The following is a 113,281-nucleotide window of genomic DNA, read 5'->3' as shown; positions in this document are numbered from 1 at the left end:
GGCAGCGGCAAGACGACCCTGCTCAACGTGCTGTCCGGCTTCATTCCCGGCAGCGAACGCATCGTCACCATCGAGGATGCGGCCGAACTGGCGTTGCGCCAGCCGCACGTGGTGCGCCTGGAAACGCGTCCGCCGAATATCGAGGGCAAGGGCGAAGTGAGCCAGCGCGCGCTGGTGCGCAATGCGCTGCGCATGCGGCCCGACCGCATCATCCTGGGCGAGGTGCGCGGCGCCGAGGCGCTCGACATGCTACAGGCGATGAACACGGGCCATGAAGGTTCGCTGGCGACCATCCACTCGAACACGGCGCGCGACGCGCTGGCGCGGCTGGAAAACATGGTCGGCATGGCCAGCGTGAACCTGACGCCACGCGCCACGCGCCAGCAGATCTGTTCGGCCGTGACGGTGGTGATGCAGGTGTCGCGCCTGACGGACGGCGCGCGCAAGCTGGTCAGCCTGCAGGAGGTGACGGGCATGGAAGGCGACATCATCGCCATGCATGAAATCTTCCGCTTCGAGCAGACGGGCGTGGATGCCGAGGGCAAGGTGCAGGGCCACTTCTGCGCCACGGGCGTGCGGCCCCGCTTCACGGAGCGCTTGCGCATGTTTGGCGCACCCGTGCCGGACAGCGTGTTCGACCCGGATCGCATCTACGAGTAAGGGAGGGCGCATCATGGACCTGGTGTTCTACGGCTTTGCCGTGCTGCTGTTTGCCGCCTGCATCCTGATGGTGGAAGGCGCCTGGCTGTGGTGGTCGGGCACGCACGGCAGCGCGGCGCGGCGCATCAACCGGCGCTTGCGGCTGATGGCGGCGCGCGGCGAGGCGGGCGGCGAGCGGGTCTCCATCCTCAAGCAGCGCCGCTATGCGCGTGCGCCCGGGCTGGAGCGCTTGCTGCGGCGCGCGCCGCGGGCGGCGCAGTTGGACCACCTGCTGCTGCAATCGGGCCTGTCCTGGTCGGTGGCGCAATTCCTCGGCGTCACGGGTGCCCTGTTGCTGGCGGCCTTGCTGCTGCTGGCGGCCTGGTCCATGCCTTTTCCCGGTGCCTTGCTGCTGCTGGCCAGCGCCGTGAGCGGACCGTGCCTGTTCGTGCTGCGCGCGCGCGCGGCGCGGTTGAAAAAGATCGAGGCGCAACTGCCGGAAGCGGCCGATTTCCTGGCCCGCGCGCTGCGCGCCGGGCACTCGTTTTCGAATGTGCTGCAGATGGTGGGCGATGAACTCAATGAACCGATCAGCGGCGAATTCAAAATGGCGCACGAGGAAATCAATTACGGCGTGCCGATGAACGAGGCGCTGCAAAACCTGGCCGCGCGCATTCCGCTGACGGACTTGCGCTACCTCGTCATCGCCGTGCTGGTGCAGCGCGAATCGGGGGGGAACTTGGCCGAAGTGCTGGTCAGCATCGCGCGCATCATCCGCGCCCGTTTGAAACTGCTGGGGCAGGTGCGCGTGCTGTCGGCCGAGGGGCGCATGTCGGCCTGGGTGCTGGGACTGATGCCGGTGGTGATGATCGGCGTCATGGCGCTGGTCAACCCGCAATACATCCGCCTGCTGTGGACCGATCCCAGCGGCATCAAATTGCTGTGGTACGCGGCCGGCATGGTGGCCTTGGGTGTCGTCTGGATGCGCAATGTGATCCGCATCCGTATCTAACGTGGAGAAAACGCCATGACTGGCCCGCAACTGCTGTTCCTGTTGATCGTCTTTGCCGTGGTGGTGGCACTGGCCCTGCTGGCGTGGCTGATCTTCTTTCCCGGCACCTTGCGCCAGCGCCTGTTCGGCGCCACGGCGCCTGCGGCCAGCGATGCGGTGGCCGACTCTGGCTGGGTGGAGCGCGTGGCGCGCGTGGCGCAGCCGTTCAGCAAGCTGTCGCTGCCGGAAGAGGGCTGGGAGCGCTCGCCGCTGCGCACGCGCTTCATGAATGCGGGCTGGCGGCAAGCGAGCGCGCCCGCCCTGTACTTTGCGGCGAAAACCGTGCTGGCCCTGCTGTTTCCCACCGTGCTGGGGCTGTACGCGGCCAGCGCCATGGCGGCGCAGCTGCGCAGCGTGCTGCTGTTGCTGCTGTGCGTCAGCGCCACCATCGGCTATTACCTGCCTAACCTGGTGCTGGCCAGCACGGCCAAGCGGCGCCAGCGCGACATCTTTGAAAATATCCCCGATGCGCTCGACTTGCTGACCGTGTGCGTGGAAGCGGGCCTGAGCCTGGAGCGCGCGCTGGTCAAGGTATCGGGCGAGATCCACATCAAAAGCGTGGTGCTGGCGCAGGAATTGCAACTGGTGCTGATGGAAATGCGCGCCGGCTTTTCCAAGGAAAAGGCGCTGCGCAACCTGGCCCTGCGCAGCGGCGTGGAAGATGTCGACACCCTGGTCGCCATGCTGATCCAATCGGAACGTTTCGGCACCAGCATGGGCGATTCACTGCGCGTGCATTCGGAAAACCTGCGCGGCAAGCGCAGCCTGCTGGCCGAGGAGGCGGCGGCGAAGATCGCGTTAAAACTGCTGTTCCCGCTGATATTTTGCGTCTTTCCCACCCTGATGCTGGTGCTCATGGGGCCGGCCGTGATCGAAGTCTATCGCGTGCTCGTGCCGGCCATGGCCAGCCGCTGAAAGGAGTCACCATGCGCTTGACGCTCTCCCGCCTGGCCGCCGCCTGTGCCTGCCTTGGACTGGCCGCCTGTACCACGCAACTGGCCCAGACACCTGTGCCGGCGTGGCCTGACGCCGATGCCGCTTATGTCGCGGGGCGCCAGCATTTCGAGCGGGGCGACCTGCCCGCCGCGCAGGCGGCCTATGAACAGGCGCTGCGCCATGCGCCGCGCCACGTGAATGCGCGCAACGGCCTGGCCGTGCTGCATGCGCAGCGGGGCGAGCACGCCGCCGCCATCGCCCAGTGGCAGGCGCTGACGCAGGAAACGGGCATGGCGCTGCCGCAGCAGGCCTATCTGTTCAGCAATCTGGGCCATGCCTATTATCTGAGCGGGCGCGACGCGCAAGCGTTGACTGTGCTGGAACAGGCATGCCTGCTCGATCCGCTCAATGCGCTGGCCTGGCAGCACCTGGCGCAGGTGCTGGAGCGCCTGGGACAGCGCGAGCGCGCGGCCCTCATGCGGCGCCAGGCGCAGAGCCTGCAGGAACATGACTTGCGGCGCGACCTGGCGGTCTTGCGCGGCGAGGCGGCGCCGAAGGTTGTGCCCGTGCCCGCGCCGCTGCCGGAGGCGCCCGTCATGGCGCGCGTGGAGATCACGCAGAGCGATGGCATGGCCCAGCTGCAGCGTGTGCCAGCGACGGCGACGGCGCGCAGCGTACCCGCCGCAGTGCCCGAGCGGCCCATGCCGGCGGCGGTCGCGCCGCGCCCGCGCCTGGAAATTGTGAATGGCAACGGCGTGCCGGGCATGGCCGCCGCGCTGGCGCGCAGCCTGGCCGTCGCTCCCGTGCAAGTGGTGCGCCTGGCCAATGAAACCAGCTTCCAGGTGGCGCGCACGCGCGTCGAATACCGGCCCGCGCAAGAGCAGGCGGCGCGTCAGCTGGCCCGCCAGCTTGGGACGCAGGTGCAGACCCAGGCCGCCGACTGCCCGGCCAGCGAGCTGCGCCTGGTACTGGGGCGCGACCTGAGCGATCCGGCCATGCTGCACCGCTATTATCTGCAGCAGTTGCAACTGGCGCGCCAGGCACTGGCGCGGCTCGGTTAAAACGCCGCTGTGGAGGCAAAAAAAACGGCGCCCATGAGGCGCCGCGTGTTTTGCATGCTGCTGATTACTTCGACTGGCGCCGGCGCGTGAACGCCAGGGCCGCCAGTCCCGTGCCCAACAGGAACAGCGTGCCTGGCTCAGGGACGACCAGGGGATCGATGACGACGATATCGGTGCGCGTGGACTTGGAGAAATTCAAGGTATAGCTGCCGGCGGGCATGGCGAAATTCGAGGTCAGGGAAAACATCGCAAAGCCATTCGTGAAGGCGCGCCCGGTGGCCGGGTCGTTGGTGCCGGCCGTCATGTTCAGGCTGAACGGGTCGAGGCTGCCGGCGCCATGGTTGCCGTTGATATCGCTGCCATTGTTCGGGTTGCCGTCGGGAGCGAACTGGAAGATCACGCCATCGGCGTTCGCGTTCGACAGGCAGCCGGCGGGGCTGGCGGCATTGCACGAGATATTGAAAATATCCATGATCGACACGTTCGACTTGTCGCCCATGGTCGTCACGCTGGTGCGCAAGTCGCGCCGTCCCATGAAGCTGAAGGTGATGAAGCCGGCGCTCGACAGGGTCAGATTGATGGAACCGGTGAGCGTGTCGCCGGCCGTGGCCGTGGCGGCACCGACCGTGTTGCGCTGTGCTTCCGCAACAGCGCTCACGGTGGAGCCGGTGGCCGTGAGCATATTGCCGAAGGAGTGCGCATCGCCGCGCGCGAATTCCAGGGTGGAGCTGGGACTGGGTGCGTAGCGGTTTTGCGGCAAGCCGCTGCAGCCGCTCCCCGAACACACTTGCAGTACGTCGGCGTTGGCGGCCGGCCCCGTATTGACGGCGCGCGGATTGACGGCCGCGCCACCTTCGAAGAAGGCGCTGTCGCTGGCATTGCGGTTGGCGCCGGCCAGCGACAAGCTGCCGGCACTGGTGGTGATGCGGAAATTGTTCAACTCATTGACGGCCAGGCCGTACGCGCCGGCCTGCGCCTGGCCGCTGGCCAGCAGGCTTGCCGCCGCCAGTGCGCCCAGCCAGCCCAGGGTCTTGCTTCGTGTGTGATCGACGTTCATCGCAGCCTCTTATCGTAGTCAGTCTCGGAAAATCCGGGGGACAAAGAATCCAGAATGACTTGCCTGGATTCATCTCGTAGACAGGGATAAGCAGCTTGCGTGCCATATAAAAAAAGCTTATTGAATCAAATACTTGCCTGAAGCGGACTGAACTGGAAGAGGTCAACTGTAAGAAAGGCCGACGCCGCTTGATGGGCGGCGTCGGCCAGCCTCAGGTACCACGGTGATAGCCCAGGTGGCCACCCGAATTGCTTGCGCAACCGCAACCGATGCGCGCCACTTCCTCGCCTTCCGTCAATTTCCAGTTGGTAATGGTCGTGTGCTGCCAATCGATGTCGCTTTTCTTGACAGGTTTGACCGTCAAGGTGCGTTGCGCCACATCCGTGTATTCCATCAGCTCTTCGTCGTCGGCGATGTCGAAATGGCGGTGGATCAGGGAAATGCCGAAGCGGTCGAGTGCGCCATAGCGCTGCAGCACGTCGCGCAATTCACGAAAGCAGGCCAGATCCGCGGGCAGCAGCGGGTCGACGGCGGAAATATCGGCAACGGGTTGCCATTGCATGGCATGGATGTTCAGGCTGTGCATGATAGGCTCCTGTGCCCCGTGATGAGTGGCCCAGGCTGCCGGAGGGGCGCCGGCACGCCTGGCGAAATACCCATCGTGGCCGCAAAGCCGGTGCGGCGCTTGCGCCAGATCAAAGGTGCGGCACATCGCGCCACGCCCGGTAAAATAGGCCATGGCAAACAAAACTCCCACTTTCCCCGGCGCGCGCACGGGCCGCGGCCAGGTCCTGGCCGTGCTGCTGTCGAACCGCGACCAGTCCGGCGCCGAGCCGCTGCAAGGCCGCGTCTCCCTGGCCGCCATCGTGAAAGCGCTGAAACGCAAGTACCACTGGCCCATCGAGACGCACAGTTTCCCCGCGAATACGCAGGATGGCCGCGCCAGTTGGGCAACGGTATATAGCTTGCCGGAAAAGGTGATCGAGGCCGCGCTGGAGGCCGGCGGCCGTGAGTGGCTGGAGAGCCGGGTGGTGGCCGGGCGGCGGTGATGAACGCGCCGCTTTGCGTTATTCCAGCCGGAAGCCGACCTTCAGCGTGACCTGGAAGTGCGCCACCTTGCCATCGACGATATGGCCGCGCGATTCCGTCACTTCATACCAGTCCATATGCTTGACCGTCAGCGCCGCCTTGGCAATGGCATCGCGTATCGCCTGATCACTGCTTTCGGTCGATGTTCCCACCAGTTCGATGAGCTTGTAAGTGTGTGCGGACATGATGTTTCCCCAGGTAGGCAAGCCAGACATCGGGAGCCTGCATTGCGCAAGCACGTGCTCATCTTGCGCCTAAACGTGCTGATAGTCATTGCGCGGTGCAGCAAGGCGATTGCGAATCTGGCGAAGGCTGCCATCATGCTGGCAACATTGCTGTCGGTTAAAACCGGGACTTCAGTTGGTCTTGTCGGCGTGTGGGTGGAGATAGTCCGCGTTGCGTCCCACGCTATGCGCTCACTTCGGGTCGCGATGAGCGTCAATGGCGCCAGGAGCATCCTGCAGGCGCCTGGGAAGAAAAAAGGTTAGCTACACAACTAAATTGGTAGTCGTTTGAAGGCACCCTTCGTGAACTTCGATGCATTCAGCCCGGCTTTGATCTCTGAAAAAGGCGGGTCTCCGCAAGGACGGTGCACACGAAACACCCCGCTCTCCACCAATTGCGACAATGTTGCCGCAGGCTCCAGTCGAGTATGCTTGTAGGCGATGTGACTGCGATGCTCTACGAAAGGATGGCTTCCGACCTGAAGCTCACAAGTTGCATCGAACGGGACGTTCGGATAGGTCGAACAAACGCATACCAGCGCACACATGTTGTCAGGATAGCCATTGATGAGCGCCGGGTCATTTAGTACTATAAATAAATGAAACATACCACCAGGACCAGATGGTATGAGGAGTGTTTCCTTGGCTCGCGGTAACCAACCGGACATCATGCCGCCGATATAAAAGCGGCGTTGATCGCCTGCTGCTCGCGCAATTGTTTTTTCAGTAACCGTGTCTGTTCATTATTAAATTTAAGTACTTCGAACAATTTTTCTAACGTGATGGGTACTGATGAGCCTTCAGGATCTTCCCACTCAGGGCAAATTTTGTGAGTGAGGTCGCGAATCTGATATTTGCTCAAGTGACCAAAATCTTTCCAAGTTTCTGCGAGAACTTCAAACTCGGCTTCAGATAATTCCAGAAGGTCTTGCTCTGGCGAGCGAATCCGACTTCCGTCACGCAAAGCCACAGCATGATCCTCACGATCCGCGATCCACGCATCCCACCCATTATCTTCAGATGAGGACATTCCGTTAATGCGATTCAATGTTTGAGACAGAACAGGTCCGTGATCCATAGAAACAAGCTTGTCGCCAATGATCGGATCGCCGTACATCTCATATGAGCGCCGCTCTGCTAGATAAAGCAACTTCATCAGCTTAAGTACAGGAAGGCGGCCTTGGGCTTGAAATAGGAAGTAAGCGGCAACCTGCGCGGCTTTCTTTTCGGAATATAAGTTTTGCATAATTTTGAGCCTCCATCGCATCAATTTTGAGCAATTTGGATAGCTATTCGAGATCAATCTACGCACAAAGTACATCGCTGTCAACATATTGCCGTGCATGATGCTCTGGCCCATGCAACATGTGCGGAAAGTGGATGAAATCAGTTTAACTGTATAAATGTACAGTAGTTTTGATAATTGTCAAACGAAATCGATAAGCGCCAGTATATCGGCTGGATGGCTTTGCCGCTAGACGGCGAGGTCGGCCAACGTGCTTCTGTATGTCGTCATGCGGCAAAAAGGGTTCCACCGTGCACCAGCCTGGAAACCACACTGATTTATGCCTATCTTTGCCGGGAACGTCGACAAGAAGCCACGCTGGAAAGTAGTACGTGAGGTGTGATTGCTTGTAATCAAGAGAGGCGCAACTATAAGTTGGCGTTGTCACTTGCTTGCTACTGATCCAAAAGAAAAGGGCTTACATTTCTGTAAGCCCTTGATATTCTGGTGCCGACTGCCGGTTTCGAACTGGCCACCTGATGATTACAAATCATCAAGTAATGGCATTCCGAGGTGTTGATTGGAATTCATAAAAACTAATGAATTCATATAAATCAAATACTTATCTTCAAATTTGGCTCTTCTTGTGTTGATAGATATTGATGGGTATACTTCAAATCGGGTTACATGGTGGTTACATGGCTTCATGGAGAGCGGAAAATCGATGGCAAAGGTAAATTTCACGGCGGGCAGAGTTGACGCTTTCAAGTGCGAGTCCGGCAAGAGTCAATCTTTCTTGTGGGACTCCGCAGCGCCTGGCCTTGCACTACGCGCGACCGCGAATGAGGCAAAGTCATACATCTTCCAGGCAAAGCTGCACGGCAAGGCCATACGGGTGACTATCGGCGCGCCGGGCACCTGGACAATACCGGCCGCGCAGGCGGAAGCGCGCAGGCTGAAGGTCATCATTGACAACGGCCAAGACCCGCGCTTGGTCAAGGCTGATACGCTGGCGGCTGAACAGGCCGTGCGGGATGCCGAGGCGGCAGCCCGGCAAGCGGAGTCGCTGCGGCTGCGAAGCGAGTCTGTGACACTCGGAGAAGTCTGGCCGGTCTACGTCGCGGAGCGTGCACCTCATTGGGGCGAACACCAGATATCGGCCCACCGGAAAATAATCCAGGCCGGCGGCGAAGCGCGAAAACGCAGCCCCAAGGAAACTAAGGCCGGCCCGCTTGCCGTCCTGGCCAATGAGCGCCTGATTACCCTGACCGATGCGAGGATAGAGGAATGGGCCAAAGTGGAGACGCTGACACGCCCGTCCAGTGCGCGGCTGGCCATGAGGCTGCTTAAAGCATTTCTGAACTGGAGCGCCGCCCATCCTGACTACTCCGCTATCGTGACAAGGAATGTCGCCAAGAGCGCCAAAGCCCGTGAAATCCTTGGCAAGGCGAAGGTGAAACATGACTTGCTGCAGCGAGAGCAACTAGCTGCATGGTTTGGCGAAGTCCGCAAGATAGGCAACACCGTTATCTCTGCATACCTGCAGACCCTTTTGCTGATAGGTGCGCGCCGCGAAGAGGTGGCGGCGCTTCGCTGGGTTGACGTCGATTTTCAGTGGGCCAGCATGAAGCTGGGCGACAAGGTTGAGGACTTCCGCATGGTGCCGCTGACGCCCTACATTGCCCACCTGTTGGCCGCGCTTCCGCGTCGGAACGAATGGGTTTTCAGCAGCCTGGCCGCCGAATCTGGCAAACTAGCTGAGCCGCGCATAGCTCACAACGAAGCGGTGGCCGCTGCCGGTTTGCCGCATCTCACCTTGCATGGCCTGCGGCGAAGTTTCGCCACACTCAGTGAGTGGGTGGAGACGCCGGCCGGCATTGCCGCTCAGATTCAAGGTCACGCCCCACAAGGCGTGCGCGAGCAAAATTACATCCGCCGCCCCCTGGACTTACTGAGAAAATGGCACCTGAAAATCGAGAAGTTTATTTTGGACGAGGCAGGTATCGTCTTCACCGCTGCGCCGGCCGGTCTGCGTGTGGTCGGCAACTGATGGCCGGCACCGCACCTGACTTCACCACGCTGACGGACACTCAGCTGGCACAGTTCGCGGTGGCGCACCAGGATGCGCTAGACATTGGCGGCCTGGTTGAAGCCGATATCGTAACTGCTGTTGCCGCCGGCCGCGCCAGCCTGGAGCGGCGCCCGTACGGCTTCGCCATCATCGAGCAGCGGCCGGCCACCGGCGGGACCATTCCCCACCTCTGGCTGCTGTTCGTCGCCCCCGAGCACCAGGGCAAAGGCTTGGGGCACCGCTTTATGCGGGAGCTGCTGCGCCAGCACGCCACCGTGTACCATATGTCCCTGTACTGCCATGGCGCGCGGCGCCGTGCTTTCTTCGGCCGGCTCGGCTTCCGCATCGAAAGCAAAGATGGCGAGATGCGGCGCATGACAACGAACACGCTGCGATAGCACCACGGCCGCCTGGCCGCATCAGGCAAGATTTAACGCTGCAGCCTACCTTTAGCGGGGGAACGTCGGCACCTTCACCGACCGGCTGCAGCACCTCATTTATGAAGGCGCTTGAAGGAGCGCATATGACATCAAAAGACGACGGGACGCCGGACGACGACATGCCCGGCAATGACTATTTGACCGATGGGCTCATCCATCTCGAAGATACGAGTTTCGATTTCGAAGACTATTTTAAGCGGCTCAAGGCTGACGAATTATCAGAAGATGAGCTCGCAGAATATCCAGCACGAGTAATGGGCCTCTATTGCCAAAAGATTTCAGCGAACAAAGTGCCGCCCGATTGGGCGCTGAAATACTTTGCAAGGGAGTTCTATAAAATCTTGGCTGGCGGTGCGTGGAACGACTCCTTTCCACTGCCATGGAACCCTGCGAGCCCCGTTGAGTTCCTTAGCCGCACAGAACAAGAAGCGTTCGATATCTTCGCTGACGTTTCGTGGTGCATCAAAGACAATCCAGGCGCAAAGGTTACCGAAGTGATTCAGGTCGTCGCGGATAAGCGTCATATTTCCTACGAAAAGGCGAGGGCGGCGTGGTACAAGCACAAGGCGAAGATGAAAGCTTTCTAAATATTTTTTCTAAATTTTAGAAAGTAGATTGAGAAAGCTTTTTTTTCTCCTGAAATTTAAGCTGCATTCGTCACCTGTCAACGAAAGGACACGACGATGCAAGCCAATAATCAGTATCCCGCTTTGGTGTGTGAAAATCGCACCGTCATCGACACCAACGAAGCCGCATTTCACCTGGGCCGAAAACCTCAGACACTCAGAAAGTGGGCCTGTCATGAAGACGGCCCGCTGCGCCCTATCCGCATTTACGGCCGCTTGGCGTGGTCCGTGGCGGACATCAAGCGCATCGTTTCGGGAGAAGGCGGCGTCCAATGAAAAACGCCCCCACCACGAATGATGAGAGCGCCCCAGACAAGCGCGATTATACTCCCGGAACCCTGCCAGTACGCCACAACACAGTGCGTGCCGCCGTCCTCGCAGCTATGCTTGAAGGCGCCGCGATGACCGGTATGGAAAGCGTTTTCGCGCAAAGCACAACTCGTCTTGCTGCTGTCATTTGCGAAGTCGCCAAGCGTTACGGCTGGAACTTTTACCGCGGAGATGTGGCTGTTGGCACAAAGGACGGCCGCATCACATCGGTGACGACGTACTGGCTCCCGCAGGAAACTATCGCCCGTGCGTTCGCACTCGGCGCCCGGCTCTGGGTTGACCAGGTGAAAGCCGCGCGCGCTGACAGTCGCAAGAAGGCGAACAAGTGCAAGGCTGACGCGGCGCGTATCAACGCCCTGCGCCGCAAGAGCGACCCGCGACAAGGGGCGTTTTGGGGCGACCTGTGACCGCCACCGGCACAGCGCTGCTCCGTGCACTGGACCTGCTGCCATTTCTGGTGCCGGTTCCGCCTGCACTGGCTGCGCTGATGGGCGCCACGGCACGGGGATGTGCATGACAGAGGGCGCGCACTTCCTGGCAGTCAAGCCGCTGAGCGTGAAGACCACGCGCGCGAGCTGCGCGGATGCCGTCATCCTGAACGTGATGCGTCACAACGCGCGCGAACTGCAGGCGGAAATCGGTGTTGGCGCCGAAAGCGGGATAGACGCAAGCCGCATCCACCTGAACGTGACCTTGCATGGCCCAGCTACCGCTGACGGCGTGGCCAGCGCCGCGCGCGATGCGATGCGCGAGCACGGCATTGTGGCGCCACGCAAAAATGCGACGCTCGGCATCGAGATTGTCGCCAGTCTGCCGGCCGGCCTGCTCATCGACCACCTTGCGTACTTCCGCGACACGGCGGCCTGGGCCCAGCAGCACTACCGCGTGCCGCTGCTGAGCGCCATCGTGCACAACGACGAAAGCAGCCCACATCTGCACCTGGTCCTGCTCCCGGTCCGCGACGGCAAACTGGTAGGCTCCGAGCTGCTGGGCAACCGTGCGACCATGAAGGCGATGCAAAAGGATTTCCACGAACAGGTGGCCAAGCAATACGGCCTGCGCATGCCGGCAGCGAAGAAGCGCCACAGTACCTCCCAGCGCGCCGCCGGCATTGCGCTGCTGCGTGAGACCCTGCAGGCGAACAGTGGACTGACCGAGCGCGCCATCGATGCGCTGCTGGTCCCGCACGCCAAGAACCCGGAGCCTCTGCTCGTGGCGCTGGGCCTGGCCATGCCGGCGCCGGTGGTCAAGGGTTCGTTCGTTGCGACGATGACCCGCAAGGTGCGGCCGGAAAGCCCCGACAGGATTTACAAAAAATCTCCTATAGGACATTTGCGCGCGCAAACGGCAGGTGTTTTTTTGCCTGAAAATGAAAACTCCTATGCTCTGTTAGGACTTCCAATTTCCGCGCCCAATTTCCCACCATCGTCCAACCCAACAAGCGCCAGCAATTCCGCCCCCGGCCAGCAAGCCAGCTCCAGCCCAGCGGCCCAGCCATCGACCAGCGGCATGCAGCGGGAGCGCAGCACCACCAGCATCGAGCAGTGCAGCACCGATACCGGAAATCCTGCATCGCCTGCGCCGGCCACCCGAGCGATGGGAAATCAAACTGCAACGCTGTCGCATGATGCAACCGAGCCAGGCAAGGCCGGCATGGCACTGTCGACGGTATGCTCGACAGTCGAGGCAATTGCAGTGGAGCGCAGCCAGCAGCACGCCCATCAGCAGGTCGGCCAGCAATCGGACCACGACGCAGGCCTGGCCAGCGCTGCACCGACGAAGCGCCCCGCCACCAAGCGCCAGGCCAAGACCGTGACGGCTGCACCGGCCAGGCCGACCAGCGCGACGCCGAAGCGAAAGCGCAACGCGCCAAAGGTGGCCAGCACGACGTCGACCACCAGCGCACCGGCGACCGCTCACCACCGGGCCGCTGGCATCGAACAGAGCACCGCCAGCCCGGCCGGCCAGGTGGCCACCGCCAATACGCGGAAGCGCACGAGCAAGATGGCCGCCAGCACCAGCCCATCACCACTCACGAGCACCGCCGGTATTGCGCCAGCTGTTGACCAGGTCGACACACAGACGGCAAAGGCTGGAATACAGCAGGCCTGCCACCAGCAGGACCAGCAGCACCGCGCGCACACCATCGAGGAACAAGCGGCGCCAGGTGGCCGCCCGCAGACTGGTGATTCTGGTATCGAGCCTACCGTCGACACCCCGGCCAAGCGCTCGGCCGCCAAGGGTATCGTTCCTGCCGACGACACCCGGGCCGCACAGCCTGCCGTCGCCGCCGCGGTGCCCGCTCACCAGCATGCGCCCAGTATCGAGCATGTAACGCCATGTAACGCCAAGGTCGGCCATGCAGCACCGGCCAGGCGCGCCAAGACATCGACCGCCACGCCTGCCTGCGCGCCAGCAGCACCGCGCGCCGGTAAGCTTAGCTCGACCGCCAGCAGGCCGGCCGCCACTCCATCGACGCCCAGCACCAGCACCAGGTCGACCAGCAGCACGGCCGCGCCCAGCAGCACGGCCGCGCCCAGCACCAGCACGCCAAAGCCCAAGCGCACCGCGACGCTGCAGCAGGCCAGCAGTACGCCAGCGCAGGACACCTTGCCCGGCAAAGCTGCGCCGGTACCTGACACACCGACCGGACGCAGGACCACCAGCAGGAAGGCCAGCGGCACGCCCGCCTATGCCACCGTGTGCCATGCCACCAGCAGCAAGCCCGCCCTGGGGAAAGGCCAGTACGATGCCGGTGCTGACCAGCCCGACGAAATTTGTCGCCTTGCCGATGACGAGCAGGCTGCTGCGCGATGCGCGCGGTCGACCAGCAGTGCGGCGCCAGTTAGCGTAAAACAGGGAAATTCCCGGAATTACAGGAACGCCAACCAGCCGGACGAAATTCGTACGCTTGGCCTGGCAGCATGCAGCATGCAGCATGCAGCATGCAGCAGCATCAGCAGCGCCAGTCACTCGGCTGAAATCTCGGCCCAGTGCAGCTGGCCTAAATTTTCAGGGCAGCAGCACTCGCCAGAATATTCTGGCCAGCTGCAGGTCGACCAGCAAGCCAACCCGCGCGCCGACGACTACGACCGCCACCGCGACGACGACCACCCGGCCGAACATTGGAACGTCGACGTTGGCGAGTTCGTCACGGCGCCGGCCACGCCAGGCAAGCACAACGCCCCGCACACCAGTTGGCCCGGCGCTGATGGCTTGGGCGACGGGTGGCATGAGGCCCGGCCCGCAACGCTAGAGGCGGCGAATGCATCCATTCGGGTTACGCACAGCCGGAGGTGATTACCTAACCGAAGCAGGCGGACGCGCAGTTAAAAATTCAGCCGACCGGAGCCGGTCTCCTGTCCGGTCGCTGAATATTCGGTGTAACTCACACTTCGTCCGAAAGGCGGATACATGGATGTCGAGTCTCGGATTTCATACTGCGTAACTAATTCTCCGCTTGGGTCCCTCACCTCATATTGGGCGGTGTCTGTATCTTGGCCCTTGCTGGCCTTCCATTTGTCAGAGACGGTGGTAACCGTGAATGATTGGTCAATCCCAAGTTGAAGCCTGTATTCTGGTTGCATGGTTATCTTTCTTTGAGTACTCCTCGGCTACCGAATGTAGCGCGATGAAGGCATTTTCAATATGGCAACGATTAGTTATTATTCAATACTGTTCGCATATACAGACTCGTTCTTCGCGACCGTCACCCTGTCGCAGACCCAAGGCCACACCAAAGCCCCCCATAGGTGGCCGGGGATGATGGGGATGCTCGAGCGCTGCCCCGGTGGTGGCGCTGCAACCCTATAGGGATAGGGCGGGTCAAAAGTCCAGGCCCTTACCGACAAAAGACCGTCTGGTTCCTCGAATTTTTACACCCGCGAAATATGCAGTTAAAACGGATACGCGGCCAAGGCTGGGAGCTGGCGCCAAGCCGCGCGACTGAAGGGGGATAAACGGTTTAATGCCCTTGGCAAACAGGCCGGCCAGCGTTGAGACGGGCGGCGCGCAGCTTGGTAGGGTACGGGGGCGCATGGAATCTCAAAGGGGCCATATGTGCAGGACCGCTTCATCCCTCCGCTGTCATAAACGTGGACAAAAAAAGGTAAAACGGATGGCGTCCAACTGCTGGACGGCATCGGTCGCAGCGCCAAGCACGGCAGCGCCGCGTCAAACCCGACGGGCTGTAGGCTTTGCCAGCTTGGGCGGTCTGCCATTGTCGGCGCTTCGTTCCGCTGGAAAATCGCTCGTTTCCGCCGGAAAGTCGCCTGTTTCCGCTGGAATTCCGGTGGAAGACTGTCGGAAGCGAGGGCGATTACGGCGCTGTGGCATCGGACTGCACCCTGATGGGCCAGGCCAAGGCGTGACGTGCGGCGAAGGCATGGCGGGCCGCCTGGTGCGCGCCAGCGGGGCCGACAGACACCATAGGCGGGGCGGGGGCGAATCTCTGGAGCCTTTCCGACCTAGACCTCTTACTTCCTCACGCGCAGAAAATTTCCCCCATTTCAAACGGAATTCAAATGGCAGACATCCCGGCCAGGCTGTAGGCCGCGCCAATGCTTGCTTTGCGCCGCTGCGAAATCAAATGCCGGGCTTTCTTCAGGCGCCGATGGCGAAGCACAATAAAGTTGCACACGAGCCAATAAAGCTTGACACAAGGTGCTCTCGCGGCGATGCTTCCTGGAAAGGCCGCTATCGGCTAAAAGCAGACCCGTCATTTTTATTCCTAAAAATTTAAATAAATGAAGAAATCAATAGGTATTGCAATCGTTGCGGGTATTTTTGGTTTGAGTAGCGCTAGCCTCTGCCTTGGCCATCAATATGGCGTTGCAGCCGGGATGGCCGGAGTCGCTTTTTTGTATGCTGCCATTGCATACCGAATGAAAAAGACTGGACAGTAGCTTTGAGACTTTAACGCCAGATACTGAGTTTTCGGCTCACTTGTACTTCCGCTTTGGGGCGACGGCGGTCGGTCGCAACAGTCAGTAAATGCCCTGGCCACAATCCTGCGTCAGCAAGTGCCGACCGCGAACGAATTTCGTGCGCGGTGAAGCCCCTTGTAAGCCCCGTCAAAGGGGCATCGAAGCCCAAGCGCCACAGCGTGTTTCTACATACCGTCCAGGCTGGTATGTAAGGTCCATCGCCTGAAATAGCTGGCCAGCCTCGTCCTGAGATTTGAAACCCCATGTTTCATCGCTCTCATGGTTGCAGGCCTGCGCACCCACCCGCGAAAATTTCCGTTCGTCTTCGCCGACACTGGCCCGCCTGCAGGTGACCGGGCTCGCGCTCCCAATTTTTCGGGACCGTCGCCAGTGGGCGGGCCAAGCCGGGCGCCGCGACGCTGGACAGAATTAGCCGGGGCGGCCTGACGCCGGAAAAATTCCCGGCGTCTTTGCAGCAAGCCGCTGAGGCCAAAGGGGGTGGCGAATCACCACTCCCTTTATGCTGCTGGTCGCCGCGGTGTGATTGCGACAGGGTGTGCGTAATCAAATGCCGCTGGCCCAAATTTTCGGGCAAGTACTCAGCGCGCCGCCTGGCGCAAGGGTGCGCGTTTCAAACGCGACCCTATGCCGGCGCCGTCGACCAGCGCCAGCTACAGGCCGGCCGGAGTTCGTGGTCAGCACGAGCGGTCCGCAATCCTGACTCGCGCCACCCTGGATACGGTTGGAATACGATGGCGGCACGGCCATATGGCCGCCATTTTGAGGAGCGAGTCATGGGCAAGAGCGGAACGAGCGGAAATACAGGCAAGGGTGGCGTCACCATCCCCGGCACACGTCAAAGCACGACCGGTGGCAGTTCCAGCGGCGGCGGTGCGCGCCCTGGTGCGGGCGCCGGCCAAGGTCCAGGCAATGCGGGCGGTTGGCCGAGCACTACCGGCGGTACGTCCGGCGGCGGCCGAAGCAATGGCAAGCCGAGATAGCCGTCTCAAATACCGGCCAAAACGGGAATTGACCGGCGCGGTGCTGCAGGTTTGGCTTTGTGCAACACCTGCGGGGCTACGCCTGCCAAGCCGGATTTGAAATCTGACTTCACTGCGGCGCCCTCTTCATGGACGTTACATCCGGGGAAATCCCGTATGTACCACTCAGGCGGAGCCAAACCGAGTAGCCGGAAAATCTTCCCGCCACCAGTTCAGGCCGCCGCGATTTGCGACCCACTTAAAGTTGGTCGCAAGGGCATCGAATTTCGCTACCCCCTTAGCCTGGCACGGCGTCGGCCGAACTTGCCCGCATTTCAAATGTGACCAAGGAACCATCGCAAGGGGGCGCTATTCCTGCACCCCCTTTTCCCGGTCCCCCGTTCTGGGGACCGGCATCAACCTGTGCTGCCAGCCCGAAACAAACTCTTCACGTGAGCAGATTAAAGCCGCAGCCACGCCCGGCGCTAACCGCTGGGCCAAAACCTACGCCGAGTAGGCTTTACCCTGGCGCCGAGCTGCTGGCTGGCCAATACCGGCGATGTGCCGGTTTTGCTTCCCTGGATGGGTTGCGCTAGGCCTTGCCTCGATTTCAAATCCGAGCAAGCACCCGCTGGTTTGCGAGGGACTTAAAGTTCCTCGCAAATTTTCAACCCTCTTAGAGAAGGTCGCAAATCCGCAAGGGCATAACGAATCGTTACCCCCTCCTTGCCTTCGCCGTGCCCTGCCGCCGGTAGAGTGCTGGTGCTGTGCCTCATGCGGTACAGGCCAGCGCGCAGGCCTGAGCTTGCTACCTAAGCGCGGTCGAGCAATACATCCAAATTTGGATGTATCTCTTCACGGTGAAGAGATGCGCTCAAATTAGAGCGCATCTCGGATTAACGTCCCGGCCATGTACAGCCTTGGGGCTGTACGCTTCCTGAACCCTTCCTGCACCCTTCCGAAACGGTTTCGTTACCGTAGCGTGACTGTAACGTTACACTTCCGTTACCGCCGGCGCGCCCAGCGTTATCCGGCACCACCACGGCCGCGCCAATCTCCTAAATTTTCAGGAGGTTGCGGCCCAGTGCGCTCGGGGGAGTCGATACCCTGCAAATGGCGCATCTCTTCACGGTAAAGAGATGCGACCCGCAATCGGCTAAATTTTCAGCCCATTGCAGAATAGCTGCAGCGGGCGGCCGTGCCCGTCACTCAGCGGAATTCTTCGCTCAGTGCCCACCAGGGCGCGCACCAGGTCGAAGCCGGCACCGCGCAGGGGTTACCGATTCAGCAACCCGTTACCGAATCATTAACCGTTACCGAATCATTAACCGTTACCGAATCGGTAATCCTGCCTGGGCATGCTGCCCACGGCCAAAAACTTGTGGCCGTCGTGCACGGGACACCACTGGCAGGCGGTCGGCGTTTTCACTGCGGACGGATGGAGCTGGTATTTGCTGAGCAAGTCGTCGACAAGAATCCGGAAGAATCAGAAGAATCCGCAGAAAAAAGTACGGATTGTTCTGATTCTTCCGGATTATTGAGCGAAGACCGCCAAAATTGCGAAGGCCGCCACGCAAATACTGTGGCGGTCTTCCGGGAAAGTGGCGGCGCTTCGAGCGCCGACCTTTTCCCCGGAACGGGGGAGAACCCCAGCCAGGCTTTTCCCAGCACCGGAAACAACCAGCCACTCTGGCGGCGGGGTCTCCTCAAATCTGAGGACACCCCCCTGTCCCAAATCGGGACTAGTCCCGAAACAGGACACCTGTCCCGAATCGGGACTACCTCGCGCCCACGACATGCCGGGCTCAAAGGCGAGCGGCACAGCGGGCCGACGTGGGCTGCATATTTAGCTGACGTTGCATACCTCGCCAGCCGCGCGCCGCCGCGCGACGATGGCTCAAAAGTGAGCCGTCGTCGTCCTAAGCCAGACGGTGCGTTGGTGGGTGGCAACAGTCGTTGAACGTCCGTTGAACAGTCGTTGAGCGGCCGTGGCCGAGCCAGGCCGCTGGCGGGTAATGGAGATGCGGCAAGATTTGACCGCCTTCTTGATGCGGTGGGGAATTTCGCACCCGGGACGTGAGGTTGCGCTCACACGCAGGCTCAGGCTCAGGAAGCCAACGCCGAGCGTGAGCGCAAGTGAAGCAGGAAATATTGCCCTCTACAGTGTTGGCAATATGTTGGTGGCAATTAAGGAGTTGGTGGCAAGGATGGTGGGTCATACGGGTCAGGTTGATGCATCCTATCCCCTAAATAATAAAGACCCCATAAAGTCACTACAACAAGTTGAAATAAAAAAAGCAGATATGCACCTAATGCCAGTAACGATAAAACGTCAACGAACATGGGAATAAATAGCTTACGTGCTGGCGCTGCGACTGCGCGGCAATAGTAAGCCAGGAGACTTAAGACGATACTTACTGCTGTCAAATAGGCGAACATTAAACATAAAAATCTTCTTCGTGTAAGTTTCATTTCCACCCATGTACCTGAATAACTTGTATGTAGTGTCGGTGTGGGAGATGGTATAACCTTATCAAGAGTTGTTTGTTGGCCAAAAGTGGCAATGGCAGCAAGAGCGGCAATATAAAATCCAGGCAGTCCCTGCACAAAACCCTGTGTGGATGAAATAAGTCCATCCGCGCCCCAAATATTTATTGACTGTTTAAACGGCAGTATCAAAATTAATGCAGCAACAGTTAGTATTGCAGGGACGAGCCAATTCACCCTCTTTATTACAGGGTGCTGGATTAATATATAACTGAAGGGTCTTAATAATTGATACCAGAGCATTTTATTCAATCATAGAAGAGCACACATTTTCCCGGAAATCTCGCCATGCACGGTCTCAAAGCCGGTATCGAGACGAACGGTAAAATTTTCCAACCGAGCTTTCTTTACAAATCGGTCTTCGTTTACAAGTTGCAAAGTTCTTGCATCGAGCTCGACCTTTCTGGCGAAGTTAGCATCATCAGTGTAGACCACTCGTACGCTAGAAAACTGATTTGCGTCAGCAGTTTTGCAGACAGATTTAACAGTGTCCCATACCGGATGCTTCTTGTCTCTTGGTTTTAAGTAAATAACTTTCTTTTGTTCTATCGCAGTTGCGGCTGCATCAAAAGCGACAGCAGCTTTAGTAAAGTCAGATATTTCCAACCCGCTTAAAACGCCAGCATTTAATTCTTTTTCAAAGCTTGCGGATAAGTGTCCTCGGAATAAGAATTTATATTTTGCAAATCTTCTTAGTGCAGGGTCTCCACTCGCATCATTGACATAAAAAAACGTCCTATTCGCGATTGCCGAGCTTCGCAAAACCATTCCTATCAGCATGCAAACATCTTTACTGCTTATTCCAATTGAGTCTTCAATAAGGGTGACGTATGTATTACCGCGAACTGGAATTAAATTAATCGCTACGTGCGCGGATGAGGCATTTCCCTCATTGCCTTGTTTTGGCGAAACATTAAAGTGTGCCGAACTTGGGTCTGATATTGCTTGGTCCGCAGCAAGCGTATCCGAACGATTTATAAGAATAATAGCTTTATTCCTAGCTGTATCTATTTGAATATCTGCAATATGAAAAGTTTCAGTTTTTGTCCTATTTCTACGGTGGCATGGGTCTACTGTGAGATGCGCCTTCATATTAGCCAGCAAATCCGCCATAGAGCGCGGCGGCAAATCGACTGCGCCTAAATTTTTGTCATTAGCATGGGCGCTAACTTGGCAATCAAAATATTTCACTGTACGAGTATTCGATTTCATGTATTCGTGTCTTGGACAAAATAGTTATATGTATGTCAGATTATAAACATGTTGCCCTCAACAAAACACTCCAATTGTCACACATCCCAAGTGCCAAGACAGAATGAGGTCAAAATATCAATAATGCAATTTTATCTAATGGATGCTAAAATGGCGGTCGACGAAAAGCCTTGACGCCTGCCTGTTGCCGGTCTATTCTAAAAACGTCCCCGATAAAGAGGGGCACGGGTTTGGCGACTCGGAATACACCGGCGGACGACCGCCACCAGGCGGCTTTTTTTCGTCCGTTGCACCATGACGTCCTCTATGAGCGGCAGTGGTGGGGATACCTTCGGGTATGCCGGTTTCCGTGTGTACCGGTTCGCCAACCCCACCATTTGCTGCTCACCCCGTTTGGCGACGGGATGTGCGGTTCTAGACCACACACCGGAGGCAACTATGCCAGGCACCACCACACCCCAACATATCCCATCAGCAGCTACGGCCCTGTCCGTCGACCAGCTCTATCAAACCGCGTTCTACAACGGCCGCACTCCGCGCAGCCAGGAATACAAGGCCGGCGCACGCATGGCGCTTGAGCACCGCATCGAGCGCAAGGACTTCGACATTCCGTATCAGGTGGGCACGGCCGCCGCTGATGCTTTCTTTGCTGGCATCGAGGAAGGCAAGACCATCTGGCGTACTGCTGTAGCAAAGATTGGCGGTGCAGCATGAACGCCGTGAATAGCCAGGCGGTGGCCATCACCGTCGACCAGCTCTTTTCCGCCGCGTTCAGCGCCAGCCGCGACCCGCGCTCAGGCGAATACATGGACGGCGCCCGGGCAGCGCTTGCCTACCGCATCGAAGGCGCGCGCATCGGCCAGCCGTACCAGGTCGGCACCGCGGCGGCTGACGCCTTCGCATCTGGCATCGCAGAGGGGCACGCCATCTGGCGCCGCGCCAGCGGCCAGCCGGTGACAGCGGACGGCGACTATGTGGGCGGCCTGCGTATCATCGGCCAGCTCGCCGCCGACATCGAGGCGCAAGCAGACGACATCGAGATACTGCTGGCAGCACTGTTCGACAAGCTGGACGCGCTGACCGACCTGGCGCCGACCGCCGCTGATGCCGTCGCCGCCATCAACTGCTTCGCCACCTGTGCGCCGCGCAATGCCGCCCTCATCGGTGAGGGCCAAGCCAACATTGCCGCCCTGGTCGCGGAAGGCGGTGCAGCATGAGCTCCCGTAAATCACACAACCCAGCGCCAGCCGACGCAGGCCCGACGCCTGAGCAGCTGCTGGCCGCCGGCAGCGCCACCGCCACCGACTGGCTGCTGCACAACGCTGGCCGCGCCCGGCCGATATCGGCGGCGGTATGCCGCGCGCTGCGGCTGGCCGACATGGTGCTGACGCACGAAGCATCGCCGGCCTTTCCTGACATGCTGGCCGCGTGGGAGCAGGGTTTCGACTCGACCCTGCGCGCGGCGGCGCCAGCAAGCGCCAGCCACGGCCACACGGCGGCGCCCACCACCTCAGTATTCGAAGACCGGTTTGAGCAATTCACCGACCGGCTCATGGCCGCCCACGTCGGCGCCGCGCCGCTGATGCGCGACCTCAACAGGGTGGCGACCATCAGCGCCGGCTTGGGCACGGTGCTGCGCATCGTCGCCGGTAACGTGGTGGCGCAGGACAATTTCAATCCGGACGACCCCGACAGCGCGCCGCCGCTCAGCCAGGGCGCCGTATGCAACCTGGTGGCGATGGTTGCTGCCGTGTGCGAGCAGATGAGCGATAGCGTATGCGACCGTGCTGACTGGTACAAAGAGCAGGTGCCAGCATGAGCGCCACGCCACCGAAACCACCACGGACACGCAAGGTCGCCAGGCCCGTGCTATTGCGGCCGCCGGTTACGCTGGTGCCAGCGACGCTCAGCCGCGAAGAGCAACTGATGATTGACCGCTACCGCGCGACGGCCCCGAAGTGGCGCGACGATATCGTGGACTTTGCCAACATGGTCGCCAAAATGTACCCGCTGGAAAAGCCAACCACCGCGCCGGCCAGCATCCGCCTGGTTGCTGACAACGAAGACCGGGGACCAAAATGAGCGCCGCATACATGCCGCCAAACGGCGATACCGCAGAACCACTGTACGACGTTCTCACCGAAAGCGGCGAAGTCCTGGCCATGGACCTGACGCTTGATGCCGCGCACCAGCTGGCCGGCGAGCATCGGGCCTCGGCGGATTGCCCCGCCTACCGCGAGATATCCATCCGCTCGGTGCGTATTCGCCACCAGAGCGAGCGGCAAGCAGCCAGCCGGTACCAGCTCCCCGAGCCGCCGGAAGTCGGGCCGCCGCCGGCACTGGTTTATGGTGGTGGAACTCTTGGCCTTGAGGATGCCAGCAAGGTAACGATTCAAGCGCGCGCGCCTGCCGGCCTGGTGAGCATGAAGCTTGAGCAGGCGCTGCGCTACATTGACCACTTCGCCGAACCTGGCCGCACTCGCATCCTGCTAGTGCTGCCCAATCACTTTGACATGCCCGGCGGTGCAGCATGAGCACCTTGGCGGAATTGGCGCGCATCCGCGCCGAGTATGGCCTGGCGCCGGTAGGCGGCGTGCTGTGGCTTGGCATGGGCATGCTGCCGCCCAAGCGCAACGCCATCGAAATCGACCCGGCCAACTTGCCGACGCCGCTGGAATGCCGCGCGGTGGCGGGCCTGGACGTGGTGCTGCTGTTTCCTGGCACGCTGACCAGGTACGGCGCGCTGCGCACGCTGGCCGACCGGCTGTATCAAGCCCGGCCTCAGCGTTTGCTCTTGGTCGACAGTGACCACCATCGCACGGCGTTTTTGAAGTTGGCGAAAGCATGATGGCGGACAATCATATCGGCGACCAGATGGGCGGCTTTACCTTGAGCAAGGAGGACGAGGCGGCACGCTTGGCGCGCATCCAGTTGGCGCAGGCCGGCGAGACCGCGCGACCCTTCGACCGGTCCATGCAGCGCGGCGAACGTGTGGTGAAAATCCGGTGCGGCGCCGACATCAAGCCATTGCCCATCACCTGGCTGTGGCCCGGCTGGGTGCCGGCCGGGAAGTTGACCATCCTGGCTGGCGCCGCCGGTACCGGCAAAACTACGCTCGCCCTGGCGCTGGCCGCCGTGCTGACCGCTGGCGGACGCTGGCCAGATGGCAGCCAGTGCAAGCAGCTGGGAAACGTGCTGATTTGGTCGAGCGAGGACGTGGCCGACGATACGCTGGTGCCGCGCCTGATTGCCTCCGGTGCCGACCTGGCGCGCTGCCACTTCATTGAGGGTATTGCTCAGGACGGGGAAAGCGCGCCGTTCGACCCGTCACAAGATATCGCCGACCTGCGCCGCGCGGTCGACGCCATCGGCGGCGTGAGCCTGCTGCTGATAGACCCGATTGTGTCAGTCGTCGCCGGTGACATGCACCGGGCCAACGACGTGCGCCGCAGCCTGCAGGCGGTGGTGGACTTCGCCGACGCCCACGGCTGCGCGGTCATCGGCATCACGCACTTTGCCAAGGGCGGCGCCGGGAAAGCACCGCAGGACCGCGTTATCGGCTCGCAGGCATTCGGCGCCCTGGCGCGCATGGTGCTGGTGACGGCCAAGGAGGAGGGCAGCAACCGGCGTGTGATGGCCAGGGCGAAGTCGAACATCGCGCCGGACGATGGCGGCGTGGCGTACTCGCTCGACCTGGTGACCATTGCTGGCGGCATCGAGGCGACGCATGCGGTATGGGAGGGTGTCATTGAGGGCACGGCGCGGGAAATCTTGGGCGACGTTGAGCACGACGACAACGGGGAAGCTGGCGAAGGCCGCCGCGACCTGGAGCGGATGCTGGTGGACCTGCTGACCGAGAACGGCGGCCAGATGCCGGCCAAGCAGGTCAAGGCGGAAGTGAGTGACGCAGGGTATTCATGGACGGCCGCAAACAATGCGAAGGCCAAGGCCGGTATCGAATCTGCGAAGGAGCCGGGCAGCAAGTCGGGCGGATGGAACTGGTATTTGCCGAGCAAGTCGCCGACAACAATCCACAAGAATCCGGAAGAATCAGAAGAATCCGCAGAAAAAAGTACGGATTCTTCTGATTCTTGTACGGATTCTTGAGCGAAGACCGCCAAAAGTCACGAAGACGGCCACGTAAATAGTGTGGCGGTCTTCGGCGAAAGTGGCGGTCTTCGTGGTGGTGTTCCGGGGAAGGCTCGCAGCGTCGCAGATTAAGGGGCCTGCACCAGTGGCGTGCTTCGCCGAGTGCCAGGTGCAGCATTCGTATCTGATGCCCTAATTCTTCGGCGGAGGAATTTGTCCCTCTATCATTATTTCGTTCACGACCTTATCAAAGTCGGATGTGAACTCTTTGTCTTGTATCGTGCGGAATTTAGCAAATTCAGCCTCGGCAAGCTTCTTAGCTGCATCGGCCGAGACGTGGCCGGCGCCATCCAAGACCTCGTACTCATTGAATTTCAGAAAGTCGTCGAGCTTTTTTGTCCAAGCCTCCATCGTCATCGCCTTTTGACGTTCCGCCATGCCTTCTGCGAAATCGAGATATTGCGACACCAAGCGGTTCATGTTTCTCAGTTCGGACTCGCTAAGGTAGTTTTTGGCGACTGAAATATCCGTCTTAAGAATTTTCCCACCGGTTTTCTCATTCTTCCAAGCGGTCAGTCCCATGTTGGGCTTGTCAGCATCAGAACGCAACTTGACCAATTCGGAAGCGGTGTGCCCATGGATGGCAAAATGGAACTTGTTTTGCACCGTTGCATAGAATACTTGGGTGATTTGCGCATGCTTGTCATAGTCGATGCTGCATTGCGCATATAGGTCCGTGATTTTCTGGTAGAAGCGGCGCTCTGATGCCCGAATCTCCCTGATGCGTTCAAGCAGTTCGTCGAAGTAGTCTTTGCCGAACAACTTGCTACCTTGCTTTAATCTATCGTCATTTAGCGCGAAGCCTTTGACCAAATATTCCTTGAGGACGGCCGTTGCCCATATTCTGAAGGTAGTTGCTTGAACAGAATTTACTCGATATCCGACAGAAATTATCATGTCGAGATTGTAAAAATCGAGCTCTCTATTTACCTGCCGAGTCCCCTCTTGACGAACTACTCGAATTTTTCGAGTAGTTCGAATCTCCGCAAGCTCATTGCTTTCATACACATTTTTGACGTGGTAGCCAATGGTGTTCTCTTCTACACCGAAAATTTCAGCCATCCCTTTGAGCGTTGTCCAGACCGTTTCATCACCCAAGATGACTTGCACTTTTACATTGCCATCAGACGCAGCGTAGAACAAAAATTGAGATGTGTTTTCGACATCGTTGTCCATGGTATCTGTTCCCGGTTGATTTTTTTACATGGTACGGCAAGCTTGCCTTGGATGCGCTCACGTTTTGACGGCCAACCGCGATTTTCCAAATCGGGTTACACAGTGGTTACATGGCGACCCGGTATCGAGTGCGTATGAAAAAAGGGTTACAAGCTGAAAGCCGTAACCCTTTGATTTTTATACTAAATTCTGGTGCCGACTGCCGGTTTCGAACTGGCCACCTGATGATTACAAATCAACTGCTCTACCAAATGAGCTAAGTCGGCAAAAACTGTGCGTTGCGAATTATACGCTATTTAATTCGTGTCAGGGTCGGGCGGCCGCCTTTTTTTGGTGGCTCGTCGTCGCCGGGCGTGGCGTTGTCGCGTTGTTCGGGGGAACTGGTCGGCACGGACGACAGGGTCGGGGCGCTGGAGACCGGGGCCAGCGCTGGCGGTGGCAGGTCGGCCGAGGCCGGGCTGTCCGTCGGTTGCGCGTCCGGGTCATCGTTGCCCAGCACGGGCTCGAAGGCCATGCCCTGGCCGTTTTCGTTGGCGTAGATGGCCATCACGTTGTCGACAGGCACGTAGATTTCGCGCGAGACTCCGCCAAAGCGGGCGTGGAAGCGGACGGCGTCGTTGTCCATCTTCAGGCCGCTGGTGGCGCCGAAGCTGATGTTGAGCACGATTTCGCCCTTTTTCACGTATTCCATCGGTACCGTGGTGCGCGAATCGACTTTGACCGCGAGATAAGGCGTGTAGCCGCTATCGGTGCACCACTCATAGATGGCGCGCAGCATATAAGGTTTGGTTGAGATTTCAGACATGGTAGGCACTGTGAGGCGGGAGCGCCCCCATCAAGCATGAGGCGGGCGCACCGGTAGTTCAAAAGACTGGGACAGCGCAAAAAACAACTTTAACACATGGCCCAAGATGCCCCAGAAAGCGTAGCGAGCAAGTCCGATATCGGCTTCAGTAACGCAGCCGTACTTTAAGTACGGCGAGTAACGCCAAGTCGAGAGCGGGCTGCGCAGTAGCTTTATGGGGATATCTTTTAGCGGCGCATCACTTTCTCGGATGGCGTCAGCGCTTCGATGTACGCAGGACGCGAGAAGATGCGTTCGGCGTATTTCATCAGCGGCGCGGCCGTCTTCGACAGTTCGATGCCGTAGTGGTCCAGGCGCCACAGCAGCGGCGCGACAGCCACGTCGAGCATCGAGAATTCGTCGCCCAGCATGTACTTGTTTTTCAGGAACAGCGGCGCCAGGGTCGTCAGGCGGTCGCGGATTTCCGCGCGTGCCTTGTCGTGGGCCTTGTCGTTGCTCTTGGCGCGTTCGCTTTCCAGCACGTGCACGTGCACGAACAGTTCTTTTTCGAAATTGAACAGCATCAGGCGCGCGCGGGCACGCATCAGCGGATCGGCCGGCATCAGTTGCGGATGCGGGAAGCGCTCATCGATGTACTCGTTGATGATGTTCGATTCATACAGGATCAGTTCGCGCTCGACCAGGATAGGCACCTGGCCATACGGGTTCATGGTCGAAATGTCTTCCGGTTTGTTGAACAGGTCGACGTCGCGCACTTCGAAGTCCATGCCTTTTTCAAACAGGACCAGGCGGCAGCGTTGCGAAAATGGGCAGGTTGTACCCGAATAGAGAACCATCATTTTTTATAGTTCCTTAGAAACAAAGGGGGTGAAGCCGCGAACGGCTCACCCCAGGTCGCTTGTCCACTCATGCGGACAACGCAGAAACAGGCATAAACCGGCCTATGGCCGGCGCCTCACTTATTTGACTTCCTTCCAGAACGACGCGTTAAGGCGCCATGCCAGCAGAGCGAAGACCGACAGGAACAGCAGCACCCATACGCCCAGGCGTTTGCGTGTTTGCTGTGCCGGTTCGGCCATCCACTCCATGTAGCCGACCAGGTCGGCTACCGCATTGTCATACTCGATCTTGTTCAACGTGCCGGGCTTGACCTGCTCGAAGCCTGCAAATTTGTGGATCTTCTTGCTGGGCTCGTGGGGATCTGTCTCTTCCACGAACTTGGCAGTCTGGACACCTTGCAATTCCCATAATACATGCGGCATGGCAACATTCGGCACGACCATGTTGTTCCAGCCGGTCGGCCGAGTGTCGTCTTTATAGAACGTACGCAGGTAAGTATACAGGTAGTCGCCGCCAGTGCCAGCGGAAGATGATTTCGCACGCGAAATTACCGACAAATCCGGCGGTACGACGCCAAAGAAGGCCTTGGCGTCCTGCGGTGCCAGGCTGGTCGTCATCAAGTCGCCGACTTTATCGCCTGAGAACAACAGATTCTGCTTGATCTGGTCTTCCGTCAAACCCAGGTCGCGCAGGCGGTTGTAGCGCATCGACACGGCGGCGTGGCAATTCAAGCAATAGTTGACGAACAATTTGGCGCCGTGTTGCAGCGCCGCCATGTTGGTCTGGCGGTCAGGTGCCTTGTCCAGCGGAAAGCCGCCTTCGCTGGCGAGAGCCATGGCGGGCACGAGTGCCAGGATGGCGAGCAGTTTTTTTGCAATCTTCATATGATGTATGTCCTTTGAGCGTGGCGTGAGAGCGGCTTAGTGCGGGTGAAACGTCACACGCGACGGCACGGTCTTGAACTTGCCCATGGCACTCCACCATGGCATCAGCAGGAAGAAGCTGAAGTAAATCAGGGTGCACACTTGCGACACGATGGTTTTCGCATCCGTTGGCGCCTGGGTACCGAGGTAGCCGAGGATCAGGAACGACAGGCCGAAGATGGCGTACACATATTTGTGCCAGCTCGGACGGTAGCGGATCGATTTCACGGGCGAATGGTCGAGCCATGGCAGGAAGGCCAGGATCACGACGGAACCGCCGAAGAACACCACGCCCCAGAATTTCGCATCGAGCACCTGCGGCAGCATGCCGATGATGGCGACGATGGCGATGCCGGCGATGGCCGACTTGACGGTCGTCGACAGGCGCGATTTGAGCCAGATGAACACCACGTAGGCCGCCACGGCACCCATCAGCACGTACATGAAGTCGGCCGTGGTGGCACGCAGCACCGAGTAGAACGGCGTGAAGTACCAGGTTGGCGCGATGTGCAGCGGGGTCTTCAGCGAATCGCCGGGCAGGAAGTTGTTGTATTCCAGGAAGTAACCGCCCATTTCCGGCGCGAAGAACACAACGGCGCTGAAAATGACGAGGAAGATCGATACGCCGAACAGGTCGTGCACGGTGTAGTATGGATGCGAAGGGATCGAATCGACCGGGTGGCCGTCGGCGCCCAGGTTTTCCTTCACTTCGATGCCGTCCGGATTGCTCGAACCGACTTCATGCAGGGCGATCAAGTGCGCTGCAACCAAGCCCAGCAGTACCAGCGGGATGGCGATCACGTGGAAGGCGAAGAAGCGGTTCAGGGTCGCGTCGGAGACGACATAGTCGCCGCGGATCCACAACGACAGGTCAGGGCCGATGAACGGGATGGCGCCAAACAGGTTGACGATCACTTGCGCGCCCCAGTACGACATCTGGCCCCATGGCAGCAGGTAGCCGAAGAACGCTTCGGCCATCAGGCACAGGAAGATGGCGAAACCGAACAGCCAGATCAGCTCACGCGGCTTGCGGTACGAACCGTACAGCAGGGCGCGCGTCATGTGCAGGTAGACGATGATGAAGAAGGCCGAGGCGCCCGTCGAGTGCATGTAGCGCACCAGCCAGCCCCACGGTACTTCGCGCATGATGTACTCGACGGAATTGAAGGCCAGGGCCGCATCCGGTTTGTAATGCATGGTCAGGAAGATGCCGGTGACGATCTGCAAGACCAGCACCAGCATGGCCAGCGAGCCGAAGATGTACCAGAAATTGAAGTTTTTCGGGGCGTAGTATTTGCCCCATTGGTCGTTCCACAGCTTGGTCAGGGGAAAGCGGTCATCGACCCAGCCCAGCGCTTTTTCGGCGACGGGAGCGTCTGCCGGGAACTTCGTTTCTTTGAAAGCAGCCATGATCAAGCCTCGCCTTTCTCGTCTTTACCTATCAGCAATTTGGTGTCGCTCAGGTACATATGGCGCGGCACTTGCAGGTTGTCCGGCGCCGGCTTGTTCTTGAACACGCGGCCGGCCATGTCGAAGGTGGAGCCGTGGCAAGGGCACAGGAAGCCGCCTTCCCAGTCATCGGGCAGCGACGGTTGCGGGCCGGGGGTAAATTTCGAGGAAGGGGAGCAGCCCAGGTGGGTGCAGATGCCGACGGCGACGAGAATTTCAGGCTTGATCGAGCGTGCTTCGTTCATGCAGTATTCGGGTGTGAATTCGGCGGGATTGCGTTGTGAATTGGCATCGGCGACTTTGCCGTCGGTCTTTTTCAGGGACGCGATCATTTCCGGCGTGCGCTTCAGAATCCAGACCGGCTTGCCGCGCCATTCGACGGTGCGCATTTCGCCGGGTTGCAAGGTGGTGATGTCTACTTCGACGGGCGCGCCAGCCGCTTTCGCGCGCTCCGACGGCTGGAAGGTGCTTACCAAGGCTCCCGCGGTTGCCAATCCAACTACACTGCCCGCCGCGCACGTGGCGACGAGCAAGCCGCGACGGCCTGAATCGACCTGCTTTTCGTTACTCATGCAAACCCCAATCAGTCAAAATGCGAATCTTTATTATGAGTGGCAGCCGCGAAAAACCCGTCGCCGAAGCTCTTTCCCACTGATTGCCGCAACCCGCGTCTTTGCGCGGTAAAGTGGCAACATCCCTGCGGAACTTCGGCCAATGGCGCAGCCCGTGCCAGTTTCTTGTTGATTATCCGGAAGTGAAAAATCCACTTCTGGCAACCGCAAATTATAAGTGAAGCAAACAACGAATAGAACAAAAACGTTGCTTGTACCATAATTTATATACTTTTGCAGGAGGTGGCTAGTTCTTTCGAACTAGATGCGCCCGGCTGTGCACGAATTGGTCTCGCCAACAACCACAAGTTGGTGGCACTGGGAATCAATAGTATGATCGGCATGTTTTTATATCTATCCGAAGGAGAAATTCATGGCAATGATGAAGGAATTTAAAGAATTTGCAATGAAAGGCAACGTCGTCGATCTGGCGGTCGGTGTCATCATCGGCGGCGCCTTCGGCAAGATTGTCGATTCCCTGGTGCAAGACGTGATCATGCCGCCCATCGGCCGCATTTTCGGCGGCCTCGATTTCGCCAATTACTACCTGCCCCTGAATGGCCAGGCCACGACAATGACGCTGGTGGAAGCCAAAAAGGCGGGCGCCGTGCTGGCCTACGGTAACTTTCTGACCATTTTGCTTAACTTTATCATTCTTGCCTTTATCATCTTCCAGATGGTGCGCCTGATGAACAAGGCCCGCCGCAGCGAACCGGTCGCGCCGGCACCGGCGCCGGCCACGCCGGAAGACATCGTGCTGCTGCGCGAAATCCGCGACTCCCTGCAGCAGAACGCACGCAACAGCAACAATCTGGCAAAATAAGTCGTTCCGGCACCGGCCGGCTGACCTGGGCAGAGAACTATGCGACGATTCTGGTTATTGTTTGCGCAAACCGTGACGATCGCGTTGGCGCTGTACTTTGTGTACGGTGCGCTGCGCCCGGCCAGCCGGGTACAGCAACTAGGCTCCCCCGCCAAGCCGGTGCCCGTGGTGGAAACGGCGTCGAGCAGCCTGGCGCCCGGTTCCTACCGCGACGCGGCGGCGCGCGCCATGCCCGCCGTCGTCAACATCCTCACCCTGCAAGTGCCCAAGCGCGGCGCCCATCCGCTGGCGCGCGATCCCTTCTTCAAACGTTTCTTCGGCGACCGCGACCCGGACGGCGAGGATGGCGAGGACTTGAAAAACAGCCTCGGCTCGGGCGTCATCGTCAGCCATGAAGGCTATGTGCTGACCAACAACCATGTGGTCGAAGGCGCCGACGAAATCGAAGTGGTGCTCACCGATGGCCGCAAGGCGCCGGCCAAGGTGGTGGGCCTGGACCCGGAAACGGACCTGGCCGTTATCAAGATCAACCTCGACAAGTTGCCCGTCATCGTGCTGGGCCAGTCGGAGCTGGCACGCGTGGGCGATGTGGTGCTGGCCATCGGCAACCCGTTCGGCGTGGGCCAGACGGTGACCATGGGCATCATCTCCGCCCTGGGCCGCAACAACCTGCACATCAACAGCTTTGAAAACTTCATCCAGACGGATGCGGCCATCAACTTCGGCAACTCGGGCGGCGCCCTGGTCGATACGCGCGGCAACTTGATCGGCATCAATACGGCGATTTACTCGCAAAGTGGCGGTTCCGTCGGCATCGGCTTCGCCATTCCCGTCTCGACGGCCAAGACGGTGATGGAAGCCATCATCAAGGACGGCCACGTGGTGCGCGGCTGGATCGGCGTGGAAACGCAGGACATCACGCCCGAGCTGGCGCAAAGCTTCAACCTGCAGCGCACCAGCGGCGCCATCATCGCCGGCGTGGTGCGCAACGGCCCGGCCGACAAGGCGGGCATCGTGCCCGGCGACATCCTGCTGACGGTGGAAGGCAAGCCCGTCGGCGACACGACGGAAATGCTGAACCTGATCGCCCAACTGCCGCCCGGCGGAAAAGCTAAAATGACGGTGCTGCGCAAGAATCGCGAAGCGGCGCTCGACGTGCTGGTGGGCAAGCGCCCCCTCCCGAAAGAGCTTTCCAAATAGTTGCTGATCGGAATTTGACACATGCATGTGCGTGATTTGACCCAATTTTTACGTGAACTGAGCGACAACAACAACCGTCCCTGGTTTGTCATGAACAAGCCCCGCTACGACATCCTGCGCGAGGAATTCCTCGCCGTGGTGACGTCGCTGATCGGCGAGCTGGGCAAGTTCGATCCGGCCGTGAAGTACTGCAATCCGAAGAAGGCCTTGTTCCGCATCAACCGCGACGTGCGTTTCGCGCACGACAAGAGCCCGTATAAAACGCGTTTTTCGGCCGCCATCGCGCCGAACGACATGCGCCGCCCCAGCAAGGCGGGCGGTCCCACGTATTATCTGCAGATCGATGGCCAGGGCAAGCTGCTGTTCGGCGCCGGCGAATACATGCCGCCGCCGGGTCGCCTGAAGGCGCTGCGCGAGCATATGCTCAACGACGCGCCAGGTTTTTCCAAAGTGCTGAAAAATAAGCGTTTAAAGGCCCGTTTCGGCACGATTCAGAACGAGGGCAAGTTGCAGCGCCCGCCCAAGGGGTTTGACGCGGATGCCGAACATATCGAATTCATCAAGCTGAAGAGCTTTTTTGTCTGGACCGAAATACCGCTGCCCGTCAACGAACCGGAAAAACTGCTGCCGACCCTGGCGGAAGGCTTGAAGGATGCGTGGCCGCTGGTCGAGTGGATGCGCGGCGCGAAAGAGCCGGAGGAAGTCACCGAGTAATTGCCGAAGGAGCACATGATGGCGCTGGAGCACGCAAGTTCAGGACAGGTGATCGAGGTACTGCGCAGGGACGGCGACGACCTCTCGCAGTTTTCCGCCATCGCGCTGGCCAAAACGGATGAGCTGGAATTGATCCGCATGTGCATGCCCAAGGGCAAGACCATGCCCGAGCATCATGTGCTCGGTGAAATCACCCTGCTGTGCCTGCAAGGGCAGGTGGCGGTGCAAGCGCATGGCGGCGTGCACCTGCTGGGGCCGGGGCAGATGCTGTATCTGCACGGCGGCCAGGCGCACGCGCTGGAAGCGCGCGAAGACAGTTTATTGCTGCTGACGATCTTGATGGCCAAGGCGGGGCGCTAGGAACACCTAACTGTTTAGAATTGGGTGATCATATTCCTATTCGCAGCTTGCCCTACTTCAAAGCCAGGCGCCTGTTGAGTACACTGTTGATTCCTGTCACCTCACCGCCAGCGCCATGACCCAAGCCCTTCACAGCCGAGCCCGCACCACCCACCTGATCCGGGAAGAAATCCGCAACTCGACACTGCCCCAACGGGAGCTTGCCGAGCGCTATAACGTGAGCCGCCTGACGATCCGTAAATGGCAGAACCGCGACAGCGCCGAGGACCGTTCGCACCGGCCCCACACCATGCATACGACGCTGACGCCAGCGCAGGAACTGGTCGTCATCGCGCTACGCACCACCTTGCTTTTGCCCACCGACGACTTGCTGGCGGTGGCGCGTGAGTTCGTCAACCCGGCGCTTTCGCGTGGCGCCCTGGGCCGCTGCTTGCGGCGCCATGGTGTCTCCAGTTTGCTTAAAATGGCCGCACTCGAAGACGACAAACCGGTTACCAAAAAGTCGTTCAAGGACTACGAGCCGGGCTTTTTACATATGGATATCAAGTACTTACCGCAGATGCTCGATGAAACCGAACGCCGTTACCTGTTCGTCGCCATTGACCGCGCCACACGCTGGGTCTTCATGGAAATCTATGCCAACCAGTCCGACAGCAGCAGTACCGACTTCCTGCTCAAACTGAAAAATGCTTGCCCGATCACCATCGTCAAACTACTCACTGACAACGGCAGCCAGTTCACCGACCGTTTTACCAGCAAGAAAAAAGACCCTGTCAGCGGCGACCGTATCCCGAGCGGCAAGCATGTCTTTGACGTGCTGTGCAAGCAATTGGTGATCGAACATCGATTGATTCCGCCGCGTCACCCGCAAACCAACGGCATGGTCGAACGCTTCAATGGCCGTATCAGCGAGGTCGTCAACCAGACTCGTTTCGGCTCCCGGGCCGAACTGGAATCGACGCTGCGCAATTACCTGAAAATCTACAACCACAACATTCCCCAGCGCGCCTTGGATAACGCAACACCGATTCAGGCGATGAAGAAATGGCAGGAGAAAAAGCCGGAATTATTCGTTAAACGCGTATATAACCAGGCCGGTCTTGACACCTAACCAAACCTACTGCGCGGCGCGATTTGCGGCCTCCGATGCTCACTGTGCATTCGCACAGCTCCGCTTCTCAGCCACAACTCACTGCCGCTCGCGACGGTTTTGTTAGGCGTTATTGGTACTCGTAAACATGGTTAGGCCGCCTCGGCGCGCGGATCGCGCGACAGCAACTGCTGCACCATCACGTGCGGCAAATCGCCATCGAACAGCACGCCGGCCACCGCGTTGGTGATCGGCATGTCGACGCCCATGCGGCGCGCCAGTTCGCGCACAGCCTTGGCGCACGGCACACCTTCGGCCACGTGACCGAGTTCGGCCACGATGGTGGCCAGCGCCTTGCCTTGTGCCAGGCCCAGGCCGACCCGGCGGTTGCGCGACAGGTCGCCCGTGCACGTTAAAATCAGGTCGCCCATGCCCGTCAGCCCCATGAACGTTTCCGTTTGGCCACCCAAGGCCGTGCCCAGGCGCGTGATTTCCGCCAGGCCACGCGTGATCAGCGCGGCGCGCGCATTCAAGCCCAGGCCCAGGCCGTCGGCCACGCCGGTGGCGATCGCCAGTACGTTTTTCACGGCGCCGCCCACTTCCACGCCCACCAGGTCATCGCTCGCATACACGCGGATGGTGCCGCCATGCAAGGCCGAGACCACGGCGCCGCGCAAGGCGGCGCTGTGCGAGGCGATGGTCAGCGCGCACGGCAAGCCGCGCGCCACTTCCTGCGCGAACGAGGGGCCGGACAGGGCGCCGCCGGGGATCTTGTCGCCCAGCACTTCCTGCACGATCTGGTGCGGCAGCAGGCCCGTGCCGCCTTCAAAGCCTTTACAGAGCCACACCAGGTTGCCGGTGGCCTTGTCTTTCAGTTGATGCAGCATCGGCCGCAGGCCCGCCACGGGGCAGGCGGCGATCAGGAGGCCCTGTTCCCCGCTGGCATGCGCGACGGCGGCGTCGAAATCGGCGCTAATGCGCAGTTGCGGCGGTAAGGTAAAACCGGGCAAATAACTGTTTTCGCCGCTGGCGGCCATGGCGGCCATGGCCTCGCCATTGCGGCCCCACAGCAGCACGTCGTGGCGGCCGGCCAGGGCCATGGCCACGGCCGTGCCCCAGGCGCCGGCACCCAGGATGGTGATCTTGCGAACGGCGGGAATACTATCGGGAGTGACTTCAGGGGAAACTTGCATGCAACCTCAACGGGGCAGGGGAAACGGGCGCGGTGCTTACAAGCCCCACACTTCGCTGGTCTTGACGTAGCCGCTCTGGCCATCCTTGTGGCGCACCTTGACCCAGCCGGAACTCGGCTGCTCGCTCATTTCCAGCAGCACGCCCTTGTCGACGAGGAGGATGGCGGAGGCGGTGTCATCGGGGCTGGCGCGAACCTTGAGGTTCGCGGCACGCGCCACGACGTTGCGCTTGGCCGACAGGCCCTTGGCTTCCGTCCAGGCCATTTCGCCGCTGGCGTCGCGGACCTTGACCCATTCGCCATAGCTGAGCACGACTTCCAGCGGCATGCCGCGTGGCGCCACGTACAGCTTGCCGCCCTTGGAGGACGGCGCGTCATACAGGATCACGGGATTTGCTCCCACCGTTTTGAAATCGACGGCGTGGCTGGCGGCGGTGGCCAGCAGCAGCACGGCGCCGGCGATCCAGCGGAACTTGCTCAAGAGCGCACTTTTCAACATGATATTTTGAACCTTAACGAAACACGGCGGCCAGGCCGCCGTTTCTTACCTGCAGTATAGAACACTCACAAAACCGTCGCGAGCGGCAGTGCATTGTGGCCGAGAAGCGCAGCTGTGCTAGAGCACAGCGAGCATCGCAGGCCGCAAGGCGCGCCGCGCAGCAGGTTTGGTGAGATGTTCTTAGTGCGTTTCGCTGGCTGCTGGAGCTGCGGCAGCGGCGTCAGCAATAGCTTGCAGACGTTGTTGGTAGAACACTTCGAAGTTGATCTCGGCCAGGTGCACTGGCGGGAAGCCGGCACGGGTGATCACGTCGGCGATGTTGGCGCGCAGGTAAGGGTAGATGATGTTCGGGCAGCCGATTCCCAGCAGCGGATCGAGTTGATCTGCAGGAATGTTGCGTGCTTCGAAGATACCGGCTTGCTTGCCTTCAACCAGGAAAGCGACTTTATCGCCGACTTTGGCGGTGACGGTGATGGTCACGGTGGCTTCGAAGATGCCGTCGGCCAGAGGCGCGGCGCCCACGTCCAGAGCGACTTCGATCGCTGGTGCTTCTTGTTCCAGGAAAATAGCTGGGGAATTTGGTTGTTCCAGCGACATGTCTTTCAGGTAGACGCGTTGGATTTGGAAGACTGGTTGCAGATTTTCGTCAGACATGGAACGCTTTCGTTGTAAGGGACAAGAACGGCACACCGTTCAAATATGGTGCTTGCGGTATGTAAACCGCGCCGGATAGGCGCGGCCAGATCAGGTGCGAGGGCAATTGTATCAAAACAATACGACAAAAAACCAAGCAATTTCTCGAACCCGCTTTATATCAGGCTGCCGTGCCATTTAACAAGGGGTCCAGCTTGCCGGCTTGATCGAGCGCATACAAATCGTCGAAACCACCCACGTGGGTATCGCCCACATAGATCTGCGGCACCGTGCGGCGGCCCGTGCGTTCCATCATCTTGATGCGCTCTTCCGGGTCGAGGTCGACGCGGATCTTTTGCACGGTCACGCCCTTGGCTTCCAACAGGCGCTCGGCGCGCACGCAATACGGGCACACGGCGGTGCTATACACAATTACGGGGACGGTCATGATGATTCCTTCTAGTTAAATGCCGGCTTATTTCGCCAGCGACAGGGTTTTCAAGGGCAAACCCTGCTTTTTCCATTCGTCGATACCGCCTTCCAGGCTCGTTGCCTCGGCGAAACCGGCTTTGCCCAGCAGGCCAACGGCCGTTGCCGAACGCGAACCTTTCTGGCAAACCACTACAATGGGGCGCGTTTTGAATTTTTCCAGCTCGCCCAGGCGTTTTGCCAGTTCCGGCAGCGGCATATTTTTTGCGTCAGGCAAGTGGCCCGTGGCGAACTCTTCCGCGCTGCGCACGTCGACAATGATGGTCTTGCCGCGGTTGATCAGCTGCGTGACTTCCAGTACGGTCGCGCGCTTGCCGCGCATCGACAGCAGTGGCCAGAGGAGGGCGCCGCCGGAAATAATGACGATGGCAAACAGAAAAATGTGGTCGATAATGAATTTCACGTAGGGTCCAATGGTTTAAGTCAATCCGCGCATTATAAAATAGAAGCTGGACGAGGTCTTTTTACGTTTTGCTTTTTTGATTTGAACCCCTTGAGAAGATAGAACTATGTACAAAATCGTTTTCATGCGTCACGGCGAGTCCACCTGGAACCTCGATAACCGCTTCACCGGCTGGACCGACGTCGATCTGACGGAAAAGGGCGTCAACGAAGCCAGGGCCGCCGGCCAGATCCTCAAGCAGGAAGGTTTTACGTTCGACGTGGCCTACACTTCCGTCCTGAAGCGCGCCATCCGCACCCTGTGGCTGGCGCTCGACGAGATGGACATGATGTATTTGCCCATCAAGAACGACTGGCGCTTGAACGAACGCCACTACGGCGCCCTGCAAGGCCTGGACAAGGGCGAGACGGCCGCCAAGTATGGCGACGAGCAAGTATTGGTGTGGCGCCGCAGCTATGACACGCCGCCGCCGCCGCTGGCGGAAGACGACGACCGCGCCTCGTTCAACGACCCGCGCTACGCCGGCTTGCCGAAAGCGGCTATCCCGCTGACCGAATGCCTGAAAGACACTGTGGCGCGCGTGATGCCGTCCTGGGATGAAGAAATCGCTCCGGCCATCCGCGCCGGCAAGAAAATCATCATTTCGGCCCACGGCAACAGCCTGCGCGCGCTGATCAAGATGCTCGATGGCATCAGCGACAGCGATATCGTCGGCCTGAACATCCCGAACGGCCAGCCGCTCGTGTATGAGCTGGACGCCGACCTGAAACCGATCCGTCATTACTACCTGGGCGACCCGGCAGCGATTGCGGCAGCGCAAGCGGCCGTGGCGAACCAAGGGAAGGCCAAGTAACTTGTTGTCTTTCTTCCGCGGCACAGCGATCGCCCCCTCTGCTGAACGACCCCTGCCGGCGTGGCGCGCCGGTGCCATGCTGTGCGCAGCGCTGCTGTTCTCCAGCGGTGCCGCACAGGGTGCCAAGCCCACCGAACGCAGCAAGCAGAAAGCGGCCGCGGAAGCACAACGTGCTGGATTGCAACAAAAGCTGACGGCGCTCAAGCGCGACATCAGCCGCACGGAAACCGCCAAGGATGACGCGGCCGACACCCTGGCCGAGTCGGAAGAGGCCATTTCCAATGCCAACCGCGCCTTGCGCGACCTGGCGCAGGAGCAAAGCGAGACGGGCGTGAAACTCAATGCGCTGGGGCAAGAGCACCGGCAACTGACGGTCACGGTCGACAAGCAGAAGGCGCAGCTGTCAAAGTTGCTGCGTGAACAATATGTCGCCGGCAACGAAGACCGCATCAAGCTGCTCTTGTCGGGCGACAATCCGAACCGCATCAACCGCGACTTGCAATTGATGGCGTATGTGTCGCAGGCGCAGGCGCGCCTGCTGGATGCCTTGCGCGCCAACTTGCTTGCCGTGGAGAAAAACCAGGCGGACGTGCAGAACGCCAAGGACGAGCTGGAAGAAATCGCGCAGGAAGAGCGCGACCAGAAGGCCCTGCTGGTACAGGAAAAGGCGCGCCGCGCCGCCTTGCTGACGAGCTTGTCGCAGCGCCTGGTGGCGCAGCGCAAGGAAGTGGGCAATGTCGAGCGCGACGAACAGCGCATGGGTAGCCTGGTCGACAAGCTGGCGAAACTGATCGAAGAGCAGGCCGCCGCCGCTGCGGCCGAAAAGAAACGCCAGCAATTGCTGGCCGAGCAGCGCGCCGCCGCGAAAGCGGCCGCCGACGCCAGGATCGCCGCGGAAAAACGCGAACGCTTGCTGGCCGCGCGCGCCAAGTCCGCCCAGGTGCAGGCCGAACGCGAACGCCTGGCGAAAGAGCAACAAAACAAATCGGGCAAGATCAAGCCGCAAACGCCGCCACCGCCGCCCGTGAAGCTGGAACCGATCGACGACGACGAGCCGCCGCAGGTGGCCAAGGTGACGCCCAAGCCCGAGCCCAAGCCGGAACCGGAGCCGGAACGCCCGAGCCTGGGCCCGGCCGCGCCGGCCGGCGCCTTTGCCAGCATGAAAGGGCAGCTGCGCGCCCCCGTGGCGGGCAAGATCGCCGCCCGCTTCGGCAGCAAGCGCGGTGACGGCCCCAGCTGGAAGGGCGTGTTCATCCGCACGGGCGAAGGCAGCGAAATCCACGCCATCGCCGGCGGCCGGGTCGTGTTTTCCGACTGGCTGCGCGGTTTCGGCAATTTGATCATCGTCGACCATGGCGGCCAGTACATGAGTATTTATGGCAATAACCAATCCTTGCTGAAACGCGTGGGCGACGCCGTCAAGGGCGGCGAGGCCATTGCCAGCGCGGGCAACAGCGGCGGCAACGAGGAATCAGGGCTATACTTTGAATTGCGTCATCAGGGCCGCGCCTTCGATCCAGCCACCTGGGTGAAGTTTTAAGTTCCCCAGCGAATTTGTAGATTGCGAAGAATACATGCGTATCAAAGTTAAAAGTATCGGCCTGATCGGTCTGGGCGTCATGGCAGGCATCGGCATGTCGCTGCAGTTCCCGGCCGTGGCGCAGAAAATCACGAATGCCCCGCTGCCGCTCGACGAGCTGCGTCAGTTGTCGGACGTCTTCGGCCTGATCAAGACCGATTACGTCGAGAAGGTGGAAGACAAGAAACTCTTGACGGAAGCCATTTCCGGCATGGTCTCGTCGCTCGATCCGCATTCCGTGTATCTCGACAAGAATGCCTTCAAGGAAATGCGCGAAAGCGTGCAAGGCAAGTTTGTCGGCATCGGCATCGAAGTGAGCATGGAAGACGGCTACGTAAAAGTCGTCTCGCCCATCGAGGACAGCCCGGCCGCCAAGGCCGGCATCCTGGCGGGCGACCTGATCACCCGCCTCGACAACATCCCGCTGAAAGGCTTGCAGCTGGAGGACGTCATCAAGAAGATGCGCGGCCAGCCCGGCAGCAAGCTGGTGCTGACGATGTCGCGCAAGGGCGAAAGCAAGCCGCTGGTCTTCCCCATCGTGCGCGAGGAAATCCGCGTGCAAAGCGTGAAGGCCAAGATGGTCGCGCCCGGCTATGCCTGGCTGCGCATCGCCCAGTTCCAGGAACCGACCGTCGATGACATGGTCAAAAAGATCAACGCGCTGTATGCGCAAGACCCCAAGCTCAAGGGCTTGGTGCTGGACTTGCGCAACGATCCCGGTGGCGTCGTGCCGGGCGCCATCGGCGTGGCGACGGCATTTCTGCCTGGCAACTCCATCATCGTCTCGACCAAGGGCCAGTTGCCGGAGTCGAAGCAAGTGTTTTATGGCCGCCGCGAATTCTATGCGCCGCCGGGCGCCAAGGCCGATCCGCTGGCCAAGCTGCCGGCCGCGCTGAAAACCGTGCCGCTGGTGGTGCTGGTCAATGCCGGCTCCGCTTCCGCCTCGGAAATCGTCGCCGGCGCCTTGCAGGATTACCAGCGCGCCACCGTCATCGGCACGCAAACGTTCGGCAAGGGTTCCGTGCAAACCTTGCGCCAGATCACGGCCGATACGGCCGTCAAGCTGACGACGGCCCGCTACTACACGCCGAAAGGCCGCGCCATCCAGGCGCGCGGCATCGTGCCCGACTTGCTGGTCGATGAAACGGCCGAAGGCGATGGCTGGAACAGCCTGCGCGTGCGCGAGGCGGACCTGGAAAAACACCTGAGCAGCGACGATGGCAAGCCGGAAGCGGCCAAGCCGACCATGGAAGGCATGCAAGATCAATTGGAAGAAGAGCAGCGCCTGATCGCCACGGCGAAAAAGCGCAAGCCGCTCGAATACGGCGCCAAGGATGATTTCCAGCTGCAGCAAGCCTTGAACCACTTCCAGGGCTTGCCGGTGCAGCTGGCCAAGGTGGACCCGAAAGCGGAGAAGATCGGCGCCAAGCCGGAAATCGCTTCCGACATCAAGGCCGATGACAAGAAGATTCCGGTGCGCAAACCGTAGTCGCCGCCATGAACGACGCCCAACTGCTGCGCTACTCGCGCCACATCCTGCTTGATCAGATCGGTATCGAAGGCCAGCAAGCCTTGCTCGATGCGCATGTGCTGGTGATCGGCGCGGGCGGGCTCGGCTCGCCGGCCGCCATGTATCTGGCCGCCAGCGGCGTCGGCAAGCTGACCCTCGTCGATGACGACACGGTCGACCTGACCAACCTGCAGCGCCAGATCGCCCACACCACGCAGCGCGTGGGCCAGCCGAAAGTGCTGTCGGCGCGTGAAACCTTGACCGGCATCAATCCCGAGATTGAAATAATTGCTTTGCAGGAGCGCCTCGATGGCGCGCGCCTGGCCGAACTGGTCTGCTCCGCCACGGTAGTGCTCGATTGCACCGACAACTTCGCCACGCGCCACGCCGTCAACCGCGCCTGCGTGGCCGGCAAGGTGCCGCTGGTGTCGGGCGCCGTGATCCGTTTCGACGGGCAAGTGAGCGTGTTCGACCCGCGCACGGGCACCCAGCCATGTTATTCCTGCCTGTTCCCGCAGGAACAGCAGTTCACGGACGAGGCGTGCTCGAGCATGGGCGTGTTCGCGCCGCTGGTGGGCGTGGTGGGCGCCATGCAGGCGGCCGAGGCGCTGAAACTCATCATGGGCGTGGGCGAATCGCTGGCCGGACGGCTGCTGCTGCTCGACGGTTTGCACATGGAATGGAGCAGCATGCGCGTCGCGCGCGACCCCGGCTGCGCCGTTTGCGGTGTAGTGGTCTTGCCGCTCTGAGTCGCCCCGCACAAATTTTTCCCCATATGACAGGCTTTGTCATATTTCCGCTTTATACTCTGCTCTCATTACTCACCTTCTTCTCTCTTTCATATGCAAAACGCAGCAAACCATCCGATACGCCAGCGCCGCGCGCGCGGCTTCACTTTGATCGAAATCATGGTCGTGGTGGTGATCATGGGCATCCTCGCTTCGCTGGTGGTGCCCAAGCTGATCGCCCGCACGGGCGAGTCGAAAGTGGCGGCGGCGAAAGTCGACATCGCCACCGTGATGCAAGCCTTGAAACTGTACCGCCTGGATAACCAGCGCTACCCGACCACCGAGCAGGGCTTGCATGCGCTGATCGAAAAACCGACGACGGGACCGGCCGCAAATGGCTGGAAAGCGGGCGGCTACCTGGAAAAGATGCCGAAAGATCCATGGGGCAATCCTTACCAGTACCTGTCGCCGGGCGTGAAGGGCGAAGTTGACATCATTTCGCTGGGCGCCGATGGCCAGCCTGGCGGTAGCGGCGATGATGCCGATATCGGCTCCTGGGAACTGTAAGTTTTCCATTGCATGCCTGCCATGACCACCGGTCGCGCATTGCCCCGGCCACGCGTCAGCGGCTTCACGCTGATCGAATTGCTGGTGGTGATGGTCATCATCGGCGTGACCCTGGGCCTGGTGTCGCTGAACGCCATGCCGAATGGCCAGCAAGCCTTGCAAAAGGAAGCCGAGCGCATTGCCCTGCTGCTGCAGCTGGCGCGCGATGAAGCCATCGTGCGCAGCCGGCAAGTGGCGTTCGAGGCGGACGAAAATCAATACCGTTTCCTGGTTCTCAATGAAAAGCTGTGGCAACCCGTGACGCAGGATGATTTGCTGCGCGAGCGCGCGTTTGCCAACACGCCCATGCTGCTCAGCGTGCAGCCGTCGAACAGCGTGGCCCAGCCGCTGCGCATCATCTTCGGCCGCGAACCGGTCGACAAGCCTTTCGTGCTGACCCTGGCCAGCGGCGAGCGCAGCGTGGCCATCCGCGCCGACGGCATCGGCCATTTTACGGTCGAGCAATGATGGCCTTTTCCCGACAACGCCGCCAGCGCGGCTTCACTTTGCTGGAAGTACTGGTCGCCCTCGTCATCGTCGGCACGGCCCTGGGCGCCTCGCTGCGCGCCGTCGGCAGCCTGACGCAGAACAGCGACGGCTTGCGCAGCGCCATGATGGCCACCTGGTCGGCGGAAAACCACCTGGTGCGGCTGCGCCTGGCGAAAACGTTCCCACAGACGGGCAAGCGCACGGTCGACTGCCCGCAGGGCGATCTGAAACTGATCTGCGAGGAGGAAGTGGTGGCCACGCCGAATCCCCGCATCCGCCAAGTGCGCGTCAACGTGTACGACGTGCAATACCCGGCCCGGCGCATCGTGCGCCTGGTGTTATTGGCGTTCAACGACTGATGGCGCGCCGCAATCACACCGCCGCCGGTTTCACCTTGATCGAGCTGCTCGTGGCGATCGGCATCCTGGCCATGGTCGCCGTGCTGGGCTGGCGCGGCCTGGACAGCATCATGCGTTCGCGTGAAGTGCTGACCAGCCAGCTGGAACAGGCGCGCGGCATGCAACTGGCGTTTGCCCAGATGCAGAGCGATTGCGACCATCTGGCCGGTGCCGGCCAGAACAACAACCTGCTGAATGGTCGCCTGAACCTGACGGCGGAAAATGACCGCCTGACCCTGGTGCGCCTGGCCGCATCGGAACAGGAGCCGCAACAGTTGCAAGTGGTCACTTACCGCCTGCGCGGCGGCGTGCTGACGCGGCGCGAGTCGAACGGCACGCGCGACCTGGCCGTGCTCGACACCCTGTGGCAGGCGGCGCGCGACGATACCGATACCTCCAATGCCGACGTGGCCCTGATGCATGGCGTCGACAGCATGGTCATGCGCGGCTGGAGCAATGGCGCCTGGAACGTCCTGACGGCGGGCGCCACCATCTCCACGCAAGTGCCGGGCCTGGAAGTGACCTTGCAAATGCCGGGCCAGGACGCGGGCCTGTCCAAAGTCTTCTTGTTGGGGCCGGGATGAAGCCGTTTATTCGCCCTGCGCGCCAGCGCGGCGTGGCCGTCATCACGGCCCTGCTGCTGACGGCGCTGGCCATCACCGTCGTCGCCAGCCTGTTCTGGCAGCAGCAAGTGCAGGTGCGCTCGATGGAAAACCAGCGCCTGCGCCTGCAGACGCAGTGGGCCATGCGCGGCATGGTCGACTTCGCCCGCTTCTGGCTGCGCCAGGACAATCCCACGCAGACGGCGCTGGACGGCGTGTGGGCCACGCCCATCGAGGAAGCGCGGCTCGATGATTACGTCGACCGCGAAAAGGTCGACACGGAAAAATTCGACGCCACCGTCTCGGGCCGCGCGCTCGATGCGCAGGCGCGGTTTAACATTACCAACCTGGTCGCCGCCACGGGTGGCATCAATCCGCAGCAGGTGCTCGCTTACCAGCGTTTGCTGGCCAACCTGCGGCTCGACAGCGGCCTGGCGCAGGCGACGGCCGATGCCGTGCTGCGCGCGACGCCGAAACTGCGCGCCATGGACAGCGGCAGCGATGGCAAGACGCCCGCCGCCAGGCCCCCATCGGACGGCGGCAGCGAGCCGGTGGCGTTCACGCAGGTCGAGGATTTGCTGGCCGTGCCCGGCTACACGCCGCAGATGATCGAGAAGTTGCGCGATTTCGTCATCATCTTGCCGGAACTCACGCCGGTGAACGTGAATACGGCGCCGGCCGAGGTGCTGGCGGCCGTGACGATGATGTCCTTGTCCGAGGCCAGCGCCCTGACCCTGAGCAATCCGCGCAAAAAGTTTGTTGATTTGGCAAACTTCAAGAATAATATTAATGCCGAGCTGATTGCTACCGTGGAACTCGACGTGAAGAGCCGCTACTTCCTGACTGTCATCCGCGTGCGGCTGGATCGCGCCGCCCTCGATGCCGTGGCCCTCATTTATCGACAACCAGACCGGGAGCGGGCAACCCGTCTGGTCTGGTTGCGGGAAAATTAACCCCTGAAAGCGAGTCACTTTGACAATATTGTATATCCGTCACCCGGCCAGGGCGTCCATCGACAGCGCGCCAGCCTGCTCCTTCGTTCTGGCCGGCGACGGCGGCGCCATGCTGCAGCAGGGCAGCGCGCCGCTGGGCAGCCTGGGGCAGCTGATTGCCGGCGCCAAGCAAGTGGTCTTGCTGCTGGCGGCGGCCGACGTGACCCTGCTGCGCCTGAAAACCCCGCCGCTGGCCGGCGCCCGTTTGCGCGCGGCCTTGCCGGGCCTGGTGGAAGAACACATCCTCGGTGACACGCAGGATTGCCTGCTGGCCGCCGGTGCGCCCGACGCTGCCGGCATGCGCACGGTCGCCGTGGCGCAGCGCGCCTGGGCAGGGGTACTCGTGCAAGCGTTGCTGGCGCAGGGCGCGCGCAAGGTGGTGCTGCTGCCATCGCAGCTGTGCCTGCCCTTGCAGCCAGGCAGCGTGACGGCATCCTTGCAGGCCAGCGGCGATGGCCTGGAACTGGCCTTGCGCCAGGCGCCGCAGGAGGGGCTGGGCCTGGTCTTGCCGGCCCAGCCGCAGCAGGCGCTGCTGACGACGCGCGCGTTTGCCGGCGACGTGCCGCTGACGGTCTACGTGGCGCCGGCCGAGCTGGCGCAATATCAGCAACTGGCCGCCGGCATGGAGGGCGTGACGCTGGAACCCGACCATTGGGCGCACTGGATCGCCGGTGCCAAAAATGCGGGACTGGACCTGGCGCCCGCGCTGGGCACGGCCACGGGATCGGCCACCGAGTGGCGCCGCTGGCGCTGGCCGCTGCGCCTGGCGCTGCTGGCCGTGATCGTCAACCTGGCCGGCATGAATATCGAATGGATGCGCCTGAAGCGCGAGGCCGCCACCGTGCGCACCTCGATGCAGCAAACCTTCAAGGCCGCGTATCCGAATGAAGCGCCCGTGTATGGGCTGGAAGCGGAGCAGATGCGGCGCAATATCGCTGCCGCGCGCCTGCAAAGCGGGCAGGCCAGCATGGATGATTTCACCAGCATGAGCGCGGCGCTGGGCGAGGCCTTGGGCGGGCTGGCCGGACGCGGCGTGGTGGCCTCGCTGGAATACCGCGAGCGCAGCCTGATCGTCACGCTGAAACCGGATATGGTCGACGCCAGCGCCCAGGCGCAGGTGCGCGACGGCCTGGCCGCGCGCAAGCTGGCCTTGAATGAAACGGCGCCGGGCGTGTGGAAGATCACGCCGGCCACGGGAGCAAAAACATGAGTACGGCAGTGAACAAGATCCGCGCCGCCCTGACGGGGCAGCAGCAGAACCTGCAAACGTTCTGGGCCGAGCGCACGCCGCAGGAGCGCAAGCTCTTGACCATCGGCGGCGTGGTGGCGGGGCTGGCCCTCGTCTACGCGGTGTTCTTCGAGCCGGCGTGGACGGGCCGCATCGCCTTGCAAAAGAGCTTGCCCGAGCTGCGCCAGAACGCGGCCCAGCTGCAGGCGCTGGCGCGTGAAGCGGGCGAACTGGCGCGCCAGGCACCCGTGCAGGTCGCACCCATGAGCCGTGACAGCATAGACTCTTCGCTGAAAGCGCGCGGCCTGGCGCCGCAATCGCTGTCGCTGACGGGAGAGTACGCGCGCGTGCAGTTGAACGGCGTGCCGTTTGCCAGCGTCATGCTGTGGCTGGACGGCTTGCGCCGCGAAGGCCGCGTGGCGGTGCAGGACGCGAAGATCACGGCGCAGGGCAAGGCGGGGCTGGTCGATGCCAGCCTGACCCTGCACCAGAGCCCGGGCGCGACGCGATGAGGCGCTTGCTTGGCTGGCTGCTGGCCATCATCGTCAGCGTCTGCGTCACCCTGCTGGTGTTTTTCCCGGCCGGTTGGGTCGCCGGCATCGTGGAAAAGCAGACGGGCGGACGTTTGACCTTGGGCGACGCGCAAGGTACCCTGTGGCGCGGCTCGGCCTTTATCGGCGGGGCGGCCAGCGCGAACGGCGCCGTGACGCCGCTGCTGCCGGGGCGTTTCAGCTGGCGCATTTCGCCCTCGGTGCTGTGGGGATCGGCGGACGTGGAACTGCAAAACCCGCAGGCGCTGTCGCAGCCGGTGAACCTGCGCGGCTCGTGGTCGCACTGGCAAGTCAGCCCGGCGGCCCTGCTGCTGCCGGCCGATGGCCTGGGCGGCCTCGGCGCGCCGCTCAATACCGTGGCGCCGACGGGCAGCATGCGCCTGTCGTGGAGCACCCTGCAGCTGGCCTTGGAGCAGCGGCAGTTTTCCGCCGTCGGCCGCACGACCTTGCAGATGACGGACATGGCGTCGCGCCTGTCGTCCCTGCGCCCGCTGGGCAGTTACGAGCTCGATTTCGATTGGCAGGGGCAGCAGGCGACGTTGACCTTGCGCTCCATCAAAGGACCGCTGCTGCTCGACGGCAGCGGCAGCCTGCAACAGGGGCGCATGCAGTTTTCCGGCCAGGCCCAGGCCGCAGCAGGATATGAAGAGACCTTGGCGAGTTTGTTGAATTTGCTGGGACAGCGCCGTAGCAATAGCGAAAAAAACATCATCGCCTTAGAGTTCAGACAATGAAAAAACCATCCGTGAGCACCCATACCTCCACCTTCTCGCTGCGCCGCCTGTCGGCCGCCGCCTTGCTGTGCTGTTCCGTGGCCGGCATGCCGGCGCCCGTCTGGGCCGCGCCCGGCGATGAGGCGGCGCTCAATTTCGTCGGCGCCGACATCGAGTCGGTGATCAAGGCCGTGGGCCATTACACCAACATCAATTTCGTCATCGACCCGCGCGTCAAGGGCACGATCACGCTGGTGTCGGAAAAGTCGATCAGCAAGACGCAAGCGTTCGGGCTGCTGGCCTCCGCGCTGCGCCTGCAGGGCTATGCGGTGGTCTCCGGCGACGGCTACGCGAAAGTGGTGCCGGAAGCGGACGCCAAGCTGCAATCCGTGCCGACCCAGGTGGGCAACGGCGCCAGCCAGGTGAAGGGCGACCAGATCGCCACCCAGGTGTTTTACCTGAACTATGAATCGTCGGCCAACCTGCTGGCCGTGCTGCGGCCCCTGATTTCGCCGAACAACACGATCAACGCCAACCCGGGCAACAACTCGCTGGTGATCACCGATTACGCGGATAACCTCAAGCGCCTGGCGAAGATCATCGCCGCGCTCGACGTACCCGCCTCGACGGACCTGGACGTGATCCCCGTGCGCTATGCCATCGCCTCCGACCTGGCCTCGATGGTCAACAAATTGATGGAAGGCGGGAATGCGGGCGCCGCCGCAGGGGCCGACGCTGGCAAGGTCTCCGTGCTGGCCGACCCGCGCACCAATTCGCTGGTGCTGCGCGCACCGTCGGCGGCGCGCGCCAACCTGGCCAAGTCGCTGATCTCGAAACTGGACCAGCCCACCACGCAGCTGGGCAATGTGCACGTGGTGTACCTCAAAAATGCGGACGCCACCAAGCTGGCGCAGACCTTGCGCTCGGTGGTGACGTCGGACGGCACGGCCGCCACGGCGCAGCAGGGCGTCGGCAACCAGAATACGAACAACCAGATCAACCAGAACAACAGCGGCATGAACAGCACTGGCCTGGGCGGCAATACGCAAAGCGGCAGCACGGGCGGCGCTTCGCTGAACAACGCGCCGCAGCAGCTGTCGTCCGGCGGCGCGGCCGGTTTCATCCAGGCCGATGCATCGACGAATACGCTGATTTTGACCTGCAACGAAGCCGTCTACCGCAACTTGCGCGCCGTGATCGACCAGCTCGACGTGCGCCGCGCCCAGGTCTACATCGAGGCGCTGATCGTCGAAGTGACGTCGGCCAAGGCGTCCGAATTCGGCGTGCAGTGGCTGGGTTTGTCGGGCGACAGCACCAGCAACTACCGCGTGGGGGCCTTGCAGTCGTTCGCCGGCGGCACCACCAACAACATCGGCGCCATCGCCACGGGCGGCGGCAAGGTATTGCCGACGGGCGGCCTGACCCTGGGCATCTTCAAGCAGATCAACGGCGCGCTGGGCCTGGGCGCCGTGGCGCATGCGCTGGAATCGGACGGCAACGCGAATATCCTGTCGACGCCGAACCTGATCACGCTGGACAATGAACTGGCGACCATCAAGGTGGGCCAGAACGTGCCTATCCTGACGGGCCAGTACACCAGCACGGCCGGCACCAATACGAACCCGTTCCAGACCATCGACCGCAAGGAAGTGGGCCTGACCCTGAAGGTGCGCCCGCAGATTTCCGAGGGCGGCACCATCAAGCTGGGCATCTATCACGAGACGTCGAGCGTGGACAAATCCACCGCGTCGGCCGTCAGCGGCATCACCATCAACAACCGCGTGATCGAAAACAATGTACTGGCCGACGATGGCCAGATCATCGTGCTCGGCGGCCTGATCGAGGACACCACGGGCGACAACGCGGAGAAAGTGCGCGGCCTGGGCGACATTCCCCTGATCGGCAACCTGTTCAAGTACCAGACGCGCGAGCGCAAGAAAACCAACCTGATGATCTTCCTGCGTCCCGTCATCGTGCGCAACAAGGAGCAGAGCGGCAGCCTGGCGGCCGACCGCTACGACTACATGCGCTCGGCCGAGACGGCCGCCGTGCCGGCCACGGGCAACCTGATGCTGAAAGACCTGGGCACGCCCGTCTTGCCGGCGCTGCAGGATGGCCAGCCGGTGGGCGGCAACATGGTGACGCGCCCCGTGCCGCCGGCGCCGACGCCGCCGCCAGGCGCGCCGGCCAACGCGGCCACGCAGCCGCAGAAGTGATGGGATAGCCATGAGTAATCTGCTTCCCTACGCCTACGCGCGCGATTTCGGCTTGCTGGCCCGGCCCGGTGCCGTCGACGGCGCCCCCGTCGAAGTGCTGGTGGCCGCATCGACGGCGCCGGCGGCGATTGCCGAAGTGTCGCGCCGTTTCGGCCGGATTCAATTGATGGTGCTGCCGCGCGGCGAACTCGATGCGGCCATTGCCAGTGCCTACGCGGGCGGCGGCGGCGACGCCTCGCAGATGGCCGATGAATTCGATGCCGACCTGGATTTGACCAAGCTGCTGCAGGACGTGCCGGCCATCGAGGACTTGCTCGAATCGTCCGACGACGCGCCCGTCATCCGCATGATCAACGCCTTGCTCACGCAGGCGCTGCGCGAAGGCGCGTCCGACATCCATATCGAGCCGTTCGAGCAGACCTCCGTCGTGCGCTTTCGCATCGACGGCAGCCTGCGCGACGTGGTGCGCCCCCGCAAGGCCATCCACGGCTCGCTGATTTCACGCATCAAGATCATGGCGCAGCTCGACATCGCCGAAAAACGCTTGCCGCAGGACGGCCGCATCACCCTGCGCGTGGGCGGCAAGCCCGTCGACGTGCGCGTTTCGACCCTGCCCACCGGGCATGGCGAACGGGCCGTGTTGCGCTTGCTGGACAAGGAAGCGGGCCGCCTCGACCTGCAGCACCTGGGCATGAGCGCGCCCATGCTGAAGCAATTCGATGGCCTGATCACGCAGCCGCACGGCATCGTGCTCGTCACGGGCCCCACCGGCTCGGGCAAGACGACGACCCTGTACGCGGCGCTGTCGATGCTCAACGCCACCACCACGAACATCCTGACGGTGGAAGACCCGATCGAGTACGACCTGGCCGGCGTGGGCCAGACGCAGGTCAATCCGCGCATCGACATGACGTTTGCCAAGGCGCTGCGGGCGATTTTGCGGCAGGATCCCGATGTCATCATGATCGGCGAGATCCGCGACCTGGAAACGGCGCAGATCGCCGTGCAGGCATCCTTGACGGGCCATCTGGTGCTGGCGACCCTGCACACGAATGACGCGTCGGCGGCCGTCACGCGCCTGCTCGACATGGGCATCGAGCCCTTCCTGCTGTCATCGTCCTTGCTTGGCGTGCTGGCGCAGCGCCTGGTGCGCAAATTGTGCGGTTCCTGCAAGACCTTCGATGGCCAGTACTGGCAGGCGGTCGGCTGCGAGCAGTGCGGCCAGACGGGCTACCAGGGCCGCGTGGGTGTCTATGAACTGCTGCGCACGACGGAGCAGATCCGCGCGCAGATCCACAACCGCGCCTCGGAAGCGGAAGTGCGCACCGTCGCCCTGCAGGACGGCATGACGAGCATGCGCGACGACGGCGAACGCTGGCTGCGCGACGGCACCACCACGCAGGCCGAGTTGCTGCGCGTGACCAAAGACTAGGCCCGCCACCATGCCCGCATTCCGTTATGAAGCCGTCGACGCCCAGGGCGCCACCCGCAAGGGCGTGCTCAATGCCGACAGTCCCCGTTCCGCGCGCGCCGAGCTGCGCGTGCAAGGCCTGGTGCCGCTGGCCGTCGAACCGATCACCGCGCAGGTCGATGCCGCCGGCGTGACCAAGCGGCGCGGCTTTGGTGAGCGCCTGTCCAGCACAGAGCTGGCCCTGTTTACGCGCCAGCTGGCCAGTTTGCTCGAAGCGGGCCTGCCGCTGGAGCAGGCGTTTTCCGCATTGCTGGAACAGGCCGAGCGGCCGTATCTGCGCGACCTGATCGCCTCGATCCGTTCGGAAGTGATTGGCGGCGCCGCGTTTTCCGACGTGCTGGCACGCCATCCGCGCGATTTCGCCGAAATCTACCGGGCACTGGTGGCCTCGGGCGAGCAGATCGGCCATTTGTCGCGCGTGCTGTCGCGCCTGGCCGACTACATCGAGCGGCGCAACGCGCTGGTGCAGAAGGTCAAGCTGGCGTTTACATATCCGGCCATCGTCACGGTGGTGGCGTTTTCCATCGTCATCTTCCTGCTCACCTACGTGGTGCCGCAGATCGTTTCCGTGTTCGCCAATACCAAGCAGAAGCTGCCGCTGCTGACGGTGATCATGCTGGCGCTGTCGGACTTCGTGCGCCACTATGGCATCGTGGTGGGCATCGTCCTGATTGGCGCCTGGTTCGCCTGGCGCCGCGCGCTGCAGCAGCCGGCCCTGAAGCGGCGCTGGCATACCTGGCTGCTGACGGCGCCTTTGTACGGCAGGTTCGAGCGCAGCCTGAATACGGCGCGTTTCGCCAGCACCCTGGCCATCACCACGGGCTCCGGCGTGCCGATCCTGCGCGCGCTCGACACCAGCCGCGATACCTTGACCAATGTGGCGATGCAGGAACTGGTGGAAGAAGCCAGCGGCGCCGTGCGCGAGGGTGTCAGCCTGGCGCGCGCGCTGTCGGCGCAAAAGCATTTTCCGCCCATGCTGATCCACATGATACGCGCGGGCGAAATCACGGGCGAGCTGCCGGCCATGCTGGAACGCGCCGCCAGCGCGCAGGAGCAGGACCTGGAACGCCGCACGCTGACCATCGCGGGCTTGCTGGAACCGGCCCTGATCCTGGCCATGGGCGTGGTGGTGCTGCTGATCGTGCTGGCCGTGCTGATGCCGATTATCGAAATCAATCAGCTCGTCAGATAAGAAACTCAAGGAAGCCATGAAGCGTTTGCCTCAATTTACAAGTTTGCTCGCCGTCGTGGCGTTGTCCGTGTCGCTGGCCTACTGGGCCATGCAGCTGTTCAAGGCGCCGCAACGCCCCATCAATCCACCCGCCGTGCCGGTGGTGCAGGATGCCAGCGTGGAGGCGGGCGCTTCGCTGTTCGGCGGCCAGGTCAGCGTGGCCACGGCCAGCAATTACCAGCTCAAGGGCGTGGTCGCCGCCGGCAATGGCCGTGGCAGCGTGGCCATCATCGCCACCGACGGCAAGCCGTCCGTGGCCCTGCCCGAGGGCGCCGAGGTGGCGCCCGGCGTGACGGTGCTGGAAGTGCATGCGCGCCATGTGCTGCTGCGCGATGGCGGCGTGAGCAAGCGCATCGACCTGGTGGCCGACGACAAGGCGCTGGCCTTGCCGGCGCAAGTGTCTGCCAGCCCTGCGCCGGTCTCGAACCTGGTGCCGCCGCCGCTGCCGATGGAGCAGCAGCGGCCGGCGACCATGATGCCGGCGCCGCAAGTGAGCAGCAGCGTGCCGCCGCCGTCAAACTAACGCTGTTTTTATCGTATTTTGCCGATGGCGCCGTCCCGCCATCGCCACAGGAGTCTTCATGTTCTCGATCCGTGCCGTCCTGGCGGGCTGCGTGGCGGCGCTGTGCGCCTTGCCGCAAGCCGGCGCCGCAGCCGACGTCCCCGTTGCCACGCCTTCCCCTGTTTCCAGCGTGACCGTTCCAGCGCCCGCGCGCCCGCGCATCGCGCTGGTGCTGTCGGGCGGCGGCGCGCGCGGTTTCGCGCATATCGGTGTATTGAAAGTGCTGCAGGAACTGCATGTGCCGATCGACATGGTGGTCGGCACCAGCATGGGTGGCGTGGTGGGCGGCGCGTATGCGGCCGGCGCTTCCGTGGCGGACCTGGAAAAGATGGCGCGCGAGACCAATTGGGCACGCGTGGTGGCCGACCGGCCGCCGCGCGACGAACTGGCGTTCCGCCGCCGCGAGGAAGATTTATTGCTGCCGTCGCGCATCGAGTTTGGCATCAGCCGCAACGGCATTTCCACGCCGCCGGCCGCGGCCAGCAATGCGGCGCTGGAAATGGCGCTGAACCGGCTGTTGCCGGCCGGCATGCGCGACCGCCCCGCCAGCCAGCTGCCGCTGCCCTTCCGCTCGGTGGCGTCCGACCTGGTCAATGGCGAGCTGGTGGAACTGGTCGACACGCCGCTGTTCCTGTCGATGCGCGCTTCGCTGGCCGTGCCTGGCGTGTTTGCCCCCGTGCGCGTGAATAACCGCCTGGTCGTGGACGGGGGGCTGGTGCGCAACCTGCCCGTCGACATGGCGCGCGCCATGGGCGCCGACATCATCATCGCCGTCAACGTGGGCACGCCGCTGGCGCCGGAAAAAGAGCTGGGCAGCGCCATCGGCGTGGCGCAGCAGATGCTGCAGATCCTCACGGAGCAGAACGTCCAGCGCTCGCTCAAGGAATTGCGTGCGCAGGATATCCTGGTGGCGCCGGATCTGACGGGTGTCAGTTTCCTCGACTTCGAAAACTATGCGCGCGCCATGCGCGCCGGCGAACAGGCGGCGCAGGCGCTGGCCGCCCGCCTGGCGCCGCTGGCCCTGCCGCCGGAACAGTATGCGGCGCGCGAGCAGCTGCGCCTGGCGGCGCCGGCCTTGCTGGACGTGGCCCTGCCGCTCACGCGCCTGGCCGTGGAGAGCGAAGGCGACATCAATCCGCGCATCCTGCAGGCGCAATCGGGCCTGGTGGAAGGGCAGGCCGTCAGCCAGGAAGATGTGCTCAAGGCGGCGGCCAAGCTGTATGGCCGCGGCGACGTGGCGCGCGTGGAGACGGACGTGGTCGATGCCGGCGAGCAGCGCACGGTCACCATCAAGGCGGTCGAAGCGCCATGGGCCAGCAACCGCCTGCGCGTGGGCCTGGAGCTGTCCAGCGATTTCAGAGACAGCAACAGCTTCGCCCTGAAGCTGCTGCATGTGCATTCGAACCTGAACAGCTGGGGCGGCGAGTTGCGCAGCACGGCGCAGATCGGCAATGCGCGCGGCTATGGCGTGCAGTTCTGGCAGCCGCTGGGCGCAGGCAACCCGTGGTATATCGCGCCGCAGCTGCAGTACACCTCGTCGGCGATGGATGTCTTCGACAAGGGCCGACGCAGCGCGCGCGTGACGTATAACGGCCAGACGGCGGCGCTGGTGCTGGGACGCGAGTTCGGTACCTGGGGCGATTTGCAGTTCGGTGTCACGCGCACGGAGATCAAGGGCAAGCTGGCGATACCAGCCGATCCCACGCAGCCCGAGTCGCGTGGGCTGGGCACCACCCAGTTTGTCCAGTTCCGCGTCGATACGCTCGATTCGCCGGGTTTCCCCACGCGCGGCGCGCTGCTCGACGCTACCTGGACGCGCGCCTCGACCACGGGTTCGGGCGAAGCGCCGCTGGGCCGCTCTTCGCTGACGGCATTGAAGGCTTTCGGTTACGGCAACTGGGCCGGCCACGTGTATGGCGAATGGGCGCGCGCGCAGCGCGGCGAGGCGCCGCTCAGCCTGGGCGGCTTCCTGCGCCTGTCCGGCACGGATTTTCAATCGGTGAGCGGGCGCAGCATCGCCCTGGCGCGCGTGGTGATGGCGCGCCGCATCGGTTCCCTGCCCAGTACCCTGGGCGGCGCCGTGCGGGCCGGCTTTTCGCTGGAAATGGGCGGCGGCTTTGACCAGAACGAGCGCTGGAAAGCCAGCAAGTTCACGCAGGCCAGCAGCGCCTTCATCTCCGTCGATACGCGTTTCGGCCCCGTGTACGTGGCCTCGGGCGCCTCGAAGGGTGGCGAGAGCACCTTCTATCTGTTCCTGGGACCCGTTTGGTAGCTGGCCGCCGCCGCGCTGCGGCGCAGGGCCGTGAAGGCGGCAAATTCCCATGAGCGAAATCCCAGCAGCAGGGTAAAGCCATCGCGCTCGGCGGGCGCGAGGCGGCGGTCGTTCTGGTGCAGGCGCGCCAGTTCCTCGGCCAGCTGGCGGATCTTTTGCACCAGTTCCTGCGCGCTCGACAGCGACAGGCGCGCCGGGATGCACATCAGCGTTTCGCCGGCGCCGTCAAAGTGGCCGCTGAAATAATCGGCCACCACGTGTTCGCGGAAGTACTGCTGCACCGGGCCGTCGGCCAGCCAGTGGAAGGCGTTCGAGACGCGCAGGCTGTAGCGGTTCAGCGGCTTGAGTTCGATCAAGCCCAGGCGGTCCAGCTCGGCCAGGCAGCCGATGCATTCGGCCTGCGTCAGCGCATACGTTTCCACCACCTGCTCCAGGCTCCAGTGGCCGAGGCAGCAGATCGCCACCAGCAGCAGGCGCGGATGCGCCACCAGCGACTTTTCCTGCACCAGCGTGAGCGTGTCGGCATGCGGCGTGATGTCGGCCGCGCCGCGCAGCACATCTTCCATGGCGATGCCCGAGGCCTTGCAGATCAGGGCCAGGCGCGACAGCGACATGTCGTGCTGGCCAAACATGCGCTTGACGCTCGATTCGCTCATGGCGATGCGCTCGGCCAATACCTTGTACGTGATGCCGGCGGCGCGCAATTGGGTGCGCAGCACGCGCAAAACCAGTTCAGGTGAACTCACGAGATATCCTTTTTTACAAGTTTGGTAGCGGGTGACGGTACCGAATGTAGCCCTTAATGACACTTTGCACAAGGTGATAGTACTTTTTAGCAAAAGAGATGACACTCCCGCTTGTGGCTCGCGCAGCGCGCTACAACCAGGCAATCCATCCACTTGTAGAGGTTATCCATGTTCCCATCTTTCCGTTTCCCCGCAGCGCTGCTGGCGCTGGCCACCATCGCTCCCCTGCATGCCGCGGCTGCCGATCCTGCACCGGGTCCCGTCTATGCGGGCGCCAGCTACGGCTTTCGCGCCAATAGCGGCCTCGATTGCCTGCCAGGACAAGGCGATTGCGACAAAAGCAGCAAGCGCAATGGCAAGGCCTACCTGGGTTACAGTTTCGACGCGCTGCCGTTTCAGGGCGGCGTGGCCCTGCCTTCGGTTGAACTGGTGGGGTACACAGGCGGCGAGGTCAAGTCCGGCTTCGACACGGGCGCCGGCAAGCGCGCTGGTCGCGGCAAATTCACCGGCCTCGGCGTGCAGGGCGTGCTCGGCTACCAGTTCGATGCCTTTACCCTGAGCGGGCGCGCCGGCGTGGCCTACACGCAGGGCAAGGTCGATTATCTGGGCGGCGGTTCGGCCAAGCAGAACAAGGCAGGCCTGACCTACGGCATTGGCACGGCATATGCGCTGAACCAGAACTGGTCGCTGCACCTCGACTGGGACCGCGTGCCCGTCAAGTACAACAGCAAGCAAACGAGCAAGGTCGACATGTTTTCGCTGGGTGCGTCCTACCGCTTCTAAGGGGGACGTTCAGCAGACGATGGCCTGATGGCGGACGCCCTATGAAAAGGGCGTCCGCGGGCGGCCTATTTGTCCGTTTCTACCTTCAGCAGCAGTTTCGCCAGCAGGCGTTTTTCCTGCTGGCGCTGGCCTGAGACGGTCTTCACGTGCGCCCCAGCGGCGCGCTGCAGAGCGGCCGTGGCGACCGGGTTGCGCGGTTTTTGCGAGGGTTCGACGCGGAACTGCATTTTCTGCCGCGTCGCCAATGCCTTGTTTGCCATCGGTTTTCCCCTCCCTGATTACAGCACGTAGCGCGACAGGTCCTCGTTGACCGACAGCGCTTCCAGGCGTTCATTCACGTACGCGGCATCGATCACCAGCAGGTTTTCCGTGCTGCTGCTGTTTTCGCTGGCCGTAAACGACACTTCTTCCAGCAGCTTTTCCATCACCGTGTGCAGACGGCGCGCGCCGATGTTTTCCGTGCGCTCGTTGACTGCATAGGCGATTTCCGCCAAACGCGTGATGCCTTCCGGGGCGAATTTCAAGGTCAGGTTTTCCGTCGCCAGCAAGGCTTCGTACTGCATCGTCAGGCAGGCGTCGGTGCTGGTCAGAATGCGCTCGAAGTCCGAGATCGACAGCGATTCCAGTTCCACGCGGATGGGGAAGCGCCCCTGCAGTTCCGGGATCAGGTCCGACGGTTTCGACAGGTGGAAGGCGCCCGAGGCGATGAACAGGATGTGGTCCGTGCGGATCATGCCGTACTTGGTGTTGACGGTCGTGCCCTCGACCAGCGGCAGCAGGTCGCGCTGCACGCCCGCGCGCGAGATGTCGGCGCCGCCGGATTCCGAACGCGAGGCGATCTTGTCGATTTCATCGAGGAAGACGATGCCGTTCTGCTCGACGTTCTGGATGGCTTTCTGTTTCAGTTCATCCTCGTTGACCAGCTTGGCCGCTTCCTCCTCGACCAGCAATTTGAGCGCTTCGCGGATCTTGACCTTGCGCGCCTTCTTGCGCTGCCCGCCCACGCCCGAGAACATGGACTTGATCTGCTCCGTCATTTCTTCCATGCCCGGCGGCGCCATGATTTCCATCTGCGGACCCGCTTCGGCCAGCTCGATCTCGATTTCCTTGTCATCGAGCTCGCCCTGGCGCAAGCGCTTGCGGAAGGTCTGGCGCGTGGTGTCGCCGCTACCGCTGTCCACGGCCGCTGGCGTATTCGGCGTGAAGCCGAAGTCGCGCGCCGGCGGCACGAGGATGTCGATGACGCGGTCTTCGGCCGCATCTTCGGCGCGTGCGCGCACTTTCTTCATTTCCAGCGCGCGCGTCTGCTTGATGCCGATGTCGATCAGGTCGCGGATGATGGTGTCGACGTCGCGGCCCACATAACCGACTTCGGTGAACTTGGTCGCTTCGATTTTAATGAACGGCGCTTCGGCCAGCTTGGCCAGGCGGCGCGCGATTTCCGTCTTGCCGACGCCTGTGGGGCCGATCATGAGGATGTTCTTGGGCGTGATTTCATGGCGCAGGGGCTCGGCCACCTGCTGGCGGCGCCAGCGGTTGCGCAGGGCGATGGCGACGGCGCGCTTGGCCTTGGCCTGGCCCACCACGTGCTTGTCGAGTTCGGTGACGATTTCCGCCGGGGTCATGTTCATGATCATAGTTGGCTTTCTATTCTTTGCTCGGGCGCTTGGACTCAGTCCAAGGTCTCGATGATGTGCGACATGTTCGTGTAAATACAGAGTTCCGCGGCGATGGTCAGCGATTTCTTGACTACTTCGGCCGGCGACAAGTCCGTATTTTCCTGCAGCGCCTTGGCGGCGGACTGGGCATAGGTGCCGCCCGAGCCGATGGCGCCGATGCCGTCTTCCGGTTCCAGCACGTCGCCATTGCCCGTGATGACCAGGGTCGACTCGCTGTCGGCCACCAGCAGCATCGCTTCCAGGCGGCGCAGCACGCGGTCGGTGCGCCAGTCCTTGGCCAGTTCGACGGAGGCGCGCAGCAAATTGCCCTGGTGCTTTTCCAGTTTGCCCTCAAAACGGTCGAGCAGGGTGAAGGCGTCGGCGGTGCCGCCGGCAAAGCCGACCAGGACTTTGCCCTGATACAACTTACGCACTTTGCGGGCCGTGCCCTTCATGACGATGTTGCCGAGCGTGACCTGGCCGTCGCCGCCCAGGGCGACTTGCTTGCCGCGCCGGAAGCAGAGGATGGTGGTGCCGTGAAATTGTTCCATAGTGACCTCAAAAGATTCGTGCCGATGCGTGCAAGGTCATGCGGTTGCGCGCCCATGGCACAAAAGTGGGGATGGAAAAGGCAATTGCAAGCGGCACTTGCCACTGCCGTGTTTGCTTCAGTGTAGTCGGCGCGGGACGAAAAAAAAGCACGCAACCGGGGTTGTGTGCTTTTTTATTCGCCATCGCGGGGCCGCCGGGGCGACCGCGCAAGGGGAAGGGCGATCAGTCGCCGTACAGTTTTTGCTTCAGTTCGCGCCGTTGCTGGGCTTCCAGCGACAGGGTGGCGGTCGGACGGGCGATCAGGCGCGGGATGCCGATAGGCTCGCCCGTTTCTTCGCACCAGCCATAGTCGCCGGCGTCGATGCTGGCGATCGATTGCTGTACTTTCTTCAGCAATTTGCGCTCGCGGTCGCGCGTGCGCAGTTCCAGCGCATGCTCTTCCTCGATGGTGGCGCGGTCGGCAGGGTCCGGTACGAGCACGGTTTCACGCAAGTGTTCCGTGGTTTCGCCGGCGTTTTTCAGCAAGTCTTTTTCGAGCTGCTGCAGGCGCGCCTTGAAGAATGCCAGTTGTGCCGGATTCATGTAGTCATCTTCGCTCATGGCGCGAATTTGGTCTTCGCTGATGAGAGGGATGTCTTGGCTGGCGGCCGGGGTCGATTTATTAGTTTTGGTCATAACTTCGCTTACCTTCGATACGACAGAGTTTTCAAATTGATCAGTTGATGCGGCGATACCGAGCAACTGTACAGGTTCCGCTTGGCATTGCTGTCCCGCTGTACTGCGTGCGACCTTGGCTTGCCGGCGAAAGCCAGGACTACCGGCAGGCTATGGTGCCATGTTGATAACTTTTTACCGCTCTATGCCAGTCGCGCTATGCGCGCGACAACGGGCGTGTTGGGTGGATCGCTTGCATGCCTGGCATGCGGCCAGCGGCAGTTTGCCAGCATTTCATGACAGGCGAACGACATGGGCCGTTTTCGTCGCTGATTTTGGCACGCTTTGCCTTATATTGCCATCCCGATTTGTTGCCTAGCCGATCAGAGGCGGCCACTTGTTGATTTATACCAGCAAGACGGGTGGCGGACAGCGGGAAAGCGTGCTTAACTTTCCCTTTTGTTTCTGCTTTGCAACGGGTATTTTGCAAAACCCGACTAGTTTATACCAAACATTGTTCGAGTCCGCGAATAAAAATGTCTTTTGGTAGATTCTTGCCAATAAACACCATTTTGCTGCCGCGCACTTCGTTTTCGCCCCATTTGGCGCCCAGGTCGCTGCCCATCAGCTGGTGCACGCCCTGGAAGACGACCTTGCGTTCGGCGCCCTGCATCAGCAGCACGCCCTTGTAGCGCAACATGCGCGGACCATACACTTGCACCAGGCCGCCGAGGAACTCATCGAGCTTGGCGCTGTCGAACGGTTGCGTGCTCTTGAAAACAAAGGCGGCGATATCGTCGCTGTGCTGCGCATGGTGGTGGTCGGCATGGCCGCAATCGGTGGCGCAGGCGTCGCTGTGCTCATGTGCGTGCTCATGTGCGTGCTCATGCGCGTGATCGTGCTCGTGTGCATGGTCGTGCGCTTTGTCATGATCGTGCACGTGCGCCGTCTCTGTCTCCAGGAAATCCGGGTCCAGTTCCAGCTTTTCATTCAGGTTGAAACCGCGGATGTCGAGCACTTCGGCCAGCGGCGCGCGGCCGAAATCGACCTTGGCGATGGGCGCGCGGGGATTGATGCGCTTCAGGCGGCGCGTCAGCGTGGCCACGTCGTCTTCACTGACGAGGTCGGTTTTCGACAGCAGCAGCTTGTCGGCAAAGCCCACTTGTCGCTGGGCTTCCTCGTATTCGTCGAGTTGCTTCATGGCATGGCGGGCATCGACCACCGTGATGATGGCGTCGAGCATGTAGTGGCTGCCCACCTCTTCATCGACAAAGAAGGTTTGCGCCACGGGGCCGGGATTGGCCAGGCCCGTCGTTTCGATGACGACGCGGTCGAACGCCAGCAGGCCGGCGTCGCGCTTGCGCGCCAGTTCCGTCAAGCCCACGATCAGGTCGCCGCGCACGGTGCAGCAGATGCAGCCGTTGTTCATCTCGATGATGTGCTCGTTGCTATCCTGCACCAGTATTTCATTGTCGATGTTTTCCTGGCCAAACTCGTTTTCGATCACGGCGATGCGCATGCCATGGTCTTCCTGCAGTATGCGGTTGAGCAAGGTGGTTTTGCCGGCACCGAGGAAACCGGTGAGGATGGTGGTTGGAATCAGTGCCATGAGAGATGCCTATGCTGTAATCGATGGTGCCGCCGCGCAAGCGGAAGAATGCGGACGATTATGCCGGAATTTTGCAAAAGCTTGCAAATGCGCGCGCATCCGCTTGATATGGATCAGGCTGGCCAACGGGCGCGGCTGTCTACTTGAGCTTGGCGCGCGGGTGCGCCTGGTCGTACACGTGCGCCAGATGCTGGAAATCGAGGGCCGTGTAGACCTGGGTCGAGGTGATGCTGGAATGGCCCAGCATTTCCTGCACGGCGCGCAAGTCGCCCGACGATTGCAGCACGTGCGAGGCAAACGAGTGGCGCAGCACGTGCGGGTGCACGTTCGCGGGAATCTCGGCGGCCAGCGCGTGCGCCTTCAGGCGCAGCTGCAGCACGCGCGGCGAAATGCGCGTGCCGCGCGTGCTTAAAAACAAGGCAGCGCTGCCATCCTTTGCCGGCGGACGCACGGCCAGCCAGCTGGCCAGCGCCACGAGGGCTGCCTTGCCGACGGGCACTTTGCGCATCTTGCTGCCCTTGCCCGTGACGATGACTTCGAAGCTGGCCATGTCGAGCCAGCCCAGCGAGGCGGGCCGGCCGCCCTCGGCCTTGCAGTAATGGGTGTCCAGGCTGGTCAGTTCGGACACGCGCAAGCCGCTCGAATACAGCAGCTCGAACATGGCGCGGTTGCACAGCTGTTCCGGCTCGGCGGCGCCCTGCTGGTGTTGCGCGGGGGCCACGAGGCGCACGGCGTCATCCACCGACAGGGCTTTGGGCAAGGTCTTGGCCCGCTTGGGGGCGCGGATGCCGTCGACGGGGTTGGCGTCGAGCGCCGTTTCGCCGCTGAGCCAGTTGTAAAAGCCCCGCCACGACGACAGCTTGCGGGCGATCGAGCGCGGGTCCAGGCCGCCACTGTGCAGCTTGGCCGTGTAGCGGCGTATTTCGTTGTGCGCCAGCGCTGTCCACGGCGTATTGCCGCTCAGTTCCAGCAAGGCGCGCAAGTCGCGCCCGTAGGCGTCCAAGGTGTGGGGCGACAGCTTGCGCTGCGTGGCCAGCTGCGCCAGGTAGCTGGCCAGCCAGTCGGCCTTGCCGCGCGCTTCGTTCACGGGGTTCTCAGGCAGGCGAGCCGGCGCGCAGCGCGGCCAGGGCGGCGCTGGCCGTGGCGCCGATGTGCACGAGGAAGTCCGTGCCCATGCTCGACGTAAAGCGTTCGCTGTCGGGCGAACCGAGCACCAGCAAGCCGAAGGTGCCCGTGGTGTTCGGGGCGCGCAGGGCGATCATGACGGTCGATTCGATTTTATCCGCCTGCAACCAGTGCACGGCTTCGAAATCGCGGTTGCTGCCGCAGTACGGCGCTTGCAGGCTGTTGGCGAACATGCGCACGTCGGCCGTGACCTCTTCCGTGAACCAGCCATTGGCGTGTTCCGGCAGCACTTGCCACAGGCGCAGGCTGACGTAGGGCACGTCGAAATTGCTTTGCAGGGCGTCGACCAGCACGCGCGGCATGGCCGCATCGTTGCGCACTTGCAGCATGGCCTGGTTCCAGCCGTGGAATTTGCTGGCGATGTCGCCATTTTCCTCAGCCAGGCGGCTCAGCTTGGACATGCGCAGTTCCAGCGCCTTGTATTTGTCACGCATCACTTCCATCTGCCGCTCCTGCAGCGAGATGGTGCGTCCCGTCAGCGGGCTGCTCAGCTTGACCTCGCCGAGCAGCGCGGTATGCTCTTCGAAGAAAGTCGGATGCTCGCTCAGGTACTGGGCGACGGTGCTGGAATCGAGTGTGGCGGTCATTGAGAATATCTGTCAGTGAAAGTTGAACGCTTCATTCTAACCGAGAGTGCGGCGGCATAGGCGCAAAGGGCCGGGTGCCGATACATTTTCCGCGCGCACATGAAAAAAGCGGCATGGTTAACCATGCCGCCTTGCATTTCTTGCTCAGCAATCACCCGTGACGGGTGACGTGCGGGACATTAGAAATTGTGGTGTACGCCCAGACCGATGTAGTTGGTGGTGACCGATGCATTGTAATTGCTCAGGCTAGCCGCTTTTTTGTTCGAAATGTCTGCGTAGACATACGTGCGTTTCGACAGATTGTAGTCATAGCCCAACGAAGCTTGCTTCGATTTGACGGTGCCATCTGGCGTTTTCTGACCGTAGCCAGCGCGGATCTTGCCTGGGCCGACGTCATAGTTGGCGCCGATCAGCCATGCCTTGGTATCGGTATTGATGATCTTGAAGTTGCTGTCATCCTGATGCTGGTACGACGCCATCAGTTTCAATTCCTTGCTCGGATTGAACGATGCGGCAACCGACCACAGCTTGGCTTGCACGCCATTGCGCTCGTAGGCGGCCATGGCGGCGAACTGTTCGTTGGTATAGGTAGCCGATACCGAGTATGGATTCGACGCTGGTGCAGCGTTTGCCGCCACGGCGTAGTTGCCGCTTGGATTGGTACGCACTGCTACGTTAGCGGGCGTTGGTGCATTGAAGCCGATGCCGCCGAAGTTATTGGCTTCTTTCGCAGCGACAGTGGCGTTGAACTGGAAGCCGCTGATGACTGGCGAGTTGTAGAACACGGCGTTCGAGAAGCGGTTACGCGAATTGCCGGCTGCGCTCAGCGGATCGCTGGTGTAACCGGCGACCGTGATGTCGGTCTGGAAACCGGCTGGCGTAGGCATGCCCGACCATGGTTCGAACGCGGTGCTCGATTCCTGGAAGGCAGTCAGGCCACGGCCCAGGCGCACGGTACCGAAGTCGCCTTGCAGGCCGACGCGGCTTTGGCCCTGGAACAGCGGACGGGTGTTGTTTTCCAGCGTACCGGTATCGGATTCATAGCGAATTTCCAGTTGGAAAATAGCTTTCAAGCCATTGCCCAGATCTTCCGTGCCCTTGAAACCCAGCTTGTTGTTGTCGCGCTTGGTGACGGCGGTGGTCGAACCAGTCGCTTTGCCCAGGCCTGCATCGACCGTGCCATAGATTTGGACGGACGACTGCGCTTGTGCGGTTGCGGCAAAGGCGCCGAAGAGTGCGAGGGCAACGAGTGATTTTTTCATGTCTTATTCCCTATTAAAAGTGAGTTCCGTCCGAGATCCGAGCAGATTGAAATGCGCCAATTACCGCGTTTCGATGAATGAACCTTAATTCGTTGGCGCGCAAGACGTGCGGGATTGGTCAAATGTGCGTGAAAAGATTGGTGAAAAGCGTCATAAATCCATGGCCCTGTTGTATTTTTGTAACGCGCGTTTTTTGCCGATCCTGCGCCGATGGCCGGCATTCTCCCATCGCCACCGTATCGGCGCCTTGCCATATTGGCGTGTCCTGGCCAGGACATTGTTGCGTTGAATCAAGTTCTTGAGCCGGCTTAGTCGGATTTACGACACAAGGACGTTACACTAAGGGACGGCCTGCACTGATGGGTCCGGAGACGGCGCACTATTCTTAGAATCATTGACTCAATATCGAGAATCGATGGCAAATCGCGAAACATTAGGATTGATCAAGGGCGCACGCGCGGGCGATGTGGCTTGCCAGCTGGCGTTGGGACGGCTGTATCTGTTCGGACAGGGTGTGCCGCAGAGCTTACCGACCGCCTTGCACTGGCTGGCGCGGGCGGCCCAGGAGGATAGCCAGGAAGCCTGCCTGCTGATCGGTACGCATGTGCCGTTCGAAGTGGCGCAACCGGCAGCCAGGACGCTGATTCCGTATTACGCGCAGGCGTTCGATGCGGGCTTGGTGCAGGCGGGCCTGGTACTGGCGCAACTGGTGCTGGGCAATGCCGCCAGCAGTTGTGAAACCTTGCGCGCCAAGGCACGCGTGGCGCTGGACGCTGCCGTGTGCGCCGGCTTGCCCGATGCGCAATGGTTGTTATCCATGCAAGAAGGAGCGTCCGCAGCCTGTGTGCCGGATGCCGGCGTCGCTGGCAAGCACGCCCTCGATGGCGATACGCCCCTGTACGCCTGGCTGGAGCAGGCCTGGAGCCAGGGCAACCATGCGGGCTTCCTGTCGCAAGGCTTGCCGCTGGCGCGCGAGCTGTTGCAGCGCCAGGCGGCGGCCGGTGCGCGTGCCATCACCCTCGACGCGCAGCAGGTGCAGTTGCTGTCGCGTTGCGCTCAGGCACTGGCGCCAGGCGGCGATGCCGAGGGATGGCAATGTTGTGAGCTGGCCGCGCATGGTGGCGACCGCACGGCGCAGCTGGAGCTGGGACTCGGCTATGCGCGCATGGATGCGCATGGACAGCGGCTGGCCACGCGCAACGGCGCGGCCAATTTCAAGCGGGCCGTGCGCTGGCTGACGCAAGCGGGCGAGCAGGGCCTGGCCGAAGCCTGGTTCGTGCTGTCGCGCATCTATACAAAACCGGAATTTTCCCAGCGCAATGTGGTCGAAGCCCATTCCTGCCTGGAGCGTGCCGCCGACCTGGGGCATGGCCCGGCTCAGCTCGAGTGCGGCATGCATGCCTGGCGGAATCGCCGCGACGGTGTCAACAACGATGTGCGTGCCACCTATTGGCTGCTGCAGGCGCAGGCGCAAGGCAGCAATGAAGCGGAGGCGGCGCTGGTGAAGATCGCGCCACGCGGCGAGTCCGGCGACTGGGGCCAGTATTCCGCCCTGCACGCCGATGGACAACTGCGCCAGCTGGGCCTGAGCCACCCTTTGCTGGCGGCGCGGCTGGAGCTGGCGCGCTGCTTTCACCTGTCGCGTGCCGAGGCCTTGCTGCTCGATCTCCATGCGGCCGACCAGGGACATTGCCTGCTGATCGATATCAGCGCCACGCATGGGCGCGGCAAGCGGCGGCTGGTATTGATCCGCACGGCGCAGGAGCGCCAGCTGCTCGATCAGGTGGTGCGCCTGTTCGAGCGCGTCGATTGCGGCGTGACGGGGCCGGAAGGCAATTACCGCCAACGCCTGTACCGCCTGAAGTGCTACCTGGCCGAACTGGATGTCGCGCAGGAACAGCAGTTCCTGGCCGCCTGACTTTTACTCCTGTTTTTTTTTACCTGTTTACAGCTCGATCACGCCTTCGAACACGGTCACGGCCGGGCCCGTCATCAGGACAGGCTGGCCCGGGCCTTGCCAGGCGATCGACAGTTCTCCGCCGCGCGCGCTGATGCGCACGGGCGAGTCCAGCAAGCCGCGCCGGATGCCGGCCACGGCGGCGGCGCAGGCGCCCGTGCCGCAAGCCAATGTTTCGCCAGCGCCCCGTTCGTACACGCGCAGTTTCACGTGATGGCGGTCGACGATCTGCATGTAGCCGGCGTTGACCCTGCGGGGAAAGCGCGGATGGTGCTCGATCAGCGGGCCCGATTGTTCCAGTTCTTGCGCGTCGACATCCTCGACCACTTGCACGGCATGCGGATTGCCCATCGAGACGACGGACACCAGCACGGGAGAGGTTTGGCCCGGCAGCGCCAGGTCCAGCGGCCACAGGGTGTCAGTTCCCTGCGCTACGCCAGCCAGGCCGCTGGCGTCGAACGGCACCAGTGCCGGTTCCAGCACGGGCGCGCCCATGTCGACCGTGATGCTGCCATCGCGCTCCAGGCGGGGAGAAATGACACCGGCCATGGTTTCCACGCGGATGCTCGCCTTGTCGGATAACCCTTTTTCGCTGACGAACTTGACGAAGGCGCGCGCGCCGTTGCCGCATTGCTCGACTTCGCCGCCATCGTTGTTATAGATACGGTAGCGGAAGTCGCAGCCGGGCAGGCGCGGCTTTTCCACCACGAGGATCTGGTCGGCGCCGATGCCGAAACGGCGGTCGGCCAGGCGCTGCCACTGGGCCGGCGTGAAGTCGATATCTTGATTGATGGCATCGATGACGATGAAGTCATTGCCGGCGCCGTGCATCTTGGTAAAGTGGAGTTTCATGTTTTGCCGTATCACTTGTGCTGGTTATAGAACGAGGCTTCGCCTTGCGGACGCGTCTTGAAGCGTTTATGCGTCCAGAAGTATTCGGCTGGCGCTTCGCGCACCCGCTCTTCGATGAATTCGTTCATGCGGCGCGTGGCGGCCGTGATGTCGTCGCCCGGATAATCGTCCCATGCCGGGTAATACGTCACTTTCCAGCCCTGGTAATTGGGCAAAAAAGTGGCGATGACGGGAATCACCTGCGCCTTGGCGGCCAGCGCCAGGCGCGCCGTGGCCGTCAGGGTGGCGGCGGGCACGCCGAAGAAGGGCACGAATTCCGCATCCTTTTCGCCGAAATCCATGTCCGGCAGCATGAAATACGGCAAGCCGTCGCGCAGCGCGCGCAGAATCGTCTTGATGCCGTCCTGGCGCGTAAACAGCTTGGGCGGCTTGAAGCGCGAACGGCCGGCGCGCAGGGCCTGGTCGAAGGCGGCGTTCTTTTGCTGCACATACATCGAGGAAGCGGAAATTTCCATCGCCGTGGCGGCGCCGGCCACGTCGAGGCAGACGAAGTGCGGGCACAGCAGGATAGTGGGCTTGGCCGCGATCTGCTGGCCCGGAAAGGCGGGCACCTTTTTGATCAGGCGGTTCAGGCGTTCTTCCGACGCCCACCACAGGATGCTGCGCTCCCACACGCTGCGCGAATACGCCTGGAAATGCTGGCGTGCCAGGTCCACGCGTTGCGCTTCCGACAATTGCGGCATGCACAGGCGCAAGTTCGTCAGAGCGATATCGCGCCGTTTGCGCATGACAAGGAACAACACGCTGCCAACGCCGACGCCGAAGCGGCCCAGGATGGGCAGGGGCAACCAGTGCAGCAGCCACATGAAGGCGATCAGCAGTCTCATGCCTGCTCCTTGGCGGCATCGGGGCTGGCCGGCGTGGGCGGCGGCGCGCCGCGCGGTACCTTGTAGCGGTTGTAGCTCCACAGGTATTGCGCCGGGCTGCGCGCGATCAATTGTTCCATGGCCGCGTTGATGGTGCGCGCCTGCTCGGCCGAAGTGCTGTCCAGCGATTCGGTAAATGGCACGAAATGCACGACATAGCCGCGTCCGCCCGGCAGGCGTTCGGCGTAGGTGATGATGACTTCGGCGCCGCCCATCTGCGCCAGCTTGGCCGGCAGGGTCATGGTGTAGGCGGGACGGCCGAAGAAATCGGCCCACACGCCTTCGCCCTCTTGCGGCACCTGGTCCGGCAGCAGGCCGATGGGTTGTCCCTTTTTCAGGCATTTGGCAAAGATGCGTACGCCCGACATGTTGGCCGGCGCCAGCATCAGGTTTTCGCGCGCGCGGGCGCCCTCGATCAGCGGTTTCAGGGCGGCGCGCTTGGGCGGGCGGTACATCACGGTGAGCGGCGTGCGCAGGGCGATCTGTTGCGCGACAATCTCGAAGCAGCCCAGGTGCGGCGTCAGGAAGACGATGCCGCGGCCGTGTTGCAACGCTTTTTCCACCAAGTCCCAGTTTTCCACCGTGGCATGGCGCGCTACACGCTCGGCTGGCGCGCACCAGATGAAGGGCAATTCCAGCACGCTCTTGCCCGCTTCGGCCACGGCCGTGTGCAAGTGTTGCGAAAACCCCGCACCCTGCATGTTCTCGCGCATGCGGCGCCGGTAGGAAGGGGAAATGGCGTAAATCACCCAGCCGAGCGCAGCGCCCAGGCCATGCAGGACGGGCAGGGGAAAGAGGGATAAAAAGCGGAAAATTGGGACTAACATGAATAAGCTGTTTCCAGGAATGGCGTGTTGCTGTGCCAAAATTTTTTAAGAAGCGTAAAATACCACGTATGTAGTACCCGCTGAGTTAATAGACAACTTGCGAAGCGGAATATAAATATCGCTAAAGCGTCGCAGGCAAAATCCTCTTTACTGCGACAGAACATTCACATAGTAAACAGGAGCTTGCAATGTCAAACGACTATCTCTTCACTTCCGAATCCGTCTCGGAAGGCCATCCCGACAAGGTTGCCGATCAAATTTCCGACGCCATCCTTGACGCCATCCTGGCCCAGGATCCGACCGCCCGCGTGGCTGCCGAAACCCTGTGCAACACGGGCCTGGTGGTGCTGGCTGGCGAGATTACTACGCATGCCAATGTGGATTATATTCAAGTTGCGCGCGAAACCATCAAACGCATCGGTTACGACAATACGGAATACGGCATCGACTACAAGGGTTGCGCCGTGCTGGTGGCTTACGACAAGCAGTCGCCCGACATCGCGCAAGGCGTCGATGAAGGTGCGGGTATTGACCTGGATCAAGGCGCTGGCGATCAGGGCCTGATGTTCGGCTACGCCTGCGATGAAACGGCCGAGCTGATGCCCGCCGCCATCCACTACGCGCACCGCCTGGTCGAGCGCCAGTCGCAGCTGCGCAAGGATGGCCGCTTGCCATGGCTGCGTCCGGATGCGAAATCGCAAGTAACCCTGCGCTACGTCGATGGCCGCCCCGTCGGCGTGCACACGGTCGTGCTGTCGACCCAGCATGCGCCGGAAATCTCGCACAAGCAGATCGAAGAAGCCGTCATCGAAGAAATCATCAAGCCGATCCTGCCGCGCGAATGGCTGACGGAGACCAAATTCCTCGTCAACCCGACGGGCCGTTTCGTCATCGGCGGTCCGCAAGGCGATTGCGGCTTGACCGGGCGCAAGATCATCGTCGACACCTACGGTGGCGCAGCCCCGCACGGCGGCGGCGCGTTCTCGGGCAAGGACCCGTCGAAAGTCGACCGTTCGGCAGCCTACGCGGCCCGTTACGTGGCGAAAAACATCGTCGCGGCCGGTCTGGCGCGCCAATGCCAGGTGCAGGTCAGCTACGCCATCGGCGTGGCCAAGCCGATCAACATCACCGTCTACACGGAAGGCACGGGCGTGATTCCTGACGCGGAAATCGCCAAGCTGGTACTGGCGCACTTCGATTTGCGTCCAAAAGGCATCGTGCAAATGCTCGACCTGCTGCGCCCGATCTATCAAAAGAGCGCCGCCTACGGCCACTTCGGCCGCGAAGAGCCGGAATTCACGTGGGAACGCACGGACAAGGTCGCCCTGCTGCGCGACGCTGCCGGCCTGAAGTAATCTAGTTATATTTGCAAGAAAAGCGCCCCGGCCTTCTGGCCGCGGGCGCTTTTTTCATGGGCGCGCACGCGACGGCGCGTACGGAACGGCGTTGCCGTAGGGATACGCTACAATTTATTGCAAATAAACCAATTTGAGGATTCCATGACCTTGTTGCGCGCACGCTCCTTGTTTGTTGTTCTGGTGGCGACATTCGGCCTGTCCGTTGCGGTGGCGGCGCCGGCCACGCTGACGGTGGGGCAATGGCTGGACAAGGCGGAGGCGGGCGACGGCCATGCCGTGCTGATCCTGGCGGCGGGCGGCAAATTTATTTTCCCCGAGGGTTCGCTGGCAACGCCGGTGCAGATGCGGCCCGAACTCACCGAGTTGATGGGGCAAATGTCGGCACGCCAGGCCTTGCATGTGCTCACCATCTATGCGGACAGTGGTTTTCTCGCCACGGATCCTGATGCCTGGCGCTCGAATATCAAGCCAGATCCCGTGATCACCTGCAAATGGGCCATGCGCGCCGCGAATTATCCGACCGACGGCAGCAAGGCCGATAAAGACATGCTGCCCATCCTGCGCGACCTGTCCGATGAAATAACGCGGCGCCTCGATGCTGACGAGCGCGCCAGCTGTCTCAGCCAGGGCAAGAACTGGCCGCCGCAGAAACCATAGCGCGCCAGCGCGCGTCGCGGACCTGCCAGGCGGCCGGCCCGCTTGACTAATGGTTGCCGCCGGCGCATGGCCAATGTTATGATGCAGTGTCCGAGGAGCGTTGCGACGAAGAAATTCGCCAGGCTCGGAATATCCTGCAACTGCGCTCACGTACCTTTTTCAACTGAAAGGAGGGCGTGATGAACGCCGTACTCAAATCGCAACACGACTACACCATCGCCGATATCACTCTGGCCGCATGGGGCAACAAAGAAATCAAGATTGCTGAAACGGAAATGCCTGGCCTGATGGCCATCCGCGAAGAATTCGCGGCAGCGCAGCCCCTGAAAGGCGCGCGCATCACCGGTTCCATCCACATGACCATCCAGACCGCCGTGCTGATCCAGACGCTGGAAGCACTGGGCGCGCAAGTGCGTTGGGCATCGTGCAACATTTACTCGACGCAAGATCACGCTGCCGCCGCCATCGCTGCCGCCGGCACGCCTGTCTTCGCCGTCAAGGGCGAGTCGCTGGACGACTACTGGGAATACACGCACCGCATCTTCGAATGGCCGGATGCGGACGGCAAGGCTGTCTACTCGAACATGATCCTCGACGATGGCGGCGACGCGACCCTGCTGCTGCATCTGGGCGTGCGCGCGGAAACCGACCTGTCGGTGCTGGCCAATCCCGGTTCGGAAGAAGAAATCTGCATGTTCAACTCGATCAAGCAACACTTGCTGGCCGACCCGACCTGGTACTCGAAGCGTCTGCCGGAAATCCTCGGCGTGACGGAAGAAACGACGACCGGCGTGCACCGCTTGTATCAAATGCACAAGGAAGGCAAGCTGGCTTTCCCTGCGATCAACGTCAACGATTCCGTCACGAAATCGAAGTTCGACAACCTGTATGGCTGCCGTGAATCGCTGGTCGACGGCATCAAGCGCGCCACTGACGTGATGATCGCCGGTAAAGTGGCCGTCATCGCCGGTTACGGTGACGTCGGCAAGGGTTCGGCCCAAGCCATGCGCGCCCTGTCGGCGCAAGTATGGGTGACGGAAGTCGACCCGATCTGCGCACTGCAGGCGGCGATGGAAGGCTACCGCGTGGTGACCATGGATTACGCCTGCGAACACGGCGACATCTTTGTCACCTGCACCGGCAACTATCACATCCTCACGCACGATCACCTGACGCGCATGAAAGACCAGGCTATCGTCTGCAACATTGGTCACTTTGACAATGAAATCGACGTTGCTTCGTTGAAGCAATACGAGTGGGAAAACATCAAGCCGCAAGTCGACCACATCATCTTCCCGTCGGGCCGCCGCATCATCCTGCTGGCCGAAGGCCGTCTGGTCAACCTCGGTTGCGGCACGGGCCACCCGTCGTACGTGATGAGCTCGTCGTTCGCCAACCAGACGATCGCCCAGATCGAGCTGTACGCGAACACGGCCAACTACCCGGTCGGCGTGTACACCTTGCCAAAACACCTCGATGAAAAAGTCGCCCGTTTGCAACTCAAAAAGTTGAATGCGCAGCTGACGGAACTGACGCAAGAGCAAGCCGACTACATCGGCGTGCGTCAAGAAGGCCCTTATAAGCCAGAGCACTACCGCTATTAAGATGGTTGCCTCATGAACCTACTGCGCGGCGCGGGGCGCGGCCGGCGATGCTCACTGCCTCGGCGGCCCCGTGCTTAGCACAGCTGCGCTTCTCGGCCACGCCGCGCATCCGCTCGCTACGGTTCCTGAGGCAACAAGACTGATCGGTGTATCGTTAGAGACAGCCGTTACTGTGCTGTCTTAATATCTTTTTTGACAGGCTAGAGAAATGCGCTTGCTACTGATTTGGTTTATCAATGCGGCAGCCCTGTTTGCCGTTCCTTACCTGATGCACTCGGTGACGATGAGCAGCGGCTGGACGGCGCTGCTGGCCGCCGCCGTGCTGGGGCTGGTCAATGCGCTGATCCGTCCCTTGCTGATCCTCTTGACCCTGCCCGTGACGTTTTTGTCGCTGGGTCTGTTCATTTTGATCATCAACGGCTTCCTGTTCTGGCTGGTGGCGCAGGTGATCGATGGTTTCCATGTCGCCAGTTTCTGGTCTGCCGTGGGTGGTGCCATTCTGTACAGCATCATTTCCTGGGCCTTGTCGACCTTACTTTTGAGTAATGACGATGGAAAAGCATAATTTCAGTATTGAGTTTTTCCCGCCGAAAACCCCGGAAGGGGCGGAAAAGCTGCGCGCCACGCGGATCAAGTTGTCTGAATTGCAGCCGAAGTATTTCTCGGTGACCTTCGGCGCCGGTGGCACCACGCAGCAGGGCACGCTCGATACCGTGCGCGAGATCCTGGCGGCCGGCGAACAAGCCGCGCCCCATCTGTCTTGCGTGGGCGGTTCGCGCGCATCGATCCGCGCCGTGCTGGCCGACTTCAAGGCGGCCGGCGTGAGCCGTATCGTCGCCTTGCGCGGTGACTTGCCCAGCGGCTACGGCGCCTCGGGCGAGTTTCGCTACGCCAACGAGCTGGTGGAATTCATCCGCGCCGAGACGGGCGACCATTTTCATATCGAAGTGGCCGCCTATCCGGAAGTGCACCCGCAAGCCCGTTCGCCGCAGGACGACTTGAACGCGTTCGCGCGCAAGGTGCAGGCGGGTGCCGATGCGGCCATCACCCAGTACTTCTACAATGCCGACGCGTATTTCCAGTTTGTCGAGCAGACGCAGAAGATGGGCATCAACGTGCCCATCGTGGCCGGCATCATGCCGATCACGAATTACACGCAATTGATGCGCTTTTCGGACATGTGCGGCGCGGAAATTCCACGCTGGGTGCGTCTGAAACTGGCCAGCTTCGGCGACGACAGCGCGTCCATCAAGGCTTTTGGCCTGGACGTGGTGACGGGCTTGTGCGAGCGCTTGCTGGAAGGCGGCGCGCCAGGCTTGCATTTCTATAGCATGAACCAGGCGGCGCCCACGACCGCACTGTGGCAGCGCCTGGTCAAATAATCGCCGTCTGATTCGTCAGAAAAAGTCGCCCTCGGTCACGATGTGATCGAGGGCGATGTCGTATTCGCCGTTAGGGAAACTTGCCGCCAGGCAGACATAGGCGATGCCCAGAGTGCGCGGACGGGGCGTGGCCGCCAGGGTGCGGTCATAGTAGCCGCCGCCATAGCCGAGGCGAAATCGTTCGTGGTTAAAACCCAGGCAGGGCACGAGCAGGGTGGAGGGCGCCGGACGCAGGCGCAACCGGGCCGGCACGGCCACGCCCATGCCATCCTTGACCATGGGCTCGCCCGGTGTCCAGTCGGAAAATGCCAGCGGCGCATGCTTTTCCAGCACCACGGGTAAACTTAATTGCACGCCGCGCGCGGCCAGCTGGGCATACGCGCCGTGCAAGTCCGGCTCGCCGTGCAGGGGCCAGTACACGCCCAGTTCCTCGACTTTTTCCTGCGCGCACCAGTCCAGCAGGCGTTGCGCGATGGCCGCATCCCATTGCGAGCGCGTGGCGTCGGGCAGGGCGCGGCGGGTCGCCAGCAGGGCCTTGCGCAAGCCGGCTTTGTCCTGTGGCGCAATGGGTGGCCGTGTAGCCGGATCGCATGTTATTCTAGGGTCGCTATTCATATCACCATCAAGTTAAGATTGAGAGTCGTACATTGATTTCCCCACTGAAATGGATTGCCGGCACGATGCTGTGTGTTGCATCGGCCTTGTCCCCCCTGGCCGCCCTGGCCCAGGTGTCCGCCACCGTCTCTCCTGCCGCACCCGACACGCGCAGCGAGGACGATGCCTTCCTGCTGCTGCGCGACGCCGCGCGCAAGGATGACGCCGAAAAAGCCGACTTTTATGCGGGGCGCCTGACGAATTACCAGATTCCATCGTATGTTGACTATTATCGGCTGAAACCGCGCATCAAACTGCTGACCGAGGCGCAATTTCGCGATTACCTGAATCGCTACAAGGGCAGCGCCATCGCCGACCGTTTCCGCAACGACTGGCTGCTGGAACTGGGCCGCAAGCGCGACTGGGTCGTGTTTGACGAGCAATATCCGCAATTCGCGCTCGACGACGATACCCAGCTCAAGTGCTACGCGCTGATGTCGCGCGCGGCCAAGGGGCAGAATGTGGCGCCCGAAGCGCGCAATCTGTTGGTGTCGCCGCCCGGCTATGGTGAAGCGTGCGGCAGCCTGATCGCGGTCTTGGCGCAAAATGGCCAGTTCGACACGAACGACCTGTGGGCGCAAATCCGCCTGGCGGGCCAGACCAACGCCACGGGCCCGGCGCGCCGCATCGCGCTGCTGCTGGGCGCGTCCGACGCGAAGATGGCGCAAGCGATCGATTTGCCGGCGCTGATGCTGGCCAAGGGACCTGGACCCAGCCGCGCCGACCATGAAATGTACTTGGTGGCCATCGGCCGCATGGCGAAAAGTACCCTGAAACTGGGCGTGGTGGCCTTGCAAAAAGCCAGCGCGCAACTGACCGCGCAGGAACAGGCCATCGGCTGGGCCAACCTGGCTCTGCAGGCGTCGTATTCGCTGGTGCCGGAAGCGTTTGAATATTGGCAAAAATCTAATGGCGCACCGTTGACCCAAGAGCAGATGCAGTGGAAAGCGCGCATTGCCTTGCGCGAAGGCAACTGGCCTGTGGTGAAGTCGTCGATCCAGGCCATGCCGGCCTCGCTGCGCACGGATCCCACCTGGGTCTACTGGCTGGCGCGCGCGCAGCAGGCGGAAACGCCGGGCCGCCCGAATGCGCAAGCCGACACCCTGTACCGCACGATTGCCGACCAGTCGAATTTCTACGGCTTGCTGGCCAATGAAGAGCTGGGCAACCATCTGGTGCTGCCGCCGCCGGGCCAGCCCGTCACGCCGACGGAAATCGCCGCCATGGCCGCCAATCCGGGCTTGCAGCGCGCCTTGAAATTTTTCAACATGCGCTTGCGCTTCGAGGGCACGCGCGAGTGGAACTGGGAATTGCGTTCGATGACGGATCGCCAGCATCTGGCGGCCGCGGAATTTGCGCGCCAGAACAATGTGCTCGACCGTATGGTCAATACGTCCGACCGCACGCGCCTGGAAGTGGACTACACGCAACGCTACCCGACGCCGCACGACGACGTCATGCACCCGGCCACGCAAACCCTGGGTCTGGATAAAGCCTGGGTGTATGGCTTGATCCGCCAGGAATCGCGCTTCATCATGGATGCGCAGTCGCATGTGGGCGCGTCCGGTTTGATGCAGGTGATGCCGTCGACGGCCCGTTATGTCGCCAAGAAGATCGGTCTCACCGATTTCGTCACGGAAACCTTGAGCGACGTGCGCACCAACGTCTTGCTGGGCACGAATTACCTGAACATGGTGCTTGGCGGCCTCGACGGTTCGCAAGTGCTGGCCAGCGCCGCCTACAACGCGGGGCCGGGGCGCTTGCGCATCTGGCGCGCCACCATGACGCGGCCGCTGGAAGGCGCCGTCTTCGCCGAAACGATTCCGTACACGGAAACGCGCGGCTACGTGAAAAACGTGATGGCCAACGCCACGTATTACGCGGCCCTGTTCGAGAAGCGCCCGCAGTCGCTGAAAGCGCGGCTGGGTACCGTGGGACCGAAAAACAGCGCCATCGCGGCCGATTTGCCGTAACCCAATGAATTGATATCCGACCATGCAAACGACCATCCTTGATCCCAGCCTCACGCAAACCCTGGCTGCCGCGCGCGAGCCGGGCCTGACCCTCATCATTGGCAACAAGAATTATTCGTCGTGGTCGATGCGCCCGTGGGTGGCCATGACGGCGTTCGGCATCCCGTTCCAGGAAGTGCGCGTGCTGCTCGACCAGAGCGATACGGCCACCAAAATCGCCGCCTATTCGGCCTGCGGCCGCGTACCCGTGCTGCTGGCGGGCGAGATCACGATCTGGGACAGCCTGGCCATCTGCGAATATCTGGCCGAGCAGTTTCCTGATAAACACCTGTGGCCGCAAGACGTGGCCGCGCGCGCGATGGCGCGCTGTGTCTGCGCGGAAATGCATTCGGGCTTTACCGGCTTGCGCACGGACATGTCGATGAATATCAAGGCGAAGTTGCCGGGCCGTGGCCGCACGGCCGCCGCGCAGGCGGACATTGGCCGCATCAGCGAAATCTGGGAAGAGTGTTTATCGCGCTTTGGCCACCACCAATTCCTGTTTGGCGAGTTTTCCATCGCCGATGCGTATTTTGCCCCCGTCGTCATGCGTTTCCGCACGTATGACGTGTCGCTGGCGCCGGCGCTGAACGCGTATTGCGAGCGCGTGCAGGCGCACCCGGCCGTGGCGCGCTGGATCTCGGCAGCGCTGGCGGAGACGGAAGTCGCGGCCAAGCACGACGCGGAACTGCCTGATTAAGAAAAGAGTGTTATGAAGATATACACGGTCGGTGGCGCGGTGCGCGACCAACTGCTGGGCTTGCCCGTGAAAGACCACGACCACGTCGTCGTGGGCGCCACGCCGGAAGACATGCTGCGCCAGGGCTTCCGCCCCGTCGGCAAGGATTTCCCCGTGTTTTTGCACCCGAAGACGCAGGAAGAATACGCGCTGGCCCGCACGGAACGCAAGACTGCCCCCGGCTACCGGGGCTTTGTCTTCCACACGGCGCCCGACGTCACCCTGGAAGACGACCTGGTGCGGCGCGATCTGACCATCAACGCCATCGCGCAAGCCGAGGACGGGACGTTGACCGACCCGTTCGGCGGCATTCAGGATATCGAGAACAAAATCTTCCGCCACGTCTCCGACGCGTTCGGCGAAGACCCCGTGCGCATCTTGCGCCTGGCCCGCTTCGCCGCCCGTTTCGACGGTTTTACTGTCGCACCGGCCACCATGGAACTGATGCGCCGCATGGTGCTTGATGGCGAAGTCGATGCCCTGGTGGCCGAGCGCGTGTGGCAGGAAGTGGCGAAAGGATTGATGGAAGCGCGGCCGTCGCGCATGCTGGCGGTGCTGCACGAGTGCGGCGCCCTGGCGCGCATCATGGGGGAAATCCAGTTGAGCGAGCGCTTGCTGCAGGTCATCGACCATGCGGCCGCGCAAGGCCTTGACTTGCCCGTGCGCTTCGCCGCCCTGATGCTGCATGTGAGCAAGGATGCCATCGAGCAGCTGAGCGAGCGCCTGCGCGTGCCTAACGAGTGCCGCGAGCTGGCCGTCATGGCGGCGCGCGAGCTGGAGCAGATCAACGGCGCGCTGGACTTGCACGCCGAAGCCGTGGTGAGCTTGTGCGAACGCTGCGACGGCTTGCGCAAGCCGCAGCGCTTTGCGCAACTGCTGCAAGCGGTGGCGTGCGATGGGCTGGTCGCGGGCGGCTTCCCCCAGGCGGCGCGGTTGCAGGGCGGCCTCGACGCGGCGCGCGCCGTCAACGCGGGCGCGCTGGCGCAGGGCTGCGCGGAGCCGAAACGCATTCCCGAAGTCATCCATGCGGCGCGGGTTGCCGCCGTGCAAGCATTCCTGGCCCAGGCTTGAATGGCGGGAATAGGCTACAATGGCGCCATAATGTTGCACTGCACAATGCCGGCCTGACGTGCCGCAGCACCGCCCCAGGAGTCGTCGTGACCTTACCCAAGCTGTTTCAAAATCCGTTTCGCCGCTGGCTCAGTCGTAGCGGCGGCGGGCGTCCGAGCGTGCTCGTCAAGCAGTTGCATGAGCGCGACCGGCGCCGCATGATGAAGCATTTTCTGTCGCTGGAGAAAAGCGACCGCCTGCTGCGCTTCGGCAGCACCTTGCCTGATGAGCTCGTGGCGCAGTACGTGCAGAAGATGGATTTCTCGCGCGACATGATTTATGGTGTCTACAACAGCCTGTTCAAGCTGGTGGGCGTGGGGCATCTGGCGTTCGCGCCGAAGGACCAGTCGCCGGCGAAAAGTGTCGTGACGGACAAGGAGCAGGTGGCCGAGTTTGGCGTGTCCGTGTCGAAATCCATGCGCGGCATGGGCGTCGGTTCGAAACTGTTCGAGCGGGCGGCGATACACTGCCGCAACAACGATGTCGATACCCTGTACATGCATTGCTTGTCGTCCAACAAGACGATGATGCATATCGCCAAGAAGGCGGGCATGGAAATCCAGCGCGACTATGGCGAAGCGGATGCTTATTTGAAACTATTGCCGCCGAACCCGACCAGCATGCTGCAGGAAGCCGTGCAGGAGCAGTTTGCCATGTTCGACTACACGTTCAAGGCGAATGCGCGCGCCGCCAGCAAACTGTGGGAGCGCTTGCCGGGGCGCAAGAAGCAGCCCGGGCCGCCATCACAATAAGGGCAGTGCCGTCGTATCCTTGATGCGCTGCAAGGCAAAGCTCGATTTGACGTCCAGCACGGCCGGGTGGCGCAACAGGGTTGCCATCATGAAGCGCGAGAAATGCTCCATGTCTTCCACGTGCACGCGTAATAAATAATCCATTTCGCCCGTCATCGCGTAGCAGGCCACCACTTCCGGCCAATGCGCCACGGCCACGGCGAAGTCGGCGCGCGGCGAGGTATTCGTCACCAGATTCGGCGCCAGCACGCGCGCCGTGCTGTGTGCGGTGGCGTCGCTGTGCTTTTCCAGGCGTACATTCACGTAAGCGAGCAAGCCCAGGCCGATCTTTTCCGGGTCCAGCAGGGCCACGTACTGGCGGATCACGCCCGCTTCTTCCAGCCGTTTGACGCGGCGCAAGCATGGCGACGGCGACAGGCTGACCTGTTCGGCCACGTCCTGATTCGACAGGCGGCCATCGGCCTGCAGGACGGCAAGGATCTTGCGGTCCGTTTTATCCAGCGTAATTTTGCTCATGCTCCCTCCGGTGGTTCTCGTTTCACGCAATATTATTGCGCAAATCATGATTGTTCGGGAGATCTTTGGCATTTAATGCCCGTGACCCACGCCTATACTGTGCGCTACTTCTTGGAGGAGACATCATGCAATTTCAGCCTTGGGATAACCCGATGGGTACCGATGGTTTCGAGTTCGTCGAGTATGCAGCACCAGACCCAAAAGCATTGGGCAAGCTGTTCGAGAACATGGGCTTCACGGCCATCGCGCGCCACCGCCATAAAGATGTCACCCTGTATCGTCAGGGCGACATCAATTTCATCATCAATGCCGAACAAGATTCGTTCGCGCAGCGTTTTGCCCGTCATCACGGCCCGTCCGTGTGCGCCATCGCCATCCGCGTCGACGATGCGGCCTTCGTGTACCGCCGCGCGCTGGAACTGGGCGCCTGGGGTTTCGACAATAAAACGGGTCCGATGGAGCTGAATATCCCCGCCATCAAGGGCGTGGGCGATTCCCTGCTGTACTTCGTCGACCGCTGGCGCGGCAAGGGCGCCGACAAGGAAGGCGCGGCCGCACCGGGCGGCATCGGCGACATCAGCATCTATGACGTCGATTTCGTCGCCATTCCCGGCGCCGTCGCCAATCCCGTCGGCCACGGCCTGACCTACATCGACCACCTGACGCACAATGTGCACCGTGGCCGCATGAAGGAATGGGCGAGCTTCTATGAAAGCCTGTTCAACTTCCGCGAAGTGCGCTATTTCGACATCGAAGGCAAGCTGACGGGCCTCAAATCAAAGGCCATGACTTCGCCGTGCGGCAAGATCCGCATCCCGATCAATGAATCGTCGGACGACAAGTCGCAGATCGCCGAATACCTGGACCAGTACCATGGCGAAGGCATCCAGCACATCGCGCTGGGCACGGACAATATCTACGCCTCCGTGCAAGGCATGCGCGATACGGGTATCGATTTCCAGGACACGATTGAAACATACTATGAACTGGTCAACCGCCGCCTGCCGAACCACGGCGAGCAGCTGGAAGAACTGCGCCGCCTGCGCATCCTGATCGATGGCCACAGCACGGAAACGGAACGCGAACTGCTGCTGCAGATCTTCACGCAGACGGTGATCGGCCCGATCTTCTTCGAGATCATCCAGCGCAAGGGCGACCAGGGCTTCGGCGAAGGCAATTTCCGCGCGCTGTTCGAATCGATCGAGCTGGACCAGATCAAGCGCGGCGTGCTGAAAGATACGAACGCGGCGTAAGCTGGTGGTGTTTGTCGGCTTACGCCGTTCCGGCTAAGCCGACCTACAGCTGGGGTCAGTAGGTCGGGTTAGCCAGGATGGCGTAACCCGACATGCCCGCAAAAAGAAGCACTAAAAAGCAGCAAAAAGGTAAGAACACGAGAGTGCAGCGCAGCAAAGAACTGCGCGCCTTCCTGTGGTAGTCTACGATAAACAAGTCATTTTTCCGCACCGGCATTGCTCACAAAGCGAGGCCGGTACGTGTGAGTTCAACCGACCTGCACGCGTAGCACAGAGAATAATGGAGACAAGTAATGAATGCACCAATCAAGGGCTCGAGTCTTGAGCCGGGCGCGCACGCGTCTGAAATTTCCCTGAACGACAAATACACATTGGAGCGTGGCCGCGCCTTCATGACGGGCACGCAAGCGCTGATCCGCCTGCCCATGCTGCAGCGCGAGCGCGACCTCAAGGCTGGCCTGAATACGGCCGGCTACATCACCGGTTACCGCGGTTCGCCTGTGACGTCCGTCGACATGACGGCGATCAAGGCCAAGAAATACCTCGATGAACACCACGTCAAATTCCACCCGGGCCTGAACGAAGACCTGGCCGCCACGGCCGTCTGGGGCACGCAGCAAACGAATCTGTTCGAAGACGCGAAATACGACGGCGTGTTCGGCATGTGGTACGGCAAGGGCCCCGGCGTCGACCGCTGCGGCGACGTCTTCAAGCACGCGAATAACGCCGGTTCCGCCAAGCACGGCGGCGTGCTGGTGCTGGCCGGCGACGACCATGCGGCGAAATCCTCGTCCACGGCGCACCAGTCCGACCACATCCTGAACGCTTGCGGCATCCCCGTGCTGTACCCGTCGTCGGTGCAGGAATACATCGACTACGGCTTGCATGCCTGGGCCATGAGCCGCTACACGGGCTTGTGGGTCTCGATGAAATGCGTGACCGACATCATCGAGTCGGGCGCCGCCGTCGATTTCGACCCGGACCGCGTGCAGATCGTGCTGCCGACCGACTTCGAGATGCCGGCCGGTGGCCTGAACATCCGCTGGCCCGACACGGTGCTGGAGCAAGAAGTACGCATGAACAGCTACAAATGGTATGCGGCGCTGGCGTATGCGCGTGCCAACAAGCTCAATAAAATCATCTGGGACAGCCCGAAGGCGCGCATCGGCATCATCACGGCTGGCAAATCCTACCTCGACACGCGCCAGGCGCTGGCCGATCTCGGCATCGACGAGCAGACGGCATCCGACATCGGCATCCGCCTGTACAAGATCGGCATGACCTGGCCGCTGGAAGCGGATGGCGTGCACGAATTCGCCAAGGGCCTCGACGAGATCCTCGTGGTGGAAGAAAAGCGCCAAATCCTCGAATACGCGCTGAAGGAAGAACTGTACAACCTCAAAGACGGCGAGCGTCCGCGCGTGGTCGGCAAGTTCGACGACACGGGCGAGTGGAGCAACCAGAAGGGCACGGGTCACGGCGACTGGCTGCTGCCGGCCACGTATGAACTGAACCCGGCCATGATCGCGCGGGCGATCGCCAGCCGCATTTCGCGCTATTACGCCGGTCATCCCGTCGAGCAGCGCGTGAAGGAACGCATCGCCTACCTGGAAGCGAAGGAAAACGTCCTCAAGGCCATCAGCGCGAAACCCGATCCGCAAAAGGATCGCACGCCGTTCTTCTGCTCCGGCTGCCCGCACAATACGTCGACCAAGGTGCCGGAAGGCTCGCGCGCGCTGGCCGGCATCGGCTGTCACTACATGGTGCTGTGGATGGACCGCGAAACGTCGACATTTACCCATATGGGCGCCGAAGGCGTCACCTGGGTGGGGCAGGCGCCGTTCACGAATGAAAAGCACGTGTTTACCAACCTCGGCGATGGCACGTATTTCCACTCGGGCATCCTGGCCATCCGCGCCGCCGTCTCGGCCAAGGTCAACATCACCTACAAGATTCTGTTCAACGATGCGGTGGCCATGACGGGCGGCCAGGAATTCGATGGCCCATTATCTCCGGCCATCATTTCGCGCCAGATCGCCGCCGAAGGCGTCGGTCCGATCATCGTCGTCACAGATGAGCCGGAAAAATACCCGTCCGATTACGCCTGGGCCGAAGGCGTGACCGTGCGCCACCGCTCGGAACTGATGGACGTGCAGCGCGAACTGCGCGACATGCCGGGCGTGTCGGCCATGATCTACGACCAGACCTGCGCTTCGGAAAAACGTCGCCGCCGGAAACGCAATGAATACCCGGACCCGGCCAAGCGCGCCGTCATCAACGAAGCCGTCTGCGAAGGCTGCGGCGACTGCTCCGTGCAATCGAACTGCCTGTCGGTGGAACCGCTGGAAACGGAACTGGGGCGCAAGCGCCAGATCAACCAGTCGTCCTGCAACAAGGATTTCTCGTGCACGACGGGTTTCTGCCCAAGTTTTGTCACGGTGGAAGGCGGCGGCCTGAAAAAGCCGAAAAAAGCGGCTGCCGCCGACAAGGATGCGCCGGCCGCGCCAGCCTTGCCGATACCCGCCATTCCCTCGACGGCGGAACCATTCGGCATTTTAGTCACCGGCATCGGCGGCACGGGCGTGGTCACCGTCGGCCAGATCCTGGCCATGGCGGCGCACGTGGAAGGCAAGGGCTGTTCCGTGCTGGACATGAGCGGCCTGGCGCAAAAGGGCGGCCCCGTGATGTCGCACGTGCGCCTGGCGGACCGCCAGGAAGACATCCATTCGACGCGTGTCGGCACCGGTGCGGCCGACCTCGTGATCGGCTGCGATTTGATCGTCACGGCCAGCCGCGACGCGCTGTCGCGCATGGGAGAAGGCCGCAGCTGGGCCATGATCAACTCGACCAGCTCGTCGACGGCCGCGTTTGTGAAAAACCCGGACTGGCAATTCCCCGGTGCTTCCGCGCGCATGGAAATCGAAAAGGCCTGCGGTACGGATCACGTCGATTTCATCGACGCGGGCCAGATCGCCACGGCGCTGATGGGCGACTCCATCGCGACGAACATGTTCATGCTCGGTTATGCCTGGCAAAAGGGCAAGGTGCCGCTCACCGAAGCGTCGATCATGAAGGCCATCGACTTGAACAACGTTTCGGTGGCGTTCAACAAGGCCGCCTTCAACTGGGGCCGCGCCGGCGCCCACGATACGGCCAGCCTGGTGCGCATGACGACGCCAGCGAAAGTGGTGGAATTCAAGCGCATCGACACGCTCGACGACATCATCGAAAAACGGGTCGCCTTGCTGACGGCCTACCAGGACCGCGCGTATGCGCAGCAATACCTGGACTTCGTCGGACAGGTGCGCGCCGCCGAAAGCGCCCTGAACGGCCCGCACTTGCGCCTGACGGAAGCCGTGGCCCGCTACTTCTACAAGCTGATGGCCTACAAGGACGAGTACGAAGTGGCGCGCCTGTACACGGACGGCGCCTTCCAGGCGAAGATTGCGTCCATGTTCGAGGGCGACATCAAGCTCAAGTTCCACCTGGCGCCGCCGATCATGGCGAAAACGGACGCGCAGGGCCATCTGATCAAGAAGGAATATGGCCCGTGGATGCTGAAGGCATTTGGCGTGCTGGCCAAGTTCAAGGGCTTGCGCGGCACGGCCTTCGACGTGTTCGGCCATACGGCCGAGCGCAAGACGGAGCGCGCGCTGATTCTTGAATACCGCGCGACGGTGGGCGGCTTGCTGCCGAAACTGACGACGGCCAAGCTGGCGCAAGCGGTGGCCATTGCCAGCATCCCGGAAGACATCCGCGGCTATGGTCACGTGAAGGAGCGTCATTTGAAGGCGGCGAAAGAGAAGGAAGCCAGTTTGCTGATCGCCTTCAACGCGCCGACGCCGCTGCCGCCCGTCGTGGCAGCGCCCGTGGCGGCCAGTGTCGCATGATGCGGTGACTACTCGGCTGTAGCAATGGCGCCTGCGGGCGCCATTTTTCTGTGTCAAAGAAAACAACGCTTGCTTGCAAAACGCATTATAATTTTTCGATAATTTCTTTTTGGAAAGTTTTGCCATGCATGCCCTGCGTTTTTCCTCCTTGTCTGTGCCCCTCGCTCGTCCTGTTGTCCTTTCCATTGCGCTGTTGTTGAGTGCCTGCGGTGGTGGCGGTGGCGGCAGCGACAGCGCGGCCGTCGTCCCGCCCGTCACGCCGACGGATCCTGCGGCGCTGGTCGCTTCCTCGACGGTGGCGAACCGCTGCGAGGCACCGCGCAGCGGCAGCAGCATCGACAAGCCGGGCACCTTGCTCGATGAACTGACGTGGGTGCGCAGCTGGATCGATGAAACGTATCTGTGGTACCGCGAAGTGCCGACCACGTACCAGCCGCAAAGCTTCACCACGCCCATCGCGTATTTCGACGTGCTGAAAACAACGGCCATGACGGCCTCCGGCAAGCCCAAGGACCAGTTCCATTTCACGTATTCAACGGCGGAGTGGGAGAAGGCGCAGAATGGCATCGAACTGGGCTACGGCATGCTGCTGGCGCTGACGCGTAACACGCCACCGCGCAAGGCGGTGATCTCGATCGTCGAACCAGGTTCGCCGGCGGCCCTGGCGGGCTTGCAGCGGGGCGACCTGCTGCAAACCATCGATGGCGTCGATTTCATCAATGCCGCGGACGCGGCCAGCGTGAAGATCATCAACACGGGCCTGTTCCCCGAGGCGCAAGGCACGCATGCGCTCAGTTTCAGCCGTGACGGAACGGTGCGAAACGCCACCCTGCAGGCGGTCGAGGTCAGCACCAGCGCCGTGCAGAACGAGCGCATCATCGACACGCCCACGGGCAAGGTGGGTTATCTGACCTTCAACACCCACAATAATGTCGCCGAGCGCCAGCTGGTCGAGACCATGCGCCGCTTCCAGGCGGCCGGCATCAGCGACCTGGTGCTCGACGTGCGCTACAACGGCGGCGGCTATCTCGATGTCGCCAGCGAACTCGCTTACATGATTGCCGGCCCGCAAGTCACCACCGGCAAGACCTTCGAGCAAGTGCTTTTCAATGACAAGACGCGGCCGAAAGCGCCCGTGCCCTTCCATGCGCAAAGCCAGGGTTTTCCCGGCCCGAATCCCCTTCCCAAGGGCACGCCCTTGCCCTCGCTGGGGCTGACGCGGGTGACCTTGCTGACAACGGGTAATACCTGCTCGGCCAGCGAAGCCATCATCAACGGCTTGCGCGGCGTGAATGTGCAAGTCAACCTGATCGGCGGCACGACGTGCGGCAAGCCCTACGGTTTTTACCCTGCACCGAATTGCGGCACCACCTATTTCGCCGTGCAGTTTCAGGGCGTCAACGCCAAGGGCTTTGGCGACTTTGCCGATGGCATGGCGCCGACCTGCGACGTGACGGATGATTATCAGCACCAACTGGGCGACGCGGCGGAAGGCATGCTGGCGGCGGCGCTGCGCTACCGCGGCAGCGGCAGCTGCACGCCGGCCACAGGCGCGACCAAGCTGTTGAGTTCGATGCAGAGTCCGGCCGATACGGCGATGCGGCTGCTGCGCCCGGCCTATAAGGAAATTGCCGTCATTCGCCATTAAAGCGCATGTTTCTGCCTTGGCATCACCTTGGCCGCTGGCGTTTTCCTGCTCAAAAATCTTTCTATATAACAATTTTGATATATGGAAAGATGAATCCATTCGTTCTGGAATGACTGGCATTTTGCTATCGTCCCGCTTTTCTCCCACCTTGAGAAGCGCAACGATGTCGAAACAGTTCAAGTTAACCCCGCTCAGCCTTGGCGTACTGGCCATCCTGGGCGGCACCGCATGGCAGGCGCACGCGCAAACGCAAGCGCCCGCAGCGGCTCAGCAGGCAGCGGCCACCCCGCCAGCCGTCGTGGTCACCGGTTCGCGCATTCCCCGCGCCAGCCTGGAAGGCCCGTCTTCCGTCACCATCCTGACCGGCGATGAAATCACCAAGCAGGGCTACAAGAACGTCTTCGACGCGCTGACCAACCAGGTGCAGAACAGCGGCTTTACGCAGGGCGAAGATTACGGCAACACCTTCACGCCGTCGGCCAATACCATCAGCCTGCGCGGCCTGGGACCGAACCACACCCTGATCCTGCTGAACGGCCGCCGCCTGGCCGACTTCCCCATCGCCTATGACGGCGCGGTCAACTTCACCAACCTGGCGAACATCCCCGCTAGCATAGTCGAGCGCATCGAGATCCTCAACGGCGGCGCCTCGGCCATCTATGGCTCGGACGCGATTGCCGGCGTGGTCAACGTGATCCTGAAAAAACAGACGGAAGGTTTTGATATCAACGTCAAGGTCGGCGCCACCTCGCGCGGCGGCGCCGGCAACCAGCGTGTGCAGTTGACGGGCGGTGGCAATTTCGACAAGCTGCATACCCTGTTCAGCGTGGAACTGAGCCAGCGCGACCCGCTGTGGAGCATGGACCGCGATTTCATGACCAGCCGTTCCGGCGTGCCGACCACGGTCGCCGCGCGCCGCACCCTGGTGAAAGGCAAGGCCGGCAGCTATGTCGACCTGGGCGACACCTGCAGCCAGTTCGGCGACATGTTCGGCGGCGGCGTCAGCAAGTACACGGCGTCGAATGGCAGCTATTGCGCCAGCCCGAAAGCCCGTCCCACTTTCTGGACCACGCAGACGAAGAACCAGAGCCAGAACGTGTTCGGCAGCGCCAATTACGAGCTCGATGCCGACACCACCTTGTTTGCCGATGTCCTGATCGGCAAGAACAAGACCGTCAACAATACGCGCGGCCCGTCGTGGTCTTCCGCTTCGCTGAGCGGTGGCTCCTTCCTGAACCGGAACAGCGGTGCCTATGAAGAGTGGACGCGCTTTATCTCGCCCGAAGAAATCGGTGGCGTGCAGCGCTACAATCGCAGCTGGGACGACCTGGCCACGGCCATCTCGCTGGGCGCCAAGGGGCGTATTCCGGGCAGCGCCTGGCAATATGAAGCCAACTACAACGCCTCGGTTTACACGAGCGAAGCCCACCGGCCGCAGTTGCGCTCGAACATAGACAGCTTCTTCCTGGGACCCAAGCTGGGCACGGACGCGAATGGCGTGGCCATCTACGCACCCGATCCCGCGCGGCTGTCGCAGCGCCTGACGCCGGCCGAATTCGACAGCATCAGCGGCTACAGCGACAGCAAGGATAAGGCCTGGACGAATACCCTCAGCCTGGCCACGAATGGCGACCTTTTCCAGCTGCCTGCCGGCACGGCGAAGATCGCCACGATAGCCGAAGTGAGCAAGCAGGGCATCAGCAACGAACCCGACGCGCGCATCGACGCAGGCTATTTCAATGTCGCCACCGGTTCGGGCGCCACCGCCGGTACCCGTTCACGCTATGCGCTGGGCGCGGAATTGAACTTGCCCTTGCATGAAAAGCTGACCGCTACCCTGGCTGGCCGTTATGACCGCTACAGCTTTGCCGGGCGCAAGGAAGGCAAGTTCACCTACAACGGCGGTCTGGAATTGCGTCCAGCGCCGGACCTGCTGTTCCGCGCCAACTACGCCACCAGCTTCCGCGCGCCGGACATGAACTACATCTACCAGTCCCGCAGCAAAGGCTATTATTCGAGCACCACCGATTATTACCGTTGCGACGCTGCCGGACAGGCCATCGACGGCTGCAAATACGCCAACCTGGCGCCCGGCGCCGATTACGTGCAGAACGGCAGCCGCGACCTGCAGTCGGAAAAAGGCAAGTCCTTCGGCGTGGGCGCCGTCTGGTCGCCGAGTTCCAATTTCGACGTGTCGGTCGACTACTGGAACATCAAGATCGACGACCTGGTGACCAACCTGAGCGCCGACAAGCTGCTGCGCGACGAATCCGACTGCCGCCTGGGCAAGACGGACATCGGTTCGCCGACCTGCATCGATACCCTGGGCCGCATCGAGCGCTACGCGGCCAACGCCTTGAACAAGGCGGGCGAGATCAAGACCATCACCGTCAACCCGATCAACGCGGCCAAGCAAAGCAGCAGCGGCGTCGACGTCAGCCTGAAGTATGTGCTGCGCACGACGGACTATGGCCGCTTTGCCTTCAAGGCCAACTACGCGCGAGTACTGAGCAAGAAATCGCAGCAATTCGCCGGTGACGCAGAGACCGATGAAACCAAGTCGATGACGAACCGGGATTGGCCCGACAAGCTGAACCTGAGCGTCAACTGGGGCGCGGGCGCCTGGTCGAATACCTTGCTGGTCAGCCGTTACGGCAAGGTGCCCAACTCTGCCGGCAAGGGCTACCTGACGCCGACGGCGCTGGCCAACATCAGCACCGTCTACCGCATCAACGACCGCGCCACCGTTTCGCTGATCGTCAATAATGTGTTCGACAAGATCAAGCGCGACACCAGCAATGGCTGGCCGTACTACCCGATCGGCAACTACAGCCCGCAAGGCCGCCAGGGATGGGTCGAGTTCAACTACCATTTTGGCTCGTAACTCACGCTTGCCAGAACAAGGCCGGAGCAGCTGACGCTGTTCCGGCTTTTTTGTTTTCCGCTGCGTTTTTTATCTGAGTGCCACTCTATAATGGCCCGCTTGTCCCCCTTGATGGAGCTAGCCCGATGCTACGCCATGTCCTGCTGTCCGCCGCCATGTTGTCCCTGTTTGCCGTCAACGCGCATGCCGCGCGCGATATGCGCCTGGTTTCCCTGAAGACGGCGGCCGAGTACTCGGGTTTCCAGCAGACGGGCCGCTACGAGGAAGTGGAAGCCTTGTGCCAGCGCTTCGAGGAGCACCATCCGCAACAGGTGCGCTGCTTTGAATTTGGCCGCACGCCGGAAAACCGCCCCATGCTGGCGCTGGCCGTTTCCAACACGGGCGCGCTGACGCCGGACGAAGCGGCGCGCCGCAAGCTGCCGGTACTGCTGGTGCAGGGCGGTATCCATGCGGGCGAAATCGACGGCAAGGATGCGGGCTTCCTGGCCCTGCGCGAAGTATTGGAGGGCAAGGCGGCTCCCGGCGTGCTGGACAAGCAGGTGCTGCTGTTCGTGCCCGTCTTCAATGTCGATGGCCATGAGCGCTTCGGCCAGTGGAACCGTCCGAATCAGCGCGGCCCCGTGGAAATGGGCTGGCGCAGCACGGCGCAGAATTTCAATCTGAACCGCGACTACATGAAGGCCGACTCTCCCGAGATGCAGCACATGCTGGCGCTGGTCAATGCCTGGGATCCGCTGGCTTACGTGGACTTGCACGTGACGGACGGCGCCCAGTTCGAACCCGATATCTCGATTCAGGTCGAACCCGTGCACGCGGGCGACGCGGCATTGCGCGCGGCGGGAACGGCGCTGCGCGACGGCGTGCTGGCCGACCTGGCAAAGCAGGGTTCCGATCCGAAGCCGTTCTACATGTCGTTTGCCGAAGAAGACAATCCGCAGTCGGGTTTTGTCGATTCGACGCCGAACCCGCGCTTTTCACACGGCTATTTCCTGTTGCGTAACCGTTTCGGCGTGCTGGTGGAAACCCACTCGTGGAAGGACTACCCGACCCGCGTGCGCATCACGCGCAACACCATCATTTCGCTGCTGTCGCAGATGGCGCAGCATGGGGCCGCATGGCGGCAAACCGCCATGGAAGCGGACCTGCGCGCGACGCAGCTGCCCGGCAGCGCGCTGCCCCTCAGCTACAGGACCACGGAGAAAAGCCGCATGATCGCGTTTCGCGGCTATGCCTATACGCGCACGCCGTCCGAGGTGTCGGGCGCGCTGATGACGCGCTATGACGAAAAGACGCCGCAAATCTGGCACGTGCCACTGCGCGACGAGATCGTGCCCGACCTGCAGGTGGCCGCGCCGAAGGCTGGCTACCTGGTGCCCCGCGCGCAGGCGGCCATGGTGGGCGCGAAGTTGCGCCAGCACGGCATCGCCTACCGGGAAATGAGCAGCATCTTCGCCAGGCAGAAGGTGGAAGTCTTTCGCGCCACGCAGGTGAAGTTCGGCGCGCAGTCGTTCGAAGGACGCCAGACGCTGGCGGTGCAAGGCGAATGGCAGAAGGAAGAGCGCCTGGTCGATGCGGGCGTGCTGTACGTGCCCGTCAACCAGCCGAAGGCGCGCCTGGTGATGGCGCTGCTCGAACCGCGCGCGCCCGACTCGCTGCTGGCCTGGGGCGGCTTCAACACGGCGTTCGAGCGCAAGGAATACATGGAGGACTATGTGGCCGAGGATGTGGCGCGCGCGCAGCTGGCGGCCGACCCGGCACTGGCGGCGCAGTTCCGGCGGAAGCTGGCCGACGAGCCCGAGTTTGCCAAGAATCCGCATGCGCGCCTGGAGTTTTTCGCCCGCCGTCACGCTTCGTGGGATGAGCGCTTGAACCTGTATCCGGTCATGCGCGTCGACGTGGCGCCTGTCAGTTTCATGGATTGACAAGGCTCATGATGAGCGGGACGCGGAAATGCTATTCTTTCTATCCTCCGCGTCAGCGCCCACCTGTTCCATTCATCGGTTTCCCCATGACAGAAAAAAAGCAGAAAAGAATTCTCCTGTTGAGCGTTTCGGCCGGCGCTGGCCACCTGCGCGCGGCGTAAGCCATCGAGGCGTATGCCACGCAGGATGACGGCGAGGGTAGTGCGGCCATCGCCAGCCACCTCGATGTGATGGATTTCGTCACGCCCGCGTTTCGCAAGCTGTACACGGATTTTTACATCAAGCTGGTCAACAAGGCGCCCGCGCTGTGGGGCTATCTGTACCATGCCAGTCACGATGCGCCACGCGATAGCTCGATGCAGCGCCTGCGCCGTGGCATCGAGCGCCTCAACACGCGCGCCCTGATGGCGCAGATCGCCGCCTTCCAGCCCGACGCCATCATCTGCACGCATTTCCTGCCGGCCGAACTGCTGTCGCGCGCGCTGCGCCAGGGGCAGCTGGCTTGCCCCGTGTGGGTGCAGGTCACGGATTTCGACCTGCATCGCATGTGGGTGCACGAACAGATGCACGGTTATTTCGCCGCCACCGACGAAGTGGCGTTCCGCATGCGCCACGAAGGCATCGCCGCCGAACGCATCCACGTGACGGGCATCCCCATCATGCCCGCCTTTGCGCAGGCGCCCGACCGCGTGTGCTGCGCGCAGGCGTTTGGCCTCGATCCGCGGCGAACGACGATCCTGCTGATGGGCGGCGGGGCGGGACTGGGCCGCCTCGAAACGGTTGCCGCGCGCCTGCTGGCGCTGCCGGGCGACTTCCAGCTGATCGTGCTGGCGGGGAAAAATGCCGCCGCGCTGGCGGCGCTGCAAGCACTGGCCGGCCAGTATCCGGGCCGCCTGCTGGCGCAAGGTTTTACCGGCGAAGTCGAGCGCCTGATGGCGTGCGCCGACCTGGTGATCACCAAGCCGGGCGGCCTGACCACTTCCGAATGCCTGGCGCTGGGCTTGCCCATGATCGTCAATGCGCCGATTCCCGGCCAGGAAGAGCGCAACGCCGATTACCTGCTGGAGCAGGGCGTGGCATTGAAAGCGTTTGACGCCGTGACGCTGGAATACCGCGTGCGCCTGTTGCTCGACCATCCTGAGCAGTTGCAAGCCATGCGCGCGAAAGCCCTGGCCCTGGGCCGTCCGCGCGCCGCCTGCGACGTGCTGGCGCTGGTGCTGGGCGACAGCCGCGCTGGCGCCGCTCTTTGATAACAAGGAAGCCAGGATGTTGCATGCAGTACTACTGACCCTCGCCCTGGGGCTGGCCGCCGCGCCGGCCGGGGCACAACCATCGCCGCCACGCCATCCGGACTGGGCGACGCCGCTGCTGCAGGTGTCCAACCTGCACCAGGTCACGCCGGGCCTGTACCGCAGTGCAAAGCTGGACAGCGCCGACGTGGCCCAGCTGCAGGCGCTGGGCGTGAAGACGGTGATCAGCCTGCGCTCTTTCCACTCCGATACGCAAGTTCTGGAAGGCAGCGGTATCCGCGCCATCCGCATTCCCATCAATACCTGGGCCATCCGCGACAAGCATGTGATCGCGACCATGCGCAGCATCCGCGCCGCCGAACAGCAGGGCCCCGTGCTGCTGCATTGCCTGCACGGCGCCGACCGCACGGGCATGATGGCCGCCATGTACCGCATGCTGTACCAGGGCTGGCCGCGCGAGAAGGCGATCGATGAGCTGAAAAATGGCGGTTACGGCTACCACGCCGTGTGGAAAAACATCGAACGCTATCTGTCGCGCGTGAATCTCGACGAACTGCGCGCGCGCATCGACTCTCCGCAGCCTTGACCCCCGCCGGCGCGCCACTTCAGGCATGATTGCGATTCCAATCACGTTTTTCCGGAATCCGCATGGAACACCACAGCTTTCTCATCAACATACTGTTTTACCTGGTGGCGGCCATCATCATGGTGCCGCTGGCCAAGCGCCTGGGCATGGGCGCCGTGCTGGGCTACCTGGTGGCCGGCGTCGTCATCGGACCGTGGGGCCTGGGCCTGATCAAGAATGTCGAGGTGATCCTCAGCTTTTCCGAATTTGGCGTGGTGCTGCTGCTGTTTTTGATCGGCCTGGAGCTCGAACCCAAACGATTGTGGCTGCTGCGCCGCCCGATTTTCGGCTGGGGCGGGGCGCAGGTGGGCGTCGTCAGCGCAGGGCTGTGCGCCGTGGCCATGGCGTTCGGCGTGGACTGGCGCACGGCGCTGGTCGGCGCGCTGGGGCTGTCGTTGTCGTCGACGGCCATCGTGCTGGCCACCCTGGGCGAACGAAAACTGATGAGCACGCCGGCCGGTTCCGCCGGCTTTTCCATCTTGCTGTTCCAGGATATCGCCGCCATTCCCATGATCGCGCTGGTGCCGCTCTTGGGCGGCCTGGTCACGCACAGCGGCGAACCGGGCTGGCTGCGCGTGGCCAAGCTGGCCGCCGTGCTGGCGGCGCTGGTGATCGGCGGGCGCTTCCTGGTCAACCCCATCCTGCGCTTCATCGCCAAAACGGACTTGCGCGAAATCTTCACGGCCTTTGCCCTGCTGCTGGTGATCGCCATCTGCGTGCTGATGGAATCGGTGGGCCTGTCGATGGCGCTGGGCACCTTCATGGCGGGCGTGCTGCTGGCCGATTCCGAATACCGGCATGAGCTCATTTCCGACCTGGAGCCGTTCAAGGGGCTGTTATTGGGCCTGTTTTTCATCGCCGTGGGCATGTCCGTCGATTTCGGCGTGCTGCGCGCCCAGCCCCTGCTGATCCTGGCCCTGGTGGCGGGGCTGCTGGTGGTCAAGATCGGCTTGCTGTATGTGTTGTCGAAGTTTTTCGATATTCCCCGCGGCCAGCAGCTGTTCTTTGCGCTGCTGCTGTCGCAGGGCGGCGAATTCGCCTTCGTCGTGTTTGCCGCCGCCGAAGCGGCGCACGTGTTTGCGCCGCAGACGGCCGCGCTGCTGGTCGTGGTCGTGATCCTGTCGATGGTGGCCACGCCCTTGCTGCTGCTGGCGCACGACAAGTTCGTCGCGCCGCGCCTGCAAGGCGAGAAGAAGCGCCGTCCCGACGACCATATCGAGGCGCAGGACAACCCCATCGTCATCGCCGGCTTTGGCCGTTTCGGCCAGATCATCGGCCGCCTGCTGGCGGCGAACAAGATCGGCGTGACGGTGCTCGACCACGATCCGGACCAGATCGAGCTGTTGCGCAAGTTCGGCTTTAAAGTGTTCTATGGCGACGCCACGCGCGTGGACCTGCTGGTGGCGGCCGGTATCGAGAAGGCGAAGGCGCTGGTGATCGCCATCGACAATGTGGATGACAGCCTGGCGCTGGTCGACGCCGTGCGCCTGCGCCTGCCCGAACTGACGATCCTGGCGCGCGCGCGCAACGTCACGCATTACTATGAATTGATGAAGCGGGGCGTGAGCATCATCGAGCGCGAGACCTTTGCCGCGGCGTTGCTGCTGGGTGAGCAGACCTTGCAGCAGGTGGGCTTCAGCGCGGAGCGGGCGCAGCGCGCGGCCGGCATCTTCCGTGCGCATAACCTCAAGACCCTGCTGGAAGTGGCGCCGCACTTCCAGGACCAGCAAAAAGTCATGTCCCTCACGCGCCAGGCGCGCGAGGAGCTGGAAGACATGTTCGAGAGCGATGCGGCGGCGTTTGCGGCGGCGGAAGCGGAAAACGGTAGGTCGGATTAGCGGCGAAGCCGCGTAATCCGACACCTTGTTGGCGTTATTGGTGGTGTCGGCTTACGCGCTTTGCGCTAAGCCGACCTACGGCTTATTTCCCCCGCTTCGCTTCAATCGCCTCGATCTGGTCCATGATGCCGGTCATGCGCGCCACCAGCGCCTGGTACGGTTTCGGCGAGGCCAGGTCGACGCCGGCCGCCTTCACCAGATCGTACGGGTAGGCCGAGCCGCCCGCACCGAGCATCTTCAGGTAGGCGGCCAGCGCGCCCGGTTCCTTGTCGAGGATGCGTTGCGCGAAATCCTGCGCCGCCGCGATCGAGGTGGCGTACTGGAACACATAGAAGCCGTGATAAAAATGCGGCACATACGCCCATTCCAGCGCGTAGGCGGGATCGATGCGCATGACTCCCTGCGCTTCGCCGTGGTAGCGCTTGAGGATGCCGGCATAGATGGCCGTGATCTCTTCGCCCGTCAGCGACTCTCCCTGATCCACCTTGCCGTGAATGGCCGCCTCGAATTCGGCGAACATGGCCTGGCGGAAGAAGGTGCCGTGCAGGTTTTCCAGCGCCGCGCCCAGGTACAGCAGGCGCTCGTCGTCGTCCCTGGCCTGTTTCAGGCGCGCGTCGAGCAGCAGCGCTTCGTTCGTCGTCGAGGCGATTTCCGCGACAAAGATGCTGTACGGCGCATAGATCGACGGCTGCGCCTTGTTGGCCAGCACCGAGTGCATGGCGTGCCCCCATTCGTGCGTCAGGGTGCTGACGGCTTCGTAATTGTCCGTGTAGTTGAGCAGCACGAAAGGGTGCACGTCGTACGCGTCGCCATTCATGTAGGCGCCCGCCACCTTGCGCGGGCGCGGATACACATCCATCCAGCGCGCCTCCACGGCGGCAGTGAGCGCCTTGACGTAGTCGGGGCCCAGCGGCGCGGCGGAAGCGAGCATCATCTGCTTGCCTTCGGCCAGCGGGAAGCTGCGGTCGCTTTTCAGCAGCGGCGCATACACGTCGTAATACGCCAGATCCTTGACGCCCAGCATGCGCGCGCGCAGCTTGAAGTAGCGGTGCAGGGTGGGCAGGTTGGCGTTGGTTTGCGCGATCAGGGTCTGGTAGACGGCCGGCGGCAAGTTGTCGGCGTCGAGCGCGGCGCTTTGCGAATCGGCGTAATGGCGCACCTTCGCATACGCGGCATCCGTTTTCAGCTGGCCGTACAGGGTTTCGCCGAACGTGCGTTCATACTCTTTCCACTTGCCGAAGAAGGCGTCGAACACCAGCTTGCGGTCGGCGCGATTGTCATCGCCGCGGTATTTGGTGTACGCCGCCTGATCGAGCCGCACTTGCGTGCCGTCCGATAATTGGACGGTCGGCCACGGGATTTCCGCATTGGCCAGGGTGCGGTAGACGCTGGCGGCCGAGCTTGTTGCCAGGCCGAACTGCGCCACCAGCTGTTCACCGGCCGCGTCGAGCGTGTGCGGCGCGCTGCGCAGCATGTTGCTCAATTGAAAGCGGTACAGCTGCAAGCCCTGGTCTTTGGCCAGCATGACATCGATGCGCTTGGCGCCCAGGGCGAGGATTTCCGGCTGCAGAAAGGTGGTGGCCTGGGTGAAGTCGTTGCCCAGCAGGGCGGCGCGCTGGTTCAGCTGGTTGCCCTTGCTATCGCCCGTATCCTGGTCGTAGTACTGCGCCGCATAGGTGGTGAGCGTGTTGACGCGCTTGCGCGCCTCCGCGACCAGGTCCAGGCAGCTTTTCAGGCGCGCTGGCGAGGCTTTCAGCTGCCCCTTGCAGGCGCCCAGTTGCCGCAGCTGGGCCGACAGCTTTTTCGCGTCGGCGTCGAAGGCGGCGTCGTTTTGATACAGCGCCGTCAGGTCCCAGCGGTCGGCCTGGCGGTCGGTGGACGCGGGAGCAGGCGCAGGAGCGGCATAGGCGGCGGCGAGGCCGAGGGCCAGCAGGGAGAACAGCAGGGGGCGCTTGAGCGCGGATGGCGTCATGGTTCATTCCAGTGAGGTTGTCGGAAGAATGCGTGCTGACCGCCGGGCAGGAATGCGCGCGTGACACATCGCGTACCGGCAGAGCTGACTACGGTACCTCAAATGGAGGCAGGGGGAAAGAGGGCGGATGCCGCCACCTGGGCGGTGGCGGCGAAAACAACACGGGCTTACAACAGGACTTACAGCGCTTGCAGCGGGATCGTGCCGAAGGTGGTCGGCGTCGAGCATGGCTCTTCGTCAAACGCGATGTCGCCCATGGGGTTGGCCAGGCCGTCCGCCTTCAAATCCTTGAAGCCGAACAGTTTCGGGTCCATCAGGTGCGATGGCGCCACGTTCGACAGCGCCGAGAAGATGCTTTCCACGCGGCCGGGGAATTTCTTGTCCCATTCGCGCATCAAGCCCTTGATCTGCTTGCGCTGCAGGTTTTCCTGCGAACCGCACAGGTCGCATGGGATGATGGGGAAGCCCTTGACTTCCGCATAGCGCTGCGTGTCTTCTTCTTTGACATACGCCATCGGGCGGATGACGATGTGCTTGCCGTCGTCCGATTGCAGCTTGGCCGGCATGGCTTTCAGTTTTCCACCGAAGAACATATTCAGGAAGAATGTTTCCAGGATGTCATCGCGGTGGTGGCCCAGGGCGATCTTGTTGGCGCCCAGCTCGTCGGCCACGCGGTACAGGATGCCGCGGCGCAGGCGCGAGCACAGCGAGCAGGTGGTCTTGCCTTCCGGGATCAGGCGCTTGACGATGCTGTAGGTATCCTGGTTTTCGATGTGGAAAGCCACGCCCAGTTCCGTCAGGTAGGCGGGCAGGATTTCCGGCGGAAAATTCGGCTGTTTCTGGTCCAGGTTGACGGCGACGATATCGAAGTGAATCGGCGCGCGCTCGCGCAAGGTCATCAGGATGTCCAGCAGCGCGTAGCTATCCTTGCCGCCGGACAGGCACACCATCACCTTGTCGCCGTCTTCGATCATATTGAAGTCGCCGATGGCTTGCCCCACCAGGCGGCACAGGCGCTTGTGCAGCTTGTTGTTTTCCAGGGCGATCTTTTCCGCCTTCTTGCGCGCCAGTTTCTGCGCTTCCACGTTGGCCGGGAATTCCACGGCCGTTGTCGTCGTTTCCAGCACGGCGGTGTTGCTCATGTTGTTCATGCTTCATCCTTGATCTTGAATACTTCCACGCCCACGCCTTCGCAGTCGGGATACACATCCGGTTTCATGCTCGACACGCGCGCGGCGCGCACGCGCGGGTGCGCCAGCATGGCTGCCAGCACGTCGTCGACCAGGCTTTCCTGAAGCTGCACGTGGCCTTGCGCCATGCGTTTGGCGATGGTTTCGCGCATGAAGTCGTAGTCGACCACTTCTTCCAGCTGGTCATCCTTGGGCGTCGACAGGGCCAGGGGAATGTACAGGTCGACGTTGATGAGGACGCGCTGCTCGCCCTTTTTCTCGAAGTCGTAGACGCCGATATTGATGAGGACTTCGTAATTGCGCAGGAACAGGCGGCGGCAATCGGCCAGGCGAGGGTGAGACAGGGCGGACGACATAGTTTTACCTTTTCGGGGATGCTGAAATGCTGGTTGTTTGGCAGGGCTGCTGATTATTTGGTCAAAAACATGACGTCGCGCGGCAAGCCGATCAAATGCTGGCCGCCATCGACCAGCAGGGTAGTCCCCGTCAGCGCGCGCGCGCCAGCCACGTAACAGACGCTGTCGGCCACATCCTCGGGCGTGCTGGAGCGTCCCAGCGGCGTGTTTTCATGTGCCTTGCTAAAGTTCGCTTCCGTCTGCTCGCCGGAGACCATGGTGATGCCGGGCGCAATGCCCACCACGCGCACTTTCGGCGCCAGCGCCTGGGCCAGCATGGTGGTCGCCGACAGCAGCGCCGCCTTGGACAGGGTGTACGACAAAAAATCAGGATTGAGATTGTACAGTTTTTGATCGAGCAAGTTGATGACCACCGCTTGTCCGCCTGCCGGGGTGGCCTGGTACAGCGCCTGCGCCAGCAGGATGGGCGCGGCCAGGTTGGCGTGCATATGGGCGTCGAGCGCGGCGATGGAAAAATCGCCCGCATTGTCGTATTCAAACAACGATGCGTTGTTGACCACGCAAGTAACCGGTCCCAGCGCCGCCTGTGCCTGCGGCAATAGCTGGCGCACGGCGTCTTCCTGTGCCAGGTCGCAGGGGAACGCTTGCGCGCGGCGGCCCAGCGCCGTGATGTCCGCCACCAGGCTGAGTGCTTCGTCGCGCGAGTCGCGATAATGGACGGCGATATCCCAGCCGTCGCGCGCCAGGCCCAGCGCGATGGCGCGGCCGATGCGGCGCGCCGCGCCCGTGACGAGGGCGACGCGGGGGATGCTGTCGAATGGCGTTGTCGTTGCTTCTGTCATGTCTTTGCTATGGTTGAGATATTCGGTGGATGCCACACTGGCGGCATGCGCCGCCGATTCGCTACAATGCGGGTATGTCTCTTCCCGCACCCGATAGCGACGCGCTGGCCGCGTCCCATGCCTTGCAGCACCAGATTGCCGCCGAAATCGCGCGCAATGACGGCGCCATTCCCTTTGTCCGCTTCATGGAGCTGGCGCTGTATGCGCCTGACCTCGGCTATTACAGCGGCGGCGCCGCCAAGCTGGGCAAAGATGGCGATTTTACAACCGCGCCCGAGATTTCGTCCCTGTTCGGCGCCACCCTGGCCCATGTGGCAGCCGCTATTATGGCGCAAACGGCCCCGCGCATCCTCGAATTCGGCGCCGGCACGGGCAAGCTGGCCTGCGACATCCTGACGGAAGCGGCCAGCGCCGGCATCCATGTGGAACAGTATGCGATCGTCGAATTGTCCGGCGAATTGCGCGCGCGCCAGGAGCTGGCGCTGGCCGCCTTCCCGCAAGTGGTGTGGTTCGACGGTTTTCCCGACAGCTTCGAGGGCGCCGTGTTCGGCAATGAAGTGCTGGACGCCATGCCCGTCAACCTGATCAGCAAGACGCCCGCCGGCTGGTGCGAACTCGATGTCAGCATTGCCGATGGCCAGTTCGTGTTTGTCGAACGTCCGGCCGGTGCCGACGTGGCCGCGCAGATCGCCGCCCAAGTGCCCGAGGCCGATGCCTTGCCCGTCGGCTACGTCAGCGAAATCCACGGCGTCGCCTGCGGCTTCATGCGTTCGCTGGCGCGCATGCTGACCAATGGCAAGGGCGGCGCGGCCGTGCTGTTCGACTATGGCTTTCCGGCGCACGAGTATTACCTGGACTTGCGCGCCACGGGCACCCTGATGTGCCATTACCGCCACCATGCCCACGCGGAACCGTTTTATCTGCCCGGCTTGCAGGACATCACGGCCCACGTCGATTTTACGGCCATGGCGGTGGCGGCGCAGGATGCGGGCCTCGATGTGCTCGCGTACATGAACCAGGCGTCTTTCCTGCTGGGCGCCGGGCTCGGCGACTTGCTGCTGCGCACCGATCCTGAGCAGGTCAAAACGTACTTGCCGCAGGCCAGCGCCGTGCAAAAGCTGGTCTCGCCGGCCGAGATGGGGGAATTGTTCAAGGTGCTGGCGGTGGGGCACCGCGTGGAGTTGCCGGAAGCCCTGTTGTCCGCTGACCGCAGTCATCGCCTGTAAGCGCGGCAATATCAAGGCAGGGCAGTGTCGCCCTGCAATTTCCTGTCCGCCGGTGGTTATTATCTTGTCATATCGTATATGATGACCGACACAGCACGGTTCCATCCTGCAAGAACCCGTCGCCGCGCACCGATTTCAAGATAGAACGATGGGAAAGATACATACACACTATGACAACCTGAAGGTGGCGCGCCTGGCGCCGCAGGAAGTCATACGTGCCGCGTACAAAGCCCTCAGCCAGAAATACCACCCGGACAAGAATCCCGGCGACGAAAAGGCCGCCCGCATCATGGCGATCCTCAACAGCGCCTATGGCACCTTGTCCGATCCGCAACGCCGCAGGGAACACGACGAGTGGATCGCTGCCGAGGAGTGGGAAATCGAATGGCTGGAAAGCACCCACCAGGAAGATGGCAAGAGCCGCGATGGCCGCGCGAAAGGCCATGCCCAGTCGCATGAGCACGCCTGGGCGCAGGATGTGCCGCCATCCAGGGGCAAGCCGCGACGCGGCCTGCAGCCCGTCTGGCGCAACTGGCGCTGGTGGCTGAGCCTGCTTGTCTGCCTGTTGCTGGGCTGGTTGGGCGCCTTGCTGATGCTCGATACCTCCCCGCCCGTGCCGGTCGCGCTGGCGTCGGCCTGGAGCGGCCTGGTCCGCGATGGCGTCAAGCCCCATGCGGAAGCGGCCACGCCAGCGGCCAGCGCCGTGCCGCCGCCATCGAAAGGCGAGGCCGTGGCGGTCGACAGCTGGGCGGTGGGCAAGCCATATGCACCCGAACCGCAGGAAGCGAAGACGCCCGAGATCCGCGTGCTGGCCGTTTCCCAGCTGAGCCTGAAGGCCATTCAGCCCGCCTGCGATGGCGCAGGCAAGGCCGAGTCGGCAGCGCTGGTGGCGCCGAATGGCGAGCCCTGGCCGACGCATTCCGGCTATGTCGATGGATTCCTGATCGGTAACAAGGGCGAGGAGCTGGCCATCAGCATCGACAACAGCCACAATGCCGCGCCCATGTTCGTCAAACTGTATGACACGGAGCGGCGCTCGAACGTGCGCTATCTGTACATCCTCGCGAACGACAAACTGCTGGTGGAACAGCTCAGCGCTGGCAAATATGAAGTGCGCTACCAGGCGGTCGGGCCGGGTCAGGACAATTGTGGCGGCGCCACGCGTGGCGGTGCATCGGCGCCGGCGCCGGCCGTTGGCGAAGATGGCGCGAAGAATCCTGTTGTAAGCGGCATCTAATCTGATTATGCTTGATATGCGTCAACGCAGCGTTCACATCGACCTTATCCATTAGGAGTATTCATGACCGACCTCACAGCCGATGCAGATGATAACTGGCTGCTCGACGAAGATGAGCCGGTGGCCAGTCCTGCCGGGCTGGCCGCGCCAGACCAGCGCCTGTGGCGTGTGCTGATCGTCGATGATGACGTCGATGTGCATGCGGTCACGCGGCTGGCGCTGCGCAATGTCAGTTTCAAGGGCCGCGAACTGGAACTGTTTTCCGCCTACAGTGGCCGCGAAGGGTACGAGATCCTGCGCGACACGCCCGATATCGCGCTGGTGCTGCTCGACGTGGTGATGGAAACGGATGATGCCGGCCTGATCCTCGCCAAGCGCATCCGCGCCGACTTGAACAACTCCATCGTGCGCGTCGTGCTGCGCACGGGCCAGCCGGGCCAGGCGCCCGAGCAGCGCGTCATCATCGAATACGACATCAACGATTACAAGGCCAAGACGGAACTGACGACGCAGAAGCTGTTTACCACCGTCATCTCGGCTTTGCGTGCCTACGAGAGCCTGATGATGCTCGAGCGCAGCCGCATTGGCCTGGGCAAGATCCTCGCCGGCGCCACCAATCTGTACCAGATCCATTCGCTGCGCGAATTCGCTTCCGGCGTGCTCAACCAGGTCAGCGCCATCCTCGACGTGGGTGCCGACGGCGTGCTGTGCCTGATGCAGGGCGGCGCCGGGCGGCCTGAGGTGGTCGCCGCCACGGGCACCTATGCCATGCTGGCCGAGTCGGAAGCCATGCCGGCCGAGCATGCGCTCACCGCCACCATCGCCAAGGCATTTGCGGAAAAGCGCAGCCAGTTCGAGCATCCGGCCAATGTGCTGTTCATCCATACGGAAGGCAACCGCGAGCTGGCCATCTCCGTCACGCCGCCCTGGCCGCTGGCGCAGATCCAGCGTGACTTGCTGGAAGTGTTTTGCCAGCGCATCGCCGCCGCCTTCGACAACCTGTACATGTTCGGCCAGCTGCGCAAGGCGCAGGAAGCGACCGTGGTGGCGCTGGCCGACCTGGCCGAGTTCCGCGACAGCGACACGGGCGGCCATGTGCGGCGGGTGCAGCAATTGTCCGACGCCATCGCCCGCCGCATGCAGCAGCGCGGCGTGTATCCGGATGAGCTGACGCCGCAGCTGCTCGACATGATCGGCCTGGCCAGCATCCTGCACGACGTGGGCAAGGTGGCCACGCCGGACGCCGTGCTGTTGAAACCGGGCAAGCATACGGACCAGGAGCGCGTACAGATGCAGCTGCACGCCAGCGTCGGGCGCACCATCCTCGAGCGGGCCGCCAACATGGTCGACGGCGTCAGCTACCTCACGTATGGCGCGCAGATCGCCGGCGGCCACCACGAGCATTTCGATGGCGCCGGCTATCCGAACGGCCTCGTGGGGCGCGATATTCCCGTGGCCGCGCGCATCGTTGCCGTGGTCGACGTCTTCGATGCCTTGCTGCACGAGCGGCCCTACAAGGAGCCATGGCCGTATCCGCAGGTGCGCGAATACATCGAACAGCGCAGCGGCAGCCAGTTCGATCCGGAAGTGGTGACGGCGCTGCTGGAGCTGATCGATCACGAGCCGCAACTGTGGCATCCGGAGCGCGCCACCGCCTGAGTTGCAACTTCGTTGGCGTTTTTCGGCACGGCCCCATTCCCTTGCGCGCGGCGCCGTCATATACTCGGCTGCCTCATGCCGGCTGGCGCCACGCACCAGTGTGGCGCGCCGCGGAGTTTTCGGACATTACGACATGAAAGAACTCAAGGGCCTCAGCGCACTGATCATCGAGCCGCATCCGGGCATGCGCGCCAGCCTGCACAATATGCTCAACCTGTGCGGCCTAGCGAAGATCGATGACGCGGCCAGCTCGGGCCAGGCGATCCGCATGCTGGGCAGCAAATCGTATGATTTGATCCTGTGCGAATACGACCTCGACGGCGGGCAGGATGGCCAGCAGATGCTGGAAGACTTGCGCCATCACAAATTGATGCATGCGTCGACCATGTTCTTCATGGTCACGGGCGAAGGCAGTTTTGCCAAGGTAGTCAGCGCCGTCGAGCTGCTGCCCACCGATTACATCCTCAAGCCCTTCACCGCTGAGAACATGCTTGAGCGCATAGCCCGCGCGCTGGACAAGCGCAATGCCTTCGTGCCCGTGTATGAACTGATTGACGTGGGCAATGAGCGCGCGGCGATTGCCGCCTGCGCCGAGGGCGCCAGCCTGTATCCCCGCTACGCCACCGATTTCCTGCGCCTGCGCGCGGAATTGCATTTGCTGCTGGGCGAGGCGGCCGACGCCGAGCCGATCTACGCAGCCCTGTACCAGGCCAAGTCCATCGGCTGGGCGCGCCTGGGGCAGGCCAAGACGCAATTTCTGCTGGGCGAGTACGCAGCGGCACAGGGCACCTTGGAAGGCTTATTGGAAAACAATAAGCGTTTTCTCGACGCGTATGACTGGCTGGCGCGCACGCATTTGGCGCAAGGCAAGCCGGAACTGGCGCAGGCGGCCCTGAGCGAGGCGGTGGCCCTGTCGCCGCATGCCGTGCGCCGCTTGCGCCGGCTGGGCGAGGCGGCCCTGGCGGCCGACGATATCGAGATGGCGGAAAAAGCCCTGAAGCTGGTGGTCAGCAAGGCCAAGTATTCGGAGTTCCGTGACCCGGAAGACCATGTGCGCCTGGTGCAGACCCTGGTGCGCAAGGGCGACCCGCTACAGGTGGGCGCCGTGATCCGCGACCTCGACAAGTCGATGGGAGGGCAAAAGAATGCGGAACTGTGCAGTGCCCTGTGCAGCGCCATGCTGCATGCGCATACGGGCAACGCCGAACGCCTGCAGCAATCGCTCGACGCCGCCCTGGCCGCCAACCGGCATAGCGTGGGCAGCTCGAATACGCTGAAAACGGAGCTGGCGCGCCATTGCCTGGCGCACGGGCGCGAAGACGGCGCGGCCGAGGTGATGCGTGAAGTCATGCGCAATGCGCCCGACAGCGCGGCCATGACGCGCGCCATGGCCGTGTTCGAACTGGCTGGGCGCGAGGAGCTGGCCAAGGCGCTGGCGCGGCAAAGCCGCCAGGAAGTGGCCGATATGGTGGCCGCGGGCGCCGCCAGGGCGGGAGAAGGCGATTTCCGCGGCGCCGTCAATCTGATGGGCGAAGCCGTCACGCGTCTGCCCGACAATCCGCAAGTGGTCTTCAATGCGGCCGTGGCGGTACTGAAATGCCTGGAACACGATGGCTGGGATGAGCGCATGGGGCAGCAGGCGCTGACGTTTATTGCCGGTGTGCGCCGCCTGGACCCGCGCAACCCCAAATTACCCGTGCTATCGGGCTTGCATCAGCAGTTGTTGCGTAAATATAAGCCCCTTGGCAACTCCTGGATGCATCCGCCTGACGCCCGGTAAAAGGGAGAAATGCGGGGCGAATGACGGAAAAATGCGGCTTGCAGCCGGGGGAGATAAAAAAATTCGAAAAAAAGTCGACTTTTTCACGCCAACCCTTGCACATTCTCAAATCGGGAGCTTATAATCACGCCCCGAAGCAGCCAACTTCTTCTTTATACGCAAATGCAGCAGTCAGGCATCAGCAAATAAGGTTGACAGTTGTGAGTAGATGCTTCATACTCTGCGGTTCCCGCGGAGGGGTGGCCGAGTGGTTAAAGGCGACAGACTGTAAATCTGTTCTCTATGAGTACGCTGGTTCGAATCCAGCCCCCTCCACCAAGTTTTTGCAAGGAAAACTGGGTAGTAGCAAGTAAGTGAAGATAAGTGAACGATACCTCGCGGGTGTAGCTCAATGGTAGAGCAGAAGCCTTCCAAGCTTACGACGAGGGTTCGATTCCCTTCACCCGCTCCAGTTTCCGTTCAGATGCTTGATGCATCGCGTGCAACAAATTACAGCCCTTGTAGCTCAGTGGTAGAGCACTCCCTTGGTAAGGGAGAGGCCACGTGTTCGATCCACGTCAAGGGCACCAGAATTCGCAGCAGGCAGCACAGAAGCAATTCAAACCAGACCGTCGGGCGTGTGCCTGAGCAATCTAATCAAATCATTAGGAGTTCAAAATGGCAAAAGGTAAATTCGAACGGACCAAGCCGCACGTCAACGTCGGCACCATCGGCCACGTCGACCACGGTAAAACCACGCTGACCGCTGCAATCGCAACGGTTCTGTCGAAGAAATTCGGCGGCGAAGCCAAAGCATACGACCAGATCGATGCGGCACCAGAAGAAAAAGCGCGCGGTATCACGATCAACACCGCTCACGTCGAGTACGAAACGGCAGCGCGTCACTACGCGCACGTTGACTGCCCAGGCCACGCCGATTACATCAAAAACATGATTACCGGTGCTGCGCAGATGGACGGCGCGATCCTGGTATGCTCCGCAGCTGACGGCCCAATGCCACAGACCCGCGAACACATCCTGCTGGCCCGCCAAGTTGGCGTTCCATACATCATCGTGTTCCTGAACAAGTGCGACCTGGTCGACGACGCAGAGCTGCTGGAACTGGTTGAAATGGAAGTGCGCGAGCTGTTGTCGAAGTATGAGTTCCCTGGCGACGACTTGCCTATCATCAAAGGTTCGGCACGTATGGCGCTGGAAGGCAAAGAAGGCGAAATGGGCGTGGATGCAGTGTTGCGTCTGGCCGATGCCCTCGATTCGTACATCCCAACGCCAGAGCGCGCTGTTGACGGTGCGTTCCTGATGCCAGTGGAAGACGTGTTCTCGATCTCGGGTCGCGGTACCGTGGTCACCGGTCGTATCGAGCGCGGCATTGTCAAAGTCGGCGAAGAGATCGAAATCGTTGGTATTATCGATACCGTCAAAACGACTTGCACCGGCGTGGAAATGTTCCGCAAACTGCTGGACCAAGGTCAAGCAGGCGACAACGTTGGTCTGCTGCTGCGCGGCACCAAGCGTGAAGACGTGCAACGTGGTCAAGTTCTGGCCAAGCCAGGCTCGATCAAGCCGCATGCGCACTTCACCGGCGAGATCTATGTTCTGTCGAAAGACGAAGGCGGCCGTCATACGCCATTCTTCAACAACTATCGTCCACAGTTCTACTTCCGCACAACGGACGTGACTGGTTCGATCGAGTTGCCAGCAGACAAAGAAATGGTCATGCCAGGCGATAACGTGTCGATCACCGTCAAGCTGATCAACCCGATCGCGATGGAAGAAGGTCTGCGCTTCGCTATCCGTGAAGGCGGTCGTACCGTCGGCGCCGGCGTGGTTGCAAAAATCCTCGCATAAGGAAATGTTATGCTTCCACCTGGGGCGTCCTGGGTGGTAGAATAGCACTCCTCGAAAGTTTTACGTAGGGACGTAGCTCAATTGGCAGAGCGTCGGTCTCCAAAACCGAAGGTTGGGGGTTCGATGCCCTCCGTCCCTGCCACCGTCAAGGTGCAGGGCACCGAAAGTAGAAAAATGTCAAATCAATCCGTGCAAACCGTTAGCACGTCGAGTGACAAGATAAAAGTCGCGCTGGCAATAGTGGCTGCGATTGCAGGAGTAGTCGGGTTTTATTACCTGGCAGGCCAACCAGCTCTGGTGCGTGCAAGCGCGCTTGTGGCTGGTTTGGTTATTGCTGTTGCACTCTTGTATATCTCGACGACCGGCCGTGAATTTCTCAATTTCGCCAAAGAAGCTGTGCGCGAAACCAAGAAAGTCGTTTGGCCTACCCGCAAAGAAGCCACGCAGATTACTGCGATCGTGTTTGCCTTTGTGCTGGTCATGGCGATTTTCCTGTGGGGCACGGATAAATTGCTCGAGTTTTTGTTGTATGACGTAATTCTGGGTTGGAAAAAATAATGAGCGAAAATGTGCATGATGAAGCGGCGGACGAGTCCGTTCCGGGCGACGCTCCGGTAGCGGACACTGGTGCCGCGCTGAGCGTGCCAGTCAGCAGCAAGCGCTGGTATGTCGTGCATGCTTATTCCGGCATGGAAAAAAGCGTCATGCGCGCACTGACCGAGCGCATCGAGCGCGCGGGCATGCAAGACCAGTTCGGCCAGATCCTGGTGCCGATCGAAGAAGTGGTCGAAGTCAAGAATGGTGTGAAGTCCGTCACCGAACGTCGTTTCTATCCCGGCTATGTGCTGGTTGAAATGGAAATGACGGACGAGAGCTGGCACTTGGTCAAGAACACCAGCAAGGTTACCGGTTTCATTGGTGGCAAGTCGAACAAGCCGACGCCGATCTCCGCGCGCGAAATCGACGGCATCATGAAGCAGATGCAGGAAGGTGTTGAAAAGCCCCGTCCAAAAACCTTGTACGAGGTGGGCGAGCAGGTACGCATCAAGGATGGTCCGTTCACCGACTTCAACGGCAATGTCGAAGAAGTCAATTACGAGAAATCCAAAGTGCGCGTCTCGGTCACCATCTTCGGTCGCGCTACTCCGGTAGAGCTCGAATTCGGCCAGGTCGAAAAAGTTTAAGTCTGTATCAAGCGCCACCAGGAGCGTTGCGGTTGTATCAGCAAAATCCGGTCAGAGGAGCCCCGCCAGGGTAGGATCGGCGGGGCGCTACTACTCAATCCAAGATAGGAGCCATCATGGCAAAGAAAATCATTGGTTTTATCAAGCTGCAAGTACCAGCTGGTAAAGCAAACCCATCCCCACCAATCGGTCCAGCTCTGGGTCAACGTGGTCTGAACATCATGGAATTCTGCAAAGCCTTCAATGCACAGACCCAAGGTCTGGAAGCAGGCATGCCGATTCCAGTCGTGATCACCGCGTTTGCGGACAAGTCCTTCACGTTCGTGATGAAGACGCCTCCAGCAACCTACCTGATCAAAAAAGCTGCTGCGATCACCAAAGGTTCGCCGAAGCCACATACCGACAAAGTCGGTACGCTGACCCGCGCACAAGCTGAAGAAATCGCTAAATTGAAAACCCCTGATCTGACCGCTGCCGACATGGATGCTGCTGTACGCACCATCGCTGGTTCCGCTCGTTCGATTGGTATCACGGTGGAAGGTGTTGTATAATGGCTAAGTTATCCAAACGTATCAAGGCTTTGAAAGCCAAAGTCGACCGTACCAAAGTGTACGCTTTCGACAACGCTGTCGCTCTGATCAAAGAGTGCGCAACGGCCAAGTTCAATGAATCGATCGACGTATCGGTACAACTGGGTGTTGATCCTAAGAAATCCGACCAAGTGGTGCGCGGCTCCGTCGTGCTGCCAGCTGGTACCGGCAAAACCGTACGCGTGGCAGTTTTCGCGTCGGGCGAAAAAGCAGAAGCCGCTAAAGCAGCTGGCGCCGACATCGTTGGTATGGAAGACCTGGCTGAGCGTATCAAAGCCGGCGACATGCCTTTCGATATCGTTATCGCTTCGCCAGATACCATGCGTATCGTTGGTACCCTGGGTCAGATCCTGGGCCCACGCGGTATGATGCCTAACCCGAAAGTTGGCACTGTTACTCCTGACGTCGCTACCGCCGTGAAAAACGCGAAAGCCGGTCAAGTTCAGTACCGTACCGACAAATCCGGTATCATCCACGCTACCATCGGCCGTAAATCGTTCGCTGACGCAGATCTGAAATCGAATCTGGTCGCACTGATCGACGCACTGAACAAAGCCAAGCCAGCATCGAGCAAAGGCGTGTACCTGCGCAAAGTTTCGCTGTCGTCGACCATGGGCGCTGGCGTCCGTGTTGACCAGACTAGCCTGGCAGCTTAAGTAAAGAATCAAGTCCTGTGGCGCCTTCGGGCGCCGCGGGCGCATCTTTGGGCTGTCTGCCCGGTGTTCGCACCAGGCAGGCAGACAATCAAAGACCGTTGGGCCGACTGTGATCGCACATGCAGAAGGTTAATAGGCTTGCCGGCAACGGCAAGTGCCCAACGCAGATGGTGTACCCGAACAAGTTTTGTAGTCCTCATGCTGCGTGAATCCATCCGCTCAGTTTAGTACTTCTTGACTTCGGACGCCGTGTTCGAACCGATGCAAGGCGCTCAACCACTCGGTTGTGATTGCCGAACATCATTTAAGGAGGTTGACCGTGAGTCTCAATCTGAATGACAAAAAGGCCGTCGTCGCCGAAGTTTCCGCACAAGTAGCAAATGCGCAAACGATCGTCGTGGCCGAATATCGTGGCATCCAGGTTGGTCACTTGACGCAACTGCGTGCTAAAGCGCGTGCCCAAGGCGTGTACCTGCGTGTGTTGAAAAACACTCTGGCTCGTCGCTCCGTTGAAGGTACCGCATTCGCCAGCCTGGCAGATGCCATGACCGGCCCGTTGATCTACTCGATCTCGGCCGATGCCGTTGCAGCAGCTAAAGTCATCGCTGACTTCGCTAAAACCAACGACAAACTGGTCATCAAAGCAGGTAACTACGCAGGCAAGCCGCTGGATACAGCTGCTGTCACCGCGTTGGCGAGCATTCCTAGCCGTGAAGTTCTCATTTCGCAGTTGTTGGGCGTTATGCTGGCTCCGGTTTCGGGCTTTGCACGTGGTCTGGCTGCCCTGGCAGCGAAAAAAGGCGAAGGCGCCGAAGCTCCTGCAGAAGAAGCAGCAGCAGAAGAAGCCCCAGCAGCCGCTTAATTGCGCGCGCTTTTTTCTCTCAGTACCAATCTGATGTAACTAACGTAATAAATTTAGGAGTTTCAAAATGGCAATTAGCAAAGACGATATCCTGGAAGCAGTTAGCGCCATGTCCGTAATGGACCTGAACGACCTGGTTAAAGCATTCGAAGAAAAATTCGGCGTGTCCGCAGCAGCGATGGCTTCGGCCGGTCCTGCAGCAGGCCCAGCAGCTGCTGCTGAAGAACAAACCGAATTCAACGTCATCCTGGACAGCTTCGGCGCAAACAAAGTTGGCGTCATTAAAGCAGTTCGCGAAATCACCGGCCTGGGCTTGAAAGAAGCTAAAGACCTGGTCGATGGCGCACCAAAAACTGTGAAAGAAGCAGTGTCGAAAGCTGACGCTGAAGCAGCACAGAAGAAACTGGTAGAAGCCGGCGCAACCGCTTCGATCAAGTAATATCTGTACCGGCGGCAGTTAGCGCCCGAGTCAAAGTCTGAGGTTTCCCCTCGCAAGGGGGGAAATCCGACTTTGGCTCCTTTGTCGTCTGCATCGTATTTGTCATGTAGTTGTAGCAGCAGTTTTTATTCGATTCAAGCCGGAAAGCAGAGCCTTGAGGTTTCGTCTGTGTCACACGCAGCGGTGCAAACGAACACTTGCAAAACCTGAATTTTCTATCCTTTCTGTCACTCACGGAGTGTCCATGCACTACTCATTTACTGAGAAGAAACGCATTCGCAAATCATTCGCGAAGCGCGCCAACGTTCACCACGTTCCGTTCCTGCTGGCGACCCAGCTCGAGTCTTATCATAGCTTCTTGCAAGAGGACATAGCACCGTCCGGCCGCAAGAATGATGGCCTGCAGTCGGCTTTCACTTCGATTTTCCCTATCGTGTCGCACAATGGTTTTGCGCGTCTCGAATTCTTGTCGTACGTCCTGGGCGATCCTGCCTTCGACGTCAAAGAATGTCAACAACGTGGCCTGACGTTCGCGTCGCCGCTGCGCGCGAAAGTGCGCCTGGTGATCCTGGACAAGGAATCGCCAACCAAGCCTGTCGTCAAAGAGATGAAGGAACAGGAAGTCTACATGGGCGAATTGCCGCTCATGACGACCACCGGTTCGTTCGTGATCAACGGCACGGAGCGGGTTATCGTTTCCCAGCTGCACCGTTCGCCTGGCGTGTTCTTCGAGCACGACCGCGGCAAGACTCACTCGTCCGGTAAACTGCTGTTCTCCGCGCGTATCATTCCTTACCGCGGTTCGTGGCTGGACTTCGAGTTCGACCCGAAAGACATCCTGTTCTTCCGCGTCGACCGCCGCCGCAAGATGCCAGTGACGATCCTGCTCAAAGCCATCGGCATGTCGCATGAGCAAATCCTGGCCAATTTCTTTGTCTTCGACAATTTCAACCTGCGCTCCGAAGGCGCGGAAATGGAATTCGTCGCCGAACGTCTGCGCGGCGAAGTGGCGCGCTTTGACATCGTCGACAAGTCGGGCAAGACCCTGGTGCTGAAAGACAAGCGTATCAACGCCAAGCACGTGCGTGATATCGAAGCTGCCGGCATCAAGCACATTTCCGTACCGGAAGATTACCTGCTGGGCCGCGTATTGGCGAAGAACATCGTCGATGGCGACACCGGTGAAGTCGTCGCCTCCGCGAACGATGAGCTGACGGAAGACTTGCTGGGTCGCCTGCGCGATGCCAACATTTCCGAAATCCAGACCTTGTACACCAACGACCTGGATCAAGGCGCCTACATCTCGCAAACCCTGCGTATCGACGACACCGCCGACCAGATGGCTGCGAAAGTGGCGATCTACCGCATGATGCGTCCAGGCGAACCGCCAACGGAAGACTCCGTTGAAGCGCTGTTCAATGGCCTGTTCTACAACTCGGACCGCTACGACCTGTCGGCCGTGGGCCGCATGAAGTTCAATCGCCGCATTGGCCGCGATGAACTGACCGGCGCCATGACCCTGTCGAACGAAGACGTGCTGGCCGTGATCAAGATCCTGGTGGAACTGCGCAATGGCCGCGGCGAAGTCGACGATATCGATCACCTGGGTAACCGTCGCGTACGTTGCGTGGGCGAACTGGCTGAGAATCAATTCCGCGCCGGCCTGGTGCGTGTTGAGCGCGCCGTCAAGGAACGCCTCGGCCAAGCCGAAGCGGACAACCTGATGCCGCATGACCTGATCAACTCGAAGCCGATTTCGGCTGCGATTCGCGAGTTCTTCGGTTCGTCCCAGCTGTCGCAGTTCATGGACCAAACCAATCCTCTGTCGGAAATTACCCACAAGCGCCGTGTATCGGCTCTGGGACCCGGCGGTCTGACACGCGAACGCGCCGGCTTTGAAGTGCGCGACGTGCATCCGACCCACTACGGCCGCGTCTGCCCGATCGAGACACCGGAAGGTCCGAACATTGGTCTGATC

107 protein-coding genes, 5 tRNA genes and 1 riboswitch (2 of these 113 only partly in view) are annotated in these 113,281 nt (G+C 61.5%); of the genes, 76 read left to right on the top strand and 36 right to left on the bottom strand.

The genetic code is table 11. The features are described from left to right. The 4 genes in view from KY494_RS16725 to KY494_RS16710 are tightly spaced (at most 15 nt apart) and all read left to right on the top strand, a layout consistent with a single transcriptional unit that may run on beyond the window. A protein-coding gene (locus KY494_RS16725) for a CpaF family protein (RefSeq protein WP_219887568.1) crosses the window boundary here: on the top strand, positions 1-660 show its 3' end. Its footprint begins 687 nt before the window's first position; 660 of the gene's 1,347 nt are visible here — the last part of the coding sequence; its start codon lies beyond the left edge, outside the window; the stop codon is at positions 658-660. A gap of 13 nt (positions 661-673) precedes the next feature. Further along, positions 674-1,651 (top strand): type II secretion system F family protein, encoded by a 978-nt coding sequence (locus KY494_RS16720; RefSeq protein WP_219887567.1) that lies wholly within the window; start codon positions 674-676, stop codon positions 1,649-1,651. Positions 1,652-1,666: 15 nt separating this feature from the next. Then, a complete protein-coding gene (locus KY494_RS16715; protein WP_219887566.1) occupies positions 1,667-2,605 on the top strand; it encodes a type II secretion system F family protein in 939 nt (312 codons plus the stop codon). Positions 2,606-2,616: 11 nt separating this feature from the next. Beyond that, a complete protein-coding gene (locus tag KY494_RS16710) occupies positions 2,617-3,687 on the top strand; it encodes a LytR C-terminal domain-containing protein (RefSeq protein ID WP_219887565.1) in 1,071 nt (356 codons plus the stop codon). Between the two features lie 64 nt (positions 3,688-3,751). Here KY494_RS16710 and KY494_RS16705 read toward each other — a convergent pair whose 3' ends face one another. Both KY494_RS16705 and KY494_RS16700 read right to left on the bottom strand, forming a co-directional pair. Further along, positions 3,752-4,744: an EDSAP-1 family PEP-CTERM protein gene (locus KY494_RS16705; protein ID WP_219887564.1), complete on the bottom strand. Its 993-nt coding sequence runs from the start codon at positions 4,742-4,744 to the stop codon at positions 3,752-3,754. A gap of 211 nt (positions 4,745-4,955) precedes the next feature. Then, positions 4,956-5,330: a hypothetical protein gene (locus KY494_RS16700; protein ID WP_219133976.1), complete on the bottom strand. Its 375-nt coding sequence runs from the start codon at positions 5,328-5,330 to the stop codon at positions 4,956-4,958. Positions 5,331-5,481: 151 nt separating this feature from the next. Here KY494_RS16700 and KY494_RS16695 point away from each other — a divergent pair, with 151 nt between their 5' ends. Beyond that, entirely contained in the window at positions 5,482-5,793 is a 312-nt protein-coding gene (locus KY494_RS16695; RefSeq protein ID WP_219887563.1) for a hypothetical protein, read from the top strand. 18 nt (positions 5,794-5,811) lie between these two features. Here KY494_RS16695 and KY494_RS16690 read toward each other — a convergent pair whose 3' ends face one another. Next, positions 5,812-6,018: a dodecin gene (locus KY494_RS16690; protein ID WP_034753599.1), complete on the bottom strand. Its 207-nt coding sequence runs from the start codon at positions 6,016-6,018 to the stop codon at positions 5,812-5,814. Between the two features lie 42 nt (positions 6,019-6,060). Here KY494_RS16690 and KY494_RS16685 point away from each other — a divergent pair, with 42 nt between their 5' ends. Then, positions 6,061-6,321 (top strand): hypothetical protein, encoded by a 261-nt coding sequence (locus KY494_RS16685; protein WP_219887562.1) that lies wholly within the window; start codon positions 6,061-6,063, stop codon positions 6,319-6,321. Positions 6,322-6,724: 403 nt separating this feature from the next. On the opposite strand, the gene KY494_RS16680 is transcribed toward KY494_RS16685, so the two are convergent. Then, a complete protein-coding gene (locus KY494_RS16680; protein WP_219887561.1) occupies positions 6,725-7,417 on the bottom strand; it encodes a Panacea domain-containing protein in 693 nt (230 codons plus the stop codon). A 589-nt stretch (positions 7,418-8,006) separates the two neighbouring features. On the opposite strand from KY494_RS16680, the gene KY494_RS16675 reads away from it, so the two are divergent. The 6 genes from KY494_RS16675 to KY494_RS16650 all read left to right on the top strand — a co-directional run bounded on the left by KY494_RS16675 (position 8,007) and on the right by KY494_RS16650 (position 14,049). Further along, positions 8,007-9,332 (top strand): integrase family protein, encoded by a 1,326-nt coding sequence (locus tag KY494_RS16675; protein ID WP_219887560.1) that lies wholly within the window; start codon positions 8,007-8,009, stop codon positions 9,330-9,332. Beyond that, positions 9,332-9,751, top strand: a complete 420-nt coding sequence (locus tag KY494_RS16670) for an N-acetyltransferase (protein WP_219887559.1) — start codon at positions 9,332-9,334, stop codon at positions 9,749-9,751. The genes KY494_RS16675 and KY494_RS16670 overlap by 1 nt, the downstream gene beginning before the upstream one ends. A 125-nt stretch (positions 9,752-9,876) precedes the next feature. Further along, positions 9,877-10,380, top strand: coding sequence for a hypothetical protein (locus KY494_RS16665; RefSeq protein ID WP_219887558.1), 504 nt, complete (start codon positions 9,877-9,879; stop codon positions 10,378-10,380). A 96-nt stretch (positions 10,381-10,476) separates the two neighbouring features. Beyond that, complete coding sequence (locus KY494_RS16660) at positions 10,477-10,695, top strand: DNA-binding protein (protein WP_219887557.1); 219 nt, start codon at positions 10,477-10,479, stop codon at positions 10,693-10,695. Next, positions 10,692-11,156, top strand: coding sequence for a hypothetical protein (locus KY494_RS16655; protein ID WP_219887556.1), 465 nt, complete (start codon positions 10,692-10,694; stop codon positions 11,154-11,156). The genes KY494_RS16660 and KY494_RS16655 overlap by 4 nt, the downstream gene beginning before the upstream one ends. A 106-nt stretch (positions 11,157-11,262) precedes the next feature. After that, the gene (locus tag KY494_RS16650) at positions 11,263-14,049 is read left to right on the top strand and encodes a plasmid recombination protein (RefSeq protein ID WP_219887555.1); all 2,787 of its coding nucleotides are present in this window, start codon (positions 11,263-11,265) and stop codon (positions 14,047-14,049) included. A 4,792-nt stretch (positions 14,050-18,841) separates the two neighbouring features. Here KY494_RS16650 and KY494_RS16645 read toward each other — a convergent pair. Further along, entirely contained in the window at positions 18,842-19,444 is a 603-nt protein-coding gene (locus KY494_RS16645) for a hypothetical protein (RefSeq protein WP_219887554.1), read from the bottom strand. 9 nt (positions 19,445-19,453) lie between these two features. Next, positions 19,454-20,413, bottom strand: a complete 960-nt coding sequence (locus KY494_RS16640) for a hypothetical protein (RefSeq protein WP_219887553.1) — start codon at positions 20,411-20,413, stop codon at positions 19,454-19,456. A 438-nt stretch (positions 20,414-20,851) separates the two neighbouring features. Between KY494_RS16640 and KY494_RS16635 the strand changes: the two genes are divergently transcribed. Genes KY494_RS16635 through KY494_RS16605 form a run of 7 tightly spaced genes read left to right on the top strand, consistent with a single transcriptional unit; the run spans position 20,852 to position 24,520 of the window. Next, positions 20,852-21,127, top strand: a complete 276-nt coding sequence (locus KY494_RS16635) for a hypothetical protein (RefSeq protein WP_219887552.1) — start codon at positions 20,852-20,854, stop codon at positions 21,125-21,127. Then, positions 21,124-21,630 carry a hypothetical protein gene (locus tag KY494_RS16630; RefSeq protein ID WP_219887551.1) on the top strand — a complete coding sequence of 169 codons (507 nt, stop codon included), beginning with the start codon at positions 21,124-21,126 and terminating at the stop codon, positions 21,628-21,630. The genes KY494_RS16635 and KY494_RS16630 overlap by 4 nt, the downstream gene beginning before the upstream one ends. Further along, entirely contained in the window at positions 21,627-22,232 is a 606-nt protein-coding gene (locus KY494_RS16625) for a hypothetical protein (protein ID WP_219887550.1), read from the top strand. Before KY494_RS16630 ends, KY494_RS16625 begins: the two co-directional genes overlap by 4 nt. Then, on the top strand, positions 22,229-22,495 hold the full coding sequence (locus tag KY494_RS16620) for a hypothetical protein (RefSeq protein WP_076565303.1): 267 nt from the start codon (positions 22,229-22,231) through the stop codon (positions 22,493-22,495). Before KY494_RS16625 ends, KY494_RS16620 begins: the two co-directional genes overlap by 4 nt. Then, positions 22,492-22,947 carry a hypothetical protein gene (locus KY494_RS16615; protein WP_219887549.1) on the top strand — a complete coding sequence of 152 codons (456 nt, stop codon included), beginning with the start codon at positions 22,492-22,494 and terminating at the stop codon, positions 22,945-22,947. The genes KY494_RS16620 and KY494_RS16615 overlap by 4 nt, the downstream gene beginning before the upstream one ends. Continuing rightward, on the top strand, positions 22,944-23,261 hold the full coding sequence (locus KY494_RS16610) for a hypothetical protein (RefSeq protein WP_219887548.1): 318 nt from the start codon (positions 22,944-22,946) through the stop codon (positions 23,259-23,261). Before KY494_RS16615 ends, KY494_RS16610 begins: the two co-directional genes overlap by 4 nt. Further along, on the top strand, positions 23,258-24,520 hold the full coding sequence (locus KY494_RS16605; protein ID WP_258194276.1) for an AAA family ATPase: 1,263 nt from the start codon (positions 23,258-23,260) through the stop codon (positions 24,518-24,520). Before KY494_RS16610 ends, KY494_RS16605 begins: the two co-directional genes overlap by 4 nt. A 174-nt stretch (positions 24,521-24,694) precedes the next feature. On the opposite strand, the gene KY494_RS16600 is transcribed toward KY494_RS16605, so the two are convergent. From KY494_RS16600 to petA, 7 genes are all read right to left on the bottom strand, one after another. After that, entirely contained in the window at positions 24,695-25,738 is a 1,044-nt protein-coding gene (locus tag KY494_RS16600) for a virulence RhuM family protein (RefSeq protein WP_219887547.1), read from the bottom strand. A 190-nt stretch (positions 25,739-25,928) separates the two neighbouring features. After that, positions 25,929-26,004 (bottom strand) — tRNA-Thr (locus tag KY494_RS16595). Positions 26,005-26,030: 26 nt separating this feature from the next. After that, positions 26,031-26,543, bottom strand: coding sequence for a ClpXP protease specificity-enhancing factor (locus KY494_RS16590; protein ID WP_071079859.1), 513 nt, complete (start codon positions 26,541-26,543; stop codon positions 26,031-26,033). A 227-nt stretch (positions 26,544-26,770) separates the two neighbouring features. Next, positions 26,771-27,382: a glutathione S-transferase N-terminal domain-containing protein gene (locus KY494_RS16585; protein WP_010394154.1), complete on the bottom strand. Its 612-nt coding sequence runs from the start codon at positions 27,380-27,382 to the stop codon at positions 26,771-26,773. A 120-nt stretch (positions 27,383-27,502) separates the two neighbouring features. Then, positions 27,503-28,267, bottom strand: a complete 765-nt coding sequence (locus tag KY494_RS16580) for a cytochrome c1 (protein ID WP_219887546.1) — start codon at positions 28,265-28,267, stop codon at positions 27,503-27,505. A gap of 36 nt (positions 28,268-28,303) precedes the next feature. Then, a complete protein-coding gene (locus tag KY494_RS16575; RefSeq protein ID WP_219133973.1) occupies positions 28,304-29,716 on the bottom strand; it encodes a cytochrome bc complex cytochrome b subunit in 1,413 nt (470 codons plus the stop codon). Between the two features lie 2 nt (positions 29,717-29,718). Continuing rightward, the gene (petA, locus tag KY494_RS16570) at positions 29,719-30,327 is read right to left on the bottom strand and encodes a ubiquinol-cytochrome c reductase iron-sulfur subunit (RefSeq protein ID WP_219887545.1); all 609 of its coding nucleotides are present in this window, start codon (positions 30,325-30,327) and stop codon (positions 29,719-29,721) included. Between the two features lie 412 nt (positions 30,328-30,739). On the opposite strand from petA, the gene mscL reads away from it, so the two are divergent. From mscL to KY494_RS16545, 5 genes are all read left to right on the top strand, one after another. Continuing rightward, complete coding sequence (gene mscL / locus KY494_RS16565) at positions 30,740-31,189, top strand: large conductance mechanosensitive channel protein MscL (RefSeq protein ID WP_070223752.1); 450 nt, start codon at positions 30,740-30,742, stop codon at positions 31,187-31,189. Positions 31,190-31,228: 39 nt separating this feature from the next. Then, complete coding sequence (locus KY494_RS16560; protein ID WP_219133972.1) at positions 31,229-32,389, top strand: Do family serine endopeptidase; 1,161 nt, start codon at positions 31,229-31,231, stop codon at positions 32,387-32,389. Positions 32,390-32,410: 21 nt separating this feature from the next. After that, a complete protein-coding gene (locus KY494_RS16555) occupies positions 32,411-33,103 on the top strand; it encodes a DUF2461 domain-containing protein (RefSeq protein WP_219887544.1) in 693 nt (230 codons plus the stop codon). Positions 33,104-33,118: 15 nt separating this feature from the next. Next, positions 33,119-33,463, top strand: coding sequence for a cupin domain-containing protein (locus KY494_RS16550; RefSeq protein WP_258194275.1), 345 nt, complete (start codon positions 33,119-33,121; stop codon positions 33,461-33,463). A gap of 115 nt (positions 33,464-33,578) precedes the next feature. Further along, positions 33,579-34,574 carry an IS481 family transposase gene (locus KY494_RS16545; RefSeq protein ID WP_219887543.1) on the top strand — a complete coding sequence of 332 codons (996 nt, stop codon included), beginning with the start codon at positions 33,579-33,581 and terminating at the stop codon, positions 34,572-34,574. A gap of 131 nt (positions 34,575-34,705) precedes the next feature. Here KY494_RS16545 and KY494_RS16540 read toward each other — a convergent pair whose 3' ends face one another. The 5 genes from KY494_RS16540 to KY494_RS16520 all read right to left on the bottom strand — a co-directional run bounded on the left by KY494_RS16540 (position 34,706) and on the right by KY494_RS16520 (position 37,769). Then, on the bottom strand, positions 34,706-35,746 hold the full coding sequence (locus KY494_RS16540; protein WP_219887542.1) for an NAD(P)H-dependent glycerol-3-phosphate dehydrogenase: 1,041 nt from the start codon (positions 35,744-35,746) through the stop codon (positions 34,706-34,708). Positions 35,747-35,782: 36 nt separating this feature from the next. After that, on the bottom strand, positions 35,783-36,244 hold the full coding sequence (locus KY494_RS16535; RefSeq protein WP_219887541.1) for an SH3 domain-containing protein: 462 nt from the start codon (positions 36,242-36,244) through the stop codon (positions 35,783-35,785). Between the two features lie 180 nt (positions 36,245-36,424). Then, a complete protein-coding gene (secB, locus tag KY494_RS16530) occupies positions 36,425-36,898 on the bottom strand; it encodes a protein-export chaperone SecB (RefSeq protein WP_010394167.1) in 474 nt (157 codons plus the stop codon). Between the two features lie 160 nt (positions 36,899-37,058). Continuing rightward, positions 37,059-37,325, bottom strand: a complete 267-nt coding sequence (gene grxC / locus KY494_RS16525) for a glutaredoxin 3 (protein ID WP_034783579.1) — start codon at positions 37,323-37,325, stop codon at positions 37,059-37,061. 27 nt (positions 37,326-37,352) lie between these two features. Continuing rightward, on the bottom strand, positions 37,353-37,769 hold the full coding sequence (locus tag KY494_RS16520) for a rhodanese-like domain-containing protein (RefSeq protein ID WP_071079850.1): 417 nt from the start codon (positions 37,767-37,769) through the stop codon (positions 37,353-37,355). Positions 37,770-37,875: 106 nt separating this feature from the next. Here KY494_RS16520 and gpmA point away from each other — a divergent pair, with 106 nt between their 5' ends. The 17 genes from gpmA to KY494_RS16435 all read left to right on the top strand — a co-directional run bounded on the left by gpmA (position 37,876) and on the right by KY494_RS16435 (position 55,770). Further along, positions 37,876-38,622 (top strand): 2,3-diphosphoglycerate-dependent phosphoglycerate mutase, encoded by a 747-nt coding sequence (gene gpmA, locus KY494_RS16515; RefSeq protein ID WP_219133966.1) that lies wholly within the window; start codon positions 37,876-37,878, stop codon positions 38,620-38,622. 76 nt (positions 38,623-38,698) lie between these two features. Continuing rightward, positions 38,699-40,162, top strand: coding sequence for a murein hydrolase activator EnvC (locus KY494_RS16510; protein WP_219891620.1), 1,464 nt, complete (start codon positions 38,699-38,701; stop codon positions 40,160-40,162). Positions 40,163-40,196: 34 nt separating this feature from the next. Then, positions 40,197-41,690 carry a S41 family peptidase gene (locus tag KY494_RS16505; protein WP_219133965.1) on the top strand — a complete coding sequence of 498 codons (1,494 nt, stop codon included), beginning with the start codon at positions 40,197-40,199 and terminating at the stop codon, positions 41,688-41,690. Between the two features lie 8 nt (positions 41,691-41,698). After that, positions 41,699-42,460: a molybdopterin-synthase adenylyltransferase MoeB gene (locus KY494_RS16500; RefSeq protein ID WP_219887540.1), complete on the top strand. Its 762-nt coding sequence runs from the start codon at positions 41,699-41,701 to the stop codon at positions 42,458-42,460. Positions 42,461-42,553: 93 nt separating this feature from the next. Further along, a complete protein-coding gene (gspG, locus tag KY494_RS16495) occupies positions 42,554-43,006 on the top strand; it encodes a type II secretion system major pseudopilin GspG (protein ID WP_219887539.1) in 453 nt (150 codons plus the stop codon). Between the two features lie 12 nt (positions 43,007-43,018). Next, positions 43,019-43,513: a GspH/FimT family pseudopilin gene (locus KY494_RS16490; RefSeq protein WP_166445988.1), complete on the top strand. Its 495-nt coding sequence runs from the start codon at positions 43,019-43,021 to the stop codon at positions 43,511-43,513. Next, positions 43,510-43,893 (top strand): type II secretion system minor pseudopilin GspI, encoded by a 384-nt coding sequence (gspI, locus tag KY494_RS16485; protein ID WP_219887538.1) that lies wholly within the window; start codon positions 43,510-43,512, stop codon positions 43,891-43,893. The genes KY494_RS16490 and gspI overlap by 4 nt, the downstream gene beginning before the upstream one ends. Further along, a complete protein-coding gene (locus KY494_RS16480) occupies positions 43,893-44,516 on the top strand; it encodes a type II secretion system protein J (protein ID WP_219887537.1) in 624 nt (207 codons plus the stop codon). The genes gspI and KY494_RS16480 overlap by 1 nt, the downstream gene beginning before the upstream one ends. After that, positions 44,513-45,487 carry a type II secretion system minor pseudopilin GspK gene (gene gspK / locus KY494_RS16475; protein ID WP_219887536.1) on the top strand — a complete coding sequence of 325 codons (975 nt, stop codon included), beginning with the start codon at positions 44,513-44,515 and terminating at the stop codon, positions 45,485-45,487. The genes KY494_RS16480 and gspK overlap by 4 nt, the downstream gene beginning before the upstream one ends. A 19-nt stretch (positions 45,488-45,506) precedes the next feature. Next, the gene (gspL, locus tag KY494_RS16470) at positions 45,507-46,736 is read left to right on the top strand and encodes a type II secretion system protein GspL (RefSeq protein WP_219887535.1); all 1,230 of its coding nucleotides are present in this window, start codon (positions 45,507-45,509) and stop codon (positions 46,734-46,736) included. Then, positions 46,733-47,266: a type II secretion system protein GspM gene (gene gspM, locus KY494_RS16465; RefSeq protein ID WP_219887534.1), complete on the top strand. Its 534-nt coding sequence runs from the start codon at positions 46,733-46,735 to the stop codon at positions 47,264-47,266. The genes gspL and gspM overlap by 4 nt, the downstream gene beginning before the upstream one ends. Beyond that, positions 47,263-48,039: a type II secretion system protein N gene (locus KY494_RS16460; protein WP_099760994.1), complete on the top strand. Its 777-nt coding sequence runs from the start codon at positions 47,263-47,265 to the stop codon at positions 48,037-48,039. Before gspM ends, KY494_RS16460 begins: the two co-directional genes overlap by 4 nt. Beyond that, positions 48,036-50,234 carry a type II secretion system secretin GspD gene (gene gspD / locus KY494_RS16455; protein ID WP_219133958.1) on the top strand — a complete coding sequence of 733 codons (2,199 nt, stop codon included), beginning with the start codon at positions 48,036-48,038 and terminating at the stop codon, positions 50,232-50,234. Before KY494_RS16460 ends, gspD begins: the two co-directional genes overlap by 4 nt. A 10-nt stretch (positions 50,235-50,244) precedes the next feature. Then, the gene (gene gspE / locus KY494_RS16450) at positions 50,245-51,666 is read left to right on the top strand and encodes a type II secretion system ATPase GspE (RefSeq protein WP_219887533.1); all 1,422 of its coding nucleotides are present in this window, start codon (positions 50,245-50,247) and stop codon (positions 51,664-51,666) included. 10 nt (positions 51,667-51,676) lie between these two features. Beyond that, entirely contained in the window at positions 51,677-52,897 is a 1,221-nt protein-coding gene (gspF, locus tag KY494_RS16445; protein ID WP_219887532.1) for a type II secretion system inner membrane protein GspF, read from the top strand. Positions 52,898-52,913: 16 nt separating this feature from the next. Then, positions 52,914-53,459 (top strand): type II secretion system protein N, encoded by a 546-nt coding sequence (locus KY494_RS16440; protein ID WP_219133955.1) that lies wholly within the window; start codon positions 52,914-52,916, stop codon positions 53,457-53,459. A 58-nt stretch (positions 53,460-53,517) separates the two neighbouring features. Continuing rightward, positions 53,518-55,770, top strand: coding sequence for a patatin-like phospholipase family protein (locus tag KY494_RS16435; protein WP_219133954.1), 2,253 nt, complete (start codon positions 53,518-53,520; stop codon positions 55,768-55,770). On the opposite strand, the gene KY494_RS16430 is transcribed toward KY494_RS16435, so the two are convergent. Further along, the gene (locus KY494_RS16430) at positions 55,743-56,516 is read right to left on the bottom strand and encodes a helix-turn-helix transcriptional regulator (protein ID WP_258194274.1); all 774 of its coding nucleotides are present in this window, start codon (positions 56,514-56,516) and stop codon (positions 55,743-55,745) included. The genes KY494_RS16435 and KY494_RS16430 overlap by 28 nt on opposite strands. A 168-nt stretch (positions 56,517-56,684) precedes the next feature. Between KY494_RS16430 and KY494_RS16425 the strand changes: the two genes are divergently transcribed. Beyond that, a complete protein-coding gene (locus KY494_RS16425; protein WP_219133953.1) occupies positions 56,685-57,299 on the top strand; it encodes an outer membrane protein in 615 nt (204 codons plus the stop codon). 65 nt (positions 57,300-57,364) lie between these two features. Here KY494_RS16425 and KY494_RS16420 read toward each other — a convergent pair whose 3' ends face one another. The 8 genes from KY494_RS16420 to KY494_RS16385 form a co-directional block, all read right to left on the bottom strand. Next, positions 57,365-57,559 carry a hypothetical protein gene (locus KY494_RS16420; RefSeq protein ID WP_034753063.1) on the bottom strand — a complete coding sequence of 65 codons (195 nt, stop codon included), beginning with the start codon at positions 57,557-57,559 and terminating at the stop codon, positions 57,365-57,367. Between the two features lie 18 nt (positions 57,560-57,577). Then, positions 57,578-58,930: an ATP-dependent protease ATPase subunit HslU gene (hslU, locus tag KY494_RS16415; protein ID WP_308836387.1), complete on the bottom strand. Its 1,353-nt coding sequence runs from the start codon at positions 58,928-58,930 to the stop codon at positions 57,578-57,580. 41 nt (positions 58,931-58,971) lie between these two features. Further along, the gene (hslV, locus tag KY494_RS16410) at positions 58,972-59,508 is read right to left on the bottom strand and encodes an ATP-dependent protease subunit HslV (RefSeq protein WP_219887530.1); all 537 of its coding nucleotides are present in this window, start codon (positions 59,506-59,508) and stop codon (positions 58,972-58,974) included. 223 nt (positions 59,509-59,731) lie between these two features. Continuing rightward, positions 59,732-60,184, bottom strand: a complete 453-nt coding sequence (gene dksA / locus KY494_RS16405) for an RNA polymerase-binding protein DksA (protein WP_071079830.1) — start codon at positions 60,182-60,184, stop codon at positions 59,732-59,734. Positions 60,185-60,665: 481 nt separating this feature from the next. Continuing rightward, the gene (locus KY494_RS16400) at positions 60,666-61,772 is read right to left on the bottom strand and encodes a GTP-binding protein (protein WP_219887529.1); all 1,107 of its coding nucleotides are present in this window, start codon (positions 61,770-61,772) and stop codon (positions 60,666-60,668) included. A gap of 139 nt (positions 61,773-61,911) precedes the next feature. After that, a complete protein-coding gene (locus KY494_RS16395) occupies positions 61,912-62,859 on the bottom strand; it encodes a tyrosine recombinase XerC (protein WP_219887528.1) in 948 nt (315 codons plus the stop codon). A gap of 7 nt (positions 62,860-62,866) precedes the next feature. Beyond that, positions 62,867-63,544, bottom strand: coding sequence for a DUF484 family protein (locus KY494_RS16390; RefSeq protein ID WP_219887527.1), 678 nt, complete (start codon positions 63,542-63,544; stop codon positions 62,867-62,869). Positions 63,545-63,723: 179 nt separating this feature from the next. Further along, a complete protein-coding gene (locus KY494_RS16385; protein WP_219887526.1) occupies positions 63,724-64,806 on the bottom strand; it encodes a porin in 1,083 nt (360 codons plus the stop codon). A gap of 415 nt (positions 64,807-65,221) precedes the next feature. On the opposite strand from KY494_RS16385, the gene KY494_RS16380 reads away from it, so the two are divergent. Beyond that, positions 65,222-66,724 (top strand): SEL1-like repeat protein, encoded by a 1,503-nt coding sequence (locus KY494_RS16380; protein ID WP_219887525.1) that lies wholly within the window; start codon positions 65,222-65,224, stop codon positions 66,722-66,724. A gap of 27 nt (positions 66,725-66,751) precedes the next feature. Here KY494_RS16380 and dapF read toward each other — a convergent pair whose 3' ends face one another. Genes dapF through KY494_RS16365 form a run of 3 tightly spaced genes read right to left on the bottom strand, consistent with a single transcriptional unit; the run spans position 66,752 to position 69,368 of the window. Further along, the gene (dapF, locus tag KY494_RS16375; protein WP_219133946.1) at positions 66,752-67,615 is read right to left on the bottom strand and encodes a diaminopimelate epimerase; all 864 of its coding nucleotides are present in this window, start codon (positions 67,613-67,615) and stop codon (positions 66,752-66,754) included. Between the two features lie 11 nt (positions 67,616-67,626). Continuing rightward, positions 67,627-68,502 carry a lipid A biosynthesis acyltransferase gene (locus KY494_RS16370; RefSeq protein WP_219887524.1) on the bottom strand — a complete coding sequence of 292 codons (876 nt, stop codon included), beginning with the start codon at positions 68,500-68,502 and terminating at the stop codon, positions 67,627-67,629. Then, positions 68,499-69,368, bottom strand: coding sequence for a lysophospholipid acyltransferase family protein (locus KY494_RS16365; protein ID WP_219887523.1), 870 nt, complete (start codon positions 69,366-69,368; stop codon positions 68,499-68,501). The genes KY494_RS16370 and KY494_RS16365 overlap by 4 nt, the downstream gene beginning before the upstream one ends. A 188-nt stretch (positions 69,369-69,556) precedes the next feature. On the opposite strand from KY494_RS16365, the gene metK reads away from it, so the two are divergent. From metK to metF, 5 genes are all read left to right on the top strand, one after another. Beyond that, positions 69,557-70,723, top strand: coding sequence for a methionine adenosyltransferase (gene metK / locus KY494_RS16360; RefSeq protein ID WP_219133943.1), 1,167 nt, complete (start codon positions 69,557-69,559; stop codon positions 70,721-70,723). 144 nt (positions 70,724-70,867) lie between these two features. After that, positions 70,868-71,383, top strand: coding sequence for a hypothetical protein (locus tag KY494_RS16355; protein WP_219887522.1), 516 nt, complete (start codon positions 70,868-70,870; stop codon positions 71,381-71,383). 86 nt (positions 71,384-71,469) lie between these two features. Beyond that, positions 71,470-71,538, top strand: a riboswitch (S-adenosyl-L-homocysteine riboswitch). Between the two features lie 24 nt (positions 71,539-71,562). After that, on the top strand, positions 71,563-72,987 hold the full coding sequence (gene ahcY / locus KY494_RS16350) for an adenosylhomocysteinase (protein WP_219133941.1): 1,425 nt from the start codon (positions 71,563-71,565) through the stop codon (positions 72,985-72,987). A gap of 208 nt (positions 72,988-73,195) precedes the next feature. After that, positions 73,196-73,552 carry a phage holin family protein gene (locus KY494_RS16345; RefSeq protein WP_034783534.1) on the top strand — a complete coding sequence of 119 codons (357 nt, stop codon included), beginning with the start codon at positions 73,196-73,198 and terminating at the stop codon, positions 73,550-73,552. Beyond that, entirely contained in the window at positions 73,539-74,369 is an 831-nt protein-coding gene (gene metF, locus KY494_RS16340; protein ID WP_219133940.1) for a methylenetetrahydrofolate reductase [NAD(P)H], read from the top strand. The genes KY494_RS16345 and metF overlap by 14 nt, the downstream gene beginning before the upstream one ends. Before the next feature lie 15 nt (positions 74,370-74,384). Here metF and KY494_RS16335 read toward each other — a convergent pair whose 3' ends face one another. Then, positions 74,385-74,912, bottom strand: a complete 528-nt coding sequence (locus tag KY494_RS16335; protein ID WP_258194273.1) for a 5-formyltetrahydrofolate cyclo-ligase — start codon at positions 74,910-74,912, stop codon at positions 74,385-74,387. A 137-nt stretch (positions 74,913-75,049) separates the two neighbouring features. On the opposite strand from KY494_RS16335, the gene KY494_RS16330 reads away from it, so the two are divergent. The 4 genes from KY494_RS16330 to KY494_RS16315 all read left to right on the top strand — a co-directional run bounded on the left by KY494_RS16330 (position 75,050) and on the right by KY494_RS16315 (position 79,636). After that, positions 75,050-76,996 (top strand): lytic transglycosylase domain-containing protein, encoded by a 1,947-nt coding sequence (locus tag KY494_RS16330; RefSeq protein ID WP_257572048.1) that lies wholly within the window; start codon positions 75,050-75,052, stop codon positions 76,994-76,996. A gap of 22 nt (positions 76,997-77,018) precedes the next feature. Next, positions 77,019-77,735 (top strand): glutathione S-transferase family protein, encoded by a 717-nt coding sequence (locus KY494_RS16325; RefSeq protein WP_219887520.1) that lies wholly within the window; start codon positions 77,019-77,021, stop codon positions 77,733-77,735. 12 nt (positions 77,736-77,747) lie between these two features. Continuing rightward, positions 77,748-78,845 carry a multifunctional CCA tRNA nucleotidyl transferase/2'3'-cyclic phosphodiesterase/2'nucleotidase/phosphatase gene (locus KY494_RS16320; protein ID WP_219887519.1) on the top strand — a complete coding sequence of 366 codons (1,098 nt, stop codon included), beginning with the start codon at positions 77,748-77,750 and terminating at the stop codon, positions 78,843-78,845. Positions 78,846-78,931: 86 nt separating this feature from the next. Continuing rightward, the gene (locus tag KY494_RS16315) at positions 78,932-79,636 is read left to right on the top strand and encodes a GNAT family N-acetyltransferase (RefSeq protein ID WP_219133935.1); all 705 of its coding nucleotides are present in this window, start codon (positions 78,932-78,934) and stop codon (positions 79,634-79,636) included. On the opposite strand, the gene KY494_RS16310 is transcribed toward KY494_RS16315, so the two are convergent. Next, positions 79,628-80,152: an Lrp/AsnC family transcriptional regulator gene (locus tag KY494_RS16310; protein WP_070220829.1), complete on the bottom strand. Its 525-nt coding sequence runs from the start codon at positions 80,150-80,152 to the stop codon at positions 79,628-79,630. The genes KY494_RS16315 and KY494_RS16310 overlap by 9 nt on opposite strands. Positions 80,153-80,277: 125 nt before the next feature. On the opposite strand from KY494_RS16310, the gene hppD reads away from it, so the two are divergent. The 8 genes from hppD (at position 80,278) to kefC (ending at position 95,462) form a co-directional block, all read left to right on the top strand. Beyond that, a complete protein-coding gene (gene hppD, locus KY494_RS16305; protein WP_071079812.1) occupies positions 80,278-81,405 on the top strand; it encodes a 4-hydroxyphenylpyruvate dioxygenase in 1,128 nt (375 codons plus the stop codon). Positions 81,406-81,698: 293 nt separating this feature from the next. Beyond that, on the top strand, positions 81,699-85,295 hold the full coding sequence (locus tag KY494_RS16300; protein WP_219887518.1) for an indolepyruvate ferredoxin oxidoreductase family protein: 3,597 nt from the start codon (positions 81,699-81,701) through the stop codon (positions 85,293-85,295). A 124-nt stretch (positions 85,296-85,419) separates the two neighbouring features. Next, the gene (locus KY494_RS16295) at positions 85,420-86,943 is read left to right on the top strand and encodes a S41 family peptidase (RefSeq protein WP_219887517.1); all 1,524 of its coding nucleotides are present in this window, start codon (positions 85,420-85,422) and stop codon (positions 86,941-86,943) included. A gap of 163 nt (positions 86,944-87,106) precedes the next feature. Next, complete coding sequence (locus tag KY494_RS16290) at positions 87,107-89,827, top strand: TonB-dependent siderophore receptor (RefSeq protein ID WP_219887516.1); 2,721 nt, start codon at positions 87,107-87,109, stop codon at positions 89,825-89,827. Between the two features lie 125 nt (positions 89,828-89,952). Further along, positions 89,953-91,749 carry a M14 family metallopeptidase gene (locus tag KY494_RS16285; protein ID WP_219887515.1) on the top strand — a complete coding sequence of 599 codons (1,797 nt, stop codon included), beginning with the start codon at positions 89,953-89,955 and terminating at the stop codon, positions 91,747-91,749. Between the two features lie 164 nt (positions 91,750-91,913). Beyond that, entirely contained in the window at positions 91,914-92,999 is a 1,086-nt protein-coding gene (locus KY494_RS16280) for a glycosyltransferase (protein WP_258194948.1), read from the top strand. A 16-nt stretch (positions 93,000-93,015) separates the two neighbouring features. Next, positions 93,016-93,585, top strand: a complete 570-nt coding sequence (locus KY494_RS16275; protein ID WP_219887514.1) for a dual specificity protein phosphatase family protein — start codon at positions 93,016-93,018, stop codon at positions 93,583-93,585. Between the two features lie 62 nt (positions 93,586-93,647). After that, the gene (kefC, locus tag KY494_RS16270) at positions 93,648-95,462 is read left to right on the top strand and encodes a glutathione-regulated potassium-efflux system protein KefC (protein WP_219887513.1); all 1,815 of its coding nucleotides are present in this window, start codon (positions 93,648-93,650) and stop codon (positions 95,460-95,462) included. An 82-nt stretch (positions 95,463-95,544) separates the two neighbouring features. Here kefC and pepF read toward each other — a convergent pair whose 3' ends face one another. The 4 genes from pepF to KY494_RS16250 form a co-directional block, all read right to left on the bottom strand. After that, a complete protein-coding gene (gene pepF / locus KY494_RS16265) occupies positions 95,545-97,434 on the bottom strand; it encodes an oligoendopeptidase F (protein WP_219887512.1) in 1,890 nt (629 codons plus the stop codon). 179 nt (positions 97,435-97,613) lie between these two features. After that, a complete protein-coding gene (ttcA, locus tag KY494_RS16260; protein ID WP_375143485.1) occupies positions 97,614-98,576 on the bottom strand; it encodes a tRNA 2-thiocytidine(32) synthetase TtcA in 963 nt (320 codons plus the stop codon). A 5-nt stretch (positions 98,577-98,581) separates the two neighbouring features. Then, positions 98,582-98,980: a dihydroneopterin aldolase gene (locus tag KY494_RS16255; protein ID WP_046682033.1), complete on the bottom strand. Its 399-nt coding sequence runs from the start codon at positions 98,978-98,980 to the stop codon at positions 98,582-98,584. 53 nt (positions 98,981-99,033) lie between these two features. Further along, positions 99,034-99,822: an SDR family oxidoreductase gene (locus KY494_RS16250; RefSeq protein WP_219887511.1), complete on the bottom strand. Its 789-nt coding sequence runs from the start codon at positions 99,820-99,822 to the stop codon at positions 99,034-99,036. Positions 99,823-99,896: 74 nt separating this feature from the next. On the opposite strand from KY494_RS16250, the gene KY494_RS16245 reads away from it, so the two are divergent. From KY494_RS16245 to rpoB, 16 genes are all read left to right on the top strand, one after another. Next, entirely contained in the window at positions 99,897-101,048 is a 1,152-nt protein-coding gene (locus KY494_RS16245) for a class I SAM-dependent methyltransferase (RefSeq protein ID WP_219887510.1), read from the top strand. A gap of 148 nt (positions 101,049-101,196) precedes the next feature. Continuing rightward, positions 101,197-102,285 carry a J domain-containing protein gene (locus KY494_RS16240; RefSeq protein ID WP_219887509.1) on the top strand — a complete coding sequence of 363 codons (1,089 nt, stop codon included), beginning with the start codon at positions 101,197-101,199 and terminating at the stop codon, positions 102,283-102,285. A gap of 63 nt (positions 102,286-102,348) precedes the next feature. Next, complete coding sequence (locus KY494_RS16235) at positions 102,349-103,944, top strand: DUF3369 domain-containing protein (protein WP_219887508.1); 1,596 nt, start codon at positions 102,349-102,351, stop codon at positions 103,942-103,944. Positions 103,945-104,077: 133 nt separating this feature from the next. After that, a complete protein-coding gene (locus tag KY494_RS16230; protein WP_219887507.1) occupies positions 104,078-105,724 on the top strand; it encodes a tetratricopeptide repeat-containing response regulator in 1,647 nt (548 codons plus the stop codon). A 233-nt stretch (positions 105,725-105,957) separates the two neighbouring features. Then, a tRNA-Tyr gene (locus tag KY494_RS16225) sits at positions 105,958-106,042 on the top strand. 59 nt (positions 106,043-106,101) lie between these two features. Further along, positions 106,102-106,175 (top strand) — tRNA-Gly (locus KY494_RS16220). A 43-nt stretch (positions 106,176-106,218) separates the two neighbouring features. Continuing rightward, positions 106,219-106,293, top strand: a tRNA-Thr gene (locus KY494_RS16215). A gap of 88 nt (positions 106,294-106,381) precedes the next feature. Then, positions 106,382-107,572 carry an elongation factor Tu gene (gene tuf, locus KY494_RS16210; protein ID WP_219887506.1) on the top strand — a complete coding sequence of 397 codons (1,191 nt, stop codon included), beginning with the start codon at positions 106,382-106,384 and terminating at the stop codon, positions 107,570-107,572. A gap of 66 nt (positions 107,573-107,638) precedes the next feature. Continuing rightward, a tRNA-Trp gene (locus KY494_RS16205) sits at positions 107,639-107,714 on the top strand. Positions 107,715-107,746: 32 nt separating this feature from the next. Next, entirely contained in the window at positions 107,747-108,130 is a 384-nt protein-coding gene (secE, locus tag KY494_RS16200; RefSeq protein WP_035823944.1) for a preprotein translocase subunit SecE, read from the top strand. Next, positions 108,130-108,756 carry a transcription termination/antitermination protein NusG gene (nusG, locus tag KY494_RS16195; RefSeq protein ID WP_034753130.1) on the top strand — a complete coding sequence of 209 codons (627 nt, stop codon included), beginning with the start codon at positions 108,130-108,132 and terminating at the stop codon, positions 108,754-108,756. The genes secE and nusG overlap by 1 nt, the downstream gene beginning before the upstream one ends. Positions 108,757-108,872: 116 nt before the next feature. Further along, positions 108,873-109,307 (top strand): 50S ribosomal protein L11, encoded by a 435-nt coding sequence (rplK, locus tag KY494_RS16190; RefSeq protein WP_010394312.1) that lies wholly within the window; start codon positions 108,873-108,875, stop codon positions 109,305-109,307. Next, positions 109,307-110,002 carry a 50S ribosomal protein L1 gene (gene rplA / locus KY494_RS16185; protein WP_071079797.1) on the top strand — a complete coding sequence of 232 codons (696 nt, stop codon included), beginning with the start codon at positions 109,307-109,309 and terminating at the stop codon, positions 110,000-110,002. Before rplK ends, rplA begins: the two co-directional genes overlap by 1 nt. Before the next feature lie 319 nt (positions 110,003-110,321). Beyond that, positions 110,322-110,864, top strand: a complete 543-nt coding sequence (gene rplJ / locus KY494_RS16180) for a 50S ribosomal protein L10 (protein WP_029496119.1) — start codon at positions 110,322-110,324, stop codon at positions 110,862-110,864. A 67-nt stretch (positions 110,865-110,931) separates the two neighbouring features. Next, the gene (gene rplL, locus KY494_RS16175) at positions 110,932-111,303 is read left to right on the top strand and encodes a 50S ribosomal protein L7/L12 (protein ID WP_010394320.1); all 372 of its coding nucleotides are present in this window, start codon (positions 110,932-110,934) and stop codon (positions 111,301-111,303) included. Between the two features lie 244 nt (positions 111,304-111,547). After that, a protein-coding gene (gene rpoB / locus KY494_RS16170) for a DNA-directed RNA polymerase subunit beta (protein WP_096233370.1) crosses the window boundary here: on the top strand, positions 111,548-113,281 show its beginning. Its footprint extends 2,373 nt past the window's final position; the window shows 1,734 of its 4,107 coding nt (coding positions 1-1,734); its start codon is at positions 111,548-111,550; its stop codon lies off the right edge, out of view.

Source organism: Janthinobacterium sp. PAMC25594, assembly GCF_019443505.1.
Taxonomy (GTDB): domain Bacteria; phylum Pseudomonadota; class Gammaproteobacteria; order Burkholderiales; family Burkholderiaceae_D; genus Janthinobacterium.
The sequence above is the reverse complement of the archived record's forward strand: the minus strand, read 5'-3'. Positions and strand labels throughout refer to the sequence as shown.

Coding starts and splice junctions, on each gene's coding strand:
- gspG (WP_219887539.1), top strand. CDS start 42,554: ATGCAAAACGCAGCAAACCATCCGATACGCCAGCGCCGCGCGCGCGGC.
- KY494_RS16230 (WP_219887507.1), top strand. CDS start 104,078: ATGAAAGAACTCAAGGGCCTCAGCGCACTGATCATCGAGCCGCATCCG.
- hslV (WP_219887530.1), bottom strand. CDS start 59,508: ATGGAACAATTTCACGGCACCACCATCCTCTGCTTCCGGCGCGGCAAG.
- KY494_RS16645 (WP_219887554.1), bottom strand. CDS start 19,444: ATGCTCTGGTATCAATTATTAAGACCCTTCAGTTATATATTAATCCAG.
- KY494_RS16275 (WP_219887514.1), top strand. CDS start 93,016: ATGTTGCATGCAGTACTACTGACCCTCGCCCTGGGGCTGGCCGCCGCG.
- KY494_RS16390 (WP_219887527.1), bottom strand. CDS start 63,544: ATGACCGCCACACTCGATTCCAGCACCGTCGCCCAGTACCTGAGCGAG.
- KY494_RS16400 (WP_219887529.1), bottom strand. CDS start 61,772: ATGGCACTGATTCCAACCACCATCCTCACCGGTTTCCTCGGTGCCGGC.
- metK (WP_219133943.1), top strand. CDS start 69,557: ATGTCAAACGACTATCTCTTCACTTCCGAATCCGTCTCGGAAGGCCAT.
- KY494_RS16235 (WP_219887508.1), top strand. CDS start 102,349: ATGACCGACCTCACAGCCGATGCAGATGATAACTGGCTGCTCGACGAA.
- KY494_RS16615 (WP_219887549.1), top strand. CDS start 22,492: ATGAGCGCCGCATACATGCCGCCAAACGGCGATACCGCAGAACCACTG.
- rplA (WP_071079797.1), top strand. CDS start 109,307: ATGGCTAAGTTATCCAAACGTATCAAGGCTTTGAAAGCCAAAGTCGAC.
- KY494_RS16490 (WP_166445988.1), top strand. CDS start 43,019: ATGCCTGCCATGACCACCGGTCGCGCATTGCCCCGGCCACGCGTCAGC.
- KY494_RS16625 (WP_219887550.1), top strand. CDS start 21,627: ATGAGCTCCCGTAAATCACACAACCCAGCGCCAGCCGACGCAGGCCCG.
- KY494_RS16290 (WP_219887516.1), top strand. CDS start 87,107: ATGTCGAAACAGTTCAAGTTAACCCCGCTCAGCCTTGGCGTACTGGCC.
- KY494_RS16575 (WP_219133973.1), bottom strand. CDS start 29,716: ATGGCTGCTTTCAAAGAAACGAAGTTCCCGGCAGACGCTCCCGTCGCC.
- KY494_RS16500 (WP_219887540.1), top strand. CDS start 41,699: ATGAACGACGCCCAACTGCTGCGCTACTCGCGCCACATCCTGCTTGAT.
- secB (WP_010394167.1), bottom strand. CDS start 36,898: ATGTCTGACGAAAATCTGCAACCAGTCTTCCAAATCCAACGCGTCTAC.
- KY494_RS16665 (WP_219887558.1), top strand. CDS start 9,877: ATGACATCAAAAGACGACGGGACGCCGGACGACGACATGCCCGGCAAT.
- KY494_RS16435 (WP_219133954.1), top strand. CDS start 53,518: ATGTTCTCGATCCGTGCCGTCCTGGCGGGCTGCGTGGCGGCGCTGTGC.
- KY494_RS16330 (WP_257572048.1), top strand. CDS start 75,050: ATGCTGTGTGTTGCATCGGCCTTGTCCCCCCTGGCCGCCCTGGCCCAG.
- tuf (WP_219887506.1), top strand. CDS start 106,382: ATGGCAAAAGGTAAATTCGAACGGACCAAGCCGCACGTCAACGTCGGC.
- KY494_RS16600 (WP_219887547.1), bottom strand. CDS start 25,738: ATGGACAACGATGTCGAAAACACATCTCAATTTTTGTTCTACGCTGCG.
- KY494_RS16300 (WP_219887518.1), top strand. CDS start 81,699: ATGAATGCACCAATCAAGGGCTCGAGTCTTGAGCCGGGCGCGCACGCG.
- KY494_RS16555 (WP_219887544.1), top strand. CDS start 32,411: ATGCATGTGCGTGATTTGACCCAATTTTTACGTGAACTGAGCGACAAC.
- KY494_RS16355 (WP_219887522.1), top strand. CDS start 70,868: ATGACCTTGTTGCGCGCACGCTCCTTGTTTGTTGTTCTGGTGGCGACA.
- KY494_RS16545 (WP_219887543.1), top strand. CDS start 33,579: ATGACCCAAGCCCTTCACAGCCGAGCCCGCACCACCCACCTGATCCGG.
- KY494_RS16380 (WP_219887525.1), top strand. CDS start 65,222: ATGGCAAATCGCGAAACATTAGGATTGATCAAGGGCGCACGCGCGGGC.
- kefC (WP_219887513.1), top strand. CDS start 93,648: ATGGAACACCACAGCTTTCTCATCAACATACTGTTTTACCTGGTGGCG.
- KY494_RS16365 (WP_219887523.1), bottom strand. CDS start 69,368: ATGTTAGTCCCAATTTTCCGCTTTTTATCCCTCTTTCCCCTGCCCGTC.
- dksA (WP_071079830.1), bottom strand. CDS start 60,184: ATGACCAAAACTAATAAATCGACCCCGGCCGCCAGCCAAGACATCCCT.
- KY494_RS16705 (WP_219887564.1), bottom strand. CDS start 4,744: ATGAACGTCGATCACACACGAAGCAAGACCCTGGGCTGGCTGGGCGCA.
- KY494_RS16505 (WP_219133965.1), top strand. CDS start 40,197: ATGCGTATCAAAGTTAAAAGTATCGGCCTGATCGGTCTGGGCGTCATG.
- KY494_RS16320 (WP_219887519.1), top strand. CDS start 77,748: ATGAAGATATACACGGTCGGTGGCGCGGTGCGCGACCAACTGCTGGGC.
- KY494_RS16710 (WP_219887565.1), top strand. CDS start 2,617: ATGCGCTTGACGCTCTCCCGCCTGGCCGCCGCCTGTGCCTGCCTTGGA.
- KY494_RS16590 (WP_071079859.1), bottom strand. CDS start 26,543: ATGTCTGAAATCTCAACCAAACCTTATATGCTGCGCGCCATCTATGAG.
- mscL (WP_070223752.1), top strand. CDS start 30,740: ATGGCAATGATGAAGGAATTTAAAGAATTTGCAATGAAAGGCAACGTC.
- KY494_RS16535 (WP_219887541.1), bottom strand. CDS start 36,244: ATGTTGAAAAGTGCGCTCTTGAGCAAGTTCCGCTGGATCGCCGGCGCC.
- KY494_RS16460 (WP_099760994.1), top strand. CDS start 47,263: ATGAGGCGCTTGCTTGGCTGGCTGCTGGCCATCATCGTCAGCGTCTGC.
- petA (WP_219887545.1), bottom strand. CDS start 30,327: ATGAGTAACGAAAAGCAGGTCGATTCAGGCCGTCGCGGCTTGCTCGTC.
- KY494_RS16425 (WP_219133953.1), top strand. CDS start 56,685: ATGTTCCCATCTTTCCGTTTCCCCGCAGCGCTGCTGGCGCTGGCCACC.
- KY494_RS16620 (WP_076565303.1), top strand. CDS start 22,229: ATGAGCGCCACGCCACCGAAACCACCACGGACACGCAAGGTCGCCAGG.
- KY494_RS16240 (WP_219887509.1), top strand. CDS start 101,197: ATGGGAAAGATACATACACACTATGACAACCTGAAGGTGGCGCGCCTG.
- ahcY (WP_219133941.1), top strand. CDS start 71,563: ATGAACGCCGTACTCAAATCGCAACACGACTACACCATCGCCGATATC.
- KY494_RS16250 (WP_219887511.1), bottom strand. CDS start 99,822: ATGACAGAAGCAACGACAACGCCATTCGACAGCATCCCCCGCGTCGCC.
- KY494_RS16605 (WP_258194276.1), top strand. CDS start 23,258: ATGATGGCGGACAATCATATCGGCGACCAGATGGGCGGCTTTACCTTG.
- KY494_RS16630 (WP_219887551.1), top strand. CDS start 21,124: ATGAACGCCGTGAATAGCCAGGCGGTGGCCATCACCGTCGACCAGCTC.
- KY494_RS16255 (WP_046682033.1), bottom strand. CDS start 98,980: ATGTCGTCCGCCCTGTCTCACCCTCGCCTGGCCGATTGCCGCCGCCTG.
- KY494_RS16510 (WP_219891620.1), top strand. CDS start 38,699: ATGCTGTGCGCAGCGCTGCTGTTCTCCAGCGGTGCCGCACAGGGTGCC.
- gpmA (WP_219133966.1), top strand. CDS start 37,876: ATGTACAAAATCGTTTTCATGCGTCACGGCGAGTCCACCTGGAACCTC.
- KY494_RS16635 (WP_219887552.1), top strand. CDS start 20,852: ATGCCAGGCACCACCACACCCCAACATATCCCATCAGCAGCTACGGCC.
- pepF (WP_219887512.1), bottom strand. CDS start 97,434: ATGACGCCATCCGCGCTCAAGCGCCCCCTGCTGTTCTCCCTGCTGGCC.
- KY494_RS16660 (WP_219887557.1), top strand. CDS start 10,477: ATGCAAGCCAATAATCAGTATCCCGCTTTGGTGTGTGAAAATCGCACC.
- gspI (WP_219887538.1), top strand. CDS start 43,510: ATGATGGCCTTTTCCCGACAACGCCGCCAGCGCGGCTTCACTTTGCTG.
- KY494_RS16420 (WP_034753063.1), bottom strand. CDS start 57,559: ATGGCAAACAAGGCATTGGCGACGCGGCAGAAAATGCAGTTCCGCGTC.
- KY494_RS16695 (WP_219887563.1), top strand. CDS start 5,482: ATGGCAAACAAAACTCCCACTTTCCCCGGCGCGCGCACGGGCCGCGGC.
- KY494_RS16345 (WP_034783534.1), top strand. CDS start 73,196: ATGCGCTTGCTACTGATTTGGTTTATCAATGCGGCAGCCCTGTTTGCC.
- KY494_RS16550 (WP_258194275.1), top strand. CDS start 33,119: ATGATGGCGCTGGAGCACGCAAGTTCAGGACAGGTGATCGAGGTACTG.
- KY494_RS16560 (WP_219133972.1), top strand. CDS start 31,229: ATGCGACGATTCTGGTTATTGTTTGCGCAAACCGTGACGATCGCGTTG.
- hppD (WP_071079812.1), top strand. CDS start 80,278: ATGCAATTTCAGCCTTGGGATAACCCGATGGGTACCGATGGTTTCGAG.
- KY494_RS16310 (WP_070220829.1), bottom strand. CDS start 80,152: ATGAGCAAAATTACGCTGGATAAAACGGACCGCAAGATCCTTGCCGTC.
- gspD (WP_219133958.1), top strand. CDS start 48,036: ATGAAAAAACCATCCGTGAGCACCCATACCTCCACCTTCTCGCTGCGC.
- dapF (WP_219133946.1), bottom strand. CDS start 67,615: ATGAAACTCCACTTTACCAAGATGCACGGCGCCGGCAATGACTTCATC.
- KY494_RS16680 (WP_219887561.1), bottom strand. CDS start 7,417: ATGGGCCAGAGCATCATGCACGGCAATATGTTGACAGCGATGTACTTT.
- rplK (WP_010394312.1), top strand. CDS start 108,873: ATGGCAAAGAAAATCATTGGTTTTATCAAGCTGCAAGTACCAGCTGGT.
- KY494_RS16715 (WP_219887566.1), top strand. CDS start 1,667: ATGACTGGCCCGCAACTGCTGTTCCTGTTGATCGTCTTTGCCGTGGTG.
- KY494_RS16325 (WP_219887520.1), top strand. CDS start 77,019: ATGCAAACGACCATCCTTGATCCCAGCCTCACGCAAACCCTGGCTGCC.
- KY494_RS16580 (WP_219887546.1), bottom strand. CDS start 28,267: ATGAAGATTGCAAAAAAACTGCTCGCCATCCTGGCACTCGTGCCCGCC.
- KY494_RS16540 (WP_219887542.1), bottom strand. CDS start 35,746: ATGCAAGTTTCCCCTGAAGTCACTCCCGATAGTATTCCCGCCGTTCGC.
- rplL (WP_010394320.1), top strand. CDS start 110,932: ATGGCAATTAGCAAAGACGATATCCTGGAAGCAGTTAGCGCCATGTCC.
- metF (WP_219133940.1), top strand. CDS start 73,539: ATGGAAAAGCATAATTTCAGTATTGAGTTTTTCCCGCCGAAAACCCCG.
- KY494_RS16700 (WP_219133976.1), bottom strand. CDS start 5,330: ATGCACAGCCTGAACATCCATGCCATGCAATGGCAACCCGTTGCCGAT.
- KY494_RS16295 (WP_219887517.1), top strand. CDS start 85,420: ATGCATGCCCTGCGTTTTTCCTCCTTGTCTGTGCCCCTCGCTCGTCCT.
- KY494_RS16285 (WP_219887515.1), top strand. CDS start 89,953: ATGCTACGCCATGTCCTGCTGTCCGCCGCCATGTTGTCCCTGTTTGCC.
- KY494_RS16370 (WP_219887524.1), bottom strand. CDS start 68,502: ATGAGACTGCTGATCGCCTTCATGTGGCTGCTGCACTGGTTGCCCCTG.
- KY494_RS16440 (WP_219133955.1), top strand. CDS start 52,914: ATGAAGCGTTTGCCTCAATTTACAAGTTTGCTCGCCGTCGTGGCGTTG.
- KY494_RS16655 (WP_219887556.1), top strand. CDS start 10,692: ATGAAAAACGCCCCCACCACGAATGATGAGAGCGCCCCAGACAAGCGC.
- KY494_RS16245 (WP_219887510.1), top strand. CDS start 99,897: ATGTCTCTTCCCGCACCCGATAGCGACGCGCTGGCCGCGTCCCATGCC.
- KY494_RS16385 (WP_219887526.1), bottom strand. CDS start 64,806: ATGAAAAAATCACTCGTTGCCCTCGCACTCTTCGGCGCCTTTGCCGCA.
- KY494_RS16690 (WP_034753599.1), bottom strand. CDS start 6,018: ATGTCCGCACACACTTACAAGCTCATCGAACTGGTGGGAACATCGACC.
- KY494_RS16585 (WP_010394154.1), bottom strand. CDS start 27,382: ATGATGGTTCTCTATTCGGGTACAACCTGCCCATTTTCGCAACGCTGC.
- KY494_RS16640 (WP_219887553.1), bottom strand. CDS start 20,413: ATGAAATCGAATACTCGTACAGTGAAATATTTTGATTGCCAAGTTAGC.
- secE (WP_035823944.1), top strand. CDS start 107,747: ATGTCAAATCAATCCGTGCAAACCGTTAGCACGTCGAGTGACAAGATA.
- KY494_RS16670 (WP_219887559.1), top strand. CDS start 9,332: ATGGCCGGCACCGCACCTGACTTCACCACGCTGACGGACACTCAGCTG.
- gspK (WP_219887536.1), top strand. CDS start 44,513: ATGAAGCCGTTTATTCGCCCTGCGCGCCAGCGCGGCGTGGCCGTCATC.
- gspM (WP_219887534.1), top strand. CDS start 46,733: ATGAGTACGGCAGTGAACAAGATCCGCGCCGCCCTGACGGGGCAGCAG.
- hslU (WP_308836387.1), bottom strand. CDS start 58,930: ATGAACATGACCCCGGCGGAAATCGTCACCGAACTCGACAAGCACGTG.
- KY494_RS16720 (WP_219887567.1), top strand. CDS start 674: ATGGACCTGGTGTTCTACGGCTTTGCCGTGCTGCTGTTTGCCGCCTGC.
- gspF (WP_219887532.1), top strand. CDS start 51,677: ATGCCCGCATTCCGTTATGAAGCCGTCGACGCCCAGGGCGCCACCCGC.
- KY494_RS16610 (WP_219887548.1), top strand. CDS start 22,944: ATGAGCACCTTGGCGGAATTGGCGCGCATCCGCGCCGAGTATGGCCTG.
- nusG (WP_034753130.1), top strand. CDS start 108,130: ATGAGCGAAAATGTGCATGATGAAGCGGCGGACGAGTCCGTTCCGGGC.
- grxC (WP_034783579.1), bottom strand. CDS start 37,325: ATGACCGTCCCCGTAATTGTGTATAGCACCGCCGTGTGCCCGTATTGC.
- KY494_RS16675 (WP_219887560.1), top strand. CDS start 8,007: ATGGCAAAGGTAAATTTCACGGCGGGCAGAGTTGACGCTTTCAAGTGC.
- ttcA (WP_375143485.1), bottom strand. CDS start 98,576: ATGAGCAACACCGCCGTGCTGGAAACGACGACAACGGCCGTGGAATTC.
- gspE (WP_219887533.1), top strand. CDS start 50,245: ATGAGTAATCTGCTTCCCTACGCCTACGCGCGCGATTTCGGCTTGCTG.
- KY494_RS16480 (WP_219887537.1), top strand. CDS start 43,893: ATGGCGCGCCGCAATCACACCGCCGCCGGTTTCACCTTGATCGAGCTG.
- KY494_RS16650 (WP_219887555.1), top strand. CDS start 11,263: ATGACAGAGGGCGCGCACTTCCTGGCAGTCAAGCCGCTGAGCGTGAAG.